The organism is Francisella salina (genome assembly GCF_000219045.1).
Taxonomy (GTDB): Bacteria; Pseudomonadota; Gammaproteobacteria; order Francisellales; family Francisellaceae; genus Francisella; species Francisella salimarina.
The window spans coordinates 1-115,343 of sequence record NC_015696.1; the positions used below are offsets into that span (position 1 = coordinate 1).

The window sequence follows — 115,343 nt, forward strand, 5'->3', positions numbered from 1 at the left end:
TAATTAACATAATTATCCACAGGTCTGAGTAATTATGTTTGCTTATTTTTTTTTATTGCAATAAAATCTAACACATTCAATTAATCTATTATGCCTACTATTGGTTATCCTTTATAAATTAAAGGTTATTGGGACATTTTTTTGTTATGACTACATGGAATAAGTGTTTAAAAAAAATAAAAAAAAACCTTTCTACGTTTGAATACAAAACGTGGATTAAACCTATTCATGTAGAGCAAAATAGTAACTTATTCACAATTTATTGTAATAATGAATATTTTAAAAAACATATAAAATCTAAGTATGGAGCACTTATTTTATCAACAATAGAAGAGTTCCATAGTGGTGATTTGCTTATAGAATATTCTAATAAAAAATTTTCTGGTGAAAATTCTTCTGGAGTTACTTCAGTAGGCCCTCAAGCTAATTTTTTCAATCAAAAAAGTGTTGAAATAAAAGATGATTCTGAAGAAGTTAGTTCAAACCAAGAGCTTAAAAAGAATCAAAAGAAATTATCTTCCAAAAAATCTGCCTCCCAAGAATTATTTGGTTTTGATGAAGCGATGCTTATCACGGATAAAGATGATCAAGAATATTCTTTTGGTTTACCATTAAAAGAAAAATATGTTTTTGATAATTTTGTCGTTGGTGATGCAAACAAAATAGCTAGAGCAGCAGCTATGCAAGTATCTATTAATCCTGGTAAATTGCATAACCCATTATTTATATATGGTGGCAGTGGACTTGGTAAAACTCACTTGATGCAGGCTATTGGTAATCATGCTAAAGAGGTTAATCCAAATGCTCGAATCATATACACAAACTCTGAACAATTTATTAAAGATTATGTAAATTCAATTAGATTACAAGATCAAGATGAGTTTCAGAGAGTGTATAGATCTGCAGATATTCTTCTTATAGATGATATTCAGTTCATAGCAGGTAAGGAAGGTACCGCTCAAGAGTTTTTCCATACTTTCAATGCATTATATGAGAGTGGCAAACAGATTATTTTGACTAGTGATAAGTATCCAAATGAAATAGAAGGTTTGGAAGAAAGATTAGTTTCACGTTTTGGATATGGTCTAACAGTTTCTGTAGATATGCCAGATTTAGAAACTAGAATAGCTATTTTGCTTAAAAAAGCACATGATTTAGGTCAAAAACTACCTAATGAAACAGCAGCATTTATTGCTGAGAATGTACGTACGAATGTTAGAGAGTTAGAAGGTGCTTTAAATAGAGTACTTACGACTTCTAAATTTAATCATAAAGATCCTACTATAGAAGTGGCACAAGCTTGCTTAAGAGATGTTATAAAAATACAAGAAAAGAAAGTGAAAATAGATAATATCCAAAAAGTGGTTGCTGATTTTTATAGAATAAGGGTAAAAGACTTAACTTCTAATCAAAGAAGTAGAAATATAGCTAGACCAAGACAAATAGCAATGAGTTTAGCACGTGAACTAACATCTCATAGTTTACCAGAAATTGGTAATGCTTTTGGAGGTAGAGATCACACTACTGTTATGCACGCAGTCAAAGCTATAACTAAATTAAGACAAAGCAATACTTCAATATCTGATGATTATGAGTTGCTTTTAGACAAGATTTCTCGTTAAATAAAAATAGGAACTATTATCAAAGGGGTTTTTAAAAATGAATTTTGTACTAAATAGAGATGACTTACTAAAGCCTTTACAGTCAATGTTATCAGTGGCTAATAGTAAAAGTACAATGCCTTTATTATCATGCATATTGTTTGATATAGATAACAATAATCTTAAAATTACTGCTTCAGATCTTGATACAGAAATATCATGTAATATAGCTGTTAGTTGTAATACAAACATAAAATTAGCGTTGAATGCTGACAAAATATACAATATTGTTAGAAGTTTAAATGATAACTCTATGATCGACTTTAGAATCGATGATAATAAAGTTACAATTATTTCTAATAATAGTACATTTAACCTTATATCACTAAATGCTGATAATTATCCTTTAATTGACAGTAATATTAATGAGCAAGCAAGCTTTGATCTTTCTCAACAAGACTTTCATCACATTATCTCAAAAGTAGATTTTTCTATGGCTAATGATGATACTAGATATTTCTTAAATGGGATGTTTTGGGAAATTAACTCAAATCTATTAAGAGCAGTATCTACAGATGGACACAGAATGTCTATTACAGAGTCTATAGTAGATAGTAAAGTTTTAGATAGTGACTCTCAATCGATAATTCCTAAAAAGGCTATTTTAGAGCTTAAAAAGATAGTTGGTAAAACAGAAGAAAATATCAAAATATGTTTAGGTAAGAACTATCTGAAAGCAGAATTTGGTAATTATGCATTTATATCAAAACTTATAGATGGTCGTTATCCAGATTATCAAAAAGTAATTCCTAAAAATAACACTAAGCTTCTTGCTGTAGATAAGCAAGTTTTGAAAAATTCATTGTTAAGAACATCTATCTTAGCTAATGATAAATACAAAGGTGTACGTTTGAATATATCTCAAGGACAAGTGCTTTTATCTGCAAATAACCCTGATAATGAAAAAGCAGAAGATAAAGTAGAAGTTCAATATAATTATAATGATATGGAAATATGCTTTAATTACAAGTATCTTCTAGATATTATAAATGTTCTAAGTGAAGAAACTATGACTATTTATCTTGATAATCCTAATATGAGCGCTTTAGTTAAGGATGAAAAAGATAATAGCTTGTTCATCATAATGCCAATGAAAATTTAAATTATTTAGTAGTATCTAAAATTGAATTAATAAAGCTTTTTATAGAGTCTTTAGGGATTCCATAAGTAATATAGAAGTTGTCATCAGTATCTTTATTATAGTTTTTTTTATACTTTTAATTATATCTTTGGGGAAATAAACTAAATCAGCTAAGCCGTAATCAATAGCACTATTCTTATATGTATTTTTAGCAATAAAAATAACATTTTTTGAAGCACTTAAAGCTTGTGAACCCATAGAAGATTTATGTACTATAAAAATATTACTTAAAGTTGATAAGCATATAGTGGATGGGTTTTTTGAATCAGTATCAGCAATTACCATATTTTTAATATCTAAAATATTCTTTATATTTTTTTCAAATTCACCATTCGTTTTAGGGTGATAGCTTACTATAGCTATATAATTAGGCATATTTTTTATAGCTTCAGCAAAATTATAAAAAGACTCTTTATAATCTTCAGTAGTATCTCCCGCAAAAACAATAAAATTCTTCTTATAATCAATATTTAAATATTCTATTAAACTTTTTTTTGATGGACATTTTTTATTTGTTTTTTGCCACTCTATAAGGGAGGGATTACCCACGACTATAATATCTTTCGTAGATATATCAATTTTTTGTTTGAATGAATTCTTTGTTTTTTCTGCAACAATAAATAATTTGTCTAGAGATTTATTTTTAAGAGTATTTATAAAGCTGGATGTATAATAATTAGGATCATTTTTTGGATATGGATCAAAGTTATCATAATAAGCAACTTTTTTAACATCATCAAAGCTATTAAGTATTGCTGCTAGCGAGCCACTAGACATACCACTAATTATAATATCAGGCTTATATTTTAAGCTATTTTTTAGGCAGACTATATTATTTTTACTTATTAGATTAGATCTATCTTTTATTAAATAATCATTATCAAACTCTCTTAAACAATTAACATTTTTTATTAGATTATCTTTGAACTTATCTCTAGATTTTCCAATAGCTATAATTTCATAATTTATTTTTCTATTAGATAATTCAGGCATTAATTCTTTAAAAGCATTTGCATCGCCGTAATCATAGCTTAAAAATAAAATATTAGTTGCATAAGAAGTATTAAAAAAAAGTGTTATAAAAGTAACTAAAAATAATTTATATTTCATGTTGATTACTATTTATCAAAAACGACCATTTTATGGTATTTTTAATATATTAGTCAATTTTTATCCTAGCAGATAATTTTATTGATTAAAATCTATTTATTAAGAATAATATATTTGTTTTTGAATACAAATCTTAAAAAATAGGTGAAATAAAATTATGAAAAATACAAAAAAACCTAGCTTATTTACTGCTATAGCATTAAGCGTTGGTACTATGCTTGGTAGTGGATGGCTATATGCTTCTTATTATGCATCACAAGCAGCTGGAGCAGCATCAATTTTCTCATGGATTATAGGAGCTTTTGTAGTTCTTTTAATGGCTTTCTTATTATCAGAACTAGCTGTGAAATATCCTACAAATGGATTATTTACGCGATTAGTAACTATATCGCATAATCAGCATTTTGGTTTTGTAACAGGGTTATCAAACTGGATGCTAGGGCTTATAATTGTACCGTCAGAAGCTATGGCTACAACACAATATATTTCTTCTATATATGAGCCAATTACTCCTTATGTATTTAGCAATGGAGAACTTACTTTTGTAGGTGTTTTGGTAGTTGCAGTATTTATGCTATTGTATACATTGATAAATTATTGGGGTATCAAATCTCTATCAAAAATCAATAACTCATTGACATCTCTAAAGATAATCATACCCATAGCTACATCGGTGATAATAATGATAGCAGCATTTCATTCAAGTAATTTTGGTGGTGAAAATGTTAAATTTATGCCAGATGGAGTTAGTGGTATTTTTAATGCTATTGTTACTTGTGGTATATTTTATTCATTCTTTGGGTTTCAGATGGCAGCTAGTTTCTCAGCAGAGCTAGATAATCCTAGAAAAAATATTCCAATAGCATTAGTCAGTAGTGTATTGATAGTATTATTTATATATTTATTATTACAAATATCATTTATTGGTGGTGTACCTGAGAAAATGCTAGAGAATGGTTGGGGTGGCTTAAATTTTGAATCTCCTTTAGCTCAATTAACAGGAATATTAGGCTTAAATGCTTTAGCTTTGGTACTTTATGCAGATGCTCTTATTAGCCCATCAGGAACAGGTATTATCTATCTAGGTGCTAGTACGCGTATGCTAAATGAAATGTCAAAGGCAAAACAAATGCCTGGTTATTTTGCTAGAGTAACTGAGGGTGTAAACGTTTCGCGTACTTCATTAATTTTTTCATTTATATGCTCTTTGATTTTGATATTTTTCTTTAGAAACTGGCAGATGATAGCTTCTTTAACAACGACTTTTATATTAGTATCATGTATAGCTCTACCTATTGCATACGCAAAAATCAAAGCAAACAAGGCTGATCCTTTACCTTTGAGTTATCTACCTTTTTCTAGAACTATAGCTTTTTTAGTATATATGTTTTTGACATATTTGTTGATGATTGCAGGAATGCTTAACTTAGTTGTTGCATTAGTTCTGCATATAGTGTTTTTCTTAATATACGCATATATAGATAGCAAAGGAGATATTTCTAGAATCACAAAAGCTTTTGCTTCATCATGGGTTATTTTTGCATACTTAGTATCTGAATTAGTATTTGGATATATATATGAAAATATATCTTCTTATAACTTATTTACGCTAGTATTTGTAGTTATATCTGCTATTTTATACGTTTTATTGATAAATCAAAAAAGTTATACAAACATTAAAAATTAAGGCTTTATAACCTTTATATTAAACTCTTTTCTAATTTCTGAAAGAGGTATATTTAGATATTCATCATAATTATACCAATTCCATTTTTTTGACATTTTATAAGCTCTAAATATAGTTAATAAACATATAGGGATATTGCTAAGTGTCACTAAATAAATGATGACAGTATACTTATACTTTCTTTTATAACTATTTATAACAGTTTTATAATCAACATATCTAAGAAACTTTTTATAACCTTTGAGAGTGACATTAGTACCTACTAAAGTCCAAGTGTCATTTATAGCTTCACCTCTAATTTCAAAAGGAATAGTTCCAAATAAAATATGTGTGATATCATGATTTCTAAACCATTTGCTAGCTTCATCATGTCCATCATTTGAGTTTAGGAAAGAGTAATTTTTATTATATTCTTCTAGACTCTCGTGTAATGTTAATTTACAGTTTTGTTCTAAATGCTGCATTATCTAAATTTTAGAAAAAAGAATTTGAATATATAGATATTATAAGACATAAATATAGTAATCAGTTATGAAAAATAGATCTCCGAAGATTTATTCAGCAGAGTTTTCCTTATTTGAATCACAACATTTACTAGCTTGATTTTTGTTACAAGGACAGTCACATTTAGGACCACAGCCACAGTGGCCTTTTTTATGGTATTTAGCGGCAAATAGTACTAAAACGATAGATATAACTACAAGCCATGTATTTTCGTGTACAGAACCAGGAAATATACATAAAATTAGCGTTATAATTTTCAATGCGACAGCAACTCCTAATACCGTTAAAAAGACAGCTAACGCACAAAACCAAAATTGCTTACAGCAAGAATCATTTTCTTTAAATGGACATTTCATTTCTATTCTCCTAAGATTTTTAATGGCATTTATATTTTATCAAAGAAGTAGTGATCTAGCATAGAAAATAATAAATCATAAATAATGATTAGTGTTTAGTTATATAGTTAAGGCTAACAGCAGATAGGATGATAATTAAAGATATCCAAACAGTTATGTTAGAAGGATCATGGTTGATTAATATACCAAAGATAACTCCAAACAAAGGTACTAAGTAGTTAGTAAAAGAGGTAAAAACTGGACCAGCGACTTTTATCAAAGAAGCATAAAGAAAATATACAATACCAGCACAAAATATACCTAAATATACTAAAGAAGATAGTGCAAAAGTAGAAGAATGAATGCTGGCATAGCTTGGCTTAAATATAATCAGTAAGATAGATAACTGTAAAGTTGAAGCAATAAGAATATTTCTTGAAACAATAATAGGATTATCGTGGAAACAAGATTTACTTAAAAGCAATAAAGCTAGCGCAAAGGATGTAGTTGCTAATAGTATTGCTAATATCCCATATATATTTATTGAATGATTGTCAGCTACTAAATTTGGATAAAATAATATTAATAAACCAATAAATCCGACTGAAATACTTAAAATATTAGCAAAAGTTATTCTAGAATTAACTACAAATGGTCCAAGCAAAACAACAAAAAATGGCACTGTTCCAGTCAGAATAGCAGTAATCGATGGACTAGTGAATTTTTGTCCCCATGGTATTAGCATAAAAGGCATTGTAGCTTCAAGAAAAGCTATTAAGGAGTAAATAGCAAAATCTTTTTTGAATGATTTAGATTTTAAACCTAAAAAATAACAAACAAAACAAAGAATCAAACAACCAATAAATGATCTAGCAAAAGCAATCAAAATTGGTGGGAAATGTTCGATAGCTTCTTTTTGAAAGATGAATTGTGAGCCCCAAATAAGTCCTATAGCAAATAGTAAAGAATATTTTTTAATCATTTTTATAAATATTTTAAATTCATAATTGATGACTATTCTATAAAATATTTTCACAAAGCATAAACTTTTTATTGTAAAAAATGTTCGTTGCATGTTTACATTTTCTTAGTTAGAGTTATTACTAAATAGTTTTATAAGAAAATATCCATATGAAAAAATTTTTGATTACTTTTATAATTGTATTGTCATTTAATTCAATAGATGCAAAAAATTTAGAGCTTATGCAACAAAATATCCAAAATTCAAATCAGAATACTAACCAAAATAATAATGAAAATAAGCAACAAGTATCCAAGCAATCACAACAGTTTTTTAATGCTTATAAAGACCAAGATTAGTCAATATTATATTCAGAGAAATTAAAGAAGTCTTTATTACCTTGGGTTTTATTTGTAAGTAATGATTTGTATTGTCTTTGAACAAGAGGTGTTGTGCTAGAAGTTACATCTCCGCGATTCGTTAAGGTACAGCTACTTAAGAACACAATTATAAGAGTAGTGATTAGTGCTTTTTTCATGATATATCTATACCTAAATATCTATAGCTAAATGATAACTATTTAAAAGTTATTATTCAAAAAATTTTTGAATGCAACTGGTGGAGGCGGCGGGACTTGAACCCGCGTCCACAAACTCTCCATCTTTGGATCTACATGCTTAGGCTAATCTATTTGAGTTTAGCTTAGCTATTCCCCAACTAGCCAGGGTAATAGTTAGCGAGTCTGTTAAATACAGCCTTAACTCCCAGACAAAAAGCAAAGACCGTCTTATGCGGAATATGAACGGATGTAAAGATAGTGTCATAAGAAAGACTATCATATCCGTGCGTCTCTAGGTTATTAAGCTAGACTAGGCAGCTTTAGCAACAGCAGCAAAGTTGCTGTCGTTAGCCGCTACGCGGTTTGCTTTTTTGTTGCCAGTTATTATTGGCATTTGTACTGTTATTAACGAGGTTACGGTACTTCCTCGACATGCACCTTAGATTTTGACATTCATGTCGAAACCATATTCGCCCCCATTTGGGTGGATACAATTTATACTTTATTATGATAAATGTCAAATATATATTACAAGACGTTTTATTTAATTATATAAAGAATATGCTTTTAAAAAAACAAGATAACTCATTGGTTATATTAATAGATTTACAAAATTTAACAAACATTAACACCTATTTTCAATAGAAAAAATATAATCTATTTACACTCTTACAATAAAACGTTATTAAATTAGGAAAAATATTATGAAAAAAACAATTTTAAAATTCTCTGCTATCTCAGCAATGTGTGGCTTAGCTTTTGTTCCAACATCAATATTTGCTGCTAATCTATATTGTTATGTAAATGGTGAATATACAGGTAAGCCGCATAAAGAAAAAATAAACCCTAAGCTAGTGGAATTTACAGAATCAGGAGTTAAAAAGCAGGGTTATCTTGTTTCTAAGAAAGAAGCAGACTACTTATTAAAGAAATGTGAAGAGTCTGACTCTAAGTTTAATATCTTAGAGGGAGTTTCTATTGAGGCTCGTTTAGATAATACTTATTTAGGTTCTTTCTTTGGTAAACAATATGGTTATCCAATAGTTACTTTAGATGGCAGTAAATCAAAACCAGAATATATTAGGAGTGCTTTCAAAGCATCTGATGGTACTAATAAGGAAATATTGAGTGTTGATAAGTATCTCAAAGAAAATAAGACTGAGATTAATAATAGATCAACGATGAGTGTCTTAAATAAGGCTGTTTTTGGAGTAAAAAACTACGCACAGGGTTTTGTTAATCCTTTAAGTGGGCAAACAGTTGGAGGACTTAATGGTACAGACCCTAATAATACATCAAACTATATAACAAATTTGATTAAAGAGCATCAAAATAATGGAGTTGTTGACTTAGGTGATGAAGTAATTGTTTATAGTGATAATGAGCAAGCTTTAGCAACTTATTATGGAGAAGATAAAATAGTTAATGATATTACAAAGTTTTCACATATGTATGCCACTAAGCAAAATATAAAACTTTTATATACAGCATCAGTTGAAGCATCAAACGGAGTCCAGCATGCTGTTTTATTAATAGTAGATATTGATAGAGTGGATAATAAAATAGATCTTAAAATAGTTGACTCTTTGATGAGTCAAGCTGCTAATAAGTCTGATAGTGAACTATTAAATAGAATAAGCCACGAACTTACAACTAACCCTACATCTATAGCATATATTAAAGAAACAGTGGAAGAAGATGATTTTACACTTTTAGAAAGTGAGTATCATGTTGAAACATCTATAGAGAATTTGAATATTTAGGCTCCTCTTCAAACAGATTGTGGTAGATATGTAGCAATTTGGATAGATGCTATTATTAATGGAATAGATTACAAAAAACTAGATTCTAATGATTATGGTAATCTTTTAAAGACTTTAAATAGTGGTAAAAAGTATTCTCTACAACAAAAGCATTCTGAAGAAGATATTGGTGATCTTGAAAATCAGATCATTGAGCTAGATGATAATGAACTTTGGGATTAAATATTATAAAATATTGAAAAAAAAATGAGTATTTACTTTGTTTTTTAAGAATAAAAAGCTCCTGTCTATTGTGCTATCTCTAGTTCTTGTTTTAATTACTTTAGTTAACTTGATTTTTATATATGTATCATATCTGTACTATTCTGAGACTCAGATATATAAACCTATAAATATAGTTACTGATTTAAGTTATACATTTTATAATGATTTAGAAAATAAAAGCATTGATTTTAATAAAAAAACTACATTAAGTAAAAGCTCTGCAAATATTGAGTATACAATAACAAAAAAACCAGTTTATAACTTAGTTATAAAAATTAATAATCCAAGTTCTCATCATGAAGCTCGTAGAAAAAATATAGAAAATAGTATAGAAAATAAAAAAGTAATAAAAAATATCTCTGTTTGTTATAAGGGGTATGAAACTTGTTTTAATTTACATATTGAAAGTAAGTCTAAATTTTATTTGTACTATATCTCACTATGTTTATCTCTGATAATCTCAATATTTTTTCCTATATATATCATATATAGCCAGCTCTTATTAATTAACCTTATGCGATTTAAAAGAGTATTATTTAAAATAACAAAAAATGATATAAAGGAATTTTATATATTTACTCCAAGGAATCTTAAATTAATACCCAAAACTATTTTTAAAATAATTATTTCATTAAAAAAAGAAATAAAAAACACACGGTTTACCCTAAATGCAATATCTCATGATCTAAAAACTCCTCTAACAAAAGCAAAACTTTTAATAGAAAATGGAGATACAAGTAACCCTATGATTATTAGCTATTTTAATGATATAGAGTATCTTTTTTCACAAATTGCTACATATAATAGGAGAGACAATAATAAAGAGAAGTTATCAAAAATTGATATTGTAGATTTTACAGAATGCTTGTATGATGATTATAATATGCTTGGTTACCCTATAACATTTTTTTCATCGATAGAACATGGTATTGTATATATACAAAACCAAGCTATAAAGAGGGCCTTTGTAAATATTATAGAAAATGCCTTTAAATATGCAGGTTCTGTAAGTATTTCTATTATTGAATATGATAAAAAAGTTATACAAGTTTCTTTTGTAGATAATGGTCCTGGAATTTCAGAGAATGACCTAAAAAAAGTGTTTACTCCTTTTTTTAGGTCAAATATTGCCAGAAACAGTATGGTGCCAGGTACAGGGCTAGGATTATCTATAGTAAAAAAGGTACTTGATATAAATAATGCTCAAATTGAAGTAAATAATAATGAGCCTAAGGGTTTAAAAGTTTCTATTAAATTTAATAAAATATAATCAAATATCTCCAATCTTTTTTCTTAGTTTGCTTATTGTAACATCTATTTTTCGACTGTAACCATCATTAGAAGCAGAGGCAATAATAATGCTAATATTTTTTGTAGCCAGTGGGGCAGTATTTGTATCTGCGCACTGTGGAACTGTATTAATGTCTCTTAACAATTCTATATATTCATAATTATCTTTAATAATTTATTAAAAGTAAAAGGTGGTATTTCAAGTATCTTTTGATAGTACAAAATATAACAACGTTTTACAATTAGATACAAGTTTGTGTAGATATATGCATTATAATTTTGACTACATTTATCTAATAAGTTACACAGGTATAAAAAAATGATTAAAAAAGTATTAATTCCAGTTGTGTTGGGTGTTATTAGTATCTCGTCTATAGAAAGTGCATTTGCGGAAAAAATTAATGGAGAGCTTTATTGTTATGTAAATGATAAAGAGTATGTGGGTGTGATTAAAAAAGAAAATGTTGAAACATTTTTTACTGATTTTAAAGAAGATGGAAAACAAAAACAAGGTTATTTATTAAGCAACAATGATGCAGAATCTTTTTTAGAAGAGTGTAAAAATATGGTACTTACAAATGATTTAGATAAAAAGAGTAGTACTATAGAAGCTAGGTTTATGGGAAAAGCAAGCTATTTTAGTACTCTCTATAATACGGTAGGTGTTCAATATGGTTACCCTTTAGTTGTTAAAAGTGAGGATGGGCTATATAGAGCTGGCTTTTATAAGGAAGATAGTGAAGCAGTAAAATATGATCAAATAAGAAAAGTTTCTCTATGTGTTAATAATTCAACAAGCTCGAATTTAAAAGATATACAAATTTTCTCTGATGCTGTTCAAATGACACATCTAAAAACTATTAGTAAAAACTTGGAAAGTGGTGAAGGTATTTGCTCTGATATTGAAATTGATAGTAAAAGCTACTTGGGGTTTGATAACTTGATTTCTCAAGATAAAAAATATATGCGTTTACCAAGTTATACTGATGGTGCTCTTCATACATCTAATGAGATTGTTGAGATATATGACAGAGAAGTATCAGAATATTTAGAGGCTAACATGGTTGTTAATAATACTAATCAGCTTATAAATATTAGCATTATAGATAATGAAACTAAAAAAATATTAACAAATTGGTTATCGCGAGTTGATGACGAGACTTTGATTAGTAATTTAATTCTACCTGGCTCTCATGATGCAGGAATGAATGAAGTTGACGCAGAAGTGGATGGTAAATATTTGAGTTCAATTTTATCTAGAAACTATGTATACAATCAAAAAATGAGAGTCGGCAGTCAGCTAATGTCTGGATCCCGAGTTATGGATATACGATTACAAGAAAAGGATGATAATTTGGTTACTTTCCATAAAGCAGCTGGAATTGGAGGTGTTGGGGAAGATATTGATTCAATACTTAATGGCTCCGTTGATTTTATTTCAAAATATCCGACAGAGTTTATTATTTTAAGAGTTAGCAATACTGGTAATAGTGCAATTAAACTTCTTTTAGATAAACTAAAATCACACAAAGTAAAAGATCTACTTTTTGCTCCTAGTACTCCAATATGGGGAGGACTAACAGTTGGAGATGCAAGAGGAAAAATTATGATTATCATAGAACCTAAATTTTTTGAAGAAATAAAAAGCACAGGTTTAGATATTGTATTAGGTGAAAAGATTAAAAAGATTGAGGAATATACTAGTTCTTTTAGTTACATGAGAGGGAATACTTATGGAGGATTTGCAGGAACTCAAAAATTGGAACAAATGATTGTTTTTCAAAATGACAATGCAAATAAAGTAAATTCTGTAAAGAAACCAATAGATCTTGATATTGATTTAGAAAAAGATGTTGGCGATTTGGGTTATTTTAAGGGTGAAAGTCAAATAGTAAGTAATGATATTTCTAGAGACGAAAACAGCGAGATATTTTCAAGTTTTATTGAAAATATCCATACAAGTTCTTTGAACTTAGAGGTTGAAAGAGATTTTGGTTTTCAAGTCAGTTGGACCTTCACTGGGGGATTTGGCGAAGAAAGTTTATTTTCTTTTGATATCCCTTATTTCTCTAATAATGTTAATGCGAGGCTTGCTTTAGAATATCCGCGTTTTATAAAAGAGGTAAAAGTAAAACCTCAGATTGTGAATTTAGATTTTGTTTCACCTGAGTTAATATATCCAATAGTGAAAGATCAGATATATTTATAAATTCTAGAAAATTTGTCAACCAAATAATAATATAGGCTCTTTTCAATTAACTGTATAAATTCTTAATTAAGATGCTAGATTATTTCTAGCAATATATTAAGGATAAAAACATGTCTAAAAATAGAAAATCAGAAGATATATACTCAATGCTAGCAGACTAGATAATATATTCTGGAGTTGATGTTAATCAAATGTTTGAAATGGATATAGCAATAAAAGCCTATCTACAGATACTGGCAATATAGATATATTAGTACCTAGAGATAGAGAGAGTGACTTTGAGCCACAAATAGTTCCTAAAAGAGTAACAAAAATAAATGGCTTAGGCCAGAAAATCATATCTTTATATGCTAAAGGTATGAGTACTACTGATATCCAGAAGCAATTATTTGAGCTGTATGATACAAAGATATGTACAAGCTTTATTAAGTGATGTTACAGAAGCTATTATAGAGGATGTTAAAGCATGGCAAGACAGACCGTTAGAGTCTGTTTATCCTATAGTATTATTTTTTGACTATATAGTCGTTAAAGTCAGAGAAGATAAGCGTATTACCAATAAGGCTGTATATATTGCACTAGTTCTATTGCTAACTGGTCACAAAGATGTATTAGGTCTTTGGATAAGTCAAAATGAAGGTTGTAAGTATTGGCTAGGAGTTTTTACTGAATTAAAGAATAGAGGTTCACAAGATATATTTATAGCTTGTACAGATAATTTAAAGTGTATGTCTGATGCTATACAAGCAACATACCCTCAAACAAAGCATCAGCTTTGTATTGTTCATCAAATTAGAAGCACTTTAAAGTATTTATCTTACAAAGATAAGAAGGAAGCGGCAAGAGAGTTGAAGAAGATATATAATGCTGAAAATATTGATATAGCCGAAGCTGAGCTTGAAAACTTTGCAAGTAAGTATGATGCCAAGTATCTTTTAATTTCAAAGTCATGGCTAAATAACTGGGATAATCTGACTGTATTCTTGCAACACCCTTCCAAAATTCGTAAAGTAATTTATATACCACTAATGTGATAGAATCGCTTAATAGTCAGTTTAGGAAAGTTATTAAAAATAAAAAAATATTTCCTAAAGACGATTCTGTTTTCAAATCTTTATATTTAGCTATAGATTATTTGACTAAAAAATGGTCTATGACTGTGAGATACTGGAGTGAGGATATGCCTTATTTCGCTATCGAATTTGAAGATAGAATTCAGAGGTTTGTGTAGGTGAATTTACACACTTATTTGGAAAGGCTCCTTTCATTAATGGTTTAATTTTTTTGTAGCCAGTGGGGCTATATTAATGTCTCTTAGCACAAATATCTCCGATAGTGTTTGACTTTTGGATTTCAATATTTAAAGAATAGCCATTTTGAGAGCTAGTAACAATAATATTTTTTTCTTTATCTCCAATCTTTTTTCTTAGTTTGCTTATTGCAACATCTATTTTTCGACTGTAACCATCATAAGGACAGTTATATACAGCTTGAAATAGATCATCACGATTTACAAACTCATACACATTATCAATAAGTAAAGATAGTATAGAATATTCAATCATACTCAAGTTATAAATAATATCTTGTTCATTCTTAATAGTTTTCATTAATGTATCAAAAACAAATCCATTAAAAGTTACATACCTATAATCTTCGACTTTATCGGCACTAAGAATACTCTTAACTTTTGCTAATAATAACTTTTTATTAAATGGCTTAGATATATAGTTTTTCGCTCCAAATTCATAAGATAAAATTTGATCTATTTCATCATTAGAAGCAGAGGCAATAATAATGTTAATATTTTTACGTGAACGAAGTCTTTTACAAAAGTCCAACCCATTTTCTCCAGGCATCATAATATCTAATAATATTAAATCAATCTCTTTAAATGACTCTATAATTCGCTCTGCTTTAACAGTAGATTCTGCTGTATAAATATTATATCCTTCATTTTCAAGAATATACCTTAGGCTATTCAAAATTTCTTTTTCATCATCAACAATTAGAATACTTTTCATAAATCACCTCTAAATATTGTTATTTCACTTAAATGAGAAATACATAAAATTATTTATAAATATTTACTTTAGTCCAAGCGTCTATGCCATATTTACCAGTTGGCTTATATGCTTTTAAAGAGCATAAATTTGACTCAATGCCAAGGTTACATCGATATAATTCTTTACCAACAGCCACTATTGTTCCTCCTTTATAATCTTTAATATTATTAGGATAAATATAGTCTACTCCTTCTGGTGTAATATCCTGATTATTATTTATGTCAAAAAATGTATTGCTAACATCATTCCAAGCAAGAAAACCTTTCTTCTCTATAGGATTGTACAAAGGATCATTACAGTATAATTGTTGTTGACATTCAAATCTTTTGTTAGCAACATTAACTATTTGACCTGTTTTATAATCTCCTATACCTTTAGGATAATTAGGTATTTCTCCACTTTTAAGTCTATAAGATCTTTTATTCCCAATATTGCTATCTTTTTTTAATTGAAGCTCTTTCCACGCAAGATCTCCATATAGTCCTCCTGGGATATATATTTCATCATTACAAAGTTTAAAATCTAACGTGGGTTTGCACCTATATACTTTACCTGCAAAGTTGACGACTGTGTTTTCATCGTATGATCCTATTTGATCTGGATATATTATAATATTCATATTATTACTTTGATTTTGACCAAATACCTTCTTCAAATACTTGCTGGTGCTTATATTTGTTGAAACTATTGGTGGTAGATGGATATTAGCAATCAAATTAGTTGTACTCCAGGGGATATGTTTATAATTTAGCACTTTGATATTAGTAGCATCAAAGTCCATACTCCAAAGAGCAAAACCAGCAAAAGAAGCTCTATTTTTTTTCATAAGATTGATTGCTTCATTTATATCTGTATTTGATAGTGTATATATGTTTCTTTTTGATGAGATACCTTCAGTAGCAGGAATCATAAAAACCAGCTTATTAGCAGGTATATTAATAGGTTTATCTATCTCATATTTAGGTTCATTAGCCTTAAATCCTTCTTGGGTAGTCAAAGCCCAAGCAAGTGAAGCTATAAATTTGGCATAACTATCAGACGGTGAAATTTTAGTAAACTGACCATTTTTATGCTTAGAAAAGCTCAAAATAGCTAGAGAAATATCTTCAGAGAATGTATCTAGTAAAATATAATTTATATTACTCATGCCAATATCTTCTAACATCTGAATATAAGCATTATTACTGTAAATATTATCCACACCACTTTTAGCTAATGGAGCAACAATATATTCCCATTCAGGAGAAAAAGTTAACCATAGATTATTATTATTTTGTTTGAGGACTGTTATTAGCTTATTTATTTTTGATGCTATAATTTGAGCATCTTTTTCGTTTTTAGGTATAGCCTTATCTGATAAGTCAAAATTTATACCATTAAAACCATATTCATTAATAGTCTTAACTAAATTGTCAAGATTTACGGTTTGCCAATTAATACTTGAATTATCATCCTCAAAAGAAACTAAAATATGTTTTCCTTTTGACTTCATATAACTAATAAAATCTTTCAGTTCTGAGGGGCTATATATCTTGTCTATAGAACTATCGTTTCGATTTTTAAACAATATCTTAAAGTCACCATTTTTTGTATATGTTACAGCAGCTACAATTATTAGGTTGTATTTACAAACTTCAGGATTTTGGTCGCAGTATTCTTCATTTTTGGGCATTTTTATATCCACAGGGGTAGTATCCATCGACTCATTTAGAGCATTAAAGTTATTACTACCCCACAACGGTAAAAAGCCAGCAATAACAGGACTTTTTTTTGTGTTATAAATTTGCGCGCAAATATTATCATAAATACAGGCTTTAAGGTATCTGGCAAAAGCTCCAGGATTACTATAAGAGTCTCCATATAAATCTGCAGCATAATCAGTATTTAAAGACCATCCAGCAACACCCGCAAATCTAGGTTTAAACTTAAGTTTTTCAAACTCCGGTAACATGAGTTTAACAGCTTCTTTTGTGTTTAGAGATATTGTTGCATTACCTTTTGGATGGTAAATAGTATTGGCTCCTCCCGAAATAGCATTTGTTGGCTCAGATATTATAATCTTTGTCTGAGAAGGTATATCAGTATTATTCATGACTTCTAAATAGCTATTGGAAATAAATTCAGGATCATATTGAGGAGGGTTATTGTATTCTTGCATAAAAAGATAGTCTATAGATCCGCTTTCTATGGCTTTATCATAATCATTGCTTTTGCCTGTAGTTACAAGCTTATAATCATTGATTTGAGGCTCTACAGAAATAACTATATTTGTATCAAGTTTTTTAATATCTGATAAAAGCTGACTAAGAAATTCTGGATATGTAGATTTTCTTAAACTAAAAACAATACCATCTATATCGTTCTCATGTAAGAAAGTAACTATGTTTTTAGCCAAAAGATTAACATCAAAAGAGGAAGCTTGCTTTCCTAGAATTATGGGGTCTTTCCCTAATTTATTTATATCGGGGTGAAATGTATTTGGAATACCTCCAACAGCTAATAAAACTTTCATTCCAGTTTTTTTTGCTTCTTTTATTTTATCTATGGTCGTTTGTATAGAAGTTGAATTAGATGAGTAAAAGCCAATATCAGTATTGTATACCTCGCCATAAGCAATAATAATGACATTATAACCATCACTTCTAGCCTTTTCGATATCAACTCTAGATGTAGAATTAGGAGTCCTAATATCTAAAAAACCTGCTATTATTTTTTTAGGTAGTAGATTTAAAGAGGAGTCAGTTTTATCAATATTTATACTTTCTCTTGGTTGAGCAACTAAATATATAGGTGTAATAAAAAGAAAAACTAAGAATAGAGTAAAAAATCTTCTCATTAATAAATGTAATTAAATATATAAAATAATTTCATTATAACTTTTTATTTTAAAAAAGTTAACTTAAGTAAGAGTAAAATTAATTATGACTATTTTTTAAAGACTAAATATTCTTAGGTATAAGTTGTCTATGCTTATTAATCATTAGGCTCTAAACACTCATCACCACCACCTTTGTAGCAAACTTTGTTATTAGGTTGTTCTTTCCATAAGTTTTTATTGTATGGCTGTACAGTATATTCTGTAGTAATAACTTTGAAAGCATCAAGTATTTCGGTTTCGGAAGGGGTATTAATTAAACGCTTATCTCCTATTTGGTTTGCATATGCATAAGAGTCAACGGTCATAAAGTATTTTCCGTGTTTATCAAATTTAGAGCCTGGATCATTTGATATACCTGCAGGCCCAAAAAATCCAATTCCAGGCATATATGCCAAAGCATTAGCTACTAGCTTTTTATCAGCTTCATCGATATCTATATCATTCCAACAGTTTCCATTTTTGCCATCTATCTCTTTTAATGATAGTTTCTCTAGGTATGTCTTTACTCTTTCGATTTTTTCTCTTTCAGCATCTTTAACTCTATCATTATCTAGTAAATTTTCATATTGATTTGCAAGATTTTGTAAAATATCCTTTTTTACTTGAATATAGTCAGCATTTTGGCTTTTAAAACCTTTGTTTAGTAGTTTCATTACACTTTTATTATCTTGATTTGAATTTAAAGGAATAATATGGTGAAATGCAACGACACCTAGGCCGACATTTTCAAAACCAGAGCCTTCATTTTTATAAAATTTGTATCTATCTGTTTGAGTTCCAAGAATTAACTTACATGCCTGTACTGATGAAAATGTATTTATAGATAATAGACAAGCTGCTAGTAGAAAAAATTTCTTTTTCATGATTTTGTTCTTTTCTCTTTTTAATTGTTTTATGAAAGTTATTAACACTAGAATGATACATTTTTGTATGTAAACTGATGTTAAACGTAGTGTCAAATTGTTAAAAGATGTAAATTGAAAGAGGTATTCGTACACTTAGAGATTTTATTATTTTGCTTAATTCTTTTAAGAAAAACTAAGTTGCATACAAGCTGAAGATAATGCAACAATACCAATAAAAAGTATGAAACCATCAGCTAGTAGATTTTTATATTGCTTTAAATATTTGATTTTATAGATACTATAAATAGGCATAATAAATAGTATTACAGCCAAAACAAGACCACCAATACTAGATATCATATCTAATATATTTGGATTTAAGTAAGCAACTAACCAACATGATAAAAATACCACTGATAAGGTAATGGGTTTTATAGCTTTTTGACTAATTGAGTTTTTTGAAATTTTGCAAACTATACCATCTATACCTTCTTTTGATCCTAAGTAATGTCCAAAAAAAGATTTACTCATAGCAACTAGAGCAACCAGAGGAGCTATATAGTCTAAAGAATAATTATCAAAATGACTTGCTAGATAAGATAATATAGAAACATTCTCTTCTTTGGCAGCTATTAAATCATCTGGAGATAGAGTTAGCATTGAGCTAAATACAAATATGACTACTGTAACAATCATTAATATATTACTAAAAGCAATAATTTTCGATGCTTTTTCATCTGCATTTTGCTTATATTTACTTTTCGTATAAACAGCTAAAGATGAAATAATTGGTGAGTGGTTAAATGAGAATATTAGTATCGGCATAATTACCCATATAGCTAATAAAACACCAGAAAAAGTATGATTATATTCAAAGCTATTATGTAGTATATTTATGTCCCAGTATGGAATCATCCATAGTGAAAGCACTAATAATGCTATGATGAATGGGAAAACCAAAAAGCTCATCACGCGAATAATTAGTTTCTGACCAAAATTGATGATAAATACTAATGAAAGTATGGTAAAGAGGCTCAAAAGAAATCTATTATGTATGTCATAGTGAAGCTGATATTTGAAAAAACTAGCTAGAGTATTTGTAATACCAACACTATAAATCAACAGTATCGGTAATATTGCAAATAAATACAGAATATTAAAAATAATACCACCGAATTTACCAAAGTAGTCATCTGCTACGGCAGTAATATCAGAGTCAGTATTTGGGTTAGATATCACAAACCTACACAATGCACGATGAGACAAAAACACCATTGGAAAAATAAAAACTAATACTACAAGTATTGGTATAATACCTGAAATTCCAGTTTGAATTGGTAAAAAAAGTATGCCAGCCCCAATAGCTGTACCAAAGAGGCTAAGAGACCACATAAAGTCTTCATTTCTTTTCATAGTAAATATATATATCTAGTTAAAAATAAAAACACTTACAGAAAGCTAATAATCAGCAATCTATAAGCCAGGTTCAAAATTAGTTAATAAAATTTAATGTAAAAAGAAGAGATTGTCAAAAAAACAAAGCTATAAATATCTAATTAAATTTAGTTTTGTGATTTTAGAAGTAATGATAGCAGAGACATTCTAATAGGAACACTATATTTGATTTGATCAAAATATTTTGCACACTCAAGCTCATCTATAGATCTATCCATCTCATCAACTCTTGGTAGAGGATGAAGGATTATGAAGTTGCTAGTAGCGGAAATATGTTTTCTATCTAAGTAGCATAAATCTTTATTCTCTAAATAACTCTCTTCATTTGGAAATCTCTCTCTTTGAACACGAGTTACATATAGTACATCTAAATCTTTCAGAGCTTCAGCGCTTACCTCTTCTAGTTCACTAAAAGAATTACCATTTTTCTCAACAAAATCTCTAAGTTTCTCAGGGATTTGCAGTTCTTTTGAAGATATAAATTTAAATGTAGCATTATATTTAGCTAAGATATTAGTTAATGAATGAACTGTACGACCATATTTCAGATCTCCTAAGAAACCAATTTTTAGGTTATCAAGAGAGCCTTTCTCAGAATAGATAGTATATAAATCAACTAATGACTGGGTAGGGTGCTCATTTTCACCATCGCCAGCATTTATCACAGGTGAGTGAACATATTTTGAGAATTCTTCAACACTGTGAGGCTTAGGATGACGCATAACTATGATGTCAGCATATTGATCCATCATTCTACCTGTGTCATCAAGGGTTTCGCCTTTTTGGGTAGAGCTAGAAGCACCGTTTTCTAGTGATATAACCTTACCACCAAGTCTATTCATAGCAGATTCAAAAGAGAACCTTGTTCTAGTACTTGGTTCAAAGAAAAGAGATGCTAGTATTTTGCCTTCTAAATCTTTGATGGGTTCTGAATTAGCTAGTTTATTTTTATAAATATCAGCTTGATGAAATAGTTTATATAAGTCATCTTTAGTAATTTGATCGCCTCGTAGAAGCTTTTGAAATGATAGCATTTTAATACTCCAGAAGATTGTTCCCTTTTGGAACGAAGGGGCGGTAGTCGAAGACGCCACACCCTGTTTATCGGCATCCCTCTCAAGAGGGGAATAGGGTATTTTTTTAAAAAAGTAATGGATCCTATGGTTTTAAGCCATAGGAAGACACATTTTAACTATTAATCCATTCTTTAACAGTTTTAACATCAAAATCATTATTGATTTTGCGCATATCTTTAGCTGCAATAACAAAAGCCTCAAAAGCACCTGCTGTCGTCACATATGGTACTCTACTCATAATAGCAGCTCTTCTAAGAGCTAAGCTGATATTTAACTCTTGTCTAATTGATGTATTAACAAGTAGATCAACCTCGCCGGCTTCGATAGCATTAACTGTACTATGAACCTGACTGTTACCAATATTGTCCGAAGCTTTATCAAATAGTTTACAAGCAATACCATGTTCTCTTAAGAAGCTCTCAGTACCCTTAGTAGCAAATATATTAAATCCTAGTTCTATCAGCTCTTTAACAGGCTCTATTATCTTAGGCTTATCAGCATTACTTACAGATATTAGAATATTTCCTTTTAGAGGTAGTTTATTAAAAGACATCTCTTGAGCCTTATAAAAAGCTACGCCAAATGATCTATCCATACCCATTGCTTCACCTGTAGATTTCATCTCAGGGCCTAAATAGCAGTCTACATCAGCAAATCTTCCAAATGGGAATACCGCTTCTTTGACAGAGAAGTGTCTAGGTATAGGGTTATTTAAGATAAACTCAGATAGCTTTTTACCAAGCATAAGTTTAGTAGCAATATTTGCGATACTATTACCAGTAGCTTTTGCTACAAATGGTACAGTTCTTGATGCTCTTGGGTTTACTTCAATTACATACAGCTCAGCATTTTGATATGCAAATTGGATATTCATTAGACCAATAACATTTAACTCTTTAGCTAGTCTGATAGTTGCTTGCTTAACCTCTTCGATTTGCTCATCAGATAGCGAACGAGTTGGTATAGAGCAAGCCGAGTCACCAGAGTGAATACCCGCTTCCTCGATATGTTCCATAATACCTGCGACAAATACACGATCACCACCATCAGCTAGAGCATCAACGTCTAGTTCTATCGCATCTTCTAGGAATTTATCAATTAGAATAGGACCTTCCAGAATACATTTAGCATTTGTTTCAATATATGTATCTAATTCTTCTTTTGAGTGAACTATTTCCATAGCTCTGCCACCTAGCACATTAGATGGTCTTACAACAACAGGATAGCCGACATTAACAATCTTTTTCTTAAGTTCATTAATGGTATATGCGATAGTGTTTAATGGTTGTTTTAAACCAACCTTATTTAATAGTTCTTTGAATCTCTCTCTATCTTCTGCTAGATCAATCTTATCAGGATCTGTACCTAGTATAGGAATATTATTCTCATGTAGGGCAGATACAAGTTTCAAAGGTGTTTGACCACCAAACTGTACAATTACTCCTAGCACTTCACCTTTACGCATTTCGTTTTTGATAATATCAAGAACATTCTCAGCGCAAAGAGGTTCAAAGTATAATTTATCAGAAGTGTCGTAATCCGTAGAAACTGTCTCAGGGTTACAGTTAATCATGATAGTTTCGATACCTTCCTCTTTGAGTGATTTAGCAGCGTGAACACAAGCATAATCAAACTCAATACCTTGACCAATTCGGTTAGGCCCACCACCTAAAATTATAACTTTTTTCTTATCAGATATTTCTGACTCACAGTCACGTACGATTTCTTCATAGCTATAGTGTTCATAAGTCGAGTATAGATAAGATGATTTAGACTCAAATTCAGCAGCACAAGTATCTACTCTCTTAAAAGTAGGGTAGATCTCTTTACCGAAACGGAAGTTTCTAATATATCTTTCAGTTCTACCAACAAGCTCAGCAATTTTCGCATCAGAAAATCCTAGATTCTTATAAACAGAGAATTCTTCTTTGCTATTTGGCAAACCTGTTTTTTTAAGCTTTTCTTCAGCATCTACAATAATTGCAATTTGTTCAATAAACCAAGGATCTATTTTACAAGCATTATGAATATCTTCTTCAGATATACCAAATCTGAGCGCTTGAGCTACTCTTAGAATTCTCATAGGAGATAACTCTTCTAATGATTTCAGAATAGCTACTTTATTTTCTTCTGTTGAGTTTGACTCACTAACACCTGGTATTTCAACTTGATCTAGACCCTTTAAATCTGTCTCAAGTGATACTAGAGCTTTTTGTAAACTTTCTGTAAAAGATCTACCAATCGCCATAGCTTCGCCAACTGATTTCATTTGTGAAGATAAGTTTGACGGTGTAGTAGGGAATTTCTCAAATGTAAATCTAGGAATTTTAGTAACTATATAATCAATAGTTGGTTCAAATGATGCTGGAGTAACTTTTGTTATGTCATTATCAATCTCATCAAGAGTATAGCCAACAGCTAGTCTAGCAGCAACTTTTGCAATAGGGTAGCCAGTAGCTTTTGATGCTAGTGCAGATGAGCGAGATACTCTTGGATTCATCTCGATCACTACAAGCTTTCCAGTCTCTGGGTTTACTGCAAATTGAACATTTGATCCACCAGTCTCTACGCCTATCTCTCTAAGTACAGCAATCGAAGCATCACGCATGATTTGATATTCTTTGTCTGTAAGAGTTAGTGCTGGAGCTACTGTGATACTATCGCCTGTATGGATACCCATAGGATCGATATTCTCAATTGAGCATATAATAATAGAGTTATCAGCCTTATCACGGATAACCTCCATTTCATACTCTTTCCAGCCTAGGATAGACTCATCAATTAACACTTCATTTGTTGGTGATAGGCTTAGACCATTTTTGACAATTGATTCAAACTCTTCTTTTGTATAAGCGATACCACCACCACTTCCACCAAGTGTAAATGATGGTCTAACAATAGCTGGCAAACCAATATCTTCTAGTGCTTTGCGAGCTTCCTCCATAGATTGTACTACAACGTTTCTTGGCACATCAAGACCAATTTTTGCCATGGCTTTGTTAAAACGCTCTCTATTCTCTGCTTTGTCGATAGAGTCAGCTTTTGCTCCTAGCATTTCAACGCTATACTTCTTTAGTATACCAGCAGCATCTAGCTCTAACGCACAGTTAAGAGCAGTTTGACCACCTACTGTAGGTAAGATTGCATCTGGTTTTTCTCTAGCAATAATTTTGCCAACACTCTCAACTGTAATTGGCTCAATGAAGATCTTATCTGCTGTTGTAGGGTCTGTCATGATGGTTGCTGGGTTTGAGTTTACAAGATAGACTGTGTAGCCATCTTCTTTCAAAACCTTACATGCTTGAGTTCCTGAGTAGTCAAACTCACATGCTTGACCGATAACAATTGGACCAGCACCTAATACTAAAATACTTTTTATATCTGTTCTTTTTGGCATCTTCTTAGTTCCCTTTCTTACTTTCTGCTATCATCTCAGCAAATTCATTAAATAAATACTTACAGTCATGTGGGCCAGGCGAGCTCTCTGGGTGATATTGTACTGCAAAAGCTGGTCTATCTTTGAATCTCAAGCCTTCAACAGTACCATCAAAAAGTGAGCTCATATGAATCTCGATATTATCTGGAACTACATCATCACATACTACAAAACCATGGTTTTGGCTTGTAATGAGAACTTTTTTAGTATCAGCATCTAGTACAGGTTGGTTTACACCACGATGACCTTGGTGCATTTTTTTAGTTTTTAAGCCAGCTGCTAGCGCTAATAGCTGGTTACCTAGACAGATACCAAATATTGGCATTTTGATTTCTAGAAGTTTTTTGATGACTGGCATAGTGTAGTCTGAAGTAGCGAATGGATCTCCAGGACCATTTGATAAGAATACTCCATCAGGGTTATGCTTCATAATATCTTCATAAGTACTATCAGCTGGTACTACAGTTACTTTAAACCCTGCATCTACAAGATTTCTTAAGATGTTGTATTTAACACCATAGTCGATGACTACAACATTATACTTGTATTCTTGTTGGTGGCGATATGATTGTTGTCCCAGTTCAAAGGTATGCTCATCCCACTCATATTCTCTATTAGTAGTTACACTTATTGCTAAATCTCTACCACTTAGGTTAGATTTATTTTTGATACGCGATCTTACATAGTTAGCATCTAGAAACTCACCAGGTTTTACAGACAGTATAGCAACCCTTACAGCACCTTCTTTGCGAATCTTACGCACAATTGCACGCGTGTCCACACCACATATACCAACGATATTTCTATTTTTTAACCATGTATCAATATGTTTTTTTGATCTGAAATTTGATGGGCTAGTTAGGTTTTCTCTAACAATTAGACCTTTGGCAAATACACCAAGTGATTCATTATCTTCGTTATTGATACCGACATTACCAATATGTGGAAATGTAAATGTGATAATTTGACCAGCATAAGAAGGATCTGTTAATGTTTCTTGGTAACCAGTCATTGAAGTGTTGAAACAAATTTCGCCGTCTGTCCAACCACGAACTCCTATTGATCTACCAAGATAGTATGTACCATCTGGGAAAACCAATATAGCATTAGTCATATCGTTAGCTAATATCATAATAAAACAACCTTTTTGTGATAAATTGAATTGGAAGAAAAAAAGAGTTTGAAAGTTTTTTCTGTCATTACTTTTTACAAAGTTAATAGGCAAATTGAAAGTATTGTAGGCATTCGAGACCTATATGTAAAGACTGTTTTCTTAAGTTTTGACTAAAGTTGATTTTGGTCTAGTTTTAAAGCTATTTTTATACTACAATTAACTTTTATCTCTTCAAAAAAATCCATTTTTTTCTACAAAATTAATATTTAATCTTTCATGATTTATCTATGATGATATTGGTTTTAGATAAGGTATTAAATATAAGTAGAGATAAGTTTTTGGTGTATGGTATGCTGATTATGCTAATTGCATAACGGGAGGTGGAAAAGAGTTAGAACTTGTACCACCTACTTGATATAAACTAAATCCAAAATTTAGAGTTGCTAAACTAATTGTGATTACTAATATTGCTTTTTTCATTTTGATTACCTTTTTTATTATGTTCTGTATCGAGATGTGAGTATTATTGCAGAGATTGCTTATAAATAAAAATATGTTATTTTTATTTTGTATATAAGTTTTATTGATATTTGGTGGGGATTAGTGAGCATAGTAATAATATAAGGTTATAAAATCATAGTTTTCATTTTTTAAAATGATAATATATGTGAATTATTTAGTAATATTGCTAAACCAAGTTATGAAAAAAATTATTGCGACATTCACATTACTATTTTTGTTGATACCGCTAGGATACTCTGAAGGTAAGCTAGTTTTTGTATCTATGATTACACGCCATGGTGATAGAGCACCATTTGCAAATATCAAAAATGCTGACTATGACTGGGGAACAGAATTATCTGAGCTTACTCCTATAGGTATGCATCAAGAATTTATACTAGGAAGTAAATTAAGACAAAGATATATCAAAAACTTTAAGTTACTTTCATGTAAATATAAGAATCAGAGTATTTTTGTACTATCTAGTCATACTAATCGTACTGTAGAGAGTGCACAGAGTTTATTAATGGGGCTATATCCAGCAGGTACGGGACCTGTTTTGGCTAATGGACAGCGCGCCATTAATGGAGGCTTCCAACCAATTCCTATTATGACTCTGTCAGCAGATTCTAAGCTTATACAATTTCCTTATGAGCAGTATTTGGCTGTGTTGAGAGAGTATGTCTATAACTCTAAAATATGGCAAGATAAGACTAAAGAAGCAGAGCCTAACTTTGCAAAATGGCAGCAAATATTAGGTAATAAAATATCAGGGTTAAATGATGTGATCACTGTAGGCGATGTTTTGATAGTTGCTAAGGCACATGGTAAGCCTCTACCAAAAGGGCTATCTCAAGAAGATGCTGATCAGATAATAGCTCTTACAGATTGGGGCTTAGCACAACAATTCAAATCACAAAAAGTTGCCTATATTATGGGTGGCGAACTTACTAATAGAATAATACAAGATTTAAATAATGCTGCTGAAGATAAATCCAAATATAAAATGACTTATTACTCAGGTCATGATTTGACTCTTTTGGAAGTAATGGGGACATTAGGAGTACCTCTAGCTGAAGCACCAGGCTATGCAAGTAATATGCAATTTGAGCTTTTCAAAGATAGCGATACTTATAAGGTTAAGCTTAGGTATGATGGGAAGTATGTCAAATTACCAATTATGGATGATGATGACAGTTGTACACTAGATGCTCTAAATAAATATATTCAGGGTATTAATAAAAAATTTCAAAAGTAAGTTCTAATTATTTTCTTAGATAAGCGGTGTAATATTGCTCAGTCATTCCTTCAGCCTTTCGGTAGTCTGGAATATTTTCTCTTTGCTTACTATCAATTAGTTCAAACTCAATATTTGGAGAGAAGTTCTTTATCAGCTCAGCTTGGGTAACACTATATGGAGGAGTCTGAGATTTTTTGTCATGCTCCATAACGAGTAGTAGGATTTGAGTATTATCAGAGCATACTTGTAGCATCATCTTTGCATATCTAGCTCTTATATCTTCTGGCAAAGCAATATAAGCTCCTCTATCATACCAAATATCAAAAGCGGGTAGGTTTTGGGCTATTTTAGGTAAGTTAAAAATATCTGTTACATATATCTCGATGTCATCGCCTTTATAGAGCCTATAGTTATTGCCATCTACAACCTCATATTTGATATTATTTTGGCTAAAAAATGATAAAACAGCTTTTTCTGAAAGCTCCACACCGACTACCTTAACGCCGTTAGCTAAAAAGTACAGCATATCTATACTACTTCCACACATTGGCACTAAACATACTGAAGAGCTATTTATATTTAATTTAGAAAAGTGCTTAACTAGAAATTCATTTGGCGACTCTTGACAGAAATCGACATCATTGTTTTGCCATCTATCTAACCAATATTGGTTATGGTTTATCTCGACTTTGCTCATATTATCTTTAATTGGTAATTTATTTAATCTATTAAGAAATATTAACATGAGTGATTAGATAAATATTACTTTTAAATATGGCGATTTATATAATGGTTCTTTATAATTTCGATAGATTATAAAGGAGGAAAAAATGCAAAATCAAAGTTTACTTATCAAAAATGCTACAGTTGTAAATGAAGGCAAAACATTTAAATCTGATGTTTTGGTTGAAAATGGCAAGATTGCACAGGTTGCTGCAAGTATAGACAAACCCGCAGATAAAGTTATAGATGCTACAGGCCTACATCTACTACCAGGTATGATAGATGATCAGGTGCATTTCAGAGAGCCTGGTCTTATGCATAAGGGTGAAATCGAGACAGAATCAAAAGCCGCTGTAATGGGTGGTATTACGTCATATATGGAGATGCCAAATGTAAACCCAGCGACTACTGTTGTAGAGCGTTTAGCTGAGAAAAAAGAACGCGCTGCTGCTAGGTCTCATGCTAACTATGCTTTTTATCTGGGAGCGACAAATGATAATGTTGAAGAGCTAAAGCGCCTGAAACCAAATGATGCTTGTGCTATCAAAATCTTTATGGGAGCATCGACTGGTAATATGCTAGTGAACAATCCTGAGACTTTAGAAGGTTTTTTTAGAGATAGTCCACTTCTTATCGTAACTCATTGTGAAGATACTCCAATGATTACAGAGCTTGAGAATAAAGCTCGTGAGAAATATGGTGAAGATGTACCATTTGATCTACATCCTGAGATTCGTTCAAGAGAAGCTTGTTTTAAATCATCAGAGCTTGCAGTAGGTCTTGCTAAGAAGTACAACTCAAGGTTACATGTACTTCATCTGACTACAGCAGAAGAGATGGTACATTTTGATAATTCTATTCCATTGGAAGAGAAGCGAATTACAGCTGAGGTGTGTGCTCATCATTTATTCTTCTCGCGTAAAGACTATGCAGAGAAAGGTGCTCTAATCAAATGTAACCCAGCTATCAAAGAAGAATCTGATCGCTTGAAGTTACTAGAATGTGTTGCAAATGACACAATTGATGTAATTGCGACAGATCATGCCCCACATACTTGGGAAGAGAAACAAGGCACTTACTTTAAAGCTCCAGCAGGTTTACCACTAGTTGAAGAAGCTCTTATATCTGTATTAGAGCATTATCACAATGGTTTCTTAACTCTAGAGCAAGTTGTTCAAAAAACTGCTCACGCTCCAGCTATAGTATATAAGGTAAAAGATCGTGGCTTCATCCGCGAAGGTTATGCTGCTGATTTAGTACTTGTAAATTTAGACGAGCCACATACTCGTACTGATGAGTGCTCTCATTATAAATGTGGTTGGACTCCGTTTGCTGGTCGTACTTTTAAATCAAAAGTTCAAACAACTATTATCAATGGTGTAGTTAAGTATCACAAAGGTAAAGTAGTAAGCGATCAAAGAGGGCAATGCTTAGAGTTTAATCATGAGTTTTAAATAATAGTTTCGCTACTTACTTCGTAAGTTATAGCGACATACTTTTTTAATGGCAGCCACACCCCGCCATTAAAATGGCACCCCTCTCAAGAGGGGAATTGTATGCAATACTGCCTAGCACTACGCTATCGTAGTCAAAACCAAATGGAAAATAAAAAACTCACTTCGTTCATACAGTTTTATTTTCTTATCATTTGCTTTTGAAACTACTAGCCGCTAATGTGCTGATTCCCCTTCAAATATTGAAGGGGTGGCTTGCGAAGCAAGATGGGGTAGTTTTTAGTCATCCTATGGCTTGACCATAGGATCCATAGAGGGGTTAAACTAAAGATAAGAAATAGATTCTATGATCGAGTCTTAGAATGACAAAGCGAGTTATTTTACATACTCATCAAACCAAGCGATTTGCTTAGCTAATATCTTCTGTAGAGGCTCACCTTCATAACATTCATAGTGACTAATACCTTCTAGAATCATTAGCTCTTTTGGCTCATTAGCTTTTTCATATAATATATGCGACTCTTCAACTGGGTTTACAGAGTCAGTATCAGAAGCAACTATTAGTACAGGTATTCTTAAATCACCAATATAGTTCTCAGGTTTATGCGACATAGTTTCATTAACTGTAAGAAATGGAATCTTAATATCAAAAGCATCATACTCTTTACTATATCTTTCATAGAAGCCTATAGATTGCTCATCTGTTAGTACCTTATGTAATGGCACCATCATTTCTTTCCCAGTTTTTTCTTTCTTAGCTAACATTTTTTCAATCATGCCAAGGAATTTCTCTTTTTCTTCATCTGACATGTCGCCTGTGATTACTCTCTCACCATTAGCAAAAGTTAGCTGAACTGATAGACATTTTACAAGATCATTTTGTGCAGCTGCTGTGATAGCGTTAGCACCACCATAAGAAGTGCCCCAAAGTCCAATCTTATTAGAATCAACAAAGTCTAGACTAGCTACATAGTCAATTGCAGAGTGAATATCTTCGATTTGTAGTTTTGGCATTAGTCGGCCTCTTTCACCTTCGCTTTCGCCAAAGCCTCTATAGTCAAAGTTAAGTACAACATACCCGGCCTTTGCAAAAGCTTCAGCATATGCAGGTAGTAATACTTCCTTGAAACCGGCAAAACCATGACATAAAACTATCGCAGGATATTTACTATTTTGATCAAAATTTTCAGGCTTATATAGTTGCGCTGACATATTACATCCATGAGATGTGAAGTTTACTTTTTCCATATTTCTTCTAGTTGCTAGTTTATATATTTGTGTAACTTTATTTTAGCAGAAATTAAACGTGGTAACTTGCAGGAGAGATTTTTATATACAAACTTACTATGACAAAAGAGTATACTAGGTGTAAGTAAATCTTATTATAGACATTGAACATGGATAAACAGCAAATAATTACTGCTACACAAAACTGGGTTAAGACATTTGTTGTCGAAATGAATCTTTGCCCATTCGCTAAACGTGAAGTTGTTAAAAATAGAGTTCGTTATTTTGTCTCACAAGCAACAAATACAGATCAATTATTAGCAGAAGTACAAGCAGAACTTGAGCTATTAGAGAGTGATACAAATATTGAGACAACTCTAGTTATTCATCCGTATATTTTACAAGACTTCTACGACTACAATGACTTTCTATATCATACAGATAACCTTTTGATTGATATGTCATTAGAAGGCGTTTATCAGATTGCAAGTTTTCATCCTGATTATCAGTTTGAGGGGGTAGACTTAAATGATGTTGAGAATTATACAAACCGTTCGCCTTATCCGATGTTGCACTTGATTCGAGAGGAGTCTCTTGAGAGAGCAATAGCAAACTATCCAAATCCTGATGATATTCCTCAAAGAAATATTGATTTGATGAATAAGCTTGGAATAGATAAAGTTAAAGCTTTGTTGAAATCATGTTTTGATATCTAAGGCGAAAAGTCTGCTGGCTAATTAACTTATAGTTACTGATTTTTATACCAATATTTGTCTAATAATATAATCGCCCAGTGACTCAGATATTATGTTAAGAGCTCTTTCTCCAACTTCAATCAACAATAGTATAAATAGTGCGATAAAGATTCCTAAAGCTCTATATGCACCATCAGAGAAACTAAAAAACTCAAGTTTTGTTGGGAAACAGACTATCATAAATGCTCTATTTGCTTGCTCATAAGCATATCCATACAATGGATGTTGTAATGCAAAGTACGTAAAGATTGTTGAGAAAAGTATAAATAATGGAAATATAACAATTGGTAAATAGCTTGATATTACAATATAAGCAATACCGCATGATACTCCTAGTAAACACCCAAAGAATCTTCGATGAAATACAAGGACAGTTTTATTTATCTCAACTCCGGATATAATTACGATAGTTATAATCATATTGATTGAGCCACCAGGGACATTTACAAACATCCAAAATAGTACAGCCAAACTCATTGCAATAAATATTCTAGCGGTATTTAATAGAGCATCTTGATCTGATAATGGGGATGCTGGTGAGAAGCTTTTTCCTTTTTTAATGGGTAATATAAGTACAAATATTAAGGCGCATAAAACACCAACAATATTGGTGAGTATTCTATACTCTGTCAAATAAAAAGCATTGGTAGGCTCTACGATACAACCAGCCCCGATAAAAGATATATGTAAACCAATGAACAGTAGAAAATAACCCTCTTGAGGATAGATCTTTGAAAAAAATAAGAATATAGCTCCTATTAGAAAAATAATAAGTATGCCTACAAATGAAAATTCAACAAAAAGTATACTTAAGTATAAACCTATAATAGAGCCAATAATTGTAGCAATAATCCTTCTCCATGACTTATAGATAGTAAGAGAGGATCCTGTTGAGAATATTACGATGGCAGCTGTAGCAGCCCAAAAAGGATAATCAAAATTTAGAGCATCATTAATGATAATTGCTACTACACCACATATAGAAATTACTATAGATATTAGCAGTATTTCTAGAGATTCTTCTTTTTTGATATCATAGAATTTAGAACCATACATGGACATCTCCACCAAGTCTAAACTCTTTTGTATCTTTAGATAAAACTTCTATGAGTACAGGAAATCTATAATCCAATCTAACCCAGTCTATATTTCTTTCAATATGGTAGAGAGCAGAGAAATTGTCATATTCCGGTCTTGTGATTCCTTTTTCGATATCAACTATTCTACCTGTATATTTCTTAAATCCTGTTAGGCTTGTAGTCATACTGACAGTCTGGCCAACAGATAAGTATCTAATATTACTTTCTTTGACATTTGCCACAACATACCATTTATGAGTATCAACGATAGAAAATAAATCTTCTCCTTTATTAATGAAATCGCCTTTTTGTAATATAAAGTTTGAAATATATCCATTTGTTGTAGCTTTGATAGAACATCTACTCAAAGAGTACTTTTTTTGATCAATCTTTGATTGAGTTATTTTCTCATCAGATAGAAGATCATTCTGTCTGATTTTTAGGTTATCTACATTCTGACACACTTTGACAAATTGAGACTCACTAGATATTAAGTTCTTTTCAGCTAAGTCTTTTTGCTGATCAGATACGGCACCATCTCTTATTAGAAGTTTATATCTCTCAAAATTTCTTTTCTCAACAACTAGGCTTTCTCTGGCTAAATCTCTTTGCTTTTCAGCAAGTTTTATTTTTATAACAACATCTTTAAGTTCTAGAGTTATTTTCTTTTCTTGTGATTGTAGTATATTGAGCTCTTTTGTTATGTATCTACAGTCTAGCTCAAATAATGTATCACCTTTATTTACATATGATCCTTTTTTGATGTATATCTTCTGAACCTGTCCATTTTCTACACTATTTACTCTGGTAAAATTGGCATATAAATAAGCATCTCTCTCGAAGCTAGCATCAAAGTATAAAAAAATACATATAAGAAAAATAATAATAAATAATATTATTATAGCAGCCATTAGTTTAGATATTTTCATCGTAAAACTCTTTTACTTAATTTTGATTGAATTACAGCAGCTTCAGGTGCAAATCTTATGAAGAATTATTATTTGTTATACGGCTAACCCTTTTTTAAGAGTATTTAGCAGAGCTGAAGATCTAATAGAGTCTCCGTTACTATCATATTTGATCATAATCTTTGTGACATTTTTTGAGATTCTGTAGATAATTATTTTTAGTCGATCACTAGGGTCATTATTATCTATAGCTACTATAGTTGCTTTGTCATTAGTTTGACTATTTTCTACTAAATGGTAAGGATGACCATTCTCATTATAAGTAATACCTGTCTTGATACTATTGATTGTCATCTGATAGACTTTGTCAAAATTATAATTAAGTTCTGTAATGTAGTATCCATTTTCATACTCAGTATCATCAATCGAGACACAGCTTGTAGTCATGACAGTTATGAGTATTATTAGAATTATTCTTAGGAATGATTTGGAGTAGTTCTTCATAATGTAATTTCCTATATATCGCAGATTTTTATAAAAAATTTCTAATATATATTTTCACACTAAAATTATCTTTGAAAAACATATAAAATAATAATTATGTATTTCCAAATTGGAAATAGTGTGGATAAGTTTGATTGCATGAAAAGTTTCATTCTAGTAGCTAAGAATCGTAGTTTTACGGTAGCAGCTAGAAAACAAGGTTTTGGATTGGCAAAAGTTAGTAAACAGATTAATTTTCTTGAAGAATGGTTATCATCATCACTTTTTATACGTACTACAAGAAAAGTAGAATTAACAGCTAAAGGAGAAGCATTTCTTGACTACGCACAAGATATTGTAAAGCGTGTCGAAGATGCACAAAATGATATTGAGAATAGAGATATACAGCCAGGAGGTGAGATAGCAGTCTCAATAACAGCAGGACTCAATGTGGCTTTTTTTATTGAGCATTTTGCTAATTTTTTATCAAAATATGATCAAGTAAAGCTCAATATACATAATATTAATTCCCCACTTACAGTATTAGAAGGTACATGTGATGTCTCCATAAGTTCTATAGATGTTGCTGACCCTAGACTGGTTAAATATGTTTTTTGTTCGTTTAAGCGTAAATTGTATGCATCACCTAGATATCTTGAGAAAAAAGGAATCCCTAGATCTTTATCAGATCTGTCTCATCATAATACTTTAGTAAATATCCTTACTCACCCCAAAGGTTGGCAGTTTGGTAAATCATCTGTAAATCTAAACTATGATTATTTATCTAGCTCAACAGATGAGTTGAAAAATGCAGCCAAGCACGGACTGGGAATTATTTGGTCGATTGACCCCTTAGTTAGACAAGAGGTTAATTCTGGAGAGCTGATAGAAATTAAGATGGATGAGGCTCAAGAAGATGTTAAGTTGTATTGTTATTTTTTACAAACATCAAAACAAGATAAGAGACGTATTCTTGCAGAATATTTGCTTGAGAATGTAGATATTCTCTAAGCTTAGTATTATTTTATCGGTATCATAACTTCATTAGTACGTAAGAATGGTATTGTCCATGGCGGATTATACCCAGCTGCCTCAGGTTGACCGTCTATCTCGTAGCTGTTGGCTTTTATCCATGTTTTAAGTTTAGTCGTATTGCTATCTATAGAGTCTTTGTCTAGGAAACCACTAAATGTAACTACCGCCATTTTAGTTTCAGGTTTCTCAACCAATTTGATTTTATCACTAGTTGGTTTTGGAGCATTTTGTAGAGTATATTGAGCCGGTAGTACAAAAGCTATAGTCCATGATTTATCGTCTCCAGCTATCATTACTGGAGCTGTCATCTGAATTTTTTGTGAAGATTGTTCTATTTTGACAGGAGCAGTCATTTGTATATCTTGTTTAGCAATGTTTGCACCAGTTATGTATCTAAACAAGTAGCCAAAACCTTTGTTGACAGCAGACTTATAGTCAGAGTCTTCGACAGTTACTTGAGCTTCAGTAAGAGGAGCATAAACTCTAACAGAAAAATCATCATCTGTTTTAATGTTTGTATATTTAGCTTGAGGAGTATTATTGATTCCAACTATGCTACAAGATGATAATACTAAAGCGGATAGTACCGATAAAGATTTTTTTAACATATCTTACACTCCTTAGAATTTGCTGTAAAAGATATCTATACTTATCATTATAAATCACAATATGGTTATCTAAGAGTTAAAGTTTTGTAAGGTTAAGTTGTTATAATTGTGCAAAACTTAAATAAAATAAGGTTTAAATATGACTAAATTACTCAAGATAATAGCGCTCCTTGCTGTTATGGTAGGAGCCTCTTACGCTTCGGTTGAAAAGCCTCTTAATCTTTTGGTCGAAAGAGCTTCTTTGATGCAAGGTGTCGGAATATGTAAGCATAAGCTTAATAGTCCTCTATATGATGCAGATCAAGAGCTTAGAGTACTACAAAATGCTCAAGCTTTAGCAAAAAAGAATCATTTAGAATCTAACTCATTTCTGATTTTTATCCAATTACAAATGGATTTATCTAAGCAAATAGAAGATTATTATGCAAAAAATGCAACTCAGCAACAGCTTGAGCAACAAAGCTCAGATTGTTTGTCTATATATCGAGATAAGATTAAAAAAGTTGATGAACAACTCTATCCGGCAATAAGTCAAAACATCAGCGAAATTAATAAAGATAAAGACTTAACTACAAAGCTTAGTGAGCTTGTGAAAAAACAAAATATTAAAGGTATCCTTCAAGATCCAAGCTATCTAGAATTATTAGCAAATAGTTTGCAAAGTATCAAAGTAGTTCAATAAGTTGACTTGAATAATTTAAAAGAAAAGAATTTAAGATATTAGTTATTTTTTATCCATTTTTGTCTTAAGTCTAAAGTAAATGGATATTCTTTGTTTTTAGGCATTTTATGGTAGTTAAACTGTTTAGAACTACCTTTTTTATCTACAATAACTCTATTGGTTTCATTATTATAGGTAGTATTGCCAGTAGCTGATACAACAGGATCATTTTCAACAAGATCGCCTTGAGAATGATTGAAATCCCAGTATCTGTTAATTCTACGTGATTCCGCTTCGTATGAGTTAACAGGGAATGTCTCATAACTTCTGCCACCCGGATGAGAAACAAAGTAGTTAAAGCCACCTATAGATCTATTATTCCATTTATCAACGATATCAAAAGTTAATGGAGTATCAACACCAATAGTTGGATGTAATGCTGACCACGGCTGCCATGCTTTGTATCGTACACCACTGACATACTCGCCTTCAATATTTGTTTTTGATAATGGGATTTGTACACCATTACATGTTACAGCATATCTTTCATCGTTAAAGTTTTGGATTTTCAGCTGTAATCTCTCTAGAGAAGAGTCAACATATCTTGCGGTTCCTTGAGAGCTAGATTCTTCACCTAATACGTGCCATGGTTCTATCGCAGCTCTTATCTCACAATGCATATTGTTAATAGTAGTCATACCATATAGAGGGAATCTAAACTCAAAGAATGGATCAAACCACTCAAGTTTAAACTCATAGCCTTCATCATTTAGGAATTGTACAACTTCTCTAATATCTTCTTTTACATAATGTTCTAATAAGAATTTATCATGTAGTCTTGTCCCCCAGCGTACTAAATCGTGTTTGTATGGTTTTTTCCAAAAACAAGATACCAATGCTCTTACTAACAGCATTTGCAATAGTGCCATCTGAGAGTGAGGAGGCATATCAAAGGCTCTAAGCTCTAAAATACCTAGCCTACCTGAGCTACTATCCGGAGAGTAAAGTTTGTCGATACAAAACTCACTTCTGTGTGTGTTACCAGTAATATCAGTCAGCATATGTCTAAACAATCTATCGACTAACCAGAATGGTACATTTGAGTCATCATCAGGTATCTGTGAGAAGGCTATTTCTAATTCGTATAGATTTTCTAATCTGCCTTCATCAACTCTTGGTGCTTGAGAAGTAGGACCAATAAATGCACCACTAAATAAGTATGATAAACCAGGGTGATGTTGCCAAAATGTTATTAGACTTCTAAGTAAATTAGGTCTTCTTAAAAGTGGTGAATCACTTGGCTTAGCAGCTCCTAGAGTGACATGGTTACCACCACCAGTACCAGTGTGTTTGCCATCAATAGCAAACTTCTCAGTGCCAAGTCTACATTGTCTAGCATCTTCATATAAACCAAGTATATTGTCACTTAGCTCTTTCCATGAGTGCGCTGGCTGTATGTTTACTTCTATTACACCTGGATCTGGAGTTACTTTTACTCTATCTGTTCTATTATCTTGAGGTGGCTCATAACCCTCTATAATAACTGCCATATTTAGTTTCTTAGCAGTTGCTTCTATAGAGGCTATCAGATCTAAGAATACTTCAGTATCATTTATCGGTGGTAAGAATATACATAGCTTATTATTTCTAATTTCTGTAGAAATAGCAGTTCTTACAAATGCACTATAAGTATTATGAGGTGTCGTATTTGAATTAACCTCTTTTGCTCTTTGCTCAACTGGCGTTATATAGTCGCCAAGGTTAGGGTATGATGCAAATAAATCTGTTTCGACAGATTTTTCAATCTCGACATGTGGCTTAAGAATTAATGAGTCTAAAGGAAGTCTAAAGCCAAGAGGAGAGTTACCTGCTAATAAAAACATATTTCCTCTTCTAAACTCCCATTTGGAGCTTATCCATTTTGTTTTACCAAAATCTAAGGGTAAGGCATAACCAACTTCTTCATCTAATCCAAAACTCAACTTCTCAGCTATAGTACGTCTTTCTAAAGGATCTTTGAGATTATATTTCATTGGGTCGACATCTACAGGAAGCTCAGCTTCTTTCATTATGTAGTAGATAGGATCTTCATAAGCAGCTATGATATTTTGATCGCTAACTCCCAAAATCAAAGATAGTGTAGATAGAAATTTTTTAGCATCAGCAGTTTTATATGGATATGATTTGCTCATATCTGCCAATAGTTCAGGATTTTTCCATACTGGATTGTCATCTTTTCGCCAATAAACAGTAGTTTGCCATCTTGGAAGAGGTTCTCCTGGGTACCATTTACCTTGAGCATGATGTAATAATCCACCGTTGGTTGTAGATGATAATAGTTTTCTAGATAGTTTATTCGCCAGCTCTCTTTTGTGTGGGCCATCCGCTTCTGTATTCCATTGCGCTGATTCCATATCATCTATAGATACGAAAGTTGGCTCACCTCCCATTGTTAATCGCACATCATTTTCAACCAGGTCCCTATCAACTTTGAAGCCTAAATTGTAAATATCTTGCCATTGGCTTTCTGTATATGGTTTGGTAACCCTTGGAGACTCAAATATTCTTGTGACCTTGTTCTCGTAGAAGAACTCTGTTTCACAGACATCAGTTGCCCCCTCGATAGCGTGAGCACTATTGTAGTGAGGTGTACAAGCTAGAAGGATATGGCCTTCTCCAGCAAAAAGCCCACTAGTAGAGTCTAGACCAATCCAGCCTGCTCCAGGTACATAAACTTCAGTCCAAGCATGTAAGTCTGTAAAATCTTCTTCTGGGCCATTAGGTCCATCTAATGAATCAACATCAGCTTTTAGTTGTACTAAATAGCCAGATACAAATCTTGCTGCAAGTCCAAGATGCCTTAGAACTTGTACAAATAACCAAGAGAAGTCTCGACAGCTACCTAGTTTCTTATCAAGTGTTTCTTTAGGTGTTTGTACACCTGGCTCAAGGCGGATAGTATAATCAAGAGTGTCGTATATTTTTTGATTTATTTCCACTAAGAAGTCTATTATAGGTTTCTTAGACTTATCTACTGATGCAACAAAGTCTCTTAATTCTTTTGAATCATCTTCTAACTCTAGATATGGTGCTAACTCTTTTTTCAAATCTTTTTTGTACTGGAAAGGGTAGTCCTTTGCTCCTTCTTCAACAAAGAAATCAAAAGGATTAATGGTAATCATGTCAGCAATAATCTCAACATCAATACTAAACTCATCAGTTCGTTCAGGAAAGACTAATCTTGCTAGATAGTTTCCAAAAGGGTCTTGTTGCCAATTAATAAAATGGCTATTTGGCTTAATTTTAAGTGAGTAAGATTCTATCGGTGTTCTGCTATGCGGAGCTGGTCTTAATCTTATTATATGAGGAGATAATGAAATTTTCTTATCGTACTTATATTGAGTTTTATGAGAAATAACTACTTTTAAAGCCATAATAAACCTACCTTTTATGCTTCTGTAATGAGATACATAGATAAAAATAATCATCTATATAATCTAATAATACATAATTTTAAGGATTTTATGAAAAGTAAGTTGATTTCTAGAGATAAAAAAATAGATAGTATCAAAATAAAAAATATGAAAACCTAATTTACTATAAGCTTTCATATTCAATTGTCATGATTGGATATATGTCGAAATAACAAAGTTAAAATATGGTTTACTATCACCGTAAATTAAACTAATATATAGTTTCAACATCGATTAATCATTTGAAAAATTTAATGAAAATAATGTTCTCAGCAGATGGTATCTCTAAATCAGATTTAGAGAAAACAGCCTCTGTTTCAAAGTATGTTGACTGTGTTAAAATTGGTCATATTTTATGTTCAACTCTATCATTTAAAGAAATTCATCAATTAGTTGGCGATAAAGATATCTTTTTGGATTTTAAATTACACGATATTCCTAATACAGTTAAAACCGCCATAGAAAACTACTCAAAAGCTATCCCAAATTTTAAATACTTCACATTTCACGGTACTGCTAGTGGTGAAATGGTCAAAGCAGCACTTACAGCAGATACTCAAGCAATACCATTAGCTGTGATTACTCTTAGTAGTGATGCTAATTTTGATAAGGCAGATAGTCTAGCAAAATTTCAGAGATGTGTGGATTTAGGTGTGGAAAACTTTATATGTCATCCACATTTAGTTGCAGATGTTAGAGCAAAATTTGGGGATAAAATCAAATTGTATGTACCTGGTGTGAGACTTGAAAGTGACTTAAGTGATGATCACTTTAATGCTTTGACACCTAAAAAAGCTAAAGAGCTAGGTGTTGACTACATTATCGTAGGTAGACCGCTACTTCGTGCTGATGATATTGTTGAGAAGCTAAAAGAATTTGAGTGTTAAGATGCAAAATCAAGATCTTAAAAGAATAATAATCTCGCCACCATTTGGTAAATATCTTAAATTTACCGAAACCTCTAATGTTTATGGTTCTTTTACAGTTAATAGACGCTGGGGGCTTATCAAACAAGCTCTCAAAACTATCCGTAAAATAGATAAAAATGCTTGGCGTAATAAGATTGGTTTGCGTAACCCAGGGTTAGCAAATGCAAAGCCACCGAAAAGGTCGCAAGATATTATATCTTTGGCGGCATTAGAGATGTCAGACTGGCATAGTTTTGCAGAGACTTTAAAGTTACCAAAGTTTGCCAATCATAAGAATATTGAGATAAATATAGGTTGTCCTAACGCTAGTATTGTTGATTTTCCAGCTGAGCTAGCTCCGATATTTGCTGGTAGAAATATCAGTATCAAAATGCCACCAACTGTAGATCATAATGCTAAGATTAGAGAGTATCTTGCAGTAGGTATTACAACTTTTCATCTATGTAATACTATCCCTACAGCTAAGGGTGGAGTTTCAGGTTATCCATTACATGAGTATAGTTTGCCTGCTATCAAAAAAGCTAGAGAAGAGTTCGGCGATAGTATCACTATTATTGGCGGTGGTGGCATTTACACGCTAGATGATGCCAAGAAATATATCGAGGCTGGAGCGGATCATTTATCGCTAAGTTCTATAATGTTTAATCCTATTAGAGGTAAAAAGCTAGTAAAAGAGATTGTCAGGAAGTTTGGCTTTTAATTTATGATTTCAAAAATTATAGAGTTTACAAGGATTGGTATAATAGTTGTTGGTGGCTTGTGGTCTCCTTTCTGTTTAACCAAAACTCTATAGAGCTACTGCACTATAATACATTGATTATTGTTATATCACTATCAGGACTCTCTGGATTAGAGGGGATATTTTTTAGTAAACAATCAGCAAAATCTTTAGGTAGGCAAACAAATCGACCTTACCAACTACAATCTGGTGTTAATAATTTATCTGTAGCTTTAGTTGCTAGTTTTGTTTGGTATATGCAATGGGGAATCTATGCTGATGCTACTGTACTACTATGTTGCTTAACCTTTTTTACTCTATCGGCAGTTATCCATACTTGGGAGTTTTTGACATCTAAGAATTTAACTAGAAAAAATGCTATGAGAGGAGTATTGATCTTAGGGTTACTAATTTGGCAGATACCTATTATATATAGTGCTCTGAATACTTATTCATAACTTTTCTTTTTAAGCAGTAGCTTATCTGTATTTTTATATGATTGCGGGGCAAAATCTCCCATCCATTCTTTAACTGCTTTGAAGTTCTCGATAAATGTTTGTTTATCACCATCAGATACTTTTTCAGCATTAGAGTTTACAAATTCAGCAAATTGGGCGATAGTTTGCTGTCTTTGCTTATCTGACATAATAATATCAGCATATAAGCCTGGACCCTGGCTAAAAAGTCTACCAACAATATTGAGTTCCATTTTATATACAGGGCTTGCTAGCTTTAGCATTTTTTGAATATCAACATTTTTGTGCTTAAGAAATAGACCTAGACAGTAGACACTAAAATGCTCAATACCTTGGATAAAAGTCATAGCTTCATCATGCTCTTCGGGAGTCATTTTTTCGATACTAAAGCCAATTCTCGCTAGATCATCGATAAAGTATTGATACTTATCTTGCTGTTTACCAGCACAGACTACAATTACCTGATTATCTGGAGAGCTAATAGTTGGACCAAATATGGGATGTAGACCCACTACAGGACCATCATAATTAGCTAACATACTATCTAAAGGTTCTTTTTTGATACTAGTATAGTCAGCTAATATAGTGCCTTCAGAAAGATAGGGTATTGTTTTTTTGATAATTTCATCAGTTAAATATATTGGTACAGATAATATAACAATGTCTTGATTAGCAAGTTTTTGCTCGGGCGTTTGCCAATCACTTTCATCAAAAATAGTTAGTGCATACTCAGGTAGGAATTTACTAAAGATATTTTGAGTCATTTGACCCATTTCACCATTACCACCAATTATACAAATTCTTTTTTGCATTTTAAGGTTCCTTAATCTTAATTTTTTCGCTGCTTACTCTGTAAGCTATAGCGACATACTTTTTTCATAGCAGAAAAAGTATGCAAAACTGCCTAGCACTACGCTATCGTAGTTTAAAGTAAATAGAAAATAAAAAACTCACATTGTTCAAACAATTTAATTTTATTTCCTAGCTATTTGTTTTTGAAATCACTAATCGCTAATGTGCATTTATTTTCTATAATAAATATCATATATTTTTTACTAATTACTAAATCTTAAAACTAAAAGTTACTGGTCCATCATTTGTTAAAGACACTTTCATATCAGCACCAAATATTCCTGTTTGGACTTTATTATATTTATTCTTGAATATATCTACAAACTCTTTGAATTTTTCTTTTGCTATTTCAGGAGGACAACCACTACTAAAGCTTGGTCTATTACCTTTCTTTGTATCAGCAGCAAGTGTAAATTGTGGTACAAGAATTATCTCTCCATTAATATCTGCTAGAGATAAGTTCATCTTGCCTACATCATCTTCAAATATACGATACTTGATGATTTTATCAGTCATTTTTTCGAAGTTTTGGTGAGTGTCTTCTTTCTCAACACACACTAGTGCTAAGATACCTTTATTTATATCAGCAACTTTTTGACCATCAACTACTACATTTGCGCAGTTTACTCTTTGTATGATACTAAGCATATCAATATATTGTTTTGTTAAATCAATCCTTAAATTGTATCAAAAACATCTGTATACTCTTACAAAAATATTTGTTAAATAAAATCTCTAAATGAAAAAAATATTTCCTCTGGCTCTTTTTGTCGTTTTGTATCTTTTGATATGGGATGGGCTAACTCTTTTGATTCATTCTCCTTATAGTATTTCTCCTGATACTGTAGAAAATATTATGTGGGGTATGCATCCAAGTTTAATGTATGATAAGCATCCAGGTTTAGGAGCACTATTCCTCAAGCCATTTGTTTTACTTTTTTCACCATTATTAGCGAATCTACTGGCAACATCTATTTGTATAGTTGTTACATGGCTATATATATACAAGATAATGAGGCTATATTTTGAGCATAAAGAAGCTATCTTTGTTACCTTACTATCATTATTAAGCTTTTTTTATATGGGAGAATTTTTTCTTCAATATAATCAAAATATAATACTGCTACCATTTTGGACAGCAAGTGCTTATTTTTTTATAAAAGCTATAGATTCTAATAGAACTATCTATTGGCTTTTAACTGCTTTAATAGTTGCTTTAGCAGTGTATGCTAAGTTTCAAATAGCTATAGTAGCAATCGCAATGCTGATGTATTTAATATTTAATTACAAGATTCATTATACTAAGAATATCTTATTATCAGCTATATTTGGTTTTGTATTGCTAATACCAGGTATGGTTTCTTTGTATGAGCTTAACTTTATCACTATACATTATGCAGCAGCTAGAGTTGCTGAGCCTAATTCTAGTATGCTTTTTAATATATTTAATGGTTTATTTGATAGTATATTTCAGCTACTTAATTTTGCTGTTGCTATAGTTATTCTTGTATATTTAGCTTTTAGAAAGAATTTAGTGAGAAGTGACTCTAAATTAGTCAATAACCAAAAGGCTATAGTTTATATAGGAGTTGTTCCATATATAATTTTTTGTTTATTTGAAGTGTTTAATGGAGCATTACCAACAGAGTGGTTAGTGTGTGCTACAGCATTATTTATTCCAGCTATATATATATTATTTAGACTAAAAACGACTAATATTTCTCTATACAAGATAGCGGTATTTGGTTTGATTGTGAATTTAATTTATTTTATTGCATTTAATATTAGTACTTTCACAAATAATAAGATAGAGCATAACAACATTGGCAATGGTATTGCGGTAGTAGCCGATAATTTAATTAAAGATAATCATTTAGCTTACCCAGAGTATGCATCAGGAAGCTGGGATTATGGACTTTATCTGACAGCATTTATGAGTAAACACCCTAACTTTGTAAGAGAGTGGTACAAGTTAAGCTCTAAAGGCTCTATGGTTATGGTTTTCCCTGGCTGTGGTGGTGAGTATGGTTATATAGATAATGATATCAAAACACTCGGCTATAAGGTTATATATAAGAAGTGCCAAAATGTGCAATTAGTAGATAAAATAAAACCTCAAGAGAAACCTTTTACGTTCTATTTTGTTGAGAAGTAAGCTTTCTTATATGCACCATAAAAATTATAACTATAATAATCACACATAAAATTGGTCCAAGTATAATAGGAACCTGTTTGTCTATATGTTGACCTAAGAATCCAGAAATAAATAAGCAGATTGAAGCGCCGATTGAGCCAGACATTATCAAGAAAGAAGACACTTTAGGACTTGAGTAATTAGCATTATTTATACCATAGCCTAGAAGTGTAGGGAACATCGCCGCACATCCAAATCCTAACACTACACCACCTAATATAAATCCATAAAGACTCTCAGCAATCAAGAATATTATAAATCCTATCAAAGTAATAAATGAACTTATCATAATATAAATAGCAGGCTTAATTCTTGTAAGTACGAATAGTCCTACAATCAGTCTTGAAATGGCAATAATACCCCAAAATAAGCCGATAATAAGACCGACATCTGTGACTTTTAAATGCTTAGCTTCTTGTAAATATGGTGAGAACCAATATGAAACAATATATTCGATATATACATAAATCATTATCGCTAATGCAATCAGCACTACACTAAGATTTAGAAGTTTTGGTTTAGATGATTCGAGCTTGTTATCTATGTTATCAATTTTGATAGAACTTTTATCTTCAAATTTAGTCAAAAATATAATTACTAATAACACTAAGTATAAGCATCCCATGCCTATAAATACTGCACGCCATGAGAAGTGTTCAACTATATGACCACCAATAAAGGGTACAAATGCAGATCCTGCGCCAAAGAAGAAATTTAGAACATTTAGGCGCGATTCACTTTTGCCACTTTTAGAGTATGCTGCATGAATAGTCTGACTAACAGCAGGAACTAAAAAGCCTACACAAGTACCATTTAAAAGAGCGCACAAAGCATAGATATATAAAGGAAATCCTGCTGCTATGGTAAGTTGAGCGATAAGGCCTATTATCAAGGCAATTAATAAGGTATTTCTGCAACCTAAAGAGCTCATTGTTTTTGAGCTTAAGGCGTTACCTATCAAGAGACCTAATATATTCAACACATCAATATAGACAATATGTGATACATTTACATGATAATGACTAGAAATCTGGGGTGATATTAGTCCTAATATAGCTCCAAAACCACCTGTAATAAAAGCGGCTATGAAACAAATACTTACGGCTTTTATTTTTAAGTTTTCTGGGACTATAAAAGTTGATAATTGATTACTTGTATTAATTGATGCCATTTTGAGTCTCTATAATTGTTTATTAAATTTATTAATCTTTGCTAGACGAGTTTCAAACAAAAAACACCAAATGTAAGATTAGATGATAGAGTCTTTTATTAAACTACTTATTTTGTGGTAGTAATTTTGCTATTAGTTCAGGTACAACAACATCAACTTTAGCGTGATATTTATCTAAACTAAAGTTACCACAGTCATATTCAGCAGTAGCGAGGATTTCTTTTGTTTTAGCATCAGAAAGTTTATAATCAACTTTTGATAAGTGTTTAACACCCATCCAATGCATATCTGCAACATACTCTAAATTTGCTTGACAATCTTTGCTTTCTCCATTGTAAACTTTTACACCTTGTTTCTCTAGAACAGAGGTTGTCTCGTCAACAAATCCATCGACTGTCACTTTAGGGTTATTGATAATACAAATACTATTAACCTTTTCCTTTGCAGCATTTATATGAAAACTCTCAGCATTTGCGACACTATATGATGCGATAAGTACACCAAGAATCAAAAATTTTTTCATAATTTCCACCCTGATTTTTTTAATATACACTTATGATTCTAATAATATTTAATTAAAATATCAATCGAACTTCACTGCACGGAGAAGAAGTAGATACTCTTAAGCACTATAGGATTAAATCATTTCCATATTGAACTAAGCTGATGTAGCTTGACAGTTATATCATTTTTATTAGCTACACTTATCTGTAATGTATTTTCTATTATATTAGAAGGGTCAAATCGCATCGTAATAGACTCTTCACCTTTATTAACAAAAAGCTCTATACTAGTTGTATCTAAGAAAATATCTACACTTACATTTTGAGATGATATATCTACTATAGAAGCTTCTGTCATGACCTCCGAGAAGTTATTTTTTACAATTAACTGATTATTTTGATAGCTAATATTAAAGATATGATTTTGATTAGTTTTAAGAAGATTTAGTTGCCATTGCTCTTTAGAGCTAAAATCTAAATTTAGTTCTATTAGATTTGAAAGCAGAGCAATATCTTGATCGAAGTTTCTGATTTCTATAGTTTTATTTCTAAGGTTTTTATAATTATCTACAGGATAAGATAAAAGTTTATCTTTGTTTATTCTAAGCTGTCTCATTAAGCTCATAGCACCTGCAGAATCTTCTTTTGCTCGATTTTTAAAATCTTCCCAACAGTTCATCCAGCCTATGGCATATCTATTACCATTAGCTTCGAAAGTTTGTGGAGCATAAAATTCCTTCGCAGAGTCTATATATCTAAGAGGAGTCTTAGGTATGAAATGTTTGCCATCAAAATCACCAATATAGTAATACGATTGATAATTAAAATCCTTTTTATCTTTAGTTTCAAATATTGACAAAATAAGAACATATTTACCATCAAGGTAAAATAGATCTGGACACTCTAATGTTCTACCCGAGAGAGTTTTCTCTTGAAATAAGATACTATGATAAACCCAGCTCTCACCATCATCAGATCTATACAGTACAACGCTTGGATATCCATTTGCATAGGTGCCAATAATTAGGTAGTAACAGCCAAATTTTTCATCAAACCATACTTTAGTATCTCTAAAATCATAAGAGCAAAAATCTGGCTTATGATTTATTACTGTTGTGGGTTTTGAGAAGTGAATAGCATCTTTGCTTTTGATGAGATTTTGTTTTTCTATAAAGATATTTGGAGTATTGTCTAAATCTTCAAAGTGCTCTGTATAAGTCAGAAAAAGCTCATTATTGATAACTGTAGCACTTCCTGAGAAAGCACCACCAATATATCTATCATCAAGATCGTTTTGTGGGTAAATAGCAATAGGTAGATGTTGCCAATATACCATATCTTCAGATATTGCATGTCCCCAGTGTAGCATTGGTGTATGCTTACCATAAGGATAATGCTGGTAAAACATATGATATTTACCCTTGAAGTAAACTAAGCCATTTGGATCATTTAACCAAGCTTCTTTTGCAGTGAAGTGATATTGTAGACGCTCAGTATTTCTTATATTTGAATTATCATGAGAATGACATGACTGCCATTTACCATGTTTTAGACTAAAGCAGATACCTCCCTGCTCAAGCAAAGAATCATCATACAGCCAACCGTTCTCTATACTTATATTTTGAGTATCACAAACAATTTTTAGGATATATTTCTTACTAGCTTCTAGTAACCACTCAATATGATAATACTTAGTTTTTAATGTGGTTGTTTGGATTGGATGACATTCTACAACTGTATCATTGTGATAGAGCTTAAATTGCCCATGCTGATTGGTATTATAGTCAAAAGATATTGCACAGTTAGTTTTGACATTTAGGCTAAAAGAATTTTCATCGAGTTTTGTTATAAGCATTTTCAAAACAATAAAGAAGTATATAAGAAAAGTTTAAGTGACTAAATATCTATAGTCAATTTATAATCATTAAAACAAAATTAGGCTTACTATTTTGCACAATGTGTTATAGATTATATTGTTATAAATTTAGTAAAGAGAATTGATTTTGATAAAGGATATAAAGGTAAGGCAGTTTTCAGTATTGTGGTTTATAGAGTTATGGGAGAGATATGCTTTTTATAGCTTCCAAGCTTTATTTATGCTTTTTATAACAGCTAGTCATATTAGTGAGTCACAAGGGTATCTAATTTTTGGGATATTTGCTTCATTAATTTATATTACGCCAACCATAGGTGGATATATATCTGATAAAGTTATCGGCATAAAAAATGCTTTGGTTACTGGTGCAATTCTACTGTTATTAGGTTATGTTGTATTAGCAATGTCTAATGATCTTAAGCATATTAGCTGGGCGTTATCATTAATTATTGTTGGTAATGGTTTATTTAAGCCTGCTCCAACAGCGTTAATTTCAAAGATTTTTAATGACAATCCTTCACAGTCACATTCAGCATTTACACTTTATTATATGGGTGTAAATATAGGGAGTTTTTTAGCAATAGCATTTACTCCTATTATTGCAAAATATACTAGTTATTCATATGCTTTTATAATTTGTGTTATTGGTATGATTTTAGCATTATCAAATTATGCTTGGCGTGCAAGATTATTAAAAGATATTGAACCAGAGAATAAAAAAATAACCAATAAAACTAAAGCTCTAGTCTCATTGGTATGTTTATTACAAATAGCTATTTGTTATGCTTTATTTCAGATGACAGATATATCTCTGTATTTGATAATAGTTGTCTGTTTATTAACTTTTTTGTACATGCTGAATGATGCAAAAAATACTTCGAGTAAAAAAGAAAAAATACTACAGATAATAGGTGTAATTTTAGTAATCGAAGCAGTTATCTATTTTATCATTTATAACCAGATGTTTTCTACACTAGTTTTGTTTGCTGACCATAATGTAAATCTTAATTTGATTGGGTTTAATGTTTCTCCAGCAACTTATGCAGCACTAGACTCTTTTTGGTTAGTGGTTCTAAGTCCTATTTTGGCAATACTGTATAAGAAGAGTGTAAGTCATTTATCTATCCCTTATAAATACTCTATAGGTACAGTGATAGCTGGGATAGCTCCATTAACATTATACTTAGTGATTATGCTAACACAGAAAAATGGCTTTATTGATGGTAATTGGATGATTATCTACTTCTTCTTTGGAGCATTAGCTGAATTGTTGGTTGCTGCTTTAGGTTTTTCTTTGATAGCGATTTATTTTAGAAAAGAGATAGTTACGCTAGGCATGGGCTTTTTTATGCTTGCATTAGCTTTTGGCGGCGCATTATCTGGTAAACTAGGTCAGCTTGTAGCTATGCCAGAAGGTAAGATTGATCCTATTATGAGTTTAAATATCTATCAAAATTACTTTTTATGGTTAGGTGTAATAACTATCATTTTAGGTATCGTATATGCTTTGGTAGCTAGACTAGCTACTAGTATAACCAAGAAGAATAACATTTCTTTAGGATAATATAATAAGAGTTTTATAGTCTATTTATAATCTCATCGGTAAACTCTATTGTTGAGGCTAGTTTAGTTCCTTGAGTGTATATATCTGAAGTTCTAAAGCCATCTTCAAGAGTCTTATTGATAGCACTTGCAATGGCTTCTGCCTCTGTTACTAAGCCAAATGAATAAGAAAGCATTAATGATGCAGATAAAATCTGCGCAATTGGGTTTGCTTTGCCCTGACCTTTGATATCATAAGCAGAACCACCAGAAGGCTCATATAGTCCAAAACTATCTTTATTTAAGCTTATAGATGGTACTAAGCCAATAGAACCAGGTAATACAGATGCTAAATCAGAAATAATATCACCAAAAAGGTTACCAGTAACCATTACATCAAATTGACTAGGATTAAGTACCATTTGCATTGCACAATTATCAACATACATATGATTAACATTTACATTTGGATAATTTTTAGCCACTTCATTGACAATATTTCTCCATAGTCGAGATGTATCTAAGACATTAGCCTTATCTACAGATGTAAGTCTATTTGAGCGTTGAGTAGCTCTTTCAAATGCTTGCACAACAATATTTCTAATCGTATGTTCATCATACTCAGCAATATCAGTTGCACATCTTACACCATGGGCATCTGTAAAAGTTCTATGCTCACCAAAGTAGATATCTCTAGATAGTTCTCTAAAGATTTCAATATCTGCACCATTTGCAATACGACTATCCTTTAGTGGACAAGTTTCTTTGAGTGCTGGAAAAATCTGGCTAGGACGGATGTTTATATTAAAACCAAAGTGTTTTCTAAGAGCTAGAATACTATTAGCCTCACAGCCTTGCCATTTTTCTTCATTTTGAGCTTCAACAGGCCCACCAACAGAGCCAAAAAGTATTGCATCAGATTTTTTACATATCTCTAATGTTTCTTCTGGACAGTGGCTTTTATATTTATCATAAGCTGCACCACCAACAAGAGCTTCTATATAGTTAAATTTATGATTATATTTTTTAGCAATAGAATCAAGAACTTTGATTGCTGATTCCATTACTTCAGGTCCGATTCCATCACCTGCTAATATAGCAATATTTTTTTCCATTTTAGCCTCTTTGTGATTGTTCAAATTGTTTGATTATATCTAGATGTTCAATAAGATAAGTCATGTCATCAAGTCCTCTAATCAGACAATCTTTACGGAAAGGATCATAATCAAAGCTATAAATATTGCCATCAACAGTCACCGTTTGCTCTTGTAGATCAATAGTCATACTAAATTTTGGATCTTCTGCCTTATCACATAATTCTTTGACAGTATCTTTGTCTAATGAGATTAACAATAAGCCATTTTTTGCAGCATTATTGAAAAATATGTCAGAAAATGACGGTGCAATTATAACTTTGATACCCGCTTGAGTTAGCGCCCAAACAGCATGCTCTCTTGATGAACCACAGCCAAAATTATCTCCGGCAATCAATATTTCAGAGCTGGAATAGTTAGGATTATTAAAAACAAAGCTGCTATCTTTCTCTTTCAAGTTGTGGAATAAGCTTTTTCCATAACCATCTTTTGTTGTTTGAGTTAGAAAGTTTGCAGGAATAATCATATCTGTATCAATATCACTTAGCCATAAAGGAATTGCGCTAGATGTTAGTTTTTTAAAAGCTTGCATTCTTATAGCTCCTTATCTAATTTATCAATACTACAAATCTTACCCATAACAGCACTAGCAGCAACTGTTTGTGGTGAAGCAAGATGGGTTATACTTCCTTTACCTTGACGGCCGATGAAGTTTCTATTTGAGGTACTAATACATCTTTGACCTTCTGGAACCTTATCATCATTCATTGCTAAACACATTGAGCAACCAGGCATTCTAAATTCAGCACCAGCATCCGCAAAGATCTTATCTAAACCTTCTGCTATTGCAATATTTCGTACTTGCTCTGACCCAGGAACTATATACATAGTTACATTTTTAGCAACCTGTTTGCCTTTTAAAACATTAGCCACAGCGCGCATATCTTCTATACGACCATTAGTACAGCTACCAACAAATGCCCACTGTATTTCTTTACCAAAGATATCTTCATCGGCATTAAATTTAGTATAGTCATAAGCTTGTTGAGCCAGTTTGTGTTGATGAGTAGGTATATCCTTCAAGCTTGGAATCTTAGCTGAGATACTGATAGCATGTTGAGGGTTTATTCCCCATGTAACCATTGGCTCAAGTCCTTCAATATCGACTTTGATAGTTTTGTCATAGTGAGCGTTTTCATCACTGATAAAGCTATTCCAATATTCTACAGATTTGTCAAAATCCTTACCTTGAGGCGCATATTTTTTACCTTTTAAGTAGCTAAAAGTTTTCTCATCAGGAGAAACCAAACCAGCTCTTGCACCACATTCTATCGACATATTACATAGTGTCATACGCTCTTCCATAGTCATATCTTTGATCGCTTGGCCAACATACTCGATGACATAACCACCAGCACCACCAATACCAATATTAGCGATTAGCTTCATGATAATATCTTTAGCCGTAGCTGACTTTGACGGCTTACCAACAAACTCTACTTTCATTGTCTTTGGTCTATATTGCAAAATACAGTTAGTAGCAAGTACATGTCCAACTTCAGATGTTCCCACCCCAAATGCCAAAGCACCAAATGCACCATGAGTTGAAGTATGAGAGTCACCACATACAAGAGTTATACCTGGTAATGTAAAGCCAAGCTCTGGACCTATGACATGGACAATCCCTTGATGTTGGCTTTCAAAATCATAAAAATCAATACCAAATTCTTTAACATTGCTTCGTAATTTCTCAACTTGAGCTTGAGCAGTTTTATCTTTCATCTCTAATCTATTGATTGGTGATGTTGATATACTATGATCTACAGTCGCAATAATCGATTTCGGATTATTGATAGGTATATTTAACTCTCTAATTTTATCAAAAGCTTGAGCAGATGTTACTTCATGCATAAGCATTCTATCTATATATAAAATATCAGGAAAGTCAGGTATATGTTTTACAACGTGAGCATCCCAGATTTTATCAATAATATTTTTTGCCATTTTATTTCCTATAGTTTGTTTCTATATATAGCTTATTAGTTGCTGTTATTAATGCTTTAAGTGAAGATATCTCAATATCTTGATCTACAGCAATCCCTTCAACGACCGGACTATTTTCACCAGTTTTGATTATAATGGTGGTTTCAGATTTGGAGTTAATCCCAGCATCTTTTAATGACCTAGAGAAGTAATCTGAAATATTTATCTCTGGTATATGCTCCTGTATACCTTTTAATAGTGCTGAAAGAGCTGAGTTATCGCCATTATCAGTAATTCTATAGTCTATATTTCCAAAGAATTTTCCCTTAAGCTCAACATAGGTTTCACCATTAGATTTACCGTAGTCTATAGCTGATACATTAATCGGAGATTTAATCTGCTTATAAGCCAGTATTAGTTCTTCATCTGTGATACCTTTTCTACGCTCATGATAAATATCTTTTATTTGCTGAGCTATAGCTGCTTTTTCTTTATCATCACAAATATAACCATTTTCTTCGATAATTTTCTTAGCATGGTTACCACCTGATAATGGACCAAAAATAAAGCTAATTTCATTACCGACAGATTCTGGGTGAAATGGCTGATATGCTAGAGGATTTTTTAGTATCGCATTGGTGTGCCCACCAGAAGTGTGTCGTGCTGAGTTTAGACCTGTGATAGGGTGGTGAGGTTGTCTTGATAACATTCTTTTGCCAATAAAATCTGAAATAGTTTTAAAATTAGCAATATTAATATCATTATAATAATGACAATCTTTTTGTTCACCAAAAAGGTTTATAAACATCACACATTGTTCTAATGATGCGTTACCAGCTCTTTCACCAACACCGTTGATACAGCCCTCTACTTGTGTCGCAGGACCATCAAATACAGCGTTCATAGAGTTCTCTAATGCTAATCCCAAATCATTATGACAATGTGCTGACCAGATTATATTTTTATCAGGGAATTCTTTTTTGATGATTTCAGCATGTTTAGTCATATTTTTGACAAAGTAGTTATCATTTTCACGCTCACAAGCTCCACCAATAGTGTCAGGACAGTTGATAACTGTAACACCAGCAGATACTGCAGCCCTAAAAACATCAGTAACATAGTCAAAAGTATCACCTAGTCTTGAATATCCTTCTGCGCTAAACTCGACTTCAAAGCCTTGATCACTAGCTAGCTTAATTAACTCATAAACATTTTTGATATTCTGCTCGTTATCATTTTTGCTACCAAGACTAGCTTGAGCTAGATTTGGATCTACAGGCAAATACATATGAACTCTAGCTTTACCTATTGCTAATGATGGACGTAATGCATCCATTGTGATCTCTACTTGGTTTTTTCTTAACTGACATAGTCCAGCAATAACCATATTAGAGTTTTTCTCAGCCATTCTTTTTGAGATAGTATTTACTATTTCAAAATCTGTATTACTTGCTGAAGGGAAGCCTGCTTCTAGGACATCGATATTTAGCTTATCTGCAAGATCTGCATACGCAATATTATCTTCAAAAGACATCCCAGCTCCAGGAGACTGTTGTCCATCTCTAAGAGTTGTATCAAAAATATAAATTTTCTTTTTATCCATTTCACTGGCTCCTATACATAAGTTAAAGCATCTTTATAAGCTTCGCCTTTTTTAAGTTTTTCAAAGACTTCTTTTATTTGATTGGTTATTGTGTGGTCATTACTTTTTAACTTATTATCATCTATACTTGCCACAGGAGTGATTTCAGCAGCAGTTCCACAGAAGAAAGCCTCATCTGCATTTATTAGCTCATCAACTTTAAACAAGCGTTCTGTAACTTTATAGCCCAAATCTTTAGCAATTTGGATTATAAGCTTACGAGTTATCCCATCTAGTATAGTTCCTAATGGAGTTGTTATAACTTCATTATCTTTGACAAAAAAGACATTCATTGCAGCACCTTCAGCCACATTGCCATCAGCATCTAGAAGCAGAGATTCATGGTAATGCGTACCAAGAGTCTCTCTAGAAGCTAGTATACTGTTGACATAGTGCCCACCAATCTTAGCATCACAGACAGTAGAGCGAGGGTGAATTCTTATATATTTACTAACTTTGATGTCTACTTTATCAGCAGCCATATATTTACCCATATCTATGCAATAGATAGTGATATCAACAGGGTGATCTTTCGCAGGTAATACACTAACTCCTCCTTCAGCAAAATATGCTAAAGGTCTTATATAGCAAGATTTTTTGCCACTAGCTCTGATAGTATCTAATACAGCTTGGCATAGTTCATCAAGGGTATATTTACACGTCATGCCTAGGACACTCATCGAGTACATAAATCTTTGCATATGCTCTTTTAGTTTTAAAACACCTACACCATTAGGAGTATCATAGGATCTTATACCTTCAAATACAGATGACCCGTAATGCAAAGAGTGAGTATCTATACCAACTTTTGCCTTTTCATAGGAGATTATCTCGCCATTTTTCCAAATTTTATCTATCATATTGACCCTCGATATTTTGTAATTATTTAAAATATATTTTTATGCAACAATGTCTAAAATTATAGACAGAGGAGTTTTGTGCTGAGGGAGAGGAGTGCTTGAGAAGAGTTACTTTGAGATTTGATTTTTTGAGAAAACATAGCAGTGGCTGTTTTACCACTACCAACTGCTTCGACTATAGAGAAATTACTCCCTTTTTGTCTTCGTATCTGCATACATGAATCTACTTTTTTATGCATTTTCCCTTAGCTTTTGATTAAAGGATATTTTATTTAAAATACCACTATATAAAACTCAATATAGTTATTGTAGCCATATAATATTTTAGAGTAAACCTTGATTTAGCTTAACTAGTGAAATTTTTTGAAAGGGAAGAATTTAAAAGATAGTTAATTATCTGCGATCAGCATAAATTTTTGCTTGAGCAGCTGATAATCTTGCTATAGGAACTCTAAAAGGAGAGCAAGATACATAGTCAAGATCCAAATCATGACAGAAACCAACAGAGTATGGCTCACCACCATGCTCGCCACATATACCCATTTTAGCATTTGGGTTAACAGCTTTGACACCTTCTTTAGCTATTTCCATCAGTTTACCTACACCTTTAGGATCTAGTCTAGCAAATGGATCGAAGCTTAAAATACCCTTTTCAAGGTAGTCTTTAATGAATTTATTAGCATCGTCTCTGCTAAAGCCAAAAGTCATCTGAGTTAAGTCATTTGTACCGAATGAGAAGAACTCACTGCCAGCTTCAGCAAGCAGACCTGCACCAATAGCTCCACGAGGAGTTTCTAGCATTACACCAACTTTATAGTCGATATCTATTTTTTCACGTTTAAGAATTGTGTTAGCAACTTCTCTAACTATACCGCTTAGTAATTTGAATTCTCCAAGAGTGCTAACTAATGGAATCATAAGCTCAGGTTTAACTTCAATTCCCATACGTTTGCTTGAAATTGCCGCATAGATGATAGCTTTAGTTTGCATCTCGATGATTTCTGGATATGTCACAGCGAGTCTACAGCCTCTATGACCCATCATGGGATTCATTTCATTTAAAGCTTCTATACGAGCTTCTAACTCACTGTAGCTAATATTAAATTCGCGGGCTAGATCATCAATCTCATCAACTTCATGAGGTAAAAATTCATGTAGAGGAGGATCTATAAATCTGATAGTTACAGCTAGATTATCCATAGCCTCAAAAAGCTCTTCAAAGTCTTGTTGCTGTACTGGAAGCAACTTATCCAAAGCCTTTTGTCTTTCTTTTTTATCTTTAGCTAAGATCATTTGTCTAACATAAGATATGCGATCTTCTTCAAAAAACATGTGTTCTGTACGGCATAGTCCGATACCTTCAGCACCATACGCTCTAGCAACAGAGGCATCTTTGAATGTATCAGCATTACATCTAACACGAAGCTTACGAACATTGTCAACAAATTTCATAAACTCTTCAAAGTCTTGAGTAACTTCAGGATCAACAGTTTTGATAATACCTCTGTATACAGTACCTTTTGTACCGTCAAGAGATAAATAATCACCCTCAGAGAAAACTTGACCTCTCTCAAAAGTAATAGTTTTTTTATCTTCATCGATTCTAGCTGCTTCTAATCCAGATACGCAACATTTACCCATTCCACGAGCTACTACAGCAGCGTGAGATGTCATACCACCACGTAGAGTTAAGATACCATTACAAGCATTCATACCTGCTATATCTTCAGGAGAAGTTTCAATTCTAACTAGGATAGTTTTTTCCTCACCACGAGCTTTAGCTGCTAGCAAAGATTCAACATCAAAATATATTCTACCACTTGCAGCACCCGGTGAAGCACCTAATGCAGAACCAAGAGGGCGCTTAGAAGCAAGAGCTTTTTCATCAAATTTAGGATGTAGTAGTTGCTCTAGCAAGTGAGGTTCAACCATCATCACAGCCTCTTCGTTTGTGATTAGGCCTTCTTTAGCCATATCAACAGCTATTTTCAAAGCTGCTTTTGCAGTTCTTTTACCATTTCTTGTTTGCAGCATGAAAAGCTTACCATCTTCGATAGTAAACTCCATATCTTGCATATCTTTGTAGACATTTTCTAAATTTTTAGCAATTTTTACAAAGTCATTAAACACTTCTGGCATTTTGTCTTTCAAAGTTGAAATATGTGCAGGAGTTCTGGTACCTGCAACTACATCTTCACCTTGAGCATTGATCAAATACTCACCAAAAAGTTCATTCTCACCAGTGGAAGGGTTTCTTGTAAAAGCAACACCTGTACCAGAGTTATTTCCAGAGTTACCATAGACCATTTCTTGGACGTTAACAGCCGTACCCCAGTTATTCGAGATATTATTGATTTCTCTATATATGATTGCTCTTTCAGCATTCCATGATCTAAATACAGCTTCAACAGCTGCTAAAAGTTGCTCGACAGGATCTGTAGGAAATTCTTTGCCAACTAGATCTTTGTAGACTTTCTTATATTCTGCAACAATATCTTTATAGTCTTGAGCACTTAGATCGCAATCATTTTTGACATTTCTCTTTTCTTTTTTATCATCAAGTATTTTATCGAAAGGTTTTTTCTCACAGTCCATAACAACATCTGCAAACATCATTATGAATCTTCTGTAGCTGTCATAAACAAACTGCTCGTTATTTGTCTTTGCTACCATAGCTCTTGCAACTTCATCATTTAGACCAAGGTTTAGAACTGTGTCCATCATACCTGGCATAGAAACTCTAGCACCAGAACGCACGGATACAAGTAGTGGATTACTTCCTCCACCAAAAGTTTTGCCTGTTCTTTTTTCTAAATCTGCAACATTTGCAAAAATTTGTTCTTTAACCTGATCATTCAGTTTTTGACGGTCATCATAGTATTTTAGGCATGCTTCTGTAGTTACTGTAAAGCCATCTGGTACAGGCAATCCACTATTAAGCATCTCACTAAGATTAGCTCCTTTACCACCTAACAAATCACGCATAGACTTATTACCTTCGCTAAAGGCATAGACAAATTTCGACATAAAAACTCCTCTCAAGTTTTTCATAAAATTAATTTGAAACTAAGCATACTCTCAAGTATACCTAATCTTCATCATAGCACATTTGCTGAGCTAGGTTAAAGATTTTTTGTGATGTATTTAAAAAACTTTTAGAAATTCAGTAATGGACTATTAAACAGATAAAAGTTTTTGTCTATAGAACTTTAACTCAGAAATAGAATCTCTAATGTCATCTAGAGCTTGGTGTGTAGATTTTTTATAGAAGCTCTCGCCATCCCCCCAATATTCATTGAGAAGCTTTAAGCTTGTAACATCAAGCATTCTATAATGGCAATAGTCGTCTATATCAGGCATATACTTTGCTAAGAATCTTCTATCCTGCCATATTGAATTACCACATAGAGGAGAACTTTGATAAGGGACATATTGTTTTATAAAATCTAAGGTTTTTCGCTCAGCTTCTTTTAATGAAGTCTTACTATCTTTTACTCTCTGAGTTAGACCTGTTTCTCCATGAACCTTTATACACCACTCATTCATTGTATTTAGAATTTCATCTGATTGGTGGATTGCTATTGGCTCTGCTTCTGCAATGATATTTAGGTCTTTATCTGTAATAATTGTAGCTATTTCAATAATTGCGCAACTATCAACATCTAACCCCGTCATTTCAAGGTCAATCCAGATCAAGTTATCTGTAGGTTGCATTTGCTTAATCCTTTACTCTTGATACATAGGTCGAAGTTCTAGTGTCAACTTTTATGATTTCACCAGTTTGTACAAAAAGAGGCACTCTAACTACCGCACCAGTAGATAGTGTTGCTGGTTTGCCACCTGTGCCTGCAGTATCACCTTTAAGACCAGGATCTGTCTCAATAATTTCTAAGTTGACAAAGTTCGGAGGGATGATGGAGATGGGTTGGCCATTAAAAAGAATTACTTGATATTCATCTTGATCCTTGAGCCATTTTTTTGTTTCACCAAGAGCATCTTGAGAAACCATATATTGCTCAAAAGTTTCTGGATGCATAAAGACATAGCACTCACCATCAAAGTATGAGTAAACAGCAGATAATTCTTCAACATCTGCAGCCTCAACAGATTCGCCAGATTTAAAAGTTTTTTCAACTACTCTGTCATTTAATAGGTTTTTTAGTTTAACCCTATTAAATGCCTGTCCTTTACCCGGTTTTACAAATTCATTTTCAATAATAACCATTGGGTTGCCATCGATTAAAACTTTCAGGCCACCCTTAAACTCATTAGTACTATAACTAGCCATTTTTAAATCCTTATTTAGTTTAGTAAGATTCTAATTCCAACATTCTTGAGGAGTCTTATTTACAATACCCCCATCAACTTCAAGTTCTATATTTCTGCATGGAGTATCAGCTGTTTGTGAATTCTGAGCAATTGCCGTTAATACATAGCTAACTTCTGGGCACTCCGGCTCACCAGAGCAGTATGTAAGGCGATAGTAATTATTTTGAGTATTTTCATGATAAAAGCTACTTATCGTACTACCAGAAGGAAAAGACCCAAAACGGATTTCAAAATTATCAGCCGCACTAGCTGCTGAAAGCAGCTCAGAGGTTGCTTCAGTTCGGTGATTTCTCAGTATATAGTTGTTATACATTGGTATGCCAATTGATGCGAGAATTGCTATTATCGCGATTACAACCATCAACTCAACTAATGAAAATCCTTTTTTTTTATTATTTATCGGCATATCAACACTACTTTAATATATTTGAGGTTCGCCATTTGGTCTAGTTCTATAGCGACGATGTTGCCATAAGTATTGCTCTGGGTATTTACTTATAGCATCCTCTAAAAACTTATTTGTTATTTCAGCATCTTTATATGCATCTCCTGTGAACTCTAGAGGTTCTCCCATTACTATTTTATATTTTTTTAGGCACTTTTCCCTAACATAATATACAGGTAATACTACAGAGTCTGTTTTTTCAGCTAACCATGGAGTTACTGTCAAAGTTGAACATAAAGTTCCAAAAAATGGAGCAAAAATAGAGTTTTCAAGTCCAGTGCTTTCTAAACCAAAGTCTTGATCTGGAGCGTACCACATAGAGTAGCCTCTTTTTAAGCTTTTAATAACACTTATTAAGTTTTTACTATCTAGACATCTATAGATGTTTTTTTCACGGTATTTTTTGATTAGCTCTTCAAGAAGATCATTGGTGTTCTTTTGGTACATAACTGTAAGAGGAGGATGATTTTCTGCTACATAACGTCCAACTATTTCTATACAGTGAAAGTGAAAACCTAGGAATATAACATTTGTATTCGGGTTTTCATGATATCTTTTAAAGATCTCTAATGAGTTTTCTTCCCATTCGAACTCTATTTTACTGAACCTTTTTTTTGATAAAAACCAAGCGGCAGTAGTTTCAGCTCCTGATAGAACCATAGAATAATAGCTTTTATCAACAAGTTTATTTATTTCTTTCAAAGACTTTTCTGGGAATGCAATCTTTAAATTTTCTCGAGCAATTCGATTTCTACTTTTTAAGAGTGGTTTAATAACAATACCAATAGCAAGCACTACATACTTATGAGTGAAAAGAGGTAATTTGGAGCCAAAGTTCATTATACCTACAATAACCCAAATACCCCAATTTTTCGGTTTAAGCTTGTTATTTTTCATTAGTATCTTTAAATTAAAATATTAAACCTATTTTAACATACACTTTTTTAATCATAAACATTAATAAATCTTTTCTTCTCCTGGTGGCCTTGTCTTATAGCGACGGTGTTGCCATAAGTACTGCTCAGGGTATTTTCGAATAGCTCTTTCAAGAAACTGATTAATAAGCAAAGCATCTTTATAATCATCCCCAGAAAACTCCATTGGCTCGCCAGATATGAGCTTATATCCAGATAAGTCTTTATTTCTAACGTAATATGTAGGGATTACTATAGATTTGGTTTTCCGAGCTAACCATGGGGTGACTACTAATGTAGAACAAAGTTTTCCGAAAAAAGGTACAAAAATACTATGTTCTTTAAAATCTTGGTCAGGAGCATACCAAAGAGTCATCTTCGATCTTAAGCTTTTTATCATGGTAAGCATATTTTTGCGCTCAAAACATTTATCTACATATTTTAATCGAGATGAAGTGATTATGTGTTCCATTACAGGGTTTTTATGCTTCTGATACATAAGGCTTAATGGCTTAAATTTGTCTCCACAATATCTACCTGCTATCTCTAATGTGTGAAAGTGAAAACCTAGAGACATTAAGGGTTTATCTAAGTTTTCATGAGTAGTAATAAAAGATTGAAATTCCGTTTCATCTACATTTATTTTTTTAAAATTCTTATCTGACATAAACCATGCTATTAAGCTTTCAAATCCGGCCATACAAACAGACTTATAGCTCTCATCTACTAATTTTAATATTTCAGTTTCAGATTTATCTGGGAAAGCTATTTTTAGATTAATATAAGCTACTTTATTACGCTTTTTAGCTAAAGGTTTTGCTATTTTGCCAATAAATATAGCTAATCGCATCAGAGTCTTATAAGACAGGGTGTTAACTAAGATTTTAGCAATAAAAATAGCTAACCAAAGTCCCCAATATTTTGGTTTAAGTAGAGATTTATCCATATTACTTTTTATGAGTAGCTTGGTAATGTCTTGTAATAATCCATTGTTGTAAGATACTGATTACGTTGTTAGTTAGCCAGTATAGTACTAGACCAGATGGGAATGAAGCAAATAAGAATGTAAATATCACAGGTAAGAACATCATTATCTTAGCTTGCATAGGATCTGCAGGAGCTGGAGATAGTTTTTGCTGTAAGAACATTGATATACCCATAAGTATAGGTAATACAAAGTAAGGATCCTTCATAGATAAGTCATGAATCCAGAAGATAAATGGAGCTTGTCTTAACTCTACAGATTCTAGCAATACCCAGTATAGTGAAATGAAAATAGGAATCTGTATAAGCATAGGTAAACAACCACTTAGAGGGTTTACCTTCTCTTCTTTATACATTTCCATCATTTTCTTACCTAGAGCCTGACGATCATCTTTATATGTTTCTTGTAAGCGTTTGATTCTAGGTTGTAACATTCTCATTTTTGCCATAGAGCGATAACTCTTAGCAGAAAGAGGATAGAATATGAGCTTAATCAGGCAGGTTACAAGGATAATAGCTAAGCCCCAGTTACCTACTAGTGAATGTATGTGATTCATCACCCAGAAAATTATCTCTGAGAAGAATGATAACATTCCGTAATCTAGAGTTTTTTCTAGGTTAGGAGCTAAATCTACTAAGTTGGCTTTAATAATTGGTCCACTATATAGTACTGAGTCTATATTTTCTGATTGACCAGGTGCGATCGAAAGTCCAGTGTAAGCACCTGCTTCAAATACATCATTGTTCAGGTTTTTATAGTAAATTTTTGAGTCATTTGATTGTGGAATCCAAGCGCTCATAAAGTAATGTTGTATGAAAGCAACCCAACCTAGACCTTGACTACTTATAACCGTTGGCTGACCGTTAGTTTTTGAAATGTCTTTGAAAGACTCTTTTCTGAAAGAGTCATTAGCTGTTGAGTAAGCGACACCAGTAAAAGTATAGCTGTGAGCATTTAATAGGCTAAAGCTATCGCCTGCTGGATTAAAGTCTCTAGCTAATGAGTCATCAATAATAACATTTACAGGCGCTGAAGTTGTATTTTTAATATCCTGAGATACAGATATATTGTATTTAGCATCATCAAAAGTATATGTTCTAGTTATTTCTAACCCATCAACATTTCCAGTAAGAGTTAGTATCTGTTTTCCATTTTCTTTTTTGATTCCCTGGCTTTCAAAATTGACATCAATAGGCTTTTTGTTGATAACAATAGTACTTTTAGCAATATATTCTGAACCTTGCTTATTTGTAAGCAGAGACATTGGGGTTTTATCATCAAGACTAATGCTATAATCTTCTAATGATGCTGAAATAATAGCACCATCAAGTAAGCTGATCTTAAGATTTTTGAATACATCTGTGTTAATAGTTACGCTTTTAGCATCATCATATTTTGAGAAACTTGTAGTTTTCGTTAATGATGCTTTTGCATCAGATGTTGACACATTCGTTGTGGCAGGAGTATCATCACTATTGTAGTGACTATTGTCTTGTTGAGTTTGAGTCGTTTGTGATTGACTGCTTTTTGATGGGAAAGTTTGCTCCCATCTACCCATCAATGAGATAAGCATTATAGCTATCGTGACTAATAGTAGTATTCTTATATGATTAGCTTTCATTGTTTATTATTAACCTTTTTATTTTTACAAGGAACCGGATCGTAGTAGTCTCTTTTTGCAAACGGATGACATCTTAAGAGCCTACGGGTACTTAAATATAATCCCTTTAGTATACCATGAGTTTTTAGAGCTTCTAGAGCATATTCTGAACAAGTAGGATAATATCTGCATCTAGCAGGTATAAAGGGGCTTATACAATAGCGGTATAAATTGATTAGAGCTATAAAAGGAACTAGTGTAATTCTTTTAAAAAATTTTCGAAATTTTTTATCGAGTGCCACAATTCTTCCTTAGTCGCTTGAGCAGCTGGTTTTTTACTTAAAACTATCAAGCATTTGTGTTCTAAGATATCTTTGTGTAAACGAAAAGACTCTTTAATAAGTCTTCTACAAAGATTTCTTTTAGTAGCCTTTTTGATGCTTTTTTTTGGTAAGATTGCACAAATACCTGGCTCTTTATGAGTTCTGTGACTTAAAAAGAATGTGAAATGTAGTGTACTGAGTTTTTTATCTACATTACCAAAGGCTTGTTTAATCTCACTTTTATCGAGTATATTTTGCTTTGTTAGGCAAAAGTTACGCTGCAAGCTTTGCTCTACCTTTAGCTCTTCTGTTTCTAATAACTTTTCTTCCGCTTAATGTTTTCATGCGAGCACGGAAGCCATGAGTTCTTTTTCTTTTTAAGTTTGAAGGTTGGAATGTTCTTTTCATTTTAATTTCCTCTTTAAAATTCTAATCTTTATTTAATACATTACAGAAATAGTTTCGGTATTCTATAGAAAAAACCTTAGTTAGTCAAATACTAATTGCTAGAGTTGGAGCATGGTATTAGATTCATCTCTGATAATTGTTTCCAAGATTTATCAGGACAGTTTTTAGGTTTTTCAGAGGGGAAGCAGTAACCTTGCCATCCTCTATAGTTTTCAACCTCTAAACATTTTTTGAACTTTTTGACGCTGAGGTATGCAGGTGTCCAAGTTGCGGAGTTTGAGCCAACTAGTTGTTCTTGTTGCTTAGGTTGGTCTATGGCTGGTATGTTACCCTCTTTAGCTTCCTTACTTAAAGGGGATGGTGTAGCATTCATTGCCATAGGCGTTGTATGATCGCTGGGTTTAACTGAGTTAGCTTCCGTTAGGGCAGGATTAACGTTAACATCAGAACCACTACTAGCTAAGCTATTGTCTATTGTGGCATTTGCAGAAAAACCAATAGAAACATACAACGCAGCCACAAAGAAAGTACATATTTTTTTCATTTTCTCATAATAAGTATGTCAATTTATATAACTTATATAATATTTATTTTCTTTCCAGTATTCAAGTTAATGATTCTTGCTATGATATAATTCATACAAAATTTACAAGGTTTTTTTAATTTTATGCAAGATTTGTATCATGTAATTGGTTATCCGGTTAAACATAGTTTATCTCCCAAAATTCAGATGGAATTAGCTGAGCAATATCATCAAGATATACTTTTTACAGCTGTTGAAATTAAGCCAGAGAATCTAGCAACAAAGATTCAAGAGTTCCGTGATAACTCTCAAATTAAAGGGTTAAGTGTAACTGTACCACATAAGGAAAAAGTATACGATTTGGCAGATGATGCAGATGATACTGCTAAGGCTGTTAAAGCTGCTAGTAATGTTGTTTTTACCGAAGATCGTAAAATGATAGCTCTAAACTACGATGGTTTGGGTATAGTTAATGATATTAAGAATAATTACAAAATAGGTTTCGTAGGTAAAAAGGTTCTTGTTGTAGGTGCCGGAGGAGCTGCCAAAGCAGTTATTGCAGCAGTTATCAAAGAGTTCCCATTATCCGTGAGTATTACTAATAGAACCAAAGTAAAGGCAGATGTGATAAAAGATTTATTCAGATCAGAAACTAAAATAAATGTGATTGATTTTGATGATATCAAACAGTCTTTTGATATCGTGATTAATTCAACATCATCAAGTATTTATGGTGAATTGCTCCCTTTACAGAAAACAAATTTTAATAGAAACGCATTTGCTTATGATTTGATGTATAGTTTAGATGGTGGGACTATTTTCACAAAATGGTGCGAAGATAACGGTATTAAGGCTGCAGATGGTAAAGGAATGTTAAAAGAGCTTAGTCTTGCAGTATTTAAGTATTGGCGAGGATTATGACTAATGTAGTCATTGTGCTAGAATATTTCTATGTGGTATCTACTAGCATAACTGCTTCTGAAGGTTAAGTTGAAAAAAAAGATATTATTCCTTGGAGTCGGTGGTATTGGAGTTTCAGCGCTGGCCATTGCAGCCAAAAGGTTAGGTGCAGATGTTGCTGGTTATGATAGTGTACCGAATAAGCTAACTGCTAAGCTAGAATCTTCAGGTATTTCAATATTTTCAAGTTCCACTAGTATTGATGTTTCAGTCTATGATACTGTAGTATACTCAAGTGCAATTCTTGATAGCCATTCATTGTTGTCAAAGGCACGTGCTTTAGGGGTGCAGTGTTTACAAAGAGCGATGTTTCTAGCGTTATTAATGAAAGATTTTAGGAATAGCATCGCAGTCACCGGAACTCACGGTAAGACTACAACATCAAGTATTTTAGCTACATTGCTATGTAAGCTTGATACAACTAGTAGTTTTGTTGTTGGTGGTGTAGTTAAATATGCTGACTCTAATATTCAGGTTAATGGTACCGACAGATTAGTTATAGAAGCGGATGAAAGTGATGCTTCATTTTTATATCTAAACCCAAATGTCGCAATAGTTACGAATATTGATCTTGATCATATGTCGACATATAAAAATAGCTATGACAATTTACTTGAGAACTTTGCAAATTTTTTGATGAAAGAAAGTATCGAAAATATATATTTGTGTGTTGATGATTATGGTTGCAATGATTTGCTAGAGAGGTATCGTTCACAAGTAATAGGAAATATTGTATCTTATGGGTTTGCTACAAACGCAAGTGCTCAAATATATGACTACAGGGTAAGTGGAAGCTTAACCTCGTTCTCTATTGAATATAAGTCTAGCAAATATGATTTTAAATTAGAGTTGCCTGGCAAATATAATGTTCAAAATGCTGCAGCATGTGTAATAACATGTCTAGACCTGGGGTTTAGGTATGAGGATATTTATAAAGCATTAATTACTGTGAAAGGTGTTGTGAGAAGGTTTGATATATATGCTAAGCGAATATTGGGTCATGAGATTCCTGTTGTTGATGATTATGGACACCATCCTGTAGAAGTTATAAGTAGCATTGGAGCTGTGAGAGATAGGTATCCGGATAAAAAAATAATACATGTCTTTCAGCCACATAGATACACGCGCAATAGGGATTTGTTAACAGACTGGTCAAAAGCCTTATCTTTAGCCGATCAGCTAATAATACTTCCAACATATTCAGCGGGAGAGCAGGTCATACAGGGAGCTGAGAGCCAAGATCTTATCAGAAATATCCCCAAAGCGCTTATGGCTGATAGTTTTGATCATGTGCTTTCTCTCTTAGAGAAGCTTGTGGATGATAATACGGTTTTGCTAATTCAAGGAGCGGGAGATATTACAAATTTGGTGGGTATGATAGGTGAATAGTATAGAAAAAGGAACTCTTTATGTTGTATCAACGCCTATTGGTAATTTACAAGATATAACTTACAGAGCTATGAACATTCTGAGTGATGTTGATGTGATTCTAGCAGAAGATACACGAATGACAGCTAAACTATTGGCTAGCCTTAATATTCGTGGTAATCAGAAGTTAATTTCTTGCCATGATTTTAATGAAGGGTCACGAGTTGAGTATGTCAAAGAGCTTTTAGGTAATGATAATAGCATAGCTTTGGTAAGTGATGCAGGTACACCATTAATTTCAGATCCTGGTTATAAAATAGTTGCGAGCTTACGCAAGGACGGTCATAAAGTAATTCCAATACCAGGTGTTAGTGCTGTTATCACAGCACTATCTGCTGCAGGCATACCGTCTGATAGTTTTATGTTTAAAGGATTTTTGTCAGCAAAACAAACTAAAAGGCAGCAACAAATCCGTGACTTCCAACAAGCAAATACAACAATAGTAATATATGAGTCTGTACATAGGATTACATATCTTTTGAATGATTTGTTAGAGATAATGCCTCATAATAATATCGTTGTTGCTAAGGAACTTACCAAGCAGTTTGAAAAATTTGTTGCTGGTTCAGTAGAAGACGTGCATAAGTTTTTTAAGGATAATAAAGATGTCGTAAGAGGTGAGTTTGTCGTTATTATTGATTGTAATAATGGCGAGGTTGACGAGCAAAACAATTTAAAAGTTGATATCGATGACCTATTAAAAGATTTGCTTGAAGATATTCCCGTCAAAAAAGCAGTGAAGCTGGTAGTTAAACTAACTGGTGCAAAAAAGAACGATATATACGAAAGGGCATTGGTCATAAAAAAAGAAGTAACTGGTTAGTTTATTTACTGATTTTGAATCTCTGTATTTGTACTCTTAGCATATTGATTCTGAATATTCTTCGGAAGCTGGCTTTCAAAGCCTTTTAAAAAAGAGTCTTTATCTTGCTGGTTTTCTAGATTAGTGCTATAGAATGCGCCCATGATATAACTAAGCTCAGCTGCTTGCTGTTTTGAAAGAGTATATTTTTTGTTATTTAAACCTGCCTTCATGCCACTAATAAATGATTTTTCATCTAGAGTTGATGGATTATGATTTTTAGGTATTTTAAACAAATTAAAACCTAAGCTATAGCTAAATTGATCTTTGCTGATATCTTTAGGAAGAGCTTGAGTATTGCTTTTTAGTATTTCTCTGAGTTTTGTGTTTTCTATAAGCTTAAATTTTGGTTTAGCGCTATTATAATGATCAGATATTCCAGCTATAACCGCTTGTGGATTGTATAGATCATTTTTCGGTTTGGGAGTAAACAAGAAGCCTTTTTTAAGGCTACTTTCACCAGTTCTATACCCCATCGAGAAACTAACTTTTTCTGTATCATAATCTTTTAAGTAAATACTATCTTGATTATTTATTCTATCTCTTAGACCTTTATAGAACTCCTCTAAAGAATATTTTTTATCCGTACCACAGATGTTTTTATCTTTGAGCTCTTTTGCAAGACTGACAGCGTTATTGAAATAATTTTGAGAGCTTGTATTTTCTATTTGTGAGCTGATACCTAAGGAGACGCTTAGTATACAAATTAGATATATATATAAATTTTTAAGAATTTTGGTTAGCATAAATTCAAAAACACATTTGTGCTAATAGATTGTTTTGTTGCTATACTATAAATATAAAACTATAAAAATAAAATATTATGCTACAGCGCGTGTTTTATACTTTAGGTCAGATGTTTAAATGGCGAAAAGCTCTTAGGCTATCAGATACTAATCATTTGGAGACTATAATAAATTTAACTCCAGAGATGCTAGTTAAGAATCAAGTAAAATATCTTGCTTTAGATTTTGATGGGGTTTTAGCAAGTCACGGTAAGCCTGAAATGCATCCTGAAGTTATGGGTTGGCTTACGAAATTTGTTACTAAATTTTCAGAAGATAGAGTTTTTATTCTTTCTAATAAGCCTACTCAAGAACGACTAAAATATTTTAACAAACATTTTCCTCAGATAAGATTTATATCTGGTGTTGCAAAAAAACCTTATCCAGATGGTCTTAATAAAATACTAGAATTGGTTGGTTGCCAGCCTGGTGAGTTAGCGCTTGTTGATGATAGGTTGTTAACAGGATGTCTTGCTTGCTTGATAGCAGGTTGTTATCCGATACTGATAACTAGTCCCTATGTTGATAGAGATAATTACACAAAAGAAGAGAGATTCTTTGGTTTTCTTCGCTATTGCGAGCAAAAAATATTTCCGTCTAAAGCGTAATTACTAGTATTTTGTTTGATTATTACTTAATATTATATTAGTAGCTTTAAATTAAAATTTACTTATGACAAAAAGAATTTTCTGGTTGGCTTCAATGCTCTTTTGGAGTATTGGCTTTTCTAATCCTACATTTACTCAAACTTTTTTTGATGACCATGATTACTCGACTGAAGGAAACTTTGCGGTCAAGAATCAGGGCTATCGAAATGATGCGAAAATAAAAATATATAATCATGATTTTAGTAAGGATGATTCAGAAAATTATAATTGTTCTTTTACCAGCTCTGGAGAAGTAAGATGCGGAGATTATCAGATTAAAACCCCTAAATTTAAAGACAAAGATGTGGCTAAAAAGATATCTCGACATTATAAAAAACTTCAGGATGTCAAAGGTGTGAGTAAGGGTGATGACTTTAACTGTGCCCTTGATGATAATAATGATGTCTATTGCTGGGGTGATAATAAGAGAGGACAGCTAGGAAGTGATACTGGTGCGAAAAAAGTCAAAAAGCCTTTAAGAGTAGACATAGATAATAGTATTAACTTCAAGAAGGTGTATACAAAAGCTCACTATGCGTGCGCTTTAGATGAAGAGGGTCATGCATATTGTTGGGGTGATGGAAGTAATGGTGAGGTTGGTAATGGTAAAAAAGGTCTTTTTGATAAACCACAGAAGGTCCAGACAGATATCGAATTTAGTAGATTAAGCATGGCGACTACTTATACCTGTGGTATTGAAAAAGATACAAATGATCTATATTGTTGGGGTAAAAGTCAAAATGGTCAAAAAAATCTCGATTCAACTGTACCTGTAAAAATGTAGCCACAAATGCCTCACGATACAAAGCGCTTTCTTACAAACTCTAAAAGTTCTAAGATACTTACTGAAATTATTGATCAACTTGAAGATTGTGAAGAGTTTGTTATAAGTGTTGCTTTTATGACTTTAGGTGGAGTTATTTGTATTTTAGAGACTTTGCGTCAATTAAACACTCAAGGCGTAAAAGGAAAAATCTTAACAGGATGTTATCTGAATTTTACAGAACCTAAAGCTCTTGAGAAGCTCATGGAATTTGATAACATCGAGCTAAAAGTTCTTAGCGATGATAACTTCCATGCCAAAGGTTTCTTTTTTCGTAATAAGGATAGTTGGCGAATAATTCTTGGTAGCTCAAACCTTACTCAGTCAGCACTTACAGTAAATAATGAATGGAATCTGCTTTTTGAAACTTCTAATAATGACTCAACAACGGAGCAAATTTTAGCAGAATTTGATTATCTTTTTGCTAAAGCAGAATATGTTAGAGATATCATTCAGGAATACAGTCAAATATATCAACAAATAAGTAGTGATATTGCTAGCTATAGATCTATCGACACTAAAATATCTCCCAATAAGGTTCAACAAGATGCACTTGAGAATCTGAATCGATTAAGACAGCAAGGCAAAAATAAAGCATTAATAATTAGTGCCACTGGGACTGGAAAAACTTTTTTAAGTGCTTTTGATGTAGCAAAAGTAAAGCCGAAAAGGTGTTTGTTTATAGTACATCGTACAAATATTGCAATAAAGGCAAAAGAGACTTTTGAAAAAGTAATAAAAGATAAAACACTTGGTTTGTATACAGGAGAAGTTAAAGATCCTGCAGGTTATCTATTTGCTACGGTACAAACGCTAAAAAACGCTAAAACATTAGCAAGCTTTGAGACAAATGAATTTGACTATATTATAGTTGATGAAGTTCATCATGCAGAAGCACAAAGTTATAAAAAAGTTTTATCACACTTTAAGCCAAAATTTTTACTTGGGATGACTGCTACTCCAGAGCGGAGTGATAATGCTGATATCTTTAAGCTTTTTGATTATAACATTGCTTATGAAATTAGGCTTCATCAGGCATTAGAATATAATTTTCTTTGTCCATTTCACTATTTTGCTATAGAGGATTTTTATTTAGAATCAGAGCAGGTTTTTGCGAAGGATTTTTCTAAATTAATTAGTGACCAACGAGTTGAGCATATTATTGATAAGGCTAATTTTTATGGTTATAGTGGCAAATCGCGATCAGTTTTAATGTTTGTTAGTAATGTTGATGAGGCAGTACAGCTTGCGACTAAGCTCAGTCAAAGAGGTATCAAAGCTAAAGCTTTATCAAGTCAAGACTCAGAGCGTGTAAGACAAGAAACTATTGGTGAACTTGAGAGTGGGTTACTTGAGATTATTGTTACAGTAGATATTTTTAATGAGGGTATTGATATTCCATGTGTTAATCAGGTTATCCTTCTAAGGCCTACTCAAAGCGCTATAGTCTATATACAGCAATTAGGGCGTGGACTGCGTAAGTATAAGTCTAAAGACTTTGTTGTGATTTTGGACTTTATCGCAAATTATAACAACAATTTTCTCATTCCTGTGGCATTAAGTGGAGATAATAGTTATGACAAGGACGAGCTTAAAAAGTTTGTAGTCTCACCAAATAATTATTTAGCTGGTGAAAGCACAATTACCTTTAGTAATATTGCTAAGGAAATAATCTATAAAAATATTCAAAGGACAAACTTCTCGCAACTAAAAAATATAAAAAAAGATTATGTTCAGTTAAAGAAAGAACTAGGTAGAATTCCTAGATTAGTAGACTTTCAGGAATATAACTTTATCTCACCAGAGGTCATTCTATCGACTAAAGATACTTATTATGATATTTTGTTGGCTTTTAAAGAAAGTGTAGTGAGTTTAAATCAACGACAATACAATATTATAAAGTTTATTTCTAAGGAGTTTACCCCAGCAAAAAGGCTTTATGAAATTTTAATTTTAGAGGAGCTTTTGAAATCGAAAACTATGAGTAAGGCTTATTTAGAGAAAGTGTTACGTAATAGTTTAGGTGATTTTGATATTATAAGTTTTGCAAATGCACTAGAGCATTTGTCTCTAAAAATATTTACAGTAAATGCCGGTAGAGCAGATTATGAGCCTCTAATATCTGTGGATGAACAAGAGATTAGGCTACTGATATCAGATGCTATCGATGAAAGCAGATTCTTGTATGAGCAAATTAAGGATCTAATAGAGTATAACAAGTTAGTTTATTTTCAGAAATATAATCTAAATAAGTCTCATGGATTATCGTTATATGCAAAATACTCTAAAAAAGAAATTGCCTATCTATTTAATCAAGATTATGCCAATGGAGGAGTTAATCTTGCTGGATATAGATCTTTTGAAGATAAAGTACTACTGTTTATGACATTTGATGAGAGTAAAAAATTTGATATATATGATAATAAGTTTCTCTCAAAACAGACCTTTTCATATTACTCAAAAAAAGGTAAGACTCTTGGTGATCGTTTAGAAAATGCTCTTAGCCAAAATCGATATAAAAGCTATGTTTTTGCACGAGTAAATAAAGATAATAGTTATATTTATCTTGGTATAGTTGCTAAGTGTCTAGTTGCTAAAGAAATAATTGCTGAAAAAAAGTTTGTTGAGTATATCTTTGAGTTAGAGAAGCATCTAACAAATGAGATTTGGCATTATTTTAAAGCTGTTTATAAAACCAAGATTTGATGCGTAATTAAATGATTTTTTATTTTTGTTTGTTATAATGGAAATTGAAGGAAGAACAAATTTGGAGAATCCTAATGGCATACAAAAAAGTTTTATTAGCTGTGAATGTTTATGAAAATGCAGACATCGTTATTAACTCTGCAGTAGACTTCGCTAAAAAGAATAATACAGAAGTTTTAAAGGTTGTTACAGTTATTGATTGTGTAGCTCCATTTGCACCATCTATAGTTGATTTTCAACACTCTATAGAGCAAGAAGCAAAAGAAGCTTTAGATAAGCTTGTAGCTAAGATTTCAGGTATCAAGGTTGAGCATGAAGTACTTGTTGGTAACCCTGCAGTTGAAATCGTTGATTATGCTGAAGAGAGCAGTTGCGATGTGATAGTTTTAGGTTCTCACGCAACTCATGGTATAAATTTACTTCTAGGTTCAGTAGCGAATGCTGTTCTACATAAAGCAAAATGTGATGTGCTAACGGTGAGAGTTAGTGAGAATGAAAAAGAAGCAAGTAAAGCGCATAACTATCAAAGGCTTCTTGTACCTACTGATCTTGAAAATGACTCATGTTCCGTTGTTGAAAAGGCAAAAGATGTTGCAAAGCTGTATGGTTCAAAAATTGATACTGCGTTTGTTATACCAAATGATAGTATCTCTTTGATGACATATGAAACAGAGAGGGTTGAGCATGCAATAGAGAAGTTTGCAGATAAAAATGGTATCACTGGAGAGAAGTCTGTGATGATTGGTGGTATCGCGAACAGTTTATTAGAAAAAGCAGCTGAAAATAAAAATGATTTGATAGTTGTGGGAAGTCATAGAAGAAGTGCTATTGGTAGATTTTTCTTAGGCTCTACAGCAAATAGTATCTTACATGAAGCTAATGTTGATGTCTTAGTTGTAAGACTTAAGTAATTACCGTTTTTCTCTTTTTTCATAAAAATTAAATTCTAAAAAAACTCATAAAAAGACTCAAAAAAGTGTATTTCTTTTGAAAAATATATTTAAATAAAAGAATCGGACAAAAAAATAAATACTTTTTATGAAAAAATTATTAGTACTTTTAGCAAGCTCAGCAGAGTGGTATGAGTTTACTGTATATTCATTTTGTGCAGGATATATTGGTGCAGCATTTTTCCCAGGTGATCATTTTATAAAATTTTTAGCTGCCTTCGGGGCATTTGCTGCAGGATTTTTAGCGAGACCTCTTGGTGGAATAATATTTGGCTATATTGGGGACAAAAAAAGTCGCTCTACAGCTTTAGCATTAGCGGCATTTTTTATGGGGGTACCTACTGTTGGGATGGCATTATTACCGTCGTATGCAACTATAGGTATTTTGGCTCCTTTACTTTTAGTTGCTTTTAGAATTTTACAAGGTATAGCTATAGGTGGTCAGTATAGTGGTTCAGTTGTTATTCTTGTTGAGGCAGAGTCAACATTATTAGGTAAGGCTAAAGCTGGTGTAAATGTTATAACTAGTGCTTTTGGAGGGATATTGTTAGCGATTGTAACTTTTCAAGTTATTAGATATCTAATTCCAGATGAGACTATGGCAAATGGTGGCTGGAGAATACTTTTTGGTATAGCAATTATATTGGTTGTTCTGTCGTTTTTCATTAAGCATAGTGGCGATGAAAAAGAGCCTGAAAAATCAAATGTGAGTCTAACTAAAGTGATACTTAAAAACTATAAAAGTTTAATATATATGATTTTATTATGCTTTCCTGGCGCAGTTGTTGCTTACTTCCAGATTACAATTTTACCTAATATTATTAAGAAAATATTAGGTCATGCAGATGTTAATGTCGCAGTACTGACAACTATTAGTATTATTATGTTTATCGCTACATGTAATATTGCTGCTAGACTTACTAAGTATTTTAAAATAAAAACGATTACTGCGTTTGGTCTTGTTTTGATGCTTGTGATCTCACTTCCTATGTATGCGTTATATAAAGCTAATAGCGATTTATTGATAGTCTTCTTTGTGACTATGGGAGCAATATTTGGAATATTCTATGGCAATATTATGGTGTTGTTTACAGAGTGTTTGCCTAGAGAGATTCGTTATACTGGATTTGCTTTAGCTTATAATATTGGTTTTGGTGTGTTTGGTGGTTTATTGCCATTCTTATGTTTCTTTTTAGCTTACTCTATATCTGATTATATGGCTGTGGGCATGATTTGTATAAGTGCGCTTGTTGGTTTGATAACGCTATATAAATTCGAGCCAGAAAATCTTAAAAAGTCTATAATAAACGATAACTAGTACTCAAAGAGTTTCTTTAAGGTAGTTGCTAATGAGTTATTATTTTTTGAGTGAAAACTGCTTTATTTACAATATCAGTAATAAATTATCTTTAGATGATAATCTCAAAATTTTAAATATCTATAAGTCTTTTATTAGAGATAGAGCATTTTGTCACAAGTTTGGTATCTATGATATTGTTCCATCTTATAATTCAATAGCGTTTCATTTTGATTATAAAGATCTTGATCGTTTGCAGGAAGCTATTCTAGCCAAAACTGAATCTATAGATTTTAGTGCCATTATTGATTCAAAAACACATTATATAGCGGTTGACTATAGTGGTGAGGATTTACACAAAATATCTGAGATTTTAGGAATAGAAATATCTGAGATTATAAAAAGACATACTCAGGTTGAATACCATATTGCGATGTTAGGTTTTAAGCCATATTTTCCATATCTACTTGGTTTAGACAAAAGTTTAAGTGCACCTCGCTTAGCAACACCACGAAATAGAATACCTGCTGGATCTGTTGCAATTGGAGGTTCTCAAACAACTATTTTTCCTGAGCAATCGCCGAGTGGTTGGAATATTATAGGAGTATCTAATTTTAGGGATTTCTCTAACTTTAGTGCTGGTGATAAGATAATTTTTAGGGAGAAGTGATGCTTTTGATAAACTGTGATTTAGGAGAGAGGGGTGTTGCTCATCCTATTGATGATAAGTTAGTTGAATATATAGATATTGCTAATATTGCTTGTGGTGGTCATGCAGGTAATAAAGAAAGCGTTGATTACTATGTGAATCTATGTCGAGATCACAATGTCAAAATTACAGCACATATTTCCTACCCAGATAAAGAAAACTTTGGTAGAAAGGTAATAAGCATTGATAATGATATTTTATGTTCATCTTTTGATGAGCAGTTTGCACTTTTTGATAAAGATATCAAGGCTGTTAAACCGCATGGAGCCTTATATAATGAGCTAAATGTTAATCAAGAGCTAGCAAAGGTTTTTATAGACTGGTGTATTAAAAATGATATTCAAGAGTTGGTTGTTAGCCCTTTTGGTATAGTTGCTGAGTATGCCAAAGAAAATGGTATAAAAATTGTTAAAGAGAGTTTCGCAGAGAGAGGCTACATGCTTGATAGTGTTAATAACCCTATGCTAATACCACGAGGCCAGCCAAATGCTGAAATACATAATGTAATGGAGGCAGTTGAGCAATATAATCAGCTTAAACAAGGATTTATTAAGATAGATGATCAAGATATCTTATTTGAGTCACAAACTGTATGTATACATTCTGATAGTAAGATAGCTTTAGAGTTAGCGCAGCAGATGTACGATATTAGAGGCTAAAATTATGGAGAATATCTTTTCGACTAAAGGAGGGTTACTTTTTCCAATTTCATTGCGGGAATATGGTAAGCAAGATAAAGGAGTATCTCCTAAAGGCGCTCAAGATCAATTAAGCTTTATGACAGCTTATAATATCTTTAACCAACCTACAGATTTTCAAGCTATTGAAATGATTTATCCCAGCGAGATTGTAGCTACTGATGATATATTGGTTTATTTATGTGGGGCTAGCTATCAAGATACTTTTATCGATGAAAATATCTGCGTAAATTATAATCAAGTCTTTGAGCTTAATAGAGGCCAAAAGTTAGAGTTTAAAGGTTCAAAAAAAGGCTTTCGCACAATAGTTTTTGCCATAAAAAAACAATCACAAACTATTGGATTGGTTGGCAAACAGAGATCATTAGAATTAGAAGGCTATATAAACCAAAATTATCGTCATAGCTTCATAAGAGTAATCAAGGGACCTGAGTATGATATTTTAAAAGATTGTGCTTTTTTTGAGAATAGTTGGACTATTTCAACAAACTCAAGTCAGATGGGGCTACCTTTAGATGGAGTTTTTCTTGATACACAAAAAATTGAAATGATATCCCAGCCTGTAACAGATGGTACAATACAGCTAGCCCCAAGTGGTCCGATAGTATTGTTACGACATCGACAAACGGTAGGAGGATATCCTCGGATTGCAAATGTTATAGAAGCAGATATTAATAAATTATCACAGTATGCTCCTGGATCTAAGGTAAGGTTTAAGTTGGTTAGTTTAGAAGAGGCTTGTGAAGTAAATAATATTCTCAAAGGCCTTATTAGTAGGGTATAAACTGATATAGTAACCTTTAAAGATTCCATATTTAAGTATATTATTCTCAGAGAGATCAAAAAATGTAAGGTATTGTGCTCGTGATAAAAAAAATATTCCCGAAGCAAATAGGTGTTTATAAGGCGACAGTTATATTAAGTCTTCTGTTTGGTTATGTATATAATATCCCACTTATTATAAAATTTTTCCAAGATGTTGCTCAAGATAGTACATTTAGCTTATGGTTTGTGATTAACTGTTTTGCAGTTTGTTTTTTAGCTTTTTTTCTGATTTTTAATCTGATTAATTTTCGCTATATATTTAAGCCATTAATGATTGTTTTGATTGTAATTGGAGCAATTGTTTTTTACTCGGAGATGTTTTTAGGAATTACTTTTACCTATGGTGTGGTAGAGAGTATTTTTGATACAAATACACATGAGGCACTATCCTATTTATCGATTGGGAGTGTTGCTAGTTTTATATTTTTTGGTGTTTTACCAATTGTTATACTTCTCAGAGTTAAAATAGTATACCCAAAATTTAGTAAAAGCGCTTTGATTAGAATCGCTAATATCATAGGGACTTTAATATTAGTTGTAATGATTTTAATTACAAATGTAAAAACTATTTTCCCATTCTTTAGAAATCATAATGAATTGGGAGATTATCCTAATCCAATAATTTACGTAGGTATCACTTCAGCAATTATTGCAGAGAAGTTTATTCCACCTTTACCGTACCAGCCAATTGGTGATGGTGCAAAAGAAGTTAGAAATACTGATAAGCCGAATCTAATGGTTTTTGTCTTAGGCGAGACAGCGAGAATGCAGAATTATCAGTATAATGGATATGATAGAGACACAAATCCTTATACTAAAAATCTTGGAGTTATTGCGTTACAAGATGTAGCATCATGTGGTACTTATACGGCATTGTCAGTACCTTGTATGCTATCTAATATGCCAAGAGTTAACTACAATGCAAGGCAAGCTGCTGCTAGAGATAATGTCTTAGATATTATGAAAAAAGCAGGTTTAGACGTCATTTGGTATAATAATAACGGTTATGATTGTAGATATACTGGGGTATGTAAGCGAATAGAAAATATCTATATAAATACCAGTGATTGTAAGGGTAATAGTGCAGGTGGGTTCTGTTATGACTCAGTATTACTAAAAGAGCTAAAAGAGCTAAAAGAGAATCTTGCGAAAAATGATGATGGTAAAAGTAAGGTAATTGTTTTACATCTAGTTGGAAGTCATGGACCAACTTATTATCAGCGTTATCCTGCAGAGTTCAAGAAATTTACTCCAACATGTGACCAGGGTGATATAAATGCATGTAGCAGAGAAAAACTAGTAAATACTTATGACAATACTATACGTTATACTGACTATATATTATCAAAAGTTATTGATACTTTAGATAGCAAAGAAGTAACTAATAAATATGATAGTGCAATGGTCTACATATCTGATCATGGAGAGTCTTTAGGAGAGGACGGCTTATACCTTCATGCTGCACCTTATGGTATAGCTCCATTATATCAAAAAAGAGTGCCGTGGATTATGTGGTTCTCTAAAGATTTTTTAAAAGATAATAAGCTTAATAAAGCCTGTTTAGTTAAAGAAGCTAAGAGGGGGGACACTTTCTCTCAAGACAATGTTTTTGACTCATTCTTAGGACTTATGAATATCAAAACAGCTGCATATAGTCCAAAACTAGATATTTTTGCAAACTGTCGAAACGCTGGGTAGATTAGATGTTAAATAAGCATAAATATACGCTTTTTAAAAATACTTCATATGCACTAAGTGGCTTAGTAGATATTTTTAAAAATGAAAAATCTTTTCGTCTGCAGTTACTTCTTTTTGTGATTTTGACAATAGCTATTTGGGTACTGCCTTTTAGTATAATTTCAAAGTTTGTTCTACAGATTGTTTCAATGTTGCCAATTTATGCAGAGATTATAAATAGTGCTATTGAAAGGGTAGTTGATTTAGTGACAACTGACTATCATATATTAGCAAAGCAGGCTAAAGATGCAGGTTCAGCTTTGGTTTTTGTATCTTTTGTAATAGAGCTAATTGTTTGGATTATGGTTATTTATTTGAATTTTTTGATTGGTAATTATTAGTACTTAATTTTATCAAGGTAGTCAGAAATTTCTTTATTCATTTCCTCATTATTTTTTTGTATGTTTTTTTGAGTTTCTAGAGCAAATGTTTTGTTTTCAGGTCTCATTGCATTGTATAGAAATTCGGGTTCAATTATAAAAGGCTTTGTAATCGACATTTTATCCATAGAAGGTATATTAACTGTGAAATAAAGTTTTATATGATTTTTATTATCATTTACTACTTTTGCTATTATATTTGCAGAGATTTTGTATTCTTGGTTTACTAGCAAATATTGTTGTTTATGATCTGAAAATACTTGTTTTACTGGAGTGACTTTTGCTTCTTCTATTTGCATCTGTTTATTAATTACTGGAGTTCCAGTTTTGGTTATACTATTGACTTTATCCTGCCCATGATGATCGTCAGCTACTTTAGATTGAATTTCAATCATTTTTTCTAATACATTTTTTCTAAATTTTTCAGCCTCTTCTGTGATAAATGCCATACATGTCCCAGAATTATCTTTAGCGTAGCATCCATTTTGTTTGTCTACCAGGATAAATAATTCTCTAGTGTTATCATAATATAGTTGATACTTAGGGAATTCAGGACCGTGACCTAAGTAAACAAATTTATCATCAGATAATGAGCGACAAGAGCATAAGCCTAAAGATATAATTATAAGTATTAAATAACTGTATATTCTTAACATAAAATTCTCCATAAATTATACATAAACAACCATATCGAGCGTAAAGGTATTCATGTGCTGATTATCATAAAGTTTTTGATATGAGTATTCAGGACCAAATAGTACATTGCTATCAAAATATGCTCGTTGAGCAGAAGCTATGAATTGATTTGAAATTCCTGCTGCTGCTTTAGGTCCAATTGCAGGTGATGATAACGCCATAGGGATTTTATTAGCATTATACGACGAGCCATAACTAAAGTTAAAGTTCGTTTTACGACCCGCAATAACATCTCCATAAGATGTCTGAATTGTAAATGCACCAGCATAACTATTTGATATTCCACTATATTGACTACTTTTGTTGGTTGTTTGACCCCAGCCAGCTCCAACTTGCCATATTCCTGGGAGGATATTGGTGAAAGATAAGTTTGCATCTGCGTTAATCATGCTAACTCGATTTAGGTCAGTTATTGTTGCAAAGTTCTTGTTTGCACCCTTAGCATCGAATATATAGCCGACATTAAAACCAAGGGATGTACTATCATTAATTGGAGCAGCATAAAAGTAGGCAGTTGAAAAACTTGCATTCTCATTATTAGCACCAAAAACAGCTATATTGAAGTTTGAAGTAGCATCCTTATAATTTACAGATACATTTGTTACACTTCCTGGAGAAAATAGTGCTTTAGTAACACCAGGAGTCCAAGGACCACCTCCACCAAATGCACCTACAGATAGTTTGTTTCTACCAACTGTCATAAAAAAGGGAGATATGTCCATATTACCGAAGATTGCAAAGGCATTACCTAATTTGAATCCATTAGTCTCATCTGTATCAAAGTCAAACTGGGCTGTAACATAGTGCCCTAAGTTTGATAGAAAGTATAGTTTAGCATTAGTTAGATATATGTTTTGACCACCATTTGCTCTAATTGTTTTATCAGCATTAGTTATTCTAGTACCTAACCATGCCTGGGCATCAGCTTCAATAAACCCACCGAAAAATACAGAATAATCATCGAACTTAGCTCTTTGACCCATAAGTGTTGAAGCAAAAAGGTTTGATGATATCTGCGCTATAGGTATGGTGTTATTACCAGAGTATCCACCTATATAGGTTATTTGACCTTGTGTTGTGATGGGAGCAGCATTTCCAACATCAATACCTCCGTGACTATCTATTATTCCACCGATGCTAGTTATATCTCCATCAAGATTGCTTGATGAGAAATTTGCAATCTCATCAGAAGATAATACGCTAGCACTTTTAGTATCAAAAGTTATATTGTTAGTTCTAGCAACTTTTGAGCTATAAGTAGCGAAATCATCGGTAGTATCATCGGTGTTAGAGTTGTTACTTTTTTTTAGGTTTTTTAATTCTTTGCTTAGCATATCTATCTGACGTTGCATTGCCGCATATCTATCATCATCTGATGGTGTCTGATTTGTAGTTGATGCAGCTATAACGATACTGCTATAAAAAAACTAGCAATAGCAGTAGCAAATAAAAACTTTTTCATAAAAATTTCTCAAGAATTAATGTTGATATAAAGAACTACTTAATTTCTGTACCTGTTTTTGGGTCTAATATCAGTTTAGGAGTTTTTTGTTTTTTACCAAAATCAAACATGCTTAGGATATTGTTTGAGTATTTATCGTTACTATACTTGCTAACTGAGCCAATGCCCCAGTTATACTCTACAAACTTAAGTACAGATGCTTGATTAAGTAGTGAATGATCAACATAGTTTGCTTTAGCATAAGGAGAAATAACAAGCATTGGTAATCTTGGACCATAACCCTGCCTTCCTTTGATATCATTAAACTGTGACTTTGGACTATAAACATGATCATAATCACCATCAGAGTCATCATAAATGATTATAATTGCTGTACTATCCCAGTCTTTTGATTGTTCAATTCTATTGATAGTATTCACTAACCACTCCTGTTCATCTAGAGGATTTGAATAACCTCCATGACCATCTTGGTATCCAGGGGCTTTTAAATAACTTACAGCTGGCATATTGTTTTGATCAAGAGCCTTCCAGAATTCACTTATATCATATTGGTGGTTAGCCTGGTCATTACTACCTATATATTTTTCATCACTTGGTGCTAGATGATGAGGGTTTGATGTCTCTTTCCAGTAGTTAAAAGGCTCATGGTGAGGTATATAGTCTCTTGATTTTACACCGAATTTATTAGTACTCATGGCATCACATATTGCTGTTTTACCAGAGTAGCTTGTTGGTTTGAATCCACCTTGGAACCAGCCCCAAGTAATACCTTTTTGAGTTAGATAGTGCCCTATATTTTTACCATCTGTGATTTTTGCTACAGCTGTATTTGTGTCTCCAGATTTACTTGTGCCATAAGAGCAATCATCGTAGTATGGGTTAGGATCTTCAATGATATAGCTGTTTTCAATATTTTCTAAATTACCACTTGGACTCATCGCTGGACCATTTGCACCAGCTACAAGGTTAAGTGCTCCAGGTGTTGATGGACCAAAAGTTGTACCAAATGTATTATCATTTAGGGCGAAGTTTTGTGCGTAATTCCATAATGCTGTGACAGTATTACCATCATAATATCCCATAACTTGACCATCGCAATTTTGTTTATAGGTATCATTGTCATGACCGCCATGTTCAACAAATTTGTTCATTAAGCCACTATTAAAAGAAGAGATCTCTTCATGGTACTCATGGTTTTGTGAACAAGGTTGGAAGTTTCTATCTAAACGATAAGGATTTTTTGTATTTGGATTATTCTCTAATAGTTGTTTTGTCAAACCGTTAACACTAGGAGTGTCTTCTTTAGCTATGAATTTTGGTTCATCCTCTGGATTCTTGGCATTAGGATACATACCAAAATATCTATCAAAGGAGTTGTTCTCTTGAAATATTATTACTAAGTGCTTTATTGGAGTAGTAGTTTTTAGAGTATTTGCGTTGTTGAATAACTTTTGTTCTACTTTTACAAGATTTCCATAATCATTTGGTTTGCTATTATTTACCCCTGATGCAAAAGCTGTCGTTATTATACTTATGCTTAAAATTCCTAGGGTAATCTTATTCAGTTTCATTATTGCTCCATCTGTTTGAGTTGTGTAATTCAGTAGCAATAATAATAAAAATTAAAAAAAATAATTAATAAAAAAGTCAGTTAATTTTTTTTTGTGAAAAAAATGTTTATTTTTAAGAGCTCTTGTTATATAGTATTCGCTATTTTTCTCAAAATAGCAGGTTTTGTAATTAAAGGCACGATAATATATATGTAGTTAATTATAAAAGCAATGTTTATTTAGATATATTTTTTAAAGTGATTTCTTATTGCTATTCTTTGTTTTTTTATTGTAGACTTTGTGATGTTAAAATAGATGTTGAAACATTGTAGTTAGGGAGATCACATAAATGCTACGTAAACTGGTTAAAACTTTAATACCAAGTCAGGATAAAATTTTTTTTGATTTAATGATAGAAGCAACTGAGTCGGTAGAAGATTCGGCTAGAATTCTTGACAAACTTGTTAAAGAGGAAGATAACCTAACGATATCTGAGCTATCAGAAGAGCTAAGATTAACAAGAACTGTAACAGTTGAAGTAGCTAATAAAATGGATCATGAGTTAGCTCGTTACTTTGTAACCCCTGTTGATAGGGTAGAGTTACATAACATTACTACTTTACTTCTAAAGTTAAATAGAAGAATCGTTAAAATCCACAGGTATATGCAGATACTAATGGAAGAAGAGCGTGGCAACGTAAATATATATCTAGCAACTAGTGTCGAGACTTTACGTAAAATGACAAAAGTACTTGATGATATGATGAAAGCTTTTGTCAAAGGGGATAATAAAGAACTTAAAAACTTCTATATTAGAATTACAGCGTTAGATGAGAATGTACTTGAAGAGCTAGGTCATGCGCTTAAGAAATTCTCTCACTATGATGAGGGGGATGTAATATTTATCATGAAAGTTAAAGATATTTATAAGGCTATAGAGAGTGCTATCTCTACGTGTACATCTGTAGCAGAATCAATTATGAGATTGTATGTAAAAGAAGTTTAACGAACAAGGTAAATAAAGATGATTACATCAGTGCTTATAGCCATCATTGTAGTAGCGTTGTTTTTTGAGTTTACAAATGGTTTCCACGATGCTGCAAATGTAGTTGCAACACCTATCGCAACCAAATCTCTAACACCATATCAAGCTATTGGTCTGGCAGCATTTTTTAACTTTTTGGGTGCTTTCTTTGGAACAGCTGTTGCTGCAACAATATCAAAAGGCTTAGTTGATACAAGTGTTGTTACCGATATTGTTCTAATATCTGCTTTATTAGGAGCTATTAGCTGGAACTTTTTTACTTGGAGTTTTGGTATACCGTCGAGCTCATCACATGCTCTGATCGGATCATTAGTTGGTGCTGTGATTATTAGCTCTAGTTACCAAGATGTTAACTATATGACAGTAATTCATAAGGTCATTATACCAATGATAAGCTCACCTATTATGGCATTCTTCTTAGCACTTATAATATGTATTATTCTACTTAATATTTTTATGAGGTTCTTTATGGTTAGAACTACAAATAAATACATAAGAGAAATGCAGGTGCTATCTACTAGCTTATTGTCTTTTTCTCACGGTTCTAATGATGCTCAAAAAACAATGTCAATAATAACACTTGCGCTACTAAGTGCAGGAGTTGTGCAAACTACTCAGGTTCCTGATTGGGTTATCGTTTTATGTGGTGTTGCAATGGGGCTAGGGACATTATCAGGAGGTAAAAAGATAATTAAAACTTTAAGTGCAAAGCTATCAAAACTAGAGCCTGTTAACGCTGTTTCTGCAGAATTAAGTTCAGGTATATTGGTTCTAGGAGCTTCACATGTAGGTTTGCCCGTTAGTACTACTCAAGTGGCATCGGGTTCTATTATGGGGGCAGGTTATGCTGATTCCGGTGTGAACTGGAAAGTTGTTAAGAAAATGGTAACAGCATGGGTTTTGACAATTCCAGCATGTATCGTTGTTACTAGTGTTATATATACTATTCTTTTCAAAATTTTTGGTACTTTCTAAAAGTTAATTACTATAAATCTCTTTTTTTAATAAATAAAAAGCCTATAATTCAAAGCAATTAAATTTACTACCTAATACTTAAATGCAAACAAAGATCAATAAGTTTATGGTTTATCTTCATTGGGCCACGGTTATCTTGATATTTCTAGCTTTTATATCAATAGAGTTTAGAAGTATATTTGGTAAACATTCTCTATTTCATGATGTTATGAAAACATCTCATTTATATATTGGTTTTTTGATTCTGTTTATTACTATTCTAAGGTTGGCTATAAGAAAGTTTGTAAGTTTTCCATTTATAGGGCAACGACTTGAGTATAATAAATTTAGGACTATGGTCGCTAATTTGGTACACATATTTTTATATTTTTGGTTAATTACTATGCCAATATTAGGTTGGTGCTTGATAAGTGCAAAAGGAACTTATGTCATTCCTTTTGGTTTGCCAGCTATTACGGATGTGCTCTCAAGAGCTAGTATCGTCAGACTCAAAGAAATCCATGAAGTTTTTGCATATGTTGGGCTAGCTGTAATATTTATACATGCAATAGTAGCAATTACTGAGTATTATATCATTCGTAGTAGAAGAGCTTAAAAGCTACTGATATTGGACTTGTATTTTTTTGATACCTTCTCTAACAATTTTTAGAAGCTCGTCTTTATATTTAGAGTGCTTGTATATAAGTATTAAGTGAGACTCTAATGGAAAATCTATCTCAAAGCCTTCTATTTTGACAATATCCTCACATTCCTTGAGGACAGCATCATAATAAAATTTTGGCATAAATCCTATAGTATTTTCACTCATCAGTAAGTTAGCTTTTTGAATCTCGTTATCAACCGTAAATTTAATTTTATCAAGATTAAATTTGTAGCTCTTATTATCGTGTTTAAACTCATTTGTGCCTTGAGAAAAGTCATATCTGTTAAATACTAGAGGAGCTTCAAGAACTTTTTCAGGGTTATTATGTAGATCTTTTACAAACTCTTTGTTTCCGTATAAGTGTGCAGGAAGCTTAACGGCATCTACAGATGTACAAACTATCCAATCATCTAAATCAAGAAACTCAAGATGCTTGTTAAATATTTGTATGACATTGTATGAATCAAACTGGAACTGGCTGCCATTAATATTATCTACTTGGTAACTATCTAGTGCAAAATTAAATGCTTCGTTATTAATCTGTTGTATCTGTGGTAATGCTAAATCAATAATGATTTTGATAAATAGGGGAGTACCAAGTACTTTTATAGATTGGCGTTGTCTAAAGCCACTTTGTTTTACATTTTGGATAGTATTTTCCAGATCTGTCACAATTTTATTGCAAGAGTGAAAATATTTCATGCCATCACTAGTTGGAGATATACGATTTTGTACATTTCTAATAAGCTTTAGATCTAGGTATTTTTCTAGTACATCTATCTTATTTTTTATAGTATTCAGTTCTACAGAGTAGCACTTTTTAACTGAGCTATAAGACCCTAATTCCACTAACTTTAGAAAGTAGCGTGTAGCTTCAATAATATCTTTGTTAATACCACTCATCTTATTAGAAAAACTTGCCAATCCTACTATTTATAATATCATTATGAGAAGTATTACAAAAGCACTAAAAGAATGTAACAAAACTATCTATAGACTCTCTTTCGGTACGATAGTTATTTACAGCAGCGTTAGTATTTTCATAACCAATTGCTATACCACATAGCAAAGTATAGTCATCAAACCCTTGTAGCTCTTTTTTGACTATATCTGGATAGTGTCCTAGAGAGGCTTGAGGACATGTTGCAAGTCCTAAGTCTAGAGCAGCTAGCATTATTGATTGGATAAGCATACCACAGTCCATATAGCCACTAATTCCTGTATTGGGGTGCTTAAATATGAATATGGCTGAAGGTGAATTAAACGATAAATAGTTTTTTTTCCATTGCTCAATACGTCTTTCTTTATCTTCTCTCGCTATATTTAACGCATTATATAAGTCATGACCACACTTAACAGCACGTTCTTTAAGTTCTCCATCTAATGGAATATCGCTATCATAATCATACTCCATTCTTGGAGGTTCGCGGTTATCACATGCAGATAGTATCTTACTCATCAAGGCCATCTTCTTTTCACCGTTTACTATAGCAATTTTCCATGGTTGAGTGTTTTTGCTAGAAGGTGTCCACCTTGTGGTATCAAAAAGATTTTCTAGTATTTTCTTGTCTATAGGCTTATCAAGAAACTCTCTAACGCACTTACGATTTTTTATAGCTTCAGATATTTGCATAAGTTTTACCTATTAATTGTTATATCTATAATTTAGACCATAAGCTTTGATGATACTTTATTTTTTAATACCTAAAAAGTCAAATGTTGTTAGGCAGGATACTATTGTAAACACTTGACAAAAGGGATTATTATTTGATATATTCACCAGTTCCCTATTTTCAAATCTGAAAAAGGCAATGAATGTATATAAAAAGGATGGTAAGTATGAAGTTAGCGCGAGTATTTACGAAAAAAGTTTCTCTAGCGAAAACTCTTAGCTCGAAACCACAAGGTTTTCAAGCTAGTACAAAGAATGCTGAAGAAAAGAAAATTAAAAAATGATTTTTACTATCAAAGCTATATAATAGTTTCTAAACACTAGAAAAGGAGATAAGAAAGTGTTTACTAAAAAAATGGCTTTCACTTATTTTATTACAGTTATATTGATTTTTAATTCTGGCTGGATTGATAGTATAGTCTTATATAATTCTTTTGGTGCCAGTGTGGCAGTTATGTCGGGTAACTTGAGGATTTTAGGGCATAGTATTGCTGGTGGTGACTGGGTATTTATGTATAAAGTAGCTGTGCTTATTTTTGGCTTTGTTGTAGGTGCTGCTGTTAATGGGGTCATTATGAAAACAGATGCCTATGTTATCTCTGAAGATCATACTAAGACACTAGTCCTACAAAGTGCTGTAATGCTTACAGGTACTTTATTGATAGATATTTTTAGTAATCATCGTGTTATTGATGATTTATTTTTAGCTATGGCAATGGGTATGCAAAATAGTTTTACTACACTATTTTTTGGAGGTTTTGCCCGAACAACTCATATGACGGGTACAACTACTGATCTGGGAATAGAAATTGGTAGAGCCTTACGAGGCAAAACAGATAATTTATGGAAAATACCATTTTTTGCTGTATGTATGACAATGTTTGTCGTTGGTAATGCTGTAGGTGTGATTTGGGTTGAGATTACAGGAGATTATTTCACCCTGATGTTATTCCCATCAGTCATATTACCAATTTTTGTTGGTATTGTGATTCTACTAACCTATAATATGAAGGTTAAAAATCATAGTCTCTAGTTTAAAGTTGGTAGTAAGCCAAAAGAGTTTAGAATCTGGAGAGCAATAATAATAATTGCAATAACCACAATTAGCATAGTTATTAGAGAAGATCTAGCTAGAGCTTTTTGTTTACGGTAGTTTATAACCCATAGCATCATAACAGGTAAAGCAACCTGAAGTATCGCTACAAAAATACTTGCATAGCCAAGAGCTGTTTTAAAGCCATCTGGGTAGGCAATCGCATAAATATAAGCCGGCAAGAATGTTATTACAAAAGCAAGCGTTTTATGTTTGTGTAAGTTCTTAGCTATTTTATAAGTATTCCTATTAAAATCAAAAAGCCCTAGTGCAACACCAAGAAAAGATGTTGCTAAGGCAAAGAAGCCAAATAGAAAAGATATTGTCGAGATATATCCAGAGCTAGTACTGAAGTGATCAATAATAACTGATGTGATTTCACCAGATTGCTTACCTAAGATACCAGTGGGCGTTGCAACTGGAAGTGAACCAAGAGTTGCAAAAATCCACAATATATAAACAATCAGCGGTATTGTGCTACCAATTACAATAGCTTGGCGTAGAGATCTTCTATTCGATCCCACATAGGTTCTTAATGTGGGTATTATATGATGAAATCCAAATGAGGTTAGAAGTATGGGAAATGCTGCCCAAATAAAATTAGGATTCTTGATTTGATAATTTAGATGATCAGTAGAAATGTGTGGGATAAGAACAGCAACTAGTAGTAGAAATGCTAAAAGTTTGCCTGTAAACATAATTTTGTTAACATGATCAACTAGCCTTGTACTGATATATATAAAAACCCCTAGTATCAGTATAAAAATAATGCCTGTGAGTTTTTCTGAGATATTAAAACCAAGACTTCCTAGTGTTGTTGAAATTAAGTATCCACCACCGACAGTATATGCGGCTACTAAAGAGTAGAGTAAAAGAACATAACAAATCCAGACTATACCAATACCAACAGGACCTAAGGTCTGTTTTGTCATTTCTACAAAATTAGCGCCATCTTCCATTTTTAGGTTAACTTCTGCTAATATCAGAGCTGTAAATGTCATCAAAGCCCATATACTGATAATTAAAATAGAACCTATAAAAAAGCCACAGCTCGCTACAGTTGCAGGAATTGCTAACATCCCAGCACCAATACATGTGCCAGATATAATCATTGCTGCGCCAAATTTTCTTGATAAAAACATATTAGATTGTATAAAAAACTGGAATTTTAAATCCCAACTCTACCATTTAAAGCTTATAATATATTTATTATAGCCGATAAGATTGTTATTTCTACAAAATGGATAGTATGAAGGATAAAATTAGGCAAGCTTTGGTTGAGCTTGATATTCTAGCAACAGAAGAGCAGGTTGAACAATGGCTAGAGTATTTAAAACTTCTTGAGAAATGGAATAAAGTTTATAATATGACTGCTATTAAGAAGATTGATGATATGCTAGTCAAGCACTTATTTGATAGTCTCGCTGTAGCTAAGTATATCAAAGGTAGCTCAACTGTCGATGTTGGTACTGGAGGAGGTTTGCCAGGAGTGGTTTTGGCGATACTATATCCGCAACATCAGTTTACTCTGGTTGATAGTGTTGGCAAAAAAATTATGTTTCTCAAAAATGTTAAAAAAAGCTTGGGCTTGGATAATATTAATCCATTAAATATACGCATTGAAAACTTAGACGGTAGCTTTGATAATATTATCTCGCGTGCATTTAGCTCAGTTGATACATTTTATGAATTATGTAAGCATTTCTTAACTAAAGATAATCAAATGCTAGCCATGAAAGGTCCGGATCTTGAGGAGCAGAACTTAGTATCTTTGCCGCTGGATATTGAAAAGCATAGCATAAAAGTTCCTTTCTTGAATGCTCAGAGAAACCTTATTGTAATGAGAAAAAAATAATGATTGATAAAGAATTTATTCAAAGCTCATATGCTAGTATCATTAAAAATATAGACTCAAAGGCTAGGCTTCTGGCTGTCAGTAAGTATCAGTCTATTGAGAAGATAGAGTATTTGGCAGGTCTTGGACAGTTAGATTTTGGTGAGAATTATTTTCAAGAATTGGAACAAAAAGCTAAGCAGTTACCAGATTTGAAGTGGCATTTTATTGGCTCACTGCAATCTCGTAAAATAAAGCATATTGTTAAGTATGCTGATTCAATTCAAAGTGTAGAGAAAATAGAGCATCTTGAGAAAATAAATAAAGCTGCTATTAATGAAAATAAGTATATAGATGTTTTCTTACAAATAAATATAGATGATGATGTCAGTAAATCTGGTTTTAAATCAACTCAGTTAGATGATGTTATTGAAGTTATAATTAAAGCGAAAAAATTCAGTAATCTAAAGGTGGTTGGACTAATGTGTATACCTGCAAAATCAGACTCTCCAGAAAAGAGCTTTGCAAAAATGAAGGTATTTTTTGACACTATTAATGCTAGTTTAGCTAATGAGTTAAAATTATCGAGGCTGTCAATGGGAATGAGCGCTGATTATAAATTAGCTATACAGTATGGCAGTACAGATGTTAGGATAGGAAGTAGCCTTTTTGGTATTAGAGAGGCTTAGCCTATTATTTTATTTATATATTTAGAAAGTAGTCTTTTATATATCTCATTAATTATTAAAACTATAAATACAGCTACAAATGTTTCAAAGGCTCTGTCTAGTGCTATTGTGTATGATGTCGCTGACGATAAAGTGATTATACTCCAACTAATAATCATACATGACACAAAAAGATTCAGTAGTAGATAATATGATATAGAACAATTAACTAAGAAAAAAAGAGCCAGTAGTAGAGCTATTTGTAAATAGTAATGATTTTCTAATAGAGTCATCAAGATCGCAATTATGATCGGACCCAGGATATTTGCAAAACCTCTTTTAAGAGCAGTTATCTTTACTTTTTCATAAGAGTAGCCAAGAACCAAAACAATAGTCATCATAATCCACCATGGATTAGTATTTGGTAGGTATATGGTCATAAAATTCGTTATTAAGTATCCTATAGCAAGTGACGCAAGAGCAATAAGCATCACATGATGATATTTATCTTGAATCCTCTCGCGGTTAGAATACGGCTGATCTCTATATAGCAGTATATTTATCAAAGCATAATAGAGTATAAGCAATACCATTACTACTATTACACAAGTTAGAGTTATACCTATACTGACATGACTATATCCGAAAGCACTTGAAACATATCCAATAAAACAAAATTTTGTGAGTATCTCTGGCATTATTCTAAATTTTGTTGGTAGGTAAAAAGTCAATCCGCCCATCATTAGCGTACAAAAAGGTACAGCTATAGGTAGTTGTGATACAACTGTTCCGATAATCATAGCTGCACTTATAGAGATAATAGCGATAATGATATATAGGTAATTTTTCCTATATACTCCATGGATTGAAGCAGTACACAAGGCTGTAATACCTACTAGGCTATTAACAAAGGCCTTAGGTAGAAGAAGATAGCTTATGAGGGCAACTAAACCTAACAGTATTGTCAATAAAAAAGACTCTATAATTATTTTTTCACGCACTATTAGCTTTAATGTTGTATGTGATTTCATGGTTATTATTTCGTTAGAAAAGTACGATAAGGATAATTGATATAACAAAAGATATAAATACACATTTCTTGTATCAAGTGAAAATTTGACTATTCATAACAAGTTTTACAAACTCTTTAACTTTGGGTTGAACAAATTTATTTTTAGGATAGTAAATATAAATATCTTGATGATCTAAAAACTCGTCTTTAAGCAATTCTACAAGTTTACCACTCTGTATTTCATCTTTTACAATATATTCATGAAACTGAGCAATTCCAAGATCATTTAAGACACATTCTTTCATAAACTCCATGTTATTCGCAGATAAATCAGAAGGAGGCATTTGAGCGTTTACTTTGCTTTCTTTAATATTTACAAGAGCAGTAGCTCTAGAACTATGGGGAATATACTTATGATTTACTAGATCAGATAGGCTAGATGGGATACCATTATGCTCTAAGTATATTGGACTTGCGCATAGTATGTATCTTGTTGTAGCTATTTTACGTGCAATAATATCTTCAGGAGGCGTCCAATTAACTCCGAGAATTATATCTGTTTCTTGAGTTTTAAAATTAGGCATTCTCTCTTCAATATGTACTTCAATTTTAACCTTGCTAAATTTCTTGGAGTATTTTTTGATCAGACCTATCAGAACACTCTTGGCAAAAAATGAGGAAGTATTTATCTTTAGGATGCCTGATGGTTCACTATGAAAAGATTCTGCTAAATCACGAATATTTCCAATTTCATTTTGTAATGCTTTACAATACTCAAATAAAAGCTTACCTTCATGCGTCAATGAAAGTCTACGTGTTGTCCTAATTAGCAAGTCAACTTTGAGCTCCTTTTCTAATTGCTTAATAGTGTGACTTACAGCAGCTTTTGTTATACCAAGAGCATCTGCAGTATTTGTAAAGCTTCCATAAGTTACTAATTTATAAAAAATTTCAAAAAAATTAATAGGTATATTTTTTTTATTTTTAATTGTCAAATTTTACTAAACATAAGTTTATTAATGATGATATTGTAAAATATATTTTTTAATTTACTATAGCAATAGTTAAATTTTTTGATAAAAAAGGAATAGCTATGAAAAATTATAAAATCATACTCTTACTTAGTTATATAAGTATAGCGAGCGCATCAGCTGTGATACTAAATCCGGCTTTACCTCACATCAGTAGTGAATTAAATCTTGTAAATGGGCAAGTAGAGTGGATTGTGAGTATTTTTCTGGTAGGGTATGTTGTTGGACAACTTATATATGGCCCAATTGCCCGTAGGTTTGGTAGTGTAAGTACATTACGAATAGGCTTGGTTATTAATTTGATAGGTATTATAGTTTGTATATTTGGTGGGATTCACTTATCTTTTGAGCTATTGCTTTTAGGTAGATTGATTACGGCTTTAGGGTCATCTGTAGGATTGGTTTGTACGTTTATTATTTTGAATCACTCTGTAGAACCATCTAGAGCAAAGACAGCACTGTCATTTGCGAGTATATCTTTTGCACTGTCTGTAACTTTGGCCATCATGATAGGCGGCTTTGTTAATTACTATTCACACTGGAACTACTGCTTTTATGTTCTACTAGCTCATGGGGTTGCGATGTATTTATTTACTTATTTATATCAAAATGAAGAGCCTAGCATTTCAAAGATTAATGTTGGCAATATTTTTTCAGGGTATATAAATGCATTATCAAGTCCAAAACTTTTGATTTTTGCTTTTATAATTGGTGTAATGTCAACATTTAGTTATTGCTATACGACAGCTGCGCCATTTATTACTCAGCAACTTTTTGATTTTAATAGTGCTGAATTAGGTACTTATAATGCTATGACTATAGTAGGTATTATAGCGGGCTCATTTGGCGCAGCAAAAATTATCAATAGTTATGATAATGTTCTAGTTTTGAAAATTGCAATTGCTGCTTTGTTGGTTAGTTTTATGGTTATAGCTTCTATGGCATATTTTGATATTATTACGCCGATTATGTTTTTTGGTATTATTACGCTGATGTATTTTATTACAAGTTTTATATATCCGGCGGCATCACATATAGCATCTAATGCTTTAGCTGATGACAAAGCGAGTGCTTCTGCAATGATGAATTTTATAAACATGGCAGTTGCAGTTTTATCGGTAAGCATCATGGGCTATATAAGCTTAGATTATATATATAGTTTTGTTGTTATTTGTTTAGTGGCGTCAGTTACTGCATTTTTCTTTTTGTTTCTAAAAGGTTTTGCTAAGGAATAATCTTGGTAATATCCTAGCTATAGGTTTTTATATATAGTAAAATCATAGCCATATCAATTAATTACTTTTTTGCGTTAATATGTCATCTTTAGAAAGGGTAAATGGTTTTTTTGAAGCAAGTATTCAAGCAAAGATTGAGACAGCAAATATTTTACCTCCAGCTATTGCACAGGCTGCAAAAGCGATGGTGTCTTGTTTAGAAAATGGTGGTAAAATTCTAGTATGTGGTAATGGCGGATCAGCAGTTATAGCGCAGCATTTCACCTCTAAGCTTCTAAATCATTTTGATATGGAGAGACCTCCTTTACCAGCAGTAGCCTTAACAGCGGATGTTGCAACAATTACAGCTGTTGGAGATCACTATGGATTTGCCCATATTTTCTCTAAGCAAGTAGCAGCATTAGGCAATGAAGATGATATTTTATTAGTTGTATCTGCAAATGGTAACTCACAAAATATTATCAATGCTGTTGAAGAAGCACATGACTTGGATATGAAGGTTGTTGCATTGACTGGTGCAAGCGGTGGTAGATTGCAAGCTATGTACAATGTAGATGATATCGAGTTAAGGGTTCCTTCTGACAATGTGGCAAATATTCAAGAGAACCATTTTCTTATAATTCATTGTTTGTGTGATATTATAGACCAGAAATTATTTGTAGGCTTAGAAGATTGATATAATGACATTTAAAACTATATTAAAGAGTGTATGTATTGTTTTGTTCTTTTTAAGCTTATCAGCTTGTGGAGTTATTGAGCCTTATACGGCTCCTGTTCCTCAAGGTAAAGAAATTAAGAATAAAAAACTTTTTGATATCAAGCCTAATATGACTAAAGGCGAGGTTGTTTATATATTAGGCTCGCCAGATATTATCGATACATTTAATCCAAACCAGTATATTTATATAAATACATATAAAAAACATATGACTGATACTGATTATAGTGAGTCAAAACTAATACTAACTTTTAATAATCAAGATAGATTGATAGGTATATCAGGTAATTATGCTCCACCAACTGATGAACCAGTTTTCTAAATTAATAAAAATATGAAAAAACAAAATATATTCAATATCCTAATTATTAGTGCTATTGCTGTAGGATTTTTATTCCTCAACTTTTGTCAACCTATCTTTGCAGATGATTTTGGTAGATTATCTGCGTCAGCTTTAACCAAAGGCAATTTGATAAGTATAGTATATAACCAATATTTGAACTGGACAGGCAGGGTATCTGCAGAGTATTTGGCTTACTTGCTTTTCAATAAAGATCACCTTGTTATAAGCCTCTTTATTATAGATATATTAAACTCTATACTTTTTAGTATATTTATCATTCTCAGTTTTAAAATTGTAAGTAAGGATCAATATGAACTTAGCTCCAAACGCTTTGTGATTTTTTTCTTTTTCTTGAGTTTTATTTTTTTATACTCTGGGGTGATAGGTAATGCTTTATGGAAAACAGCGGCAATTCAGTACTTCTGGGGAATTGTATTGTTGGTAGGGTATTATTACTTTATTTTTATAAGGCAAAAAAACTCCATAACTTTTAGTATTTTTGTAGGAATTTTTATAGGTTTATATAATGAAATATATGTAGGAGTTTTAACTATCCTTTTATTAGCATATTTCCTTGACTGTAAGTTGGACAATAAGAGTATCAATAGAAATGTAGTTTACTTTTTTGTCGCCCTTATAGTAGGAGGTATTATATTGGCAGTAGCTCCTGGTAATTATAAAAGACTAGATGTTTTAGCAGGTTCGAGAAATATTGATTTGTTACAGAATATAAAGTTTATGTGGCAACTATTAATTTATCATCCTTATGCGAAGCTTTTGCATTATATGCTGGCTTTTATAGGACTGCTTTTAATTTTGGATAAGGATATTAGGCTTAAAACAAAGTTTATTTATTTTGCTGCATTGATTAGTTCTTTGTTCGTTTTGACTCCGATTGTTGGCCAGTATGGGGGATTAAACCAAAGAGTTTTAATGATTTATTATGTACTATTTTTTATGATTATTTTTGGATTATTATATAATTCTAAAAATGTTTTTATTATAAAGTTTATTGAAATTCTTTGTAGGTTATCCTGGCTGCTGTTGATTTTACTTTTATTTCAGTTATGGATGCTTTTCTCAGTTTACGATTCGTTACATGATTATGAATCGCAAAGACAGCAACTAATACACTATTATCATGAGCATGATGTCAAATCTGCATCTTTTCCAGTAGATTATAGGCTCTATTTAGATAAAAATTATAGATTTGTCTACTTTGATGATATTACTTTTAATAAAAATGATTGGAGAAATAAGGGCTTTGCTAATTACTATGGTTTTGATAGTGTTGTATTAAAAAGATGAATTATAAACCAAAGTAAAACTCAGTATCTGTTTCATTTACGATTACACGATAATCCATAGAGACATCAGAGTCATTACATAAAGATTTCAAGTCAGTCAATAAAATATTTCCTAATAATTTCCTTAGTTTAGGACTTCTACCTGGTAGAATGTCAATCTCAAGTTGAATAAAGCCATCAAAGTTACTCGAACTGGCGCCAACTATATAAGTTTTGCATGGGTAGATAAGAGTTCTGCATGTATGAATGTCTGTTTTAATCACTTCAACAATTATAGAGTGTAGGTTTCTACAAAAGTCATCTAATTTATTCGAGATTTTAATATTATCTGTATATTGAATTTTAATTGTAAGCAGAAAATAACCAATCTTCTGCTAATACAGAAAATAGTAACATAAATGAAAGGAATATGTTTATAGAAGAAACTTGATAAAAAGAAATAATTAAGCAGCTGTAGAAAGAGCTTTGATCTTAGCACTTAGACGAGACTTATGTCTAGCAGCTTTGTTCTTATGGATTAGACCTTTAGAAGCGTATTTATCTAAAATAGGAACTACTTTTGCGAAGTTCTCTTTAGCAGCTTCAACATCACCTTTCTCGATCGCATAAGCAGCTTTCTTTAAGAAAGTTCTCATCATAGAACGACGTGCAACGTTGTGTTGACGATTTCTTTCAGCTTGAATAATTCTCTTTTTTGCTTGTTTTGAGTTAGCCAATTTAATTCTCCAGTTTTAATTTTTTAACTTTTATAACCTTAGGCTTCTCTAGGGGGATACGTGAGAAACACAAATATATAAATTTAATAGCTAAAGTATTTTGCATACATTGTACATTTTTGTCAACAGAATTTGTAATATTATTAATGATTATTTCGTTATTTAAATATGGCAATCACTACATTTTAAAGTTATTTTATAGCATAATAGGTATCTAGATTTATTAAATAAAAAATTACTTCTTAGTAGCAACAGAGCTTAAATATTATGAAAAATATCAGAAACTTTTCGATAATTGCACATATTGATCATGGTAAGTCTACTCTTTCAGATAGATTTATACAGGTGTGTAATGGTTTGACTGAGCGTGAAATGAAAGAGCAAGTCCTAGACTCTATGGATATAGAAAGAGAGCGTGGAATCACTATCAAAGCACAATCTGTAACTTTAGATTATGTAGCTAGAGATGGTCAAACATATCAGCTTAATTTTATTGATACTCCTGGGCATGTTGATTTCTCTTATGAGGTATCGCGTTCATTAGCTGCCTGTGAAGGTGCCTTGCTGGTGGTGGATGCAGCACAAGGTGTTGAAGCTCAGACAGTAGCTAACTGCTACACAGCTATTGATCAGGATTTAGAGGTTATACCAATTTTAAATAAAATTGACTTACCATCTGCAGAGCCTGATAGAGTCGCAGAAGAGATTGAAGAAATAATTGGTATCGATGCAACTGGAGCAACTACCTGTAGTGCTAAGACGGGCATAGGTGTTGAAGATGTTTTAGAAACAATTGTTGCTAAAGTTCCAGCACCAGAGGGCGATGTTAATGCAAAACTACAAGCTTTAATTATAGATTCATGGTTTGATAATTATCTAGGTGTTGTTTCTCTTGTGAGGATTAAGAACGGAACCCTTAAGAAAGGTGAGAAATTTAAAGTTATGTCAACGGGAGTTTCTTATCAAGCTGATAGAGTTGGGGTATTTACTCCAAAGATGAAAGATCTAGATCACTTGAAAGCTGGTGAGGTTGGTTTTATTATCGCAGGTATTAAAGATATTCATGGAGCTCCTGTAGGTGATACTCTAACTCATACGCATAATCCAACTGATAAGCCTGTTCCAGGATTTAAAAAAGTCCAGCCACAAGTTTATGCAGGGATGTTTACTATAAGCTCTGATGATTATCCTGATTTTAGAGAAGCTTTGGATAAGCTAAGTCTAAATGACGCTTCACTTTTTTTCGAGCCAGAAGTTTCACAAGCATTAGGATTTGGCTTTAGATGTGGCTTCCTAGGAATGCTACATATGGAAATTATTCAAGAGAGGCTTGAAAGAGAATATAATCTTGATTTAATTACTTCAGCACCAACAGTTGTCTATAAGGCAATCAAGAAAGATGGTGAAACTATAGAAGTAGATAATCCATCAAAACTCCCTGAACCAGGTGCTATAGCAGAAATACATGAGCCAATTGTAAGAGCGAATATTCTTGTGCCAAAAGACTATGTTGGTAGCGTAATTACAATATGTGTTGAAAAAAGAGGAGTACAAGTCGATCTTAACTATGTTGGTAACCAAGTGTCTATAACTTACGATTTACCAATGATTGAGGTGGTGTCTGATTTCTTTGATACTCTCAAATCTGTTACGAAGGGTTATGGTTCATTGGATTACGAGCTAATTCGCTATGAAGCAGCAAATATGGTTAGGCTAGATGTGCTTATAAATGGAGATAAAGTTGACGCATTAGCAAGTATAGTTCATAAAGATCAAGCAAAGTACAAAGGTAGAGAACTTGTTGAGCGCCTTAAAGAGCTAATTCCAAGACAAATGTTTGAAGTAGCAATTCAAGCAGCTATAGGTGGGACTATTGTTGCCAGAAGTACAGTTAAAGCATTGCGTAAGAACGTTTTAGCAAAGTGTTATGGTGGTGATGTTTCGCGTAAGAAAAAATTACTAGAAAAGCAAAAAGAAGGTAAAAAGAGAATGAAAAATATTGGTTCTGTTGAAATTCCTCAAGAAGCTTTCTTGTCAGTTTTGAAGAAATAGTCTCTATAGTTATTACTATTTGTAGTGACAGATCATTGATCTGTTAGCCTATATTAATCTATCATAAGACAGCACATTGTGCTGTCACTACAAAAGGGTATAAAATATTTAAATATGCAAAATAAAAAAATAATAGTAGGTATATCAGGAGGAGTTGATTCATCTGTTTCTGCTTTGTTGTTAAAACAGCAAGGTTATGATGTAACCGGTGTATTTATGAAAAACTGGGAAGAAGATGATACTGATGATTTTTGCTCAGCAGAACAAGATATTGCTGATGCTCAAGCAGTATGTGACTCTATTGGGATACCTTTCAAAAAGATTAATTTCGCAGCTGAATATTGGGATAATGTATTCAAGCACTTTCTAACAGAGTATAAGGCTGGTAGGACACCTAATCCAGATATTTTATGCAACAAGGAAATCAAGTTTAAAGCTTTTTTGAGCTATGTGCATTTGTTAGGAGGTGACTATATTGCTACAGGACACTATGCTCGTACTAAAGTGGCTGAAGATGGTTCGGTGCAGTTAGTCAAAGGTCTTGATGAGAGTAAAGATCAAACATATTTCTTATACACACTTGGTCAAGAGCAGTTAAAGCAGACAATGTTTCCTATTGGTGATATTGAAAAATCTAAAGTACGTGAGATTGCTAAAGAGAATAAACTAGTAACATTTGATAAGAAAGATAGTACAGGGATATGTTTCATAGGTGAGCGTAAGTTCAAAGATTTTCTATCAAAGTTTTTGCCAGCTCAAAGAGGCGAGATACATGATGAAAATGGTATCAAGATTGGTATGCATGATGGGCTTATGTATTATACGATTGGGCAAAGACAGGGTCTTGGTATAGGCGGTGTAAAAAATCGCCCTGAAATACCATGGTTCGCAGCCCAAAAGGATTTAGAAAATAATGTTTTAGTTGCTGTTCAAGGTCATGATCATCCAATGCTATTCAAAGATACATTACAAGCTATAGACCTTAGTTGGGTAGCTGGATCTGCTCCAGCAGATAGTTTTAGATGTAGTGCAAAAGTTCGCTATAGGCAAAAAGATCAGTCTTGTAATGTACAAATAAATGAAGATGGTTCAGTTAATGTGGTTTTTGATGAGCCACAAAGAGCAATAACTCCAGGACAATCTGTAGTCTTTTATGATGGTGAGGTTTGTTTAGGAGGGGGGATAATTATTTAGATTTTTGTTAATATTTATATGTTAATTATTATCACTTGCTAATGTGGTTTTCTGATTATCTGTTGAGTCAGTCTGTTTTTCTTGGGGTGGGCTAGTATTAGAGCTACCGTTTGTAGCTATTTCTATAGCACTACCGCTATTTGCAATAATATCATCATTATCTTGATCAGCTTTTGTAATTAACTCATGATCTAGGGTTGCCGCATCACTAGATATTTCTTGACGAGTATAGCTAGACTTCTTGGTAGATGTATCAACCACATCATTCAAGTAGACACCGACTTCTTTTTTGACGTCTTTTTGGCTTTTCAAAACGTCTCTTTGCATAAATTGCGCTTCATGTACTGTATCAATAGTCATATGAGTATATAAAAACTCTGGATCAATAATATATGGTCTGAGGGACGTGTTGTACTCTTTTTCTAGCTCGGGGAAATCAACAGTATAAGCCACTTTTATGCGCTTTGTACCATCCCTATCAGTTATTAACATTGCAACAAGATCTGAATCTATAGGGTACTGTTTTCTAACTAGGTGATACTGTTGTTTTCTATCTAGTACTATTTGTCTGACAGGAGTTGCGTATACACTTTCAGTCTTTATAGGCTTGTTAACAGTTGTTATTCCGGCTTTTTGAAGTTCTGCCATAGCACGATTACCATAATTATCTTTAGCTAACTTAAGATCAATCTCAATCATCTTAGCAAGTACTTTCTCTCTAAACTCTCTAGTTTGCTTTAAAGTAAATGCAAGACAAGTTCCAGTATCATCTTTTTGGAAACAACCATTTCTTTTGTCAATTAGTACAAAAAGTTTTCTGGTTTTATCGTAGTATAGTTGGTAATCAGGAGTATTATCACCATGACCAAGATAAACAAACTGGTCATTTGATAGCATTCCGCATGAAGTAACAGTTAAAATTAGTAGTAATAGTGATATTTTGCTTAATACCTTACGCATATTTCAAATTCCATAATTTAACAACAATTTCAAGACATAATTTTTGCTTAGTGACGCTAAAAAGTAAAGCTTTGATTACAGGAAAATACTAAAAATTAAGTTTTGGCATTTTCTTGCATCAGTTTTTTATATTTTTTCTCTATCATTTTACGTTTAAGTGAACCAAGATGGTCAAAAAAGGTAACACCATTTAGATGATCTATTTCATGTTGGATACATCTTGCTAGGAAATCATCTTTTTCAATTTCAATCTCCTCACCGAACTCATTAAGTGCTTTTATCCTAACTCTTGTTGCTCTATTAACCTTAGCAGAAACTCCAGGAAATGATAAACAACCTTCTTCATCAATTATCTTACCACTCTGGTCGATTATCTCAGGATTGATGATTGTAATTGTTTCGGGAGTCTCACTCTCTAAGTTATCATACATGATAAAGAATCTTTTTTTGATACCAACTTGTACTGCAGCTAAGCCAACACCATTTGCTTCTATCATTAAATCGCGCATCTCTGCTATTGTTGCTCGGAAATCATCATTGATTTCTTCTGGTGCAACTTCTTGTGCCACTTCTTTGAGTATTGGGTGAGGATACTTTAGGATTTCTAAAGACATATTTTATACTCCTTGTTCTAATATATCTTTTTTCATTTTTGTCATAGTTAGGGCTGCTTGAACACAGTATTTGCCTTTGTGTCCTTTTTTGCCACCAACTCTTTCTAATGCTTGTTCTTTATTGTGTGTAGTCAATATACCAAAGATTACTGGAAGGTTATACTCATGCATAACTCTTTGCGTACCATAGCTTACTTGGTCACAAACATAATCATAGTGATCTGTCTCGCCCCTGATTACACAACCAAGAAGTACAATCGCATCAACTTGGTTAGTCTCTGCTAAAAGTTTAGCAGCATAAGGCAACTCTACTGCACCAGGAACTTTTTTGATATATATTTGACTATCTTTTAGACCTTGAGCATATGCTTCTTCTAGGGCTCCTTCAAGCATTTTATCCGTTATCAATGAGTTAAATTCACTTACGACAATAGCTAGCTTTCTCATGGTCTATATCCCTTTAATTGTATGTTTTGCTTTATTTTTCTTGGTTATTAAGTAGTTTCTATTATGTGAGTTTACAAATGCTTCGCAGTATACAGGCTCTGCATCTATATCAACATTTCTAAGGGCTGCTAATTTCTCAGGGTTATTTGAGATAAGCTTACACTTATTTACCTTATTATACTTTAGGACTTGTATAGCTAAGTCATATTTTCTTGCATCACTTGGCAAACCTAGAGCTAAATTGGCTTCTATAGTGTCCATATTTTCATGCATTTGTAAGTTATATGCTTTGAGCTTGTTTGTTAGGCCAATGCCTCTACCTTCTTGATTAAGGTAAATAAAGAAGCCACCTTCTTGAGCAATCATCTCAATACCTTTTTGAAGTTGATCTTGGCAGTCACAGCGTAGTGATCCAAAGATATCACCAGTCAAACAAGAGGAGTGCATTCTAACAAAAGGGGTTTCACCCTGATAGGCTTTTGACAAGACCACAACTTCTTCATTAGAAAAGTTATCCCTATAAACACTCATCTCAAGCTCACCTATATTCTTAAAAGGTATAGTTGTTCCGACCAAGTGACTAACAAAAATTTCAGTTGCTAAACGGTACTGATAAAGTTCAGCAATAGTTAAAAGAGGTAAGTTATACTTTTTGGCAAATGCTTCTAATTCAGGTGCTTTCATCATTGTGCCATCTTTGTTCATCAGTTCACATAGGACACCTGCACTATTGAAACCACTTAGTTTCATAAGATCAACTGTTGCTTCAGTATGACCGTTTCTACCAAGTACACCTTTATCATTTGCTATGAGTGGGAAGATATGTCCTGGTCGAGCTAGCTCCTCGGCTTTTGCATCAGCTTTTGATGCTACTTGTATTGTGTGAGCTCTGTCTTTTGCAGATACTCCGGTAGTCACACCTTCTTTGGCTTCTATAGTTATAGTAAATGGAGTTGTAAATGTACTATTATTTTGATCAGCTGCTACCATTGGTGTTAGATTTAACTGCTTTGCTTTTTTTGAATCCATTGCTAAGCAAACGATACCACTTGTGTATTCAAGCATAAAAGCAATATTTGCTTCTGTGGCTTTCTCACCTGGTAGAATTAGGTCTCCTTCATTTTCTCTATCATAATCATCGAGCACAACCACAGGCGTACCTTGCTTGAGAGCTTGTATTGCGTTTTCAATATTTTCTTTTATTTGTCTAAACATTTTCTTTAAATCCTTGTATATATTTGTAGATATACTTACCTGTTGCATCAGCTTCAAGATTTACAATAGAGCCCTTAGTATAGTTCTTTGCAATAGTGACCTCAATAGTATGCGGTATCAAAGTTACTGTAAAAGAGTCTTCAAGAGTATCGATTACAGTTATGCTCATACCATCTATAGTCACAAATCCCTTTGTGACTAGATACTTAAGTAATTCTTTGGATGCTGAAATCTCAACTAGCCATGCTCCACTGGCATCTGTGATATTTATGATTTGTCCAGTTTCATCAATATGACCTTGTACCATGTGCCCACCGACATGATCGCCATAGCGCATAGCAAGCTCAGTATTCACTAACTGATTTTCTACTAGGCTATTTAGATTGGTTCTTTGTAGGGTTTCTGGAACTGCGTCAAAATTCGCAGTTAAATTTTGTTTATCGATTTCAGTTACTGTAAGACAAGTGCCATTGATAGCAACGCTGTCACCAATATTGCAATTTGTACTATTATTAAACTTTATACAAAAGGTTTTTATATTACCTCTATCTATTATACTTTCTATTGTTCCTAGTTCTTGGACAATGCCACTAAACATTGGTAGTTTCCTTAAAATATGAATTTATTAGTAAATCTTCGCCTAAAAAAGATACACCTTGAAATATGAGCTTCTCTTTAGGATTGCACCCTGCAATTACAACAGGCGATAAATATGTTACAAGTTCATTAATTAGTTTTTGATTTATAAAATTTTCTAGAGTTTTTTTACCACCTTCAACCAAAAGGCTTGTTATCCCTGTTTGTCCCATTTTGTTTAGAAGGCTGTCTAAGCAAACCTGATTCTGGAATGTTGGCAGTAGCCAGTATTCAATACCAAGACTATCTAGTTCACTGGCAACTTGAGCAGAAATTTTTGAACAAACAAAAATAGTTTTTGCATGATTTTGGTTTAAAACTTTCCAACGTTTATCTATTTCTGAGAGGTTGTTGGATATAATAAATCTAGTAGGGTGTTTCTTTTTGTTTAGCTGTATTCTTACATCAAGACTTGGGTTGTCTTCAATTAGAGTTTGATTTCCTATAAGTATTGCATCACAAATATTGCGTAGCTGGTGAGTATCTACAAATGCTTCTTTAGAACTGATTTTTTTTGAGTCATTACCATTTACAGCTATTTTGCCATCAAGAGACATTGCCCATTTTGCATACACAAAAGGTCTTTGAGTTTTTTGGTAGTGGAAAAATATTTTATTTTGATCTTGAGCTTGTTTTTCTAAGACTCCAACTTTGACTTCTATTCCAGCATCTTTGAGCTTTTGTATGCCTTTGCCGGCAACTAATGGGTTAGGGTCAAGTGTCGCGACCACTACCTTTTGTATGCCTGCTTTAATTAAGGCATCTGTACATGGCGGAGTTTTTCCGTGATGGCAACATGGCTCTAAGGTTACGTATGCAGTAGCACCTTTTGCTTTGTCTCCAGCTTTTTTCAGTGCATGAATTTCTGCATGAGCCTCTCCTATAGCTTCGTGCCAACCTTCTGAAATAATGGCTCCATTTTTTACTATTATGCATCCAACCATAGGATTTGGAGATACTGATAACCTACCTCTATTTGCTAGAGTGAGTGATTGTTGCATATAATAGTTTTCAATATTTTTCATTTGCCCAGTTAAAATTGTTAGTTACACTTAGGGCAGGGATAGCAAAACGAAATAATATACAAACAGCCAACAAAGCTGTTGCTATTACTAAGTTCTACTTATGAATTTCTTCAATCTTCTTTCATCCAGACTATACTGTCGGCTTTGGAGTTACACCAAATCTGCTTGACCTTTTTATTATCTAAAAAGCGCTCGCGGGCTTCTGTGGTTAGACAGTTACCGCCGGTAGGGAATTTCGCCCTGCCCTGAAGATTATTTTGAAATTATAACACTTCTAAACTTTATATAGTAAGAAAGTTTTTAGATAAGTATTATTTAATCAATGTTTTTGTAAAGTTTTATTAATTTACGTACCGTTCTATTATGCTAGAGAATAGTTTGGGAATTATGTATATATAGACCTTATAAATGAGTATAATTAAGCCGTAGGAATGTAGCTGTTTGATTGGAGAGGTTATTTAATTTTGAGTTTATATTCATTGTTTGTTTTACTTTGTGTTATAGCTGCGTATTCAAGTTATTTCAATTTAAGGTTTTTAGGTTTACCTAAAGCCATAGGTCTTACAGCCCTTAGTGCTTTTATATCATTATCATTGTTGGTGCTAATAAAGTTAGAGCCAAACCTTTTTTCACCTGTATATGATATGCTTGATAGTGTGAATTTTAAGGCTTTAGTATTGAAGGTGCTTTTGGGTTATCTTCTATTCGCATCAGCAATGCACTTGGACTTTTCAAAAATTAGGAAATTTTCATTACCGATAGCTGTTTTATCTAGTTTTGGTGTTGTTGTTACGGCATTTATAATGGGTACACTTTGTTGGTTGATGGCTCCTTTAGTTATAGGTGTTAATATTGGCTATGTGCATTGCTTGATGGTGGGGGCGGTATTGTCACCTACGGATCCTGTTACAGTGTTTGCTGTATTTAAATCAACAAAGGCTGTTCCTGAGAAGGTTAAGGCGATACTATCTGGCGAAGCTATATTCAATGATGTGTTTTCTATAGTATTATTCTTAATTTTGCTGTCGATAATCACCAACTCTAATCAAAATGTTAGTATCAGTGAGTTCGTAATAATGCTTTTTCAAGAAGGAGCTGGAGGTATTGTTTTAGGTATGATACTTGGCTTCTTTGGTGCTCGGTTGATGTCTAACTCTGATGATACCCATACGCTTATAATCATGTCATTAGCAATAGTTAGTGTGGGTTCATGGCTTGCAACTAGAATAGAAGTCTCTGAGCCTTTAGCAATGGTGGTTTGTGGTATAGTGATTGGCAACTCTAAGCCTCGGGGTGAGATTTCTGAAGAGTCAAGAAAGGGGCTCTCAAGTTTTTGGGCAATTGTCGATGAACTCTTGAATACCTTTCTGTTTGTGTTAATTGGAATAGTAGCTCTAAAAATGTCTTTTTCAGTTAATGTTTTAATAGCAGGAGCTATATTGTTTATTATAGCGCTTGTTGCTCGCTATTTGAGTGTTATTTTTTCTATGTTTTTGGTTGATAGATCTACCAAAAATCAATTTTGGAAAAATGGCTTTGTTATAACGTGGGCAGGTCTAAGAGGTGGGGTGTCCATAGCTTTAGCTTTGACAATACCTATTGAGTACAGGAGTGATCACGCATCATCAATAGTTTATATAGCAGTGTTACTATCAATATTTATACAAGGAGTTTCTTTTAGAAAAGTTTTAGATAAAGCGTATGCCAAAAAATAACTACTAATTTAGCCATACATTTCTTTTAAGTGGCTGTTGAAGAAATCAAGTGCATTACCATAATCATACTTGCCTGTAATAATTTCTATATATACACCGCTCTTATGTTCTCTAGCTTCTTTGAGTGCTTGTGCTAGTTCTTCACCTGTTTTTACTTTGATTGTTAGCCAATCACTACAGCCAAAAGCTTTAGGTAAATCTTTATAGTTTAATTGAGCGAGATCATCATAGCTTGGATCAGGGTCTAACTCTAGCGCTCTTTCGACCATAAAACCATCATTGTTTATACATAATATAATAGGGTTTATTTTATATCTTCCCATTACTCCTATTTCATTAAGTGTTAATTGATGAGATCCCTCACCTGTAATTAATACTGTTCTAGAATCAGGATTAGCTAGTGCTACGCCAAGAGTAGCTGGTGTTGCCCAACCAATAGAGCCCCATAACGTTTGATTATGATATTTTACACCTTCAGGTAAAGGTAATTTTGGCATATTAAGAGAAGATGAGCCCGTTTCTACCACAAGATTATCTGTGTTTTTTAAGAATTTTAGAACTTGAGTGTATAGCACGCTAAGTGTTAGGTTTTCTTGCGTTATTGGAGTATCCTGTATTGTCATTCTGGAGTATTCAGGGCGATAGTTTATGCTATCAGCTTTTTCTAATAAAGCATCAAGTAGCTCTGATAAATAGATATCAGTTAGATAAGTCTTTTTATCTTCGACAAATAAAGGTCCTAAATTCAGAACCTTATCTAAGTCCAAATTATTAGTAAATCCAGCAGTGTTAAAGTCAGACCATAGTGCGTCACCTAAATTAATTACAAGATCAGCGTCTTCAACTATCTCGGCTGTATTTGTGTCTGATAATAAACCAGCATAGAATCCTATATAGTTAGGATGTGTTTCAGATATCACGCTCTTATCATGAGGCATAATAGCAAAAGGAATGTTTAACTTTTCTATGAGTTTGATAGCTTTCTCGGTTACACCAAATCTGTCTAATTTAATAGCAGGGATAGCAACAACTTTTTTAGCCTTATTTAGGCGCTCTAACACTAGGTTTACAGCTAGCTCAAGCTGCTGAGGATTGGTCTTTAGATAACTGCAGTCTATATTATCTGGTGTTATGTCTGTGACAGGACGATTGCCACCATCTAATGAAACACTTATATAGGCTGGTTTACGGTATTTGAATGCTTCTGCTATGACTCTATTCATTTCTCTGCGAGCGTTTTCAGGGGTGATGACCGCTGAGACACAGGCTGCAGAAGCTGATAAGTCAAAGAAGTTTCCAAAAACGCCATCTCCCAATGTATGGTGAACTTGCTTTTTCTTTCCAACCGCTGCATCATTTGGACTACCAACTAAGTGAAAAACAACTAAGTTCTCTGCTTTTGAGCCCATGACACCATTTAGAGCGCTCAATTCACCAACAGCATAAGTAGTACATAAGATAGCGGCTCCATTAACTCTGGCAAAACCATCTGCAGCATAGCTAGCATTAAGCTCGTTAGCATTTACGATATTATTAAGTTTTGGATTATTGATAAGTGCGTGATCTAGTGCAAATGCAAAATCTCCAGGCACCGAAAATGAATGATCTATTCCTAAATCTACTAATCTTGATACTACATATTCAGCCACATTAGTAGCATCTTTAGCGGTATCGAAAACTTTTTTACCATTAATATTCTTACTCATAAATCCCTCTTTTAGTTAAAATGAATTTTGAAATTACTTTCAGCATATCTTTTGCTCATATGTATAGCAATAATTTGATAACTATATTTTTTAAAAAAACGGTAACTTGAATTAAGATGTGATTTTAGAGTGATTTTTGTGCAAGATATTGACTTGGTATTTTAAGATTCTCTTTTTGCAAAGGTGTATTTTTTGACTATTTTGCCACCAATTAGATGTTTTTGAATGATTTTTTCTAGAACCTCTGGGGTGCAGGAGTGATACCAGACATTATCAGGTTGTACTACTGCTATTGGGCCATTTTGGCAAACTCTTAGGCAGTATGTCTTTGATCTATAGATATGGCCATTTTGTGATAATTTTAGCTCTTGGAGTCTCTTCTTTAGGTATTCCCAAGATTTCAGTGAAACATCGCCGGCACAGCATTTTTGTCTTTCTTGATCACAACATAGGAATATGTGTTTTTCAATATTGTCTAAGCCTAGTTTTTTTGCTTTGGTTTCAAGTGATACTGACATTTTAGTTACCCTTAAATTTAAACAGTATAATTTTATTACAAATAGATTTAAAATTGTTGAGAAAATATTAACAAATATGGAGATAAAATGGAAAATAACATTTCCAAAGAGACGCTAGAAAAGTTAGCTCAAGCTTATCTAAAAGATATCAAAAGTAAGAGACGTTGGAAGTTTTTTACTAGAGCTCTAGTTATTTTGGTTGTTTTAGTTATGATTATACCTGGCTTATTTAGCTCATCAAAAGAGCTTACATCTCACATAGGGTTAGTCAAAGTTGATGGTGTAATAGCCGAAGATGCCGAGGCAAATGCAGAAAGGATTAATAAAAGTTTAGATGATGCCTATGCTAGTAAGGCGGTTAAAGGTGTGATCGTTGAAATAAATAGTCCTGGAGGCTCACCTGTACAATCTGACGAAATATATTCTCATATGAGATATCTGCAGAAAAAATACCCAAATATACCTATGTATGCTGTATGTACAGATGTTTGTGCAAGTGGAGGATACTATATTGCTGCCGGTGCAAAAGATATCTATGCTAATAAAATGACAATTGTTGGTTCAATAGGTGTTATAGGTAGTGGTTTTGGCTTTACTGGGCTTATGGATAAACTAGGTATAGAGCGTAGAACATACACATCAGGCTCTAATAAGGACTTTCTAGATCCTTTTTCTCCAAAAAGACCAGAGCAAACAGCACAATTTAATAAGCTCTTGAATGAAACGCATCAAGTATTTATAGAGGCTGTTGAGCAATCAAGAGGTGACAGATTGAAAGATAAAGCTATGAATACAACATTTTCGGGAGAGCCTTTTAGTGGTATTCAAGCAAAAAATATGGGGCTGATTGATGGTTTTGCGTCAGTCAGTCAAATTAAACGTGATAAGTTTAACAATATAGATATTGTTGACTATACACAGCCATTAGACTTTTTGACAGCAGTGTCAAATAAGTTGGGAAATAGTGTTTATTATAAGGCGCTTTCAGAAACAAGCTTTAGTCTAAAATAAATACATTAAGTGTTGAAACATATAATAACCATGATTATAATCGATATTATATTAAGTTTTCTAAACTAAACATAACTAAGGAATGGAAATTATGAAAAAGACTATATTAGGTGCAATGATCGCTGGTGGTCTAATGGTATCTGCAACTACTGCTATGGCTGGTGGAGTAGGTTTTGCTAATGTTCAAGATATCTTTGAGACTTCACCTTTAGGTAAAGCGAAAGTTACTGCTGATGAGAAGAAATTGAAACCACAAATGGATCAACTTAAGCAAAACATCACATCTTTACAACAAAAAGTAAATGCTTATACTGAAGAAAAAGATGATGTTCAAGCAGATGATTCTAAAGGTGATACTAAAGATGCTCAAGCAGCTGATAAGGTAGAAGGTCAAGATAAACAACAAGCTCAGGCTGATCTTGAGAAAGCAATGAGAGAATACCAAGATCTAATGAATCAAGTTCAAAAAATGGCTTCTGATGATGCTGATGCATTCAAAGATGCTTTGACTAAAGCTTCTGCGCAAGTTGCTAAAGATAAGCAATTAGATGCTATCTTACCTGCTGAGATGAGCCTATATAATGTTGATAGTATTGATGTAACTAAAGATGTTATTGCTAAAATGCAATAATTTAGTCTCTGTAATGTAATTCTAATATATTTTTTCTGGTATCTCTTTTAAACTTATAACAATTAAAAGTCGCTTTTTTTTAACTATAAAGCTATGTATAATCTTAGCTTAGATGTCAATAATATTTAAATAAAAAAGAAAATTCAAATTATGGAAAATTTAGGCTATTTTGTATCGCAAAACTTATTGTTTTGTTTGTCTTTTATACTTCTGTTAGCAATTTATATAATTTTTGAGCTGACTCAAACTAAAAAAGCTCAATATACTTTGTCTGTTGCGGATGCTGTTATTACTGTAAATAGAGGTAAAGGCGTATATCTAGATACAAGAGATCAAGAGAGTTTTGCGAGTGCTCATATAATTGGGGCTCATAATATCAAGTTAGAAGAAATTGCTCAAAAGCATAAAAAGTTAGCTAAGTACAAGTCTAAGCCTATAGTTATATATGGAGACGGTGCCGAAAAAGCAATGCATGAGTTACGCAAAGAAGGCTTTGAACAAGTTTTTGTACTTAAAGGTGGTCTATCAGCATGGCTACAGGCAAGTTACCCTATTAAATCATTATCAAAATAAAAATATTAAGGATCATAGAATGGATCAGCAAGCACAACCACAGTTTCAAATTCAAAAAGTTTATGTAAAGGATATGTCTTTCTCTATTCCTAATTCTGATAAAATCTGGACTACAGCATGGAAGCCAGAGTTGCATACAGATCTGAAAATCGAAGCGACACAACTACCAGAAGAAAATACTTATGAAAGTATTTTAACTCTTGAAGTGAAGGTTGAAAATGAAGGTATGGTTGCTTTTGAGGCAGAGGTTAAGCAAGCAGGTATTTTTACAGTATCAAATATGCAAGAGGCTCAAATTGAGCATGCAAAAAAAGCATTTTGCCCAAATATTTTGTACCATTATGCACGTGAAGCTATTTCTGATTTAGTCAGTAGTGGCGGTTTCCCTCAGCTTTGTTTATCAGCTGTGAATTTTGATGCTATGTATCAGGATTCATTAGAAAAGCCTGTCGATGATAAGCAACACTAAGATTACAATAGGAGTTTGAGTTAGTTATGAGTAAAGAAAAAGCTCTAGAGTCAGCGCTCTCACAGATTGAGAAGCAGTTTGGTAAAGGCTCTATTATGAGATTGGGTGATCAAGAGACAGCTCATGATATAGATGTTATCCCTTCAGGTATTATTGCTCTTGATGTTGCATTGGGCATAGGAGGGTATCCTAAAGGGCGTATTATTGAAATATATGGACATGAATCATCTGGTAAGACTACGCTTACTCTCTTAGCAATTGCACAGTGCCAAAAACAAGGTGGTACAGCAGCCTTTGTTGATGCAGAACATGCTCTAGATCCTAAGTATGCTAAGCTTTTGGGTGTAAATGTAGATGATCTGATAGTTTCTCAGCCAGATACCGGTGAGCAGGCATTAGAGATTGCAGATATGTTAGTTCGTTCTGGAGGAGTTGATATTGTAGTAATAGACTCTGTTGCAGCACTCACTCCTAAGGCAGAGATTGAAGGTGATATGGGAGACTCTCACATGGGCCTTCAGGCAAGACTAATGTCTCAAGCGCTTAGAAAATTAACAGCAAATATCAAACGCTCAAACACTTTGGTAATGTTCATTAACCAAATACGTATGAAAATCGGGGTAATGTTTGGCAATCCTGAAACTACCACTGGTGGTAATGCTCTTAAGTTTTATGCTTCTGTTAGGTTAGAAGTTAGAAAGGGTGGAGCTATTAAAGATGGTGTAGATGTTAATGGTAATGAAATAAAAGTTAAAATTGTTAAAAATAAGGTTGCTCCTCCATTTAAGCAAGCTGAGTTTGAGCTCATTTATGGAGAAGGTATCTCGCTTGAAGCAGAACTTATTGACCTTGGTGCTAAACATGGAATTGTAGAGAAGTCTGGCGCTTGGTATAGCTATAAAGGTAAAAAGATTGGTCAAGGTAAAGAAAAATCAAAAGATTACCTTAAAGAAAATACAGTAGAACGTGATGAGATAGAAAAAGCTCTTTTGGAACTTTTATTGCCACATAAATATGCTGTAGAAGAACAACCTCAAGAAGAGTCTAAACCTGCAAAGCAATCTAAGTCGAAACAAGCTACACAAGATGAGCTTATCTAAAGAGAAAAATTATCTTTTATATCTACTTGCTAAGCAAGATTATTCCCGCAAACAACTTTCTGATAAGCTTACGACTCGTGATAATATTTCATGCGATCAAATAGTAGCTCTATTAGATGAGTTTGAAAAGAATAAGTGGCTATCAGATGAGAGATTTGCGCGAGTGTTTATAATGAGTGAAATTGCTAAGTATCGAGGCAAACGAAGAATTATAAATACAGCTGTTTACCAAAAAGGTTTGTCACAAGAATTAGTAGAGGTTTTTTTACAAGAGGCTGAGGTCGACTGGATTGATATTTGTCATCAGTGTTTGCATAAGAAATATAAAGATCTAAGTAAGCTACAAAAAGATTTGAAATTAAAGCAAAAAGCGATTAATTATCTCTTATATAATGGCTTTGATTTTGATGAGATAAATTTTGTAATTAGTGGGAAAATTTAAGCAGATAAGTTTTATTCTTAAACTTTTTTACTGTAAGCTTTATTATTAGAAATATTAAAAAATATAGGAGTTAAAGATGGCCAAAGGAACAGTAAATAAGGTTATTTTGTTGGGTAGATTAGGTAATGATCCAGAAGTTAGAACTACTCAAAACGGTACTACAGTAGCTACACTAAGTATCGCAACTAATGATGGTATGGGTGAAAATATAACCACTGAGTGGCATAGAGTTGTTGTGTTTGGTAAGTCTGCAGAGGCTATCCAAAGATATGCAAATAAAGGTACACAACTTTTTATAGAAGGTAGGCTTCGTACTAACAAGTGGCAAGATAAAAACGGTAATATGCAATATACTACAGA

General features: G+C 32.6%; 110 protein-coding genes, 1 other RNA gene, 1 pseudogene and 1 riboswitch (1 of these 113 running past the window's edge). Of the genes and pseudogenes, 51 read left to right on the forward strand and 61 right to left on the reverse strand.

The genetic code is table 11. The features are described 5' to 3' along the window. Positions 1-146 precede the first annotated feature (146 nt). Positions 147-1,622: a chromosomal replication initiator protein DnaA gene (gene dnaA, locus F7308_RS00005; protein ID WP_013921793.1), complete on the forward strand. Its 1,476-nt coding sequence runs from the start codon at positions 147-149 to the stop codon at positions 1,620-1,622. Positions 1,623-1,659: 37 nt separating this feature from the next. Continuing rightward, complete coding sequence (dnaN, locus tag F7308_RS00010; protein WP_013921794.1) at positions 1,660-2,763, forward strand: DNA polymerase III subunit beta; 1,104 nt, start codon at positions 1,660-1,662, stop codon at positions 2,761-2,763. 39 nt (positions 2,764-2,802) lie between these two features. Here dnaN and F7308_RS00015 read toward each other — a convergent pair whose 3' ends face one another. Further along, positions 2,803-3,912 carry a glycosyltransferase family protein gene (locus F7308_RS00015; RefSeq protein WP_013921795.1) on the reverse strand — a complete coding sequence of 370 codons (1,110 nt, stop codon included), beginning with the start codon at positions 3,910-3,912 and terminating at the stop codon, positions 2,803-2,805. Between the two features lie 157 nt (positions 3,913-4,069). Here F7308_RS00015 and F7308_RS00020 point away from each other — a divergent pair, with 157 nt between their 5' ends. Then, positions 4,070-5,599 (forward strand): APC family permease, encoded by a 1,530-nt coding sequence (locus tag F7308_RS00020; RefSeq protein WP_013921796.1) that lies wholly within the window; start codon positions 4,070-4,072, stop codon positions 5,597-5,599. On the opposite strand, the gene F7308_RS00025 is transcribed toward F7308_RS00020, so the two are convergent. The 3 genes from F7308_RS00025 to F7308_RS00035 all read right to left on the reverse strand — a co-directional run bounded on the left by F7308_RS00025 (position 5,596) and on the right by F7308_RS00035 (position 7,420). Then, a complete protein-coding gene (locus F7308_RS00025) occupies positions 5,596-6,063 on the reverse strand; it encodes a hypothetical protein (RefSeq protein WP_013921797.1) in 468 nt (155 codons plus the stop codon). The two genes, F7308_RS00020 and F7308_RS00025, sit on opposite strands and share 4 nt — an antisense overlap. Before the next feature lie 90 nt (positions 6,064-6,153). Continuing rightward, entirely contained in the window at positions 6,154-6,459 is a 306-nt protein-coding gene (locus F7308_RS00030) for a hypothetical protein (RefSeq protein ID WP_004286827.1), read from the reverse strand. A gap of 88 nt (positions 6,460-6,547) precedes the next feature. Then, entirely contained in the window at positions 6,548-7,420 is an 873-nt protein-coding gene (locus tag F7308_RS00035) for a DMT family transporter (RefSeq protein WP_013921798.1), read from the reverse strand. Positions 7,421-7,569: 149 nt separating this feature from the next. Between F7308_RS00035 and F7308_RS00040 the strand changes: the two genes are divergently transcribed. Continuing rightward, entirely contained in the window at positions 7,570-7,758 is a 189-nt protein-coding gene (locus tag F7308_RS00040) for a hypothetical protein (protein WP_013921799.1), read from the forward strand. On the opposite strand, the gene F7308_RS00045 is transcribed toward F7308_RS00040, so the two are convergent. Beyond that, positions 7,755-7,937, reverse strand: a complete 183-nt coding sequence (locus tag F7308_RS00045) for a hypothetical protein (protein ID WP_013921800.1) — start codon at positions 7,935-7,937, stop codon at positions 7,755-7,757. The two genes, F7308_RS00040 and F7308_RS00045, sit on opposite strands and share 4 nt — an antisense overlap. Positions 7,938-8,015: 78 nt before the next feature. Then, positions 8,016-8,436, reverse strand: a transfer-messenger RNA (tmRNA) gene (ssrA, locus tag F7308_RS09950). Between the two features lie 226 nt (positions 8,437-8,662). On the opposite strand from ssrA, the gene F7308_RS09865 reads away from it, so the two are divergent. From F7308_RS09865 to F7308_RS10505, 4 genes and pseudogenes are all read left to right on the forward strand, one after another. Continuing rightward, entirely contained in the window at positions 8,663-9,721 is a 1,059-nt protein-coding gene (locus F7308_RS09865; protein WP_013921801.1) for a hypothetical protein, read from the forward strand. Between the two features lie 292 nt (positions 9,722-10,013). Then, positions 10,014-11,255 (forward strand): sensor histidine kinase, encoded by a 1,242-nt coding sequence (locus tag F7308_RS00060; protein WP_232215351.1) that lies wholly within the window; start codon positions 10,014-10,016, stop codon positions 11,253-11,255. A 339-nt stretch (positions 11,256-11,594) separates the two neighbouring features. Further along, the gene (locus tag F7308_RS00065) at positions 11,595-13,484 is read left to right on the forward strand and encodes a PI-PLC domain-containing protein (protein WP_013921803.1); all 1,890 of its coding nucleotides are present in this window, start codon (positions 11,595-11,597) and stop codon (positions 13,482-13,484) included. Between the two features lie 161 nt (positions 13,485-13,645). Beyond that, positions 13,646-14,715 (forward strand): annotated as a pseudogene (locus tag F7308_RS10505) (IS256 family transposase). Between the two features lie 73 nt (positions 14,716-14,788). Here the strand turns inward: F7308_RS10505 and F7308_RS00075 are convergent. From F7308_RS00075 to F7308_RS10375, 8 genes are all read right to left on the reverse strand, one after another. Next, a complete protein-coding gene (locus F7308_RS00075) occupies positions 14,789-15,508 on the reverse strand; it encodes a response regulator transcription factor (RefSeq protein ID WP_013921807.1) in 720 nt (239 codons plus the stop codon). A 49-nt stretch (positions 15,509-15,557) separates the two neighbouring features. After that, positions 15,558-18,386: a glycosyl hydrolase family 18 protein gene (locus F7308_RS00080; RefSeq protein WP_013921808.1), complete on the reverse strand. Its 2,829-nt coding sequence runs from the start codon at positions 18,384-18,386 to the stop codon at positions 15,558-15,560. Between the two features lie 137 nt (positions 18,387-18,523). Then, on the reverse strand, positions 18,524-19,291 hold the full coding sequence (locus F7308_RS00085; RefSeq protein ID WP_013921809.1) for a hypothetical protein: 768 nt from the start codon (positions 19,289-19,291) through the stop codon (positions 18,524-18,526). A gap of 165 nt (positions 19,292-19,456) precedes the next feature. Beyond that, positions 19,457-20,686 (reverse strand): aromatic amino acid transport family protein, encoded by a 1,230-nt coding sequence (locus tag F7308_RS00090; protein WP_041263562.1) that lies wholly within the window; start codon positions 20,684-20,686, stop codon positions 19,457-19,459. 149 nt (positions 20,687-20,835) lie between these two features. Next, positions 20,836-21,762, reverse strand: a complete 927-nt coding sequence (gene pyrB, locus F7308_RS00095; protein WP_013921811.1) for an aspartate carbamoyltransferase — start codon at positions 21,760-21,762, stop codon at positions 20,836-20,838. A 154-nt stretch (positions 21,763-21,916) separates the two neighbouring features. After that, positions 21,917-25,201: a carbamoyl-phosphate synthase large subunit gene (carB, locus tag F7308_RS00100; protein WP_013921812.1), complete on the reverse strand. Its 3,285-nt coding sequence runs from the start codon at positions 25,199-25,201 to the stop codon at positions 21,917-21,919. 4 nt (positions 25,202-25,205) lie between these two features. Further along, positions 25,206-26,372 (reverse strand): glutamine-hydrolyzing carbamoyl-phosphate synthase small subunit, encoded by a 1,167-nt coding sequence (gene carA / locus F7308_RS00105; RefSeq protein WP_013921813.1) that lies wholly within the window; start codon positions 26,370-26,372, stop codon positions 25,206-25,208. Between the two features lie 339 nt (positions 26,373-26,711). Continuing rightward, on the reverse strand, positions 26,712-26,834 hold the full coding sequence (locus F7308_RS10375; RefSeq protein WP_013921814.1) for a hypothetical protein: 123 nt from the start codon (positions 26,832-26,834) through the stop codon (positions 26,712-26,714). A gap of 220 nt (positions 26,835-27,054) precedes the next feature. Between F7308_RS10375 and F7308_RS00110 the strand changes: the two genes are divergently transcribed. Next, positions 27,055-28,113: a histidine phosphatase family protein gene (locus F7308_RS00110; RefSeq protein WP_198006047.1), complete on the forward strand. Its 1,059-nt coding sequence runs from the start codon at positions 27,055-27,057 to the stop codon at positions 28,111-28,113. Between the two features lie 7 nt (positions 28,114-28,120). Here F7308_RS00110 and F7308_RS00115 read toward each other — a convergent pair whose 3' ends face one another. After that, a complete protein-coding gene (locus tag F7308_RS00115; protein ID WP_041263858.1) occupies positions 28,121-28,792 on the reverse strand; it encodes a thiopurine S-methyltransferase in 672 nt (223 codons plus the stop codon). Between the two features lie 133 nt (positions 28,793-28,925). Between F7308_RS00115 and F7308_RS00120 the strand changes: the two genes are divergently transcribed. Next, positions 28,926-30,272, forward strand: a complete 1,347-nt coding sequence (locus F7308_RS00120; RefSeq protein ID WP_013921817.1) for a dihydroorotase — start codon at positions 28,926-28,928, stop codon at positions 30,270-30,272. A 375-nt stretch (positions 30,273-30,647) separates the two neighbouring features. On the opposite strand, the gene uilS is transcribed toward F7308_RS00120, so the two are convergent. Beyond that, positions 30,648-31,547 carry a UilS family quorum-quenching N-acyl-homoserine lactonase gene (gene uilS / locus F7308_RS00125; protein ID WP_269562921.1) on the reverse strand — a complete coding sequence of 300 codons (900 nt, stop codon included), beginning with the start codon at positions 31,545-31,547 and terminating at the stop codon, positions 30,648-30,650. A 122-nt stretch (positions 31,548-31,669) separates the two neighbouring features. On the opposite strand from uilS, the gene F7308_RS00130 reads away from it, so the two are divergent. Then, positions 31,670-32,215 (forward strand): DUF1415 domain-containing protein, encoded by a 546-nt coding sequence (locus F7308_RS00130; RefSeq protein WP_013921819.1) that lies wholly within the window; start codon positions 31,670-31,672, stop codon positions 32,213-32,215. A 42-nt stretch (positions 32,216-32,257) separates the two neighbouring features. Here the strand turns inward: F7308_RS00130 and F7308_RS00135 are convergent, their stop codons facing one another. The 3 genes from F7308_RS00135 to F7308_RS00145 all read right to left on the reverse strand — a co-directional run bounded on the left by F7308_RS00135 (position 32,258) and on the right by F7308_RS00145 (position 34,745). After that, on the reverse strand, positions 32,258-33,310 hold the full coding sequence (locus F7308_RS00135; protein WP_013921820.1) for an FUSC family protein: 1,053 nt from the start codon (positions 33,308-33,310) through the stop codon (positions 32,258-32,260). Then, positions 33,297-34,262, reverse strand: a complete 966-nt coding sequence (locus F7308_RS00140) for an HlyD family secretion protein (protein WP_013921821.1) — start codon at positions 34,260-34,262, stop codon at positions 33,297-33,299. The genes F7308_RS00135 and F7308_RS00140 overlap by 14 nt, the downstream gene beginning before the upstream one ends. A 75-nt stretch (positions 34,263-34,337) precedes the next feature. Further along, a complete protein-coding gene (locus F7308_RS00145; protein ID WP_013921822.1) occupies positions 34,338-34,745 on the reverse strand; it encodes a DUF3568 family protein in 408 nt (135 codons plus the stop codon). A gap of 120 nt (positions 34,746-34,865) precedes the next feature. On the opposite strand from F7308_RS00145, the gene F7308_RS00150 reads away from it, so the two are divergent. Continuing rightward, positions 34,866-35,735 (forward strand): LysR family transcriptional regulator, encoded by an 870-nt coding sequence (locus tag F7308_RS00150; protein ID WP_041263564.1) that lies wholly within the window; start codon positions 34,866-34,868, stop codon positions 35,733-35,735. Positions 35,736-35,743: 8 nt separating this feature from the next. Here F7308_RS00150 and F7308_RS00155 read toward each other — a convergent pair whose 3' ends face one another. Then, a complete protein-coding gene (locus F7308_RS00155; protein ID WP_013921824.1) occupies positions 35,744-36,367 on the reverse strand; it encodes an SOUL family heme-binding protein in 624 nt (207 codons plus the stop codon). Positions 36,368-36,506: 139 nt separating this feature from the next. On the opposite strand from F7308_RS00155, the gene F7308_RS00160 reads away from it, so the two are divergent. Beyond that, the gene (locus tag F7308_RS00160) at positions 36,507-37,049 is read left to right on the forward strand and encodes a chorismate mutase (protein WP_013921825.1); all 543 of its coding nucleotides are present in this window, start codon (positions 36,507-36,509) and stop codon (positions 37,047-37,049) included. Between the two features lie 38 nt (positions 37,050-37,087). Here the strand turns inward: F7308_RS00160 and F7308_RS00165 are convergent, their stop codons facing one another. Then, on the reverse strand, positions 37,088-40,462 hold the full coding sequence (locus F7308_RS00165) for a transglutaminase family protein (protein WP_013921826.1): 3,375 nt from the start codon (positions 40,460-40,462) through the stop codon (positions 37,088-37,090). A 293-nt stretch (positions 40,463-40,755) separates the two neighbouring features. On the opposite strand from F7308_RS00165, the gene pyrF reads away from it, so the two are divergent. Genes pyrF through F7308_RS00180 form a run of 3 tightly spaced genes read left to right on the forward strand, consistent with a single transcriptional unit; the run spans position 40,756 to position 42,606 of the window. Further along, the gene (pyrF, locus tag F7308_RS00170; protein ID WP_198006048.1) at positions 40,756-41,388 is read left to right on the forward strand and encodes an orotidine-5'-phosphate decarboxylase; all 633 of its coding nucleotides are present in this window, start codon (positions 40,756-40,758) and stop codon (positions 41,386-41,388) included. Position 41,389: 1 nt separating this feature from the next. Continuing rightward, positions 41,390-42,130: a HisA/HisF-related TIM barrel protein gene (locus tag F7308_RS00175; RefSeq protein ID WP_013921829.1), complete on the forward strand. Its 741-nt coding sequence runs from the start codon at positions 41,390-41,392 to the stop codon at positions 42,128-42,130. Positions 42,131-42,189: 59 nt separating this feature from the next. After that, positions 42,190-42,606, forward strand: a complete 417-nt coding sequence (locus F7308_RS00180; protein WP_013921830.1) for a DUF6790 family protein — start codon at positions 42,190-42,192, stop codon at positions 42,604-42,606. Here F7308_RS00180 and tyrA read toward each other — a convergent pair. Then, complete coding sequence (tyrA, locus tag F7308_RS00185) at positions 42,597-43,436, reverse strand: bifunctional chorismate mutase/prephenate dehydrogenase (RefSeq protein WP_013921831.1); 840 nt, start codon at positions 43,434-43,436, stop codon at positions 42,597-42,599. The two genes, F7308_RS00180 and tyrA, sit on opposite strands and share 10 nt — an antisense overlap. Positions 43,437-43,686: 250 nt before the next feature. Then, positions 43,687-44,124, reverse strand: coding sequence for a D-aminoacyl-tRNA deacylase (gene dtd / locus F7308_RS00190; protein WP_013921832.1), 438 nt, complete (start codon positions 44,122-44,124; stop codon positions 43,687-43,689). 91 nt (positions 44,125-44,215) lie between these two features. Here dtd and F7308_RS00195 point away from each other — a divergent pair, with 91 nt between their 5' ends. Beyond that, entirely contained in the window at positions 44,216-45,631 is a 1,416-nt protein-coding gene (locus F7308_RS00195) for a glycosyltransferase family 39 protein (protein ID WP_013921833.1), read from the forward strand. Here F7308_RS00195 and F7308_RS00200 read toward each other — a convergent pair. The 3 genes from F7308_RS00200 to F7308_RS00210 form a co-directional block, all read right to left on the reverse strand. After that, complete coding sequence (locus F7308_RS00200; RefSeq protein ID WP_013921834.1) at positions 45,606-46,841, reverse strand: MFS transporter; 1,236 nt, start codon at positions 46,839-46,841, stop codon at positions 45,606-45,608. The two genes, F7308_RS00195 and F7308_RS00200, sit on opposite strands and share 26 nt — an antisense overlap. Positions 46,842-46,944: 103 nt before the next feature. Further along, a complete protein-coding gene (locus F7308_RS00205) occupies positions 46,945-47,364 on the reverse strand; it encodes a hypothetical protein (protein ID WP_013921835.1) in 420 nt (139 codons plus the stop codon). 119 nt (positions 47,365-47,483) lie between these two features. Next, entirely contained in the window at positions 47,484-49,199 is a 1,716-nt protein-coding gene (locus F7308_RS00210) for a glycoside hydrolase family 32 protein (RefSeq protein WP_013921836.1), read from the reverse strand. Positions 49,200-49,347: 148 nt separating this feature from the next. Here F7308_RS00210 and F7308_RS00215 point away from each other — a divergent pair, with 148 nt between their 5' ends. Then, positions 49,348-50,784: a peptide MFS transporter gene (locus F7308_RS00215; protein WP_013921837.1), complete on the forward strand. Its 1,437-nt coding sequence runs from the start codon at positions 49,348-49,350 to the stop codon at positions 50,782-50,784. Positions 50,785-50,797: 13 nt separating this feature from the next. Here F7308_RS00215 and leuB read toward each other — a convergent pair whose 3' ends face one another. From leuB to F7308_RS00295, 16 genes are all read right to left on the reverse strand, one after another. Next, positions 50,798-51,877, reverse strand: coding sequence for a 3-isopropylmalate dehydrogenase (gene leuB, locus F7308_RS00220; RefSeq protein WP_013921838.1), 1,080 nt, complete (start codon positions 51,875-51,877; stop codon positions 50,798-50,800). Position 51,878: 1 nt separating this feature from the next. Then, on the reverse strand, positions 51,879-52,448 hold the full coding sequence (gene leuD, locus F7308_RS00225; RefSeq protein WP_013921839.1) for a 3-isopropylmalate dehydratase small subunit: 570 nt from the start codon (positions 52,446-52,448) through the stop codon (positions 51,879-51,881). A 2-nt stretch (positions 52,449-52,450) separates the two neighbouring features. Beyond that, positions 52,451-53,860, reverse strand: coding sequence for a 3-isopropylmalate dehydratase large subunit (gene leuC / locus F7308_RS00230; RefSeq protein ID WP_013921840.1), 1,410 nt, complete (start codon positions 53,858-53,860; stop codon positions 52,451-52,453). A 1-nt stretch (position 53,861) separates the two neighbouring features. Next, positions 53,862-55,442, reverse strand: coding sequence for a homocitrate synthase/isopropylmalate synthase family protein (locus F7308_RS00235; RefSeq protein WP_013921841.1), 1,581 nt, complete (start codon positions 55,440-55,442; stop codon positions 53,862-53,864). A gap of 11 nt (positions 55,443-55,453) precedes the next feature. After that, a complete protein-coding gene (locus F7308_RS00240) occupies positions 55,454-56,341 on the reverse strand; it encodes a branched-chain amino acid transaminase (protein WP_013921842.1) in 888 nt (295 codons plus the stop codon). Between the two features lie 393 nt (positions 56,342-56,734). Then, positions 56,735-59,368: a pyruvate, phosphate dikinase gene (gene ppdK, locus F7308_RS00250; protein WP_013921843.1), complete on the reverse strand. Its 2,634-nt coding sequence runs from the start codon at positions 59,366-59,368 to the stop codon at positions 56,735-56,737. Between the two features lie 150 nt (positions 59,369-59,518). Further along, positions 59,519-60,055 carry an oligoribonuclease gene (gene orn / locus F7308_RS00255; RefSeq protein ID WP_013921844.1) on the reverse strand — a complete coding sequence of 179 codons (537 nt, stop codon included), beginning with the start codon at positions 60,053-60,055 and terminating at the stop codon, positions 59,519-59,521. 4 nt (positions 60,056-60,059) lie between these two features. Beyond that, on the reverse strand, positions 60,060-60,629 hold the full coding sequence (gene efp / locus F7308_RS00260) for an elongation factor P (RefSeq protein ID WP_013921845.1): 570 nt from the start codon (positions 60,627-60,629) through the stop codon (positions 60,060-60,062). Positions 60,630-60,659: 30 nt separating this feature from the next. Beyond that, positions 60,660-61,076, reverse strand: a complete 417-nt coding sequence (locus F7308_RS00265; protein ID WP_013921846.1) for a type IV pilin protein — start codon at positions 61,074-61,076, stop codon at positions 60,660-60,662. 12 nt (positions 61,077-61,088) lie between these two features. Beyond that, the gene (locus F7308_RS00270) at positions 61,089-62,012 is read right to left on the reverse strand and encodes a lysophospholipid acyltransferase family protein (protein WP_013921847.1); all 924 of its coding nucleotides are present in this window, start codon (positions 62,010-62,012) and stop codon (positions 61,089-61,091) included. A gap of 60 nt (positions 62,013-62,072) precedes the next feature. Then, positions 62,073-62,975 (reverse strand): LpxL/LpxP family acyltransferase, encoded by a 903-nt coding sequence (locus F7308_RS00275; RefSeq protein ID WP_013921848.1) that lies wholly within the window; start codon positions 62,973-62,975, stop codon positions 62,073-62,075. 1 nt (position 62,976) lies between these two features. Then, positions 62,977-64,635 carry a membrane protein insertase YidC gene (yidC, locus tag F7308_RS00280; protein WP_013921849.1) on the reverse strand — a complete coding sequence of 553 codons (1,659 nt, stop codon included), beginning with the start codon at positions 64,633-64,635 and terminating at the stop codon, positions 62,977-62,979. Continuing rightward, positions 64,632-64,916 carry a membrane protein insertion efficiency factor YidD gene (gene yidD / locus F7308_RS09960; RefSeq protein WP_013921850.1) on the reverse strand — a complete coding sequence of 95 codons (285 nt, stop codon included), beginning with the start codon at positions 64,914-64,916 and terminating at the stop codon, positions 64,632-64,634. Before yidD ends, yidC begins: the two co-directional genes overlap by 4 nt. After that, the gene (gene rnpA, locus F7308_RS00285; protein ID WP_013921851.1) at positions 64,868-65,221 is read right to left on the reverse strand and encodes a ribonuclease P protein component; all 354 of its coding nucleotides are present in this window, start codon (positions 65,219-65,221) and stop codon (positions 64,868-64,870) included. The genes yidD and rnpA overlap by 49 nt, the downstream gene beginning before the upstream one ends. Next, on the reverse strand, positions 65,211-65,345 hold the full coding sequence (gene rpmH, locus F7308_RS00290; RefSeq protein WP_003014180.1) for a 50S ribosomal protein L34: 135 nt from the start codon (positions 65,343-65,345) through the stop codon (positions 65,211-65,213). The genes rnpA and rpmH overlap by 11 nt, the downstream gene beginning before the upstream one ends. A 91-nt stretch (positions 65,346-65,436) precedes the next feature. Continuing rightward, complete coding sequence (locus F7308_RS00295) at positions 65,437-65,889, reverse strand: hypothetical protein (RefSeq protein WP_013921852.1); 453 nt, start codon at positions 65,887-65,889, stop codon at positions 65,437-65,439. Positions 65,890-66,012: 123 nt separating this feature from the next. On the opposite strand from F7308_RS00295, the gene F7308_RS00300 reads away from it, so the two are divergent. The 3 genes from F7308_RS00300 to rsmI all read left to right on the forward strand — a co-directional run bounded on the left by F7308_RS00300 (position 66,013) and on the right by rsmI (position 69,079). Continuing rightward, positions 66,013-66,789 carry a shikimate dehydrogenase family protein gene (locus F7308_RS00300; protein WP_013921853.1) on the forward strand — a complete coding sequence of 259 codons (777 nt, stop codon included), beginning with the start codon at positions 66,013-66,015 and terminating at the stop codon, positions 66,787-66,789. A gap of 69 nt (positions 66,790-66,858) precedes the next feature. Beyond that, on the forward strand, positions 66,859-68,217 hold the full coding sequence (gene murC, locus F7308_RS00305; protein WP_013921854.1) for a UDP-N-acetylmuramate--L-alanine ligase: 1,359 nt from the start codon (positions 66,859-66,861) through the stop codon (positions 68,215-68,217). Further along, positions 68,210-69,079: a 16S rRNA (cytidine(1402)-2'-O)-methyltransferase gene (gene rsmI, locus F7308_RS00310; RefSeq protein ID WP_013921855.1), complete on the forward strand. Its 870-nt coding sequence runs from the start codon at positions 68,210-68,212 to the stop codon at positions 69,077-69,079. Before murC ends, rsmI begins: the two co-directional genes overlap by 8 nt. A 5-nt stretch (positions 69,080-69,084) precedes the next feature. Here the strand turns inward: rsmI and F7308_RS00315 are convergent, their stop codons facing one another. Next, complete coding sequence (locus tag F7308_RS00315; protein ID WP_013921856.1) at positions 69,085-69,864, reverse strand: hypothetical protein; 780 nt, start codon at positions 69,862-69,864, stop codon at positions 69,085-69,087. Positions 69,865-69,941: 77 nt separating this feature from the next. On the opposite strand from F7308_RS00315, the gene F7308_RS00320 reads away from it, so the two are divergent. The 10 genes from F7308_RS00320 to F7308_RS00365 all read left to right on the forward strand — a co-directional run bounded on the left by F7308_RS00320 (position 69,942) and on the right by F7308_RS00365 (position 80,636). Continuing rightward, positions 69,942-70,511, forward strand: a complete 570-nt coding sequence (locus tag F7308_RS00320) for a YqeG family HAD IIIA-type phosphatase (RefSeq protein ID WP_041263566.1) — start codon at positions 69,942-69,944, stop codon at positions 70,509-70,511. 64 nt (positions 70,512-70,575) lie between these two features. Next, positions 70,576-71,334 (forward strand): RCC1 domain-containing protein, encoded by a 759-nt coding sequence (locus tag F7308_RS00325; RefSeq protein WP_041263567.1) that lies wholly within the window; start codon positions 70,576-70,578, stop codon positions 71,332-71,334. Between the two features lie 6 nt (positions 71,335-71,340). Continuing rightward, positions 71,341-74,079, forward strand: coding sequence for a DUF3427 domain-containing protein (locus tag F7308_RS00330; RefSeq protein WP_013921859.1), 2,739 nt, complete (start codon positions 71,341-71,343; stop codon positions 74,077-74,079). A gap of 74 nt (positions 74,080-74,153) precedes the next feature. Further along, complete coding sequence (locus tag F7308_RS00335; RefSeq protein ID WP_013921860.1) at positions 74,154-74,990, forward strand: universal stress protein; 837 nt, start codon at positions 74,154-74,156, stop codon at positions 74,988-74,990. Between the two features lie 127 nt (positions 74,991-75,117). Next, positions 75,118-76,347, forward strand: a complete 1,230-nt coding sequence (locus F7308_RS00340) for an MFS transporter (protein WP_013921861.1) — start codon at positions 75,118-75,120, stop codon at positions 76,345-76,347. A gap of 31 nt (positions 76,348-76,378) precedes the next feature. Continuing rightward, the gene (locus F7308_RS00345; RefSeq protein ID WP_013921862.1) at positions 76,379-76,996 is read left to right on the forward strand and encodes a 5-oxoprolinase subunit B family protein; all 618 of its coding nucleotides are present in this window, start codon (positions 76,379-76,381) and stop codon (positions 76,994-76,996) included. Then, positions 76,996-77,694, forward strand: coding sequence for a 5-oxoprolinase subunit PxpA (locus F7308_RS00350; RefSeq protein ID WP_013921863.1), 699 nt, complete (start codon positions 76,996-76,998; stop codon positions 77,692-77,694). The genes F7308_RS00345 and F7308_RS00350 overlap by 1 nt, the downstream gene beginning before the upstream one ends. A 4-nt stretch (positions 77,695-77,698) precedes the next feature. Further along, positions 77,699-78,517 (forward strand): 5-oxoprolinase subunit C family protein, encoded by an 819-nt coding sequence (locus F7308_RS00355; protein WP_013921864.1) that lies wholly within the window; start codon positions 77,699-77,701, stop codon positions 78,515-78,517. Positions 78,518-78,597: 80 nt separating this feature from the next. After that, the gene (locus F7308_RS00360) at positions 78,598-80,256 is read left to right on the forward strand and encodes a phosphoethanolamine transferase (RefSeq protein ID WP_013921865.1); all 1,659 of its coding nucleotides are present in this window, start codon (positions 78,598-78,600) and stop codon (positions 80,254-80,256) included. Between the two features lie 5 nt (positions 80,257-80,261). After that, positions 80,262-80,636, forward strand: coding sequence for a diacylglycerol kinase (locus F7308_RS00365; RefSeq protein ID WP_013921866.1), 375 nt, complete (start codon positions 80,262-80,264; stop codon positions 80,634-80,636). Here F7308_RS00365 and F7308_RS00370 read toward each other — a convergent pair. The 3 genes from F7308_RS00370 to F7308_RS00380 all read right to left on the reverse strand — a co-directional run bounded on the left by F7308_RS00370 (position 80,633) and on the right by F7308_RS00380 (position 84,404). Further along, entirely contained in the window at positions 80,633-81,331 is a 699-nt protein-coding gene (locus tag F7308_RS00370) for an FTN_0109 family protein (protein WP_013921867.1), read from the reverse strand. The genes F7308_RS00365 and F7308_RS00370 overlap by 4 nt on opposite strands. Before the next feature lie 15 nt (positions 81,332-81,346). Next, positions 81,347-82,723 (reverse strand): DUF3573 domain-containing protein, encoded by a 1,377-nt coding sequence (locus tag F7308_RS00375; protein WP_013921868.1) that lies wholly within the window; start codon positions 82,721-82,723, stop codon positions 81,347-81,349. 145 nt (positions 82,724-82,868) lie between these two features. After that, complete coding sequence (locus tag F7308_RS00380) at positions 82,869-84,404, reverse strand: alkaline phosphatase family protein (RefSeq protein ID WP_013921869.1); 1,536 nt, start codon at positions 84,402-84,404, stop codon at positions 82,869-82,871. 328 nt (positions 84,405-84,732) lie between these two features. Between F7308_RS00380 and F7308_RS00385 the strand changes: the two genes are divergently transcribed. The 3 genes from F7308_RS00385 (at position 84,733) to F7308_RS00395 (ending at position 86,998) form a co-directional block, all read left to right on the forward strand. Continuing rightward, positions 84,733-85,389 (forward strand): hypothetical protein, encoded by a 657-nt coding sequence (locus F7308_RS00385; protein ID WP_013921870.1) that lies wholly within the window; start codon positions 84,733-84,735, stop codon positions 85,387-85,389. 18 nt (positions 85,390-85,407) lie between these two features. After that, positions 85,408-86,403, forward strand: a complete 996-nt coding sequence (locus F7308_RS00390) for an inorganic phosphate transporter (protein ID WP_013921871.1) — start codon at positions 85,408-85,410, stop codon at positions 86,401-86,403. Between the two features lie 82 nt (positions 86,404-86,485). Further along, on the forward strand, positions 86,486-86,998 hold the full coding sequence (locus tag F7308_RS00395) for a cytochrome b (protein ID WP_083817016.1): 513 nt from the start codon (positions 86,486-86,488) through the stop codon (positions 86,996-86,998). A 3-nt stretch (positions 86,999-87,001) separates the two neighbouring features. Here the strand turns inward: F7308_RS00395 and F7308_RS00400 are convergent, their stop codons facing one another. Together F7308_RS00400 and F7308_RS00405 are read right to left on the reverse strand one after the other, a co-directional pair. After that, entirely contained in the window at positions 87,002-87,949 is a 948-nt protein-coding gene (locus F7308_RS00400; protein ID WP_013921873.1) for a LysR family transcriptional regulator, read from the reverse strand. Positions 87,950-88,013: 64 nt separating this feature from the next. Continuing rightward, on the reverse strand, positions 88,014-88,679 hold the full coding sequence (locus F7308_RS00405) for a nitroreductase (protein WP_013921874.1): 666 nt from the start codon (positions 88,677-88,679) through the stop codon (positions 88,014-88,016). Between the two features lie 379 nt (positions 88,680-89,058). Here F7308_RS00405 and F7308_RS00410 point away from each other — a divergent pair, with 379 nt between their 5' ends. Beyond that, entirely contained in the window at positions 89,059-89,751 is a 693-nt protein-coding gene (locus F7308_RS00410; RefSeq protein ID WP_013921876.1) for a YoaK family protein, read from the forward strand. Here F7308_RS00410 and F7308_RS00415 read toward each other — a convergent pair. Then, positions 89,748-90,953, reverse strand: a complete 1,206-nt coding sequence (locus F7308_RS00415; RefSeq protein WP_013921877.1) for an amino acid permease — start codon at positions 90,951-90,953, stop codon at positions 89,748-89,750. The two genes, F7308_RS00410 and F7308_RS00415, sit on opposite strands and share 4 nt — an antisense overlap. Positions 90,954-91,051: 98 nt before the next feature. Here F7308_RS00415 and rsmG point away from each other — a divergent pair, with 98 nt between their 5' ends. After that, positions 91,052-91,666, forward strand: coding sequence for a 16S rRNA (guanine(527)-N(7))-methyltransferase RsmG (gene rsmG, locus F7308_RS00420; protein WP_013921878.1), 615 nt, complete (start codon positions 91,052-91,054; stop codon positions 91,664-91,666). Further along, positions 91,666-92,334: a YggS family pyridoxal phosphate-dependent enzyme gene (locus tag F7308_RS00425; RefSeq protein ID WP_013921879.1), complete on the forward strand. Its 669-nt coding sequence runs from the start codon at positions 91,666-91,668 to the stop codon at positions 92,332-92,334. Before rsmG ends, F7308_RS00425 begins: the two co-directional genes overlap by 1 nt. On the opposite strand, the gene F7308_RS00430 is transcribed toward F7308_RS00425, so the two are convergent. Next, on the reverse strand, positions 92,331-93,344 hold the full coding sequence (locus F7308_RS00430) for an FUSC family protein (protein ID WP_041263568.1): 1,014 nt from the start codon (positions 93,342-93,344) through the stop codon (positions 92,331-92,333). The two genes, F7308_RS00425 and F7308_RS00430, sit on opposite strands and share 4 nt — an antisense overlap. 73 nt (positions 93,345-93,417) lie before the next feature. Next, positions 93,418-94,314 (reverse strand): LysR family transcriptional regulator, encoded by an 897-nt coding sequence (locus tag F7308_RS00435; protein WP_198006055.1) that lies wholly within the window; start codon positions 94,312-94,314, stop codon positions 93,418-93,420. A 104-nt stretch (positions 94,315-94,418) separates the two neighbouring features. Between F7308_RS00435 and F7308_RS00440 the strand changes: the two genes are divergently transcribed. From F7308_RS00440 to F7308_RS00455, 4 genes are all read left to right on the forward strand, one after another. Further along, on the forward strand, positions 94,419-95,591 hold the full coding sequence (locus F7308_RS00440; RefSeq protein WP_013921882.1) for an MFS transporter: 1,173 nt from the start codon (positions 94,419-94,421) through the stop codon (positions 95,589-95,591). A gap of 79 nt (positions 95,592-95,670) precedes the next feature. Then, positions 95,671-96,267: an SIS domain-containing protein gene (locus F7308_RS00445; protein ID WP_013921883.1), complete on the forward strand. Its 597-nt coding sequence runs from the start codon at positions 95,671-95,673 to the stop codon at positions 96,265-96,267. A gap of 4 nt (positions 96,268-96,271) precedes the next feature. Beyond that, positions 96,272-96,631, forward strand: coding sequence for an outer membrane protein assembly factor BamE (locus tag F7308_RS00450; protein WP_013921884.1), 360 nt, complete (start codon positions 96,272-96,274; stop codon positions 96,629-96,631). Between the two features lie 12 nt (positions 96,632-96,643). After that, positions 96,644-97,960 (forward strand): DUF6056 family protein, encoded by a 1,317-nt coding sequence (locus tag F7308_RS00455; RefSeq protein WP_013921885.1) that lies wholly within the window; start codon positions 96,644-96,646, stop codon positions 97,958-97,960. Between the two features lies 1 nt (position 97,961). On the opposite strand, the gene F7308_RS00460 is transcribed toward F7308_RS00455, so the two are convergent. After that, a complete protein-coding gene (locus F7308_RS00460) occupies positions 97,962-98,327 on the reverse strand; it encodes a tautomerase family protein (protein WP_332244780.1) in 366 nt (121 codons plus the stop codon). Positions 98,328-98,402: 75 nt separating this feature from the next. Beyond that, complete coding sequence (gene rpsT / locus F7308_RS00465) at positions 98,403-98,675, reverse strand: 30S ribosomal protein S20 (RefSeq protein ID WP_004286750.1); 273 nt, start codon at positions 98,673-98,675, stop codon at positions 98,403-98,405. A gap of 267 nt (positions 98,676-98,942) precedes the next feature. Between rpsT and lepA the strand changes: the two genes are divergently transcribed. Then, positions 98,943-100,727, forward strand: coding sequence for a translation elongation factor 4 (gene lepA, locus F7308_RS00470; RefSeq protein ID WP_013921886.1), 1,785 nt, complete (start codon positions 98,943-98,945; stop codon positions 100,725-100,727). Between the two features lie 81 nt (positions 100,728-100,808). Further along, a complete protein-coding gene (gene mnmA / locus F7308_RS00475) occupies positions 100,809-101,921 on the forward strand; it encodes a tRNA 2-thiouridine(34) synthase MnmA (RefSeq protein ID WP_269562923.1) in 1,113 nt (370 codons plus the stop codon). A gap of 21 nt (positions 101,922-101,942) precedes the next feature. Here mnmA and F7308_RS00480 read toward each other — a convergent pair whose 3' ends face one another. The 6 genes from F7308_RS00480 to ribD all read right to left on the reverse strand — a co-directional run bounded on the left by F7308_RS00480 (position 101,943) and on the right by ribD (position 106,818). Then, positions 101,943-102,881: an FTN_0109 family protein gene (locus F7308_RS00480; RefSeq protein WP_013921888.1), complete on the reverse strand. Its 939-nt coding sequence runs from the start codon at positions 102,879-102,881 to the stop codon at positions 101,943-101,945. A gap of 95 nt (positions 102,882-102,976) precedes the next feature. Beyond that, positions 102,977-103,495 carry a peptide deformylase gene (def, locus tag F7308_RS00485; protein WP_013921889.1) on the reverse strand — a complete coding sequence of 173 codons (519 nt, stop codon included), beginning with the start codon at positions 103,493-103,495 and terminating at the stop codon, positions 102,977-102,979. A 3-nt stretch (positions 103,496-103,498) separates the two neighbouring features. Then, the gene (gene ribH / locus F7308_RS00490; RefSeq protein ID WP_013921890.1) at positions 103,499-103,942 is read right to left on the reverse strand and encodes a 6,7-dimethyl-8-ribityllumazine synthase; all 444 of its coding nucleotides are present in this window, start codon (positions 103,940-103,942) and stop codon (positions 103,499-103,501) included. A 3-nt stretch (positions 103,943-103,945) separates the two neighbouring features. Then, positions 103,946-105,157, reverse strand: a complete 1,212-nt coding sequence (gene ribB / locus F7308_RS00495; RefSeq protein ID WP_013921891.1) for a 3,4-dihydroxy-2-butanone-4-phosphate synthase — start codon at positions 105,155-105,157, stop codon at positions 103,946-103,948. Then, positions 105,150-105,755 carry a riboflavin synthase gene (locus F7308_RS00500; protein ID WP_013921892.1) on the reverse strand — a complete coding sequence of 202 codons (606 nt, stop codon included), beginning with the start codon at positions 105,753-105,755 and terminating at the stop codon, positions 105,150-105,152. Before F7308_RS00500 ends, ribB begins: the two co-directional genes overlap by 8 nt. After that, positions 105,748-106,818, reverse strand: a complete 1,071-nt coding sequence (gene ribD, locus F7308_RS00505; protein ID WP_013921893.1) for a bifunctional diaminohydroxyphosphoribosylaminopyrimidine deaminase/5-amino-6-(5-phosphoribosylamino)uracil reductase RibD — start codon at positions 106,816-106,818, stop codon at positions 105,748-105,750. Before ribD ends, F7308_RS00500 begins: the two co-directional genes overlap by 8 nt. Positions 106,819-106,927: 109 nt before the next feature. Then, positions 106,928-107,075, reverse strand: a riboswitch (FMN riboswitch). A 207-nt stretch (positions 107,076-107,282) separates the two neighbouring features. Between ribD and F7308_RS00510 the strand changes: the two genes are divergently transcribed. Further along, on the forward strand, positions 107,283-108,533 hold the full coding sequence (locus tag F7308_RS00510; RefSeq protein WP_013921894.1) for a cation:proton antiporter: 1,251 nt from the start codon (positions 107,283-107,285) through the stop codon (positions 108,531-108,533). 8 nt (positions 108,534-108,541) lie between these two features. On the opposite strand, the gene F7308_RS00515 is transcribed toward F7308_RS00510, so the two are convergent. After that, positions 108,542-110,239: an alpha-keto acid decarboxylase family protein gene (locus F7308_RS00515; protein ID WP_013921895.1), complete on the reverse strand. Its 1,698-nt coding sequence runs from the start codon at positions 110,237-110,239 to the stop codon at positions 108,542-108,544. A gap of 161 nt (positions 110,240-110,400) precedes the next feature. Then, positions 110,401-110,757, reverse strand: a complete 357-nt coding sequence (locus tag F7308_RS00520) for a (2Fe-2S) ferredoxin domain-containing protein (protein WP_013921896.1) — start codon at positions 110,755-110,757, stop codon at positions 110,401-110,403. Between the two features lie 87 nt (positions 110,758-110,844). Here F7308_RS00520 and F7308_RS00525 point away from each other — a divergent pair, with 87 nt between their 5' ends. The 7 genes from F7308_RS00525 to F7308_RS00555 form a co-directional block, all read left to right on the forward strand. Next, on the forward strand, positions 110,845-111,768 hold the full coding sequence (locus F7308_RS00525; protein WP_013921897.1) for a S49 family peptidase: 924 nt from the start codon (positions 110,845-110,847) through the stop codon (positions 111,766-111,768). Between the two features lie 91 nt (positions 111,769-111,859). Further along, a complete protein-coding gene (locus tag F7308_RS00530) occupies positions 111,860-112,399 on the forward strand; it encodes an OmpH family outer membrane protein (protein ID WP_013921898.1) in 540 nt (179 codons plus the stop codon). Between the two features lie 150 nt (positions 112,400-112,549). Beyond that, positions 112,550-112,972: a rhodanese-like domain-containing protein gene (locus tag F7308_RS00535; protein WP_013921899.1), complete on the forward strand. Its 423-nt coding sequence runs from the start codon at positions 112,550-112,552 to the stop codon at positions 112,970-112,972. 19 nt (positions 112,973-112,991) lie between these two features. Further along, positions 112,992-113,441: a protein-export chaperone SecB gene (gene secB / locus F7308_RS00540; protein WP_013921900.1), complete on the forward strand. Its 450-nt coding sequence runs from the start codon at positions 112,992-112,994 to the stop codon at positions 113,439-113,441. 26 nt (positions 113,442-113,467) lie between these two features. Then, positions 113,468-114,541 carry a recombinase RecA gene (gene recA, locus F7308_RS00545; RefSeq protein ID WP_013921901.1) on the forward strand — a complete coding sequence of 358 codons (1,074 nt, stop codon included), beginning with the start codon at positions 113,468-113,470 and terminating at the stop codon, positions 114,539-114,541. Further along, complete coding sequence (locus F7308_RS00550; RefSeq protein ID WP_013921902.1) at positions 114,528-114,983, forward strand: regulatory protein RecX; 456 nt, start codon at positions 114,528-114,530, stop codon at positions 114,981-114,983. Before recA ends, F7308_RS00550 begins: the two co-directional genes overlap by 14 nt. Positions 114,984-115,059: 76 nt before the next feature. Beyond that, a protein-coding gene (locus F7308_RS00555; RefSeq protein WP_013921903.1) for a single-stranded DNA-binding protein crosses the window boundary here: on the forward strand, positions 115,060-115,343 show its 5' portion. It continues 205 nt past the right edge of the window; 284 of the gene's 489 nt are visible here — the first part of the coding sequence; the start codon lies at positions 115,060-115,062; its stop codon lies off the right edge, out of view.

What these genes read in the sequence shown, in the direction of transcription:
- yidC (WP_013921849.1), bottom strand. Translation starts at nt 64,635, where the DNA reads ATGAAAGCTAATCATATAAGAATACTACTATTAGTCACGATAGCTATA.
- ribB (WP_013921891.1), bottom strand. Translation starts at nt 105,157, where the DNA reads ATGTTTAGACAAATAAAAGAAAATATTGAAAACGCAATACAAGCTCTC.
- F7308_RS00335 (WP_013921860.1), top strand. Translation starts at nt 74,154, where the DNA reads ATGGCATACAAAAAAGTTTTATTAGCTGTGAATGTTTATGAAAATGCA.
- F7308_RS00400 (WP_013921873.1), bottom strand. Translation starts at nt 87,949, where the DNA reads ATGAGTGGTATTAACAAAGATATTATTGAAGCTACACGCTACTTTCTA.
- F7308_RS00320 (WP_041263566.1), top strand. Translation starts at nt 69,942, where the DNA reads ATGCTACAGCGCGTGTTTTATACTTTAGGTCAGATGTTTAAATGGCGA.
- F7308_RS00270 (WP_013921847.1), bottom strand. Translation starts at nt 62,012, where the DNA reads ATGAAAAATAACAAGCTTAAACCGAAAAATTGGGGTATTTGGGTTATT.
- F7308_RS00030 (WP_004286827.1), bottom strand. Translation starts at nt 6,459, where the DNA reads ATGAAATGTCCATTTAAAGAAAATGATTCTTGCTGTAAGCAATTTTGG.
- F7308_RS00110 (WP_198006047.1), top strand. Translation starts at nt 27,055, where the DNA reads ATGAAAAAAATTATTGCGACATTCACATTACTATTTTTGTTGATACCG.
- F7308_RS00120 (WP_013921817.1), top strand. Translation starts at nt 28,926, where the DNA reads ATGCAAAATCAAAGTTTACTTATCAAAAATGCTACAGTTGTAAATGAA.
- F7308_RS00145 (WP_013921822.1), bottom strand. Translation starts at nt 34,745, where the DNA reads ATGAAGAACTACTCCAAATCATTCCTAAGAATAATTCTAATAATACTC.
- F7308_RS00240 (WP_013921842.1), bottom strand. Translation starts at nt 56,341, where the DNA reads ATGATAGATAAAATTTGGAAAAATGGCGAGATAATCTCCTATGAAAAG.
- F7308_RS00235 (WP_013921841.1), bottom strand. Translation starts at nt 55,442, where the DNA reads ATGGATAAAAAGAAAATTTATATTTTTGATACAACTCTTAGAGATGGA.
- F7308_RS00405 (WP_013921874.1), bottom strand. Translation starts at nt 88,679, where the DNA reads ATGCAAATATCTGAAGCTATAAAAAATCGTAAGTGCGTTAGAGAGTTT.
- F7308_RS00275 (WP_013921848.1), bottom strand. Translation starts at nt 62,975, where the DNA reads ATGGATAAATCTCTACTTAAACCAAAATATTGGGGACTTTGGTTAGCT.
- F7308_RS00430 (WP_041263568.1), bottom strand. Translation starts at nt 93,344, where the DNA reads ATGAAATCACATACAACATTAAAGCTAATAGTGCGTGAAAAAATAATT.
- F7308_RS00075 (WP_013921807.1), bottom strand. Translation starts at nt 15,508, where the DNA reads ATGAAAAGTATTCTAATTGTTGATGATGAAAAAGAAATTTTGAATAGC.
- F7308_RS00085 (WP_013921809.1), bottom strand. Translation starts at nt 19,291, where the DNA reads ATGAAAAAGAAATTTTTTCTACTAGCAGCTTGTCTATTATCTATAAAT.
- F7308_RS00520 (WP_013921896.1), bottom strand. Translation starts at nt 110,757, where the DNA reads ATGTCAGTATCACTTGAAACCAAAGCAAAAAAACTAGGCTTAGACAAT.
- F7308_RS00115 (WP_041263858.1), bottom strand. Translation starts at nt 28,792, where the DNA reads ATGAGCAAAGTCGAGATAAACCATAACCAATATTGGTTAGATAGATGG.
- F7308_RS00440 (WP_013921882.1), top strand. Translation starts at nt 94,419, where the DNA reads ATGAAAAATTATAAAATCATACTCTTACTTAGTTATATAAGTATAGCG.
- F7308_RS00345 (WP_013921862.1), top strand. Translation starts at nt 76,379, where the DNA reads ATGAGTTATTATTTTTTGAGTGAAAACTGCTTTATTTACAATATCAGT.
- F7308_RS00535 (WP_013921899.1), top strand. Translation starts at nt 112,550, where the DNA reads ATGGAAAATTTAGGCTATTTTGTATCGCAAAACTTATTGTTTTGTTTG.
- secB (WP_013921900.1), top strand. Translation starts at nt 112,992, where the DNA reads ATGGATCAGCAAGCACAACCACAGTTTCAAATTCAAAAAGTTTATGTA.
- F7308_RS00365 (WP_013921866.1), top strand. Translation starts at nt 80,262, where the DNA reads ATGTTAAATAAGCATAAATATACGCTTTTTAAAAATACTTCATATGCA.
- carB (WP_013921812.1), bottom strand. Translation starts at nt 25,201, where the DNA reads ATGCCAAAAAGAACAGATATAAAAAGTATTTTAGTATTAGGTGCTGGT.
- F7308_RS00525 (WP_013921897.1), top strand. Translation starts at nt 110,845, where the DNA reads ATGGAAAATAACATTTCCAAAGAGACGCTAGAAAAGTTAGCTCAAGCT.
- F7308_RS00425 (WP_013921879.1), top strand. Translation starts at nt 91,666, where the DNA reads ATGATTGATAAAGAATTTATTCAAAGCTCATATGCTAGTATCATTAAA.
- F7308_RS00515 (WP_013921895.1), bottom strand. Translation starts at nt 110,239, where the DNA reads ATGAGTAAGAATATTAATGGTAAAAAAGTTTTCGATACCGCTAAAGAT.
- F7308_RS00090 (WP_041263562.1), bottom strand. Translation starts at nt 20,686, where the DNA reads ATGAAAAGAAATGAAGACTTTATGTGGTCTCTTAGCCTCTTTGGTACA.
- F7308_RS00160 (WP_013921825.1), top strand. Translation starts at nt 36,507, where the DNA reads ATGACTAAATTACTCAAGATAATAGCGCTCCTTGCTGTTATGGTAGGA.
- ribH (WP_013921890.1), bottom strand. Translation starts at nt 103,942, where the DNA reads ATGAGAAAGCTAGCTATTGTCGTAAGTGAATTTAACTCATTGATAACG.
- ribD (WP_013921893.1), bottom strand. Translation starts at nt 106,818, where the DNA reads ATGAAAAATATTGAAAACTATTATATGCAACAATCACTCACTCTAGCA.
- F7308_RS00015 (WP_013921795.1), bottom strand. Translation starts at nt 3,912, where the DNA reads ATGAAATATAAATTATTTTTAGTTACTTTTATAACACTTTTTTTTAAT.
- pyrB (WP_013921811.1), bottom strand. Translation starts at nt 21,762, where the DNA reads ATGCTATCATTTCAAAAGCTTCTACGAGGCGATCAAATTACTAAAGAT.
- F7308_RS00035 (WP_013921798.1), bottom strand. Translation starts at nt 7,420, where the DNA reads ATGATTAAAAAATATTCTTTACTATTTGCTATAGGACTTATTTGGGGC.
- F7308_RS00350 (WP_013921863.1), top strand. Translation starts at nt 76,996, where the DNA reads ATGCTTTTGATAAACTGTGATTTAGGAGAGAGGGGTGTTGCTCATCCT.
- rsmG (WP_013921878.1), top strand. Translation starts at nt 91,052, where the DNA reads ATGGATAGTATGAAGGATAAAATTAGGCAAGCTTTGGTTGAGCTTGAT.
- F7308_RS00395 (WP_083817016.1), top strand. Translation starts at nt 86,486, where the DNA reads ATGCAAACAAAGATCAATAAGTTTATGGTTTATCTTCATTGGGCCACG.
- F7308_RS00530 (WP_013921898.1), top strand. Translation starts at nt 111,860, where the DNA reads ATGAAAAAGACTATATTAGGTGCAATGATCGCTGGTGGTCTAATGGTA.
- F7308_RS00480 (WP_013921888.1), bottom strand. Translation starts at nt 102,881, where the DNA reads ATGCGTAAGGTATTAAGCAAAATATCACTATTACTACTAATTTTAACT.
- dtd (WP_013921832.1), bottom strand. Translation starts at nt 44,124, where the DNA reads ATGCTTAGTATCATACAAAGAGTAAACTGCGCAAATGTAGTAGTTGAT.
- F7308_RS00020 (WP_013921796.1), top strand. Translation starts at nt 4,070, where the DNA reads ATGAAAAATACAAAAAAACCTAGCTTATTTACTGCTATAGCATTAAGC.
- lepA (WP_013921886.1), top strand. Translation starts at nt 98,943, where the DNA reads ATGAAAAATATCAGAAACTTTTCGATAATTGCACATATTGATCATGGT.
- F7308_RS00300 (WP_013921853.1), top strand. Translation starts at nt 66,013, where the DNA reads ATGCAAGATTTGTATCATGTAATTGGTTATCCGGTTAAACATAGTTTA.
- rpmH (WP_003014180.1), bottom strand. Translation starts at nt 65,345, where the DNA reads ATGAAAAGAACATTCCAACCTTCAAACTTAAAAAGAAAAAGAACTCAT.
- def (WP_013921889.1), bottom strand. Translation starts at nt 103,495, where the DNA reads ATGTCTTTAGAAATCCTAAAGTATCCTCACCCAATACTCAAAGAAGTG.
- carA (WP_013921813.1), bottom strand. Translation starts at nt 26,372, where the DNA reads ATGATATTAGCTAACGATATGACTAATGCTATATTGGTTTTCCCAGAT.
- orn (WP_013921844.1), bottom strand. Translation starts at nt 60,055, where the DNA reads ATGCAACCTACAGATAACTTGATCTGGATTGACCTTGAAATGACGGGG.
- F7308_RS00355 (WP_013921864.1), top strand. Translation starts at nt 77,699, where the DNA reads ATGGAGAATATCTTTTCGACTAAAGGAGGGTTACTTTTTCCAATTTCA.
- F7308_RS00330 (WP_013921859.1), top strand. Translation starts at nt 71,341, where the DNA reads ATGCCTCACGATACAAAGCGCTTTCTTACAAACTCTAAAAGTTCTAAG.
- F7308_RS00390 (WP_013921871.1), top strand. Translation starts at nt 85,408, where the DNA reads ATGATTACATCAGTGCTTATAGCCATCATTGTAGTAGCGTTGTTTTTT.
- F7308_RS10375 (WP_013921814.1), bottom strand. Translation starts at nt 26,834, where the DNA reads ATGAAAAAAGCAATATTAGTAATCACAATTAGTTTAGCAACTCTAAAT.
- F7308_RS00380 (WP_013921869.1), bottom strand. Translation starts at nt 84,404, where the DNA reads ATGAAACTGAATAAGATTACCCTAGGAATTTTAAGCATAAGTATAATA.
- F7308_RS00140 (WP_013921821.1), bottom strand. Translation starts at nt 34,262, where the DNA reads ATGAAAATATCTAAACTAATGGCTGCTATAATAATATTATTTATTATT.
- leuB (WP_013921838.1), bottom strand. Translation starts at nt 51,877, where the DNA reads ATGGAAAAAAATATTGCTATATTAGCAGGTGATGGAATCGGACCTGAA.
- efp (WP_013921845.1), bottom strand. Translation starts at nt 60,629, where the DNA reads ATGGCTAGTTATAGTACTAATGAGTTTAAGGGTGGCCTGAAAGTTTTA.
- F7308_RS00155 (WP_013921824.1), bottom strand. Translation starts at nt 36,367, where the DNA reads ATGTTAAAAAAATCTTTATCGGTACTATCCGCTTTAGTATTATCATCT.
- leuC (WP_013921840.1), bottom strand. Translation starts at nt 53,860, where the DNA reads ATGGCAAAAAATATTATTGATAAAATCTGGGATGCTCACGTTGTAAAA.
- F7308_RS00550 (WP_013921902.1), top strand. Translation starts at nt 114,528, where the DNA reads ATGAGCTTATCTAAAGAGAAAAATTATCTTTTATATCTACTTGCTAAG.
- F7308_RS00210 (WP_013921836.1), bottom strand. Translation starts at nt 49,199, where the DNA reads ATGCTTATAACAAAACTCGATGAAAATTCTTTTAGCCTAAATGTCAAA.
- F7308_RS00265 (WP_013921846.1), bottom strand. Translation starts at nt 61,076, where the DNA reads ATGCCGATAAATAATAAAAAAAAAGGATTTTCATTAGTTGAGTTGATG.
- F7308_RS00295 (WP_013921852.1), bottom strand. Translation starts at nt 65,889, where the DNA reads ATGAAAAAAATATGTACTTTCTTTGTGGCTGCGTTGTATGTTTCTATT.
- tyrA (WP_013921831.1), bottom strand. Translation starts at nt 43,436, where the DNA reads ATGCAAAAAAGAATTTGTATAATTGGTGGTAATGGTGAAATGGGTCAA.
- F7308_RS00370 (WP_013921867.1), bottom strand. Translation starts at nt 81,331, where the DNA reads ATGTTAAGAATATACAGTTATTTAATACTTATAATTATATCTTTAGGC.
- F7308_RS00450 (WP_013921884.1), top strand. Translation starts at nt 96,272, where the DNA reads ATGACATTTAAAACTATATTAAAGAGTGTATGTATTGTTTTGTTCTTT.
- recA (WP_013921901.1), top strand. Translation starts at nt 113,468, where the DNA reads ATGAGTAAAGAAAAAGCTCTAGAGTCAGCGCTCTCACAGATTGAGAAG.
- F7308_RS00205 (WP_013921835.1), bottom strand. Translation starts at nt 47,364, where the DNA reads ATGAAAAAATTTTTGATTCTTGGTGTACTTATCGCATCATATAGTGTC.
- F7308_RS09865 (WP_013921801.1), top strand. Translation starts at nt 8,663, where the DNA reads ATGAAAAAAACAATTTTAAAATTCTCTGCTATCTCAGCAATGTGTGGC.
- F7308_RS00325 (WP_041263567.1), top strand. Translation starts at nt 70,576, where the DNA reads ATGACAAAAAGAATTTTCTGGTTGGCTTCAATGCTCTTTTGGAGTATT.
- F7308_RS00385 (WP_013921870.1), top strand. Translation starts at nt 84,733, where the DNA reads ATGCTACGTAAACTGGTTAAAACTTTAATACCAAGTCAGGATAAAATT.
- F7308_RS00025 (WP_013921797.1), bottom strand. Translation starts at nt 6,063, where the DNA reads ATGCAGCATTTAGAACAAAACTGTAAATTAACATTACACGAGAGTCTA.
- dnaN (WP_013921794.1), top strand. Translation starts at nt 1,660, where the DNA reads ATGAATTTTGTACTAAATAGAGATGACTTACTAAAGCCTTTACAGTCA.
- F7308_RS00375 (WP_013921868.1), bottom strand. Translation starts at nt 82,723, where the DNA reads ATGCAACGTCAGATAGATATGCTAAGCAAAGAATTAAAAAACCTAAAA.
- F7308_RS00195 (WP_013921833.1), top strand. Translation starts at nt 44,216, where the DNA reads ATGAAAAAAATATTTCCTCTGGCTCTTTTTGTCGTTTTGTATCTTTTG.
- F7308_RS00130 (WP_013921819.1), top strand. Translation starts at nt 31,670, where the DNA reads ATGGATAAACAGCAAATAATTACTGCTACACAAAACTGGGTTAAGACA.
- pyrF (WP_198006048.1), top strand. Translation starts at nt 40,756, where the DNA reads ATGAAAATAATGTTCTCAGCAGATGGTATCTCTAAATCAGATTTAGAG.
- F7308_RS00040 (WP_013921799.1), top strand. Translation starts at nt 7,570, where the DNA reads ATGAAAAAATTTTTGATTACTTTTATAATTGTATTGTCATTTAATTCA.
- F7308_RS00500 (WP_013921892.1), bottom strand. Translation starts at nt 105,755, where the DNA reads ATGTTTAGTGGCATTGTCCAAGAACTAGGAACAATAGAAAGTATAATA.
- F7308_RS00315 (WP_013921856.1), bottom strand. Translation starts at nt 69,864, where the DNA reads ATGCTAACCAAAATTCTTAAAAATTTATATATATATCTAATTTGTATA.
- F7308_RS00455 (WP_013921885.1), top strand. Translation starts at nt 96,644, where the DNA reads ATGAAAAAACAAAATATATTCAATATCCTAATTATTAGTGCTATTGCT.
- F7308_RS00445 (WP_013921883.1), top strand. Translation starts at nt 95,671, where the DNA reads ATGTCATCTTTAGAAAGGGTAAATGGTTTTTTTGAAGCAAGTATTCAA.
- F7308_RS00045 (WP_013921800.1), bottom strand. Translation starts at nt 7,937, where the DNA reads ATGAAAAAAGCACTAATCACTACTCTTATAATTGTGTTCTTAAGTAGC.
- leuD (WP_013921839.1), bottom strand. Translation starts at nt 52,448, where the DNA reads ATGCAAGCTTTTAAAAAACTAACATCTAGCGCAATTCCTTTATGGCTA.
- F7308_RS00415 (WP_013921877.1), bottom strand. Translation starts at nt 90,953, where the DNA reads ATGTTTTTATCAAGAAAATTTGGCGCAGCAATGATTATATCTGGCACA.
- F7308_RS00065 (WP_013921803.1), top strand. Translation starts at nt 11,595, where the DNA reads ATGATTAAAAAAGTATTAATTCCAGTTGTGTTGGGTGTTATTAGTATC.
- F7308_RS00165 (WP_013921826.1), bottom strand. Translation starts at nt 40,462, where the DNA reads ATGGCTTTAAAAGTAGTTATTTCTCATAAAACTCAATATAAGTACGAT.
- dnaA (WP_013921793.1), top strand. Translation starts at nt 147, where the DNA reads ATGACTACATGGAATAAGTGTTTAAAAAAAATAAAAAAAAACCTTTCT.
- ppdK (WP_013921843.1), bottom strand. Translation starts at nt 59,368, where the DNA reads ATGTCGAAATTTGTCTATGCCTTTAGCGAAGGTAATAAGTCTATGCGT.
- F7308_RS00135 (WP_013921820.1), bottom strand. Translation starts at nt 33,310, where the DNA reads ATGTATGGTTCTAAATTCTATGATATCAAAAAAGAAGAATCTCTAGAA.
- F7308_RS00340 (WP_013921861.1), top strand. Translation starts at nt 75,118, where the DNA reads ATGAAAAAATTATTAGTACTTTTAGCAAGCTCAGCAGAGTGGTATGAG.
- F7308_RS00200 (WP_013921834.1), bottom strand. Translation starts at nt 46,841, where the DNA reads ATGGCATCAATTAATACAAGTAATCAATTATCAACTTTTATAGTCCCA.
- F7308_RS00175 (WP_013921829.1), top strand. Translation starts at nt 41,390, where the DNA reads ATGCAAAATCAAGATCTTAAAAGAATAATAATCTCGCCACCATTTGGT.
- F7308_RS00080 (WP_013921808.1), bottom strand. Translation starts at nt 18,386, where the DNA reads ATGAGAAGATTTTTTACTCTATTCTTAGTTTTTCTTTTTATTACACCT.